This is a genomic window from Streptomyces brevispora (assembly GCF_007829885.1).
GTDB lineage: Bacteria > Actinomycetota > Actinomycetes > Streptomycetales > Streptomycetaceae > Streptomyces > Streptomyces brevispora.
In genome coordinates, this window is sequence record NZ_VIWW01000001.1 from 6,111,489 (window position 1) to 6,225,338 (window position 113,850).

102 protein-coding genes, 2 tRNA genes, 4 pseudogenes and 1 riboswitch (2 of these 109 running past the window's edge) are annotated in these 113,850 nt (G+C 70.5%); of the genes and pseudogenes, 69 read left to right on the top strand and 39 right to left on the bottom strand.

Features of this window, described 5'->3' with window-relative positions:
* The 3 genes from FHX80_RS28100 to FHX80_RS34875 all read left to right on the top strand — a co-directional run.
* A protein-coding gene (locus tag FHX80_RS28100) for an aspartate aminotransferase family protein (protein WP_145766751.1) crosses the window boundary here: on the top strand, positions 1–864 show its 3' portion. Its footprint begins 531 nt before the window's first position; 864 of the gene's 1,395 nt are visible here — the last part of the coding sequence; its start codon lies off the left edge, out of view; it ends in the stop codon at positions 862–864.
* Between the two features lie 66 nt (positions 865–930).
* Positions 931–1,539 (top strand): helix-turn-helix domain-containing protein, encoded by a 609-nt coding sequence (locus FHX80_RS28105; protein ID WP_145766752.1) that lies wholly within the window; start codon positions 931–933, stop codon positions 1,537–1,539.
* Between the two features lie 47 nt (positions 1,540–1,586).
* Complete coding sequence (locus tag FHX80_RS34875; protein WP_167523674.1) at positions 1,587–1,763, top strand: DUF6126 family protein; 177 nt, start codon at positions 1,587–1,589, stop codon at positions 1,761–1,763.
* A gap of 28 nt (positions 1,764–1,791) precedes the next feature.
* On the opposite strand, the gene FHX80_RS28110 is transcribed toward FHX80_RS34875, so the two are convergent.
* Positions 1,792–2,604: a tyrosine-protein phosphatase gene (locus FHX80_RS28110; RefSeq protein WP_145766753.1), complete on the bottom strand. Its 813-nt coding sequence runs from the start codon at positions 2,602–2,604 to the stop codon at positions 1,792–1,794.
* Between the two features lie 504 nt (positions 2,605–3,108).
* Positions 3,109–3,265: riboswitch (cyclic di-AMP (ydaO/yuaA leader) on the top strand.
* A 3-nt stretch (positions 3,266–3,268) separates the two neighbouring features.
* Between FHX80_RS28110 and FHX80_RS28115 the strand changes: the two genes are divergently transcribed.
* Both FHX80_RS28115 and FHX80_RS28120 read left to right on the top strand, forming a co-directional pair.
* Positions 3,269–4,216, top strand: coding sequence for a M23 family metallopeptidase (locus FHX80_RS28115; protein WP_145766754.1), 948 nt, complete (start codon positions 3,269–3,271; stop codon positions 4,214–4,216).
* Positions 4,217–4,399: 183 nt separating this feature from the next.
* The gene (locus FHX80_RS28120) at positions 4,400–5,245 is read left to right on the top strand and encodes an SGNH/GDSL hydrolase family protein (RefSeq protein ID WP_145766755.1); all 846 of its coding nucleotides are present in this window, start codon (positions 4,400–4,402) and stop codon (positions 5,243–5,245) included.
* Between the two features lie 164 nt (positions 5,246–5,409).
* Here the strand turns inward: FHX80_RS28120 and FHX80_RS28125 are convergent, their stop codons facing one another.
* From FHX80_RS28125 to FHX80_RS28145, 5 genes are all read right to left on the bottom strand, one after another.
* Positions 5,410–6,291: an STM4011 family radical SAM protein gene (locus FHX80_RS28125; protein WP_145766756.1), complete on the bottom strand. Its 882-nt coding sequence runs from the start codon at positions 6,289–6,291 to the stop codon at positions 5,410–5,412.
* Between the two features lie 7 nt (positions 6,292–6,298).
* Positions 6,299–7,672, bottom strand: a complete 1,374-nt coding sequence (locus FHX80_RS28130) for an STM4012 family radical SAM protein (protein ID WP_145766757.1) — start codon at positions 7,670–7,672, stop codon at positions 6,299–6,301.
* The gene (locus FHX80_RS28135) at positions 7,669–8,484 is read right to left on the bottom strand and encodes an STM4013/SEN3800 family hydrolase (RefSeq protein WP_145766758.1); all 816 of its coding nucleotides are present in this window, start codon (positions 8,482–8,484) and stop codon (positions 7,669–7,671) included. Before FHX80_RS28135 ends, FHX80_RS28130 begins: the two co-directional genes overlap by 4 nt.
* Before the next feature lie 37 nt (positions 8,485–8,521).
* The gene (locus FHX80_RS28140) at positions 8,522–9,667 is read right to left on the bottom strand and encodes an STM4014 family protein (protein ID WP_145766759.1); all 1,146 of its coding nucleotides are present in this window, start codon (positions 9,665–9,667) and stop codon (positions 8,522–8,524) included.
* Between the two features lie 186 nt (positions 9,668–9,853).
* Positions 9,854–10,807: an STM4015 family protein gene (locus tag FHX80_RS28145; protein WP_145766760.1), complete on the bottom strand. Its 954-nt coding sequence runs from the start codon at positions 10,805–10,807 to the stop codon at positions 9,854–9,856.
* 174 nt (positions 10,808–10,981) lie between these two features.
* Here FHX80_RS28145 and FHX80_RS28150 point away from each other — a divergent pair, with 174 nt between their 5' ends.
* Positions 10,982–11,308, top strand: a complete 327-nt coding sequence (locus FHX80_RS28150) for a hypothetical protein (protein WP_145766761.1) — start codon at positions 10,982–10,984, stop codon at positions 11,306–11,308.
* Between the two features lie 87 nt (positions 11,309–11,395).
* Positions 11,396–12,451: a DUF6745 domain-containing protein gene (locus FHX80_RS28155; RefSeq protein WP_145766762.1), complete on the top strand. Its 1,056-nt coding sequence runs from the start codon at positions 11,396–11,398 to the stop codon at positions 12,449–12,451.
* 54 nt (positions 12,452–12,505) lie between these two features.
* On the opposite strand, the gene FHX80_RS28160 is transcribed toward FHX80_RS28155, so the two are convergent.
* Both FHX80_RS28160 and FHX80_RS28165 read right to left on the bottom strand, forming a co-directional pair.
* A complete protein-coding gene (locus FHX80_RS28160) occupies positions 12,506–13,117 on the bottom strand; it encodes a TetR/AcrR family transcriptional regulator (protein ID WP_145766763.1) in 612 nt (203 codons plus the stop codon).
* A gap of 168 nt (positions 13,118–13,285) precedes the next feature.
* Complete coding sequence (locus FHX80_RS28165) at positions 13,286–14,494, bottom strand: glutamate dehydrogenase (RefSeq protein ID WP_145766764.1); 1,209 nt, start codon at positions 14,492–14,494, stop codon at positions 13,286–13,288.
* Positions 14,495–14,846: 352 nt separating this feature from the next.
* On the opposite strand from FHX80_RS28165, the gene FHX80_RS28170 reads away from it, so the two are divergent.
* Positions 14,847–15,287: a PPOX class F420-dependent oxidoreductase gene (locus FHX80_RS28170; protein WP_145766765.1), complete on the top strand. Its 441-nt coding sequence runs from the start codon at positions 14,847–14,849 to the stop codon at positions 15,285–15,287.
* A gap of 99 nt (positions 15,288–15,386) precedes the next feature.
* Complete coding sequence (locus FHX80_RS28175; RefSeq protein ID WP_145766766.1) at positions 15,387–16,649, top strand: MBL fold metallo-hydrolase; 1,263 nt, start codon at positions 15,387–15,389, stop codon at positions 16,647–16,649.
* A gap of 36 nt (positions 16,650–16,685) precedes the next feature.
* Here FHX80_RS28175 and FHX80_RS28180 read toward each other — a convergent pair whose 3' ends face one another.
* The gene (locus tag FHX80_RS28180; protein ID WP_145766767.1) at positions 16,686–16,943 is read right to left on the bottom strand and encodes a cupin domain-containing protein; all 258 of its coding nucleotides are present in this window, start codon (positions 16,941–16,943) and stop codon (positions 16,686–16,688) included.
* A gap of 102 nt (positions 16,944–17,045) precedes the next feature.
* Between FHX80_RS28180 and FHX80_RS28185 the strand changes: the two genes are divergently transcribed.
* From FHX80_RS28185 to FHX80_RS28225, 9 genes are all read left to right on the top strand, one after another.
* On the top strand, positions 17,046–17,696 hold the full coding sequence (locus FHX80_RS28185; protein WP_145766768.1) for a hypothetical protein: 651 nt from the start codon (positions 17,046–17,048) through the stop codon (positions 17,694–17,696).
* A gap of 57 nt (positions 17,697–17,753) precedes the next feature.
* Entirely contained in the window at positions 17,754–18,746 is a 993-nt protein-coding gene (locus tag FHX80_RS28190) for an ArsR/SmtB family transcription factor (RefSeq protein WP_145766769.1), read from the top strand.
* A 193-nt stretch (positions 18,747–18,939) separates the two neighbouring features.
* On the top strand, positions 18,940–19,653 hold the full coding sequence (locus FHX80_RS28195; RefSeq protein WP_145766770.1) for a C39 family peptidase: 714 nt from the start codon (positions 18,940–18,942) through the stop codon (positions 19,651–19,653).
* Positions 19,654–19,681: 28 nt separating this feature from the next.
* A complete protein-coding gene (locus FHX80_RS28200; RefSeq protein ID WP_208764740.1) occupies positions 19,682–20,671 on the top strand; it encodes an alpha/beta hydrolase in 990 nt (329 codons plus the stop codon).
* 426 nt (positions 20,672–21,097) lie between these two features.
* On the top strand, positions 21,098–23,101 hold the full coding sequence (locus FHX80_RS28205; protein ID WP_208764741.1) for a sensor histidine kinase: 2,004 nt from the start codon (positions 21,098–21,100) through the stop codon (positions 23,099–23,101).
* Between the two features lie 7 nt (positions 23,102–23,108).
* The gene (locus FHX80_RS28210; protein ID WP_145766773.1) at positions 23,109–23,543 is read left to right on the top strand and encodes a roadblock/LC7 domain-containing protein; all 435 of its coding nucleotides are present in this window, start codon (positions 23,109–23,111) and stop codon (positions 23,541–23,543) included.
* 2 nt (positions 23,544–23,545) lie between these two features.
* Entirely contained in the window at positions 23,546–23,917 is a 372-nt protein-coding gene (locus tag FHX80_RS28215) for a DUF742 domain-containing protein (RefSeq protein ID WP_208764742.1), read from the top strand.
* Positions 23,895–24,674 (top strand): GTP-binding protein, encoded by a 780-nt coding sequence (locus tag FHX80_RS28220; RefSeq protein ID WP_375886917.1) that lies wholly within the window; start codon positions 23,895–23,897, stop codon positions 24,672–24,674. Before FHX80_RS28215 ends, FHX80_RS28220 begins: the two co-directional genes overlap by 23 nt.
* Positions 24,671–25,258, top strand: a complete 588-nt coding sequence (locus FHX80_RS28225) for a GAF domain-containing protein (RefSeq protein WP_145766775.1) — start codon at positions 24,671–24,673, stop codon at positions 25,256–25,258. The genes FHX80_RS28220 and FHX80_RS28225 overlap by 4 nt, the downstream gene beginning before the upstream one ends.
* Positions 25,259–25,356: 98 nt before the next feature.
* Here FHX80_RS28225 and FHX80_RS28230 read toward each other — a convergent pair.
* Positions 25,357–26,016: pseudogene (locus tag FHX80_RS28230) on the bottom strand (transketolase); the annotation flags it as partial.
* Between the two features lie 128 nt (positions 26,017–26,144).
* Here FHX80_RS28230 and FHX80_RS28235 point away from each other — a divergent pair.
* Positions 26,145–26,218: transfer RNA gene (locus FHX80_RS28235), tRNA-Pro, on the top strand.
* 103 nt (positions 26,219–26,321) lie between these two features.
* Here FHX80_RS28235 and FHX80_RS28240 read toward each other — a convergent pair.
* Positions 26,322–26,510 carry a hypothetical protein gene (locus FHX80_RS28240; RefSeq protein WP_244318483.1) on the bottom strand — a complete coding sequence of 63 codons (189 nt, stop codon included), beginning with the start codon at positions 26,508–26,510 and terminating at the stop codon, positions 26,322–26,324.
* A gap of 4 nt (positions 26,511–26,514) precedes the next feature.
* On the opposite strand from FHX80_RS28240, the pseudogene FHX80_RS28245 reads away from it, so the two are divergent.
* A pseudogene (locus FHX80_RS28245) lies at positions 26,515–27,051 on the top strand (MFS transporter); the annotation flags it as partial.
* 285 nt (positions 27,052–27,336) lie between these two features.
* Here FHX80_RS28245 and FHX80_RS36455 read toward each other — a convergent pair.
* A complete protein-coding gene (locus FHX80_RS36455; protein ID WP_280118781.1) occupies positions 27,337–27,465 on the bottom strand; it encodes an LPFR motif small protein in 129 nt (42 codons plus the stop codon).
* A 225-nt stretch (positions 27,466–27,690) separates the two neighbouring features.
* Between FHX80_RS36455 and FHX80_RS28250 the strand changes: the two genes are divergently transcribed.
* From FHX80_RS28250 to FHX80_RS28265, 4 genes are read left to right on the top strand one after another with little or no spacing between them, the layout of a single operon-like run.
* On the top strand, positions 27,691–28,710 hold the full coding sequence (locus tag FHX80_RS28250; RefSeq protein ID WP_208764743.1) for an acyl-CoA dehydrogenase family protein: 1,020 nt from the start codon (positions 27,691–27,693) through the stop codon (positions 28,708–28,710).
* Positions 28,707–29,513 (top strand): PIG-L deacetylase family protein, encoded by an 807-nt coding sequence (locus FHX80_RS28255; protein ID WP_145766776.1) that lies wholly within the window; start codon positions 28,707–28,709, stop codon positions 29,511–29,513. Before FHX80_RS28250 ends, FHX80_RS28255 begins: the two co-directional genes overlap by 4 nt.
* Complete coding sequence (locus FHX80_RS28260) at positions 29,510–30,133, top strand: class I SAM-dependent DNA methyltransferase (protein ID WP_145766777.1); 624 nt, start codon at positions 29,510–29,512, stop codon at positions 30,131–30,133. The genes FHX80_RS28255 and FHX80_RS28260 overlap by 4 nt, the downstream gene beginning before the upstream one ends.
* Positions 30,130–30,912 carry a glycosyltransferase family 2 protein gene (locus tag FHX80_RS28265; protein ID WP_145766778.1) on the top strand — a complete coding sequence of 261 codons (783 nt, stop codon included), beginning with the start codon at positions 30,130–30,132 and terminating at the stop codon, positions 30,910–30,912. The genes FHX80_RS28260 and FHX80_RS28265 overlap by 4 nt, the downstream gene beginning before the upstream one ends.
* A 459-nt stretch (positions 30,913–31,371) precedes the next feature.
* Here FHX80_RS28265 and FHX80_RS28270 read toward each other — a convergent pair whose 3' ends face one another.
* Both FHX80_RS28270 and FHX80_RS28275 read right to left on the bottom strand, forming a co-directional pair.
* Positions 31,372–32,352 (bottom strand): TIGR03557 family F420-dependent LLM class oxidoreductase, encoded by a 981-nt coding sequence (locus FHX80_RS28270; protein WP_145766779.1) that lies wholly within the window; start codon positions 32,350–32,352, stop codon positions 31,372–31,374.
* Positions 32,353–32,816: 464 nt separating this feature from the next.
* Positions 32,817–33,224 (bottom strand): annotated as a pseudogene (locus tag FHX80_RS28275) (cysteine hydrolase family protein); the annotation flags it as partial.
* A 124-nt stretch (positions 33,225–33,348) separates the two neighbouring features.
* On the opposite strand from FHX80_RS28275, the gene FHX80_RS28280 reads away from it, so the two are divergent.
* From FHX80_RS28280 to FHX80_RS28290, 3 genes are all read left to right on the top strand, one after another.
* Positions 33,349–34,533, top strand: coding sequence for a zinc-dependent alcohol dehydrogenase (locus tag FHX80_RS28280; RefSeq protein WP_145766780.1), 1,185 nt, complete (start codon positions 33,349–33,351; stop codon positions 34,531–34,533).
* A 22-nt stretch (positions 34,534–34,555) separates the two neighbouring features.
* Positions 34,556–35,638, top strand: a complete 1,083-nt coding sequence (locus FHX80_RS28285) for an SDR family oxidoreductase (RefSeq protein WP_145766781.1) — start codon at positions 34,556–34,558, stop codon at positions 35,636–35,638.
* Positions 35,639–35,719: 81 nt separating this feature from the next.
* Positions 35,720–35,920, top strand: a complete 201-nt coding sequence (locus tag FHX80_RS28290; RefSeq protein ID WP_145766782.1) for a hypothetical protein — start codon at positions 35,720–35,722, stop codon at positions 35,918–35,920.
* A gap of 89 nt (positions 35,921–36,009) precedes the next feature.
* On the opposite strand, the gene FHX80_RS28295 is transcribed toward FHX80_RS28290, so the two are convergent.
* The gene (locus FHX80_RS28295) at positions 36,010–36,210 is read right to left on the bottom strand and encodes a hypothetical protein (RefSeq protein ID WP_145766783.1); all 201 of its coding nucleotides are present in this window, start codon (positions 36,208–36,210) and stop codon (positions 36,010–36,012) included.
* 220 nt (positions 36,211–36,430) lie between these two features.
* On the opposite strand from FHX80_RS28295, the gene FHX80_RS28300 reads away from it, so the two are divergent.
* Positions 36,431–36,634 (top strand): cold-shock protein, encoded by a 204-nt coding sequence (locus FHX80_RS28300; protein ID WP_145766784.1) that lies wholly within the window; start codon positions 36,431–36,433, stop codon positions 36,632–36,634.
* A gap of 393 nt (positions 36,635–37,027) precedes the next feature.
* Here the strand turns inward: FHX80_RS28300 and FHX80_RS28305 are convergent, their stop codons facing one another.
* Entirely contained in the window at positions 37,028–37,426 is a 399-nt protein-coding gene (locus FHX80_RS28305; protein WP_145766785.1) for an ASCH domain-containing protein, read from the bottom strand.
* A gap of 1,347 nt (positions 37,427–38,773) precedes the next feature.
* Here FHX80_RS28305 and FHX80_RS28310 point away from each other — a divergent pair.
* The 6 genes from FHX80_RS28310 (at position 38,774) to FHX80_RS28335 (ending at position 47,892) form a co-directional block, all read left to right on the top strand.
* Positions 38,774–39,727 (top strand): hypothetical protein, encoded by a 954-nt coding sequence (locus tag FHX80_RS28310; RefSeq protein WP_145766786.1) that lies wholly within the window; start codon positions 38,774–38,776, stop codon positions 39,725–39,727.
* Positions 39,728–39,907: 180 nt separating this feature from the next.
* On the top strand, positions 39,908–40,873 hold the full coding sequence (locus FHX80_RS28315; RefSeq protein WP_145766787.1) for a sugar phosphate isomerase/epimerase family protein: 966 nt from the start codon (positions 39,908–39,910) through the stop codon (positions 40,871–40,873).
* Between the two features lie 98 nt (positions 40,874–40,971).
* Positions 40,972–44,268, top strand: coding sequence for a PQQ-dependent sugar dehydrogenase (locus tag FHX80_RS28320; RefSeq protein WP_244318484.1), 3,297 nt, complete (start codon positions 40,972–40,974; stop codon positions 44,266–44,268).
* A 229-nt stretch (positions 44,269–44,497) separates the two neighbouring features.
* A complete protein-coding gene (locus FHX80_RS28325; RefSeq protein ID WP_145766788.1) occupies positions 44,498–45,670 on the top strand; it encodes an ROK family transcriptional regulator in 1,173 nt (390 codons plus the stop codon).
* A gap of 588 nt (positions 45,671–46,258) precedes the next feature.
* Positions 46,259–46,666 carry a YciI family protein gene (locus FHX80_RS28330; RefSeq protein WP_145767546.1) on the top strand — a complete coding sequence of 136 codons (408 nt, stop codon included), beginning with the start codon at positions 46,259–46,261 and terminating at the stop codon, positions 46,664–46,666.
* A gap of 8 nt (positions 46,667–46,674) precedes the next feature.
* Positions 46,675–47,892: an RNA polymerase sigma factor gene (locus tag FHX80_RS28335; protein WP_145767547.1), complete on the top strand. Its 1,218-nt coding sequence runs from the start codon at positions 46,675–46,677 to the stop codon at positions 47,890–47,892.
* Between the two features lie 57 nt (positions 47,893–47,949).
* Here the strand turns inward: FHX80_RS28335 and FHX80_RS28340 are convergent, their stop codons facing one another.
* Positions 47,950–48,693 (bottom strand): GntR family transcriptional regulator, encoded by a 744-nt coding sequence (locus tag FHX80_RS28340; protein ID WP_145767548.1) that lies wholly within the window; start codon positions 48,691–48,693, stop codon positions 47,950–47,952.
* 242 nt (positions 48,694–48,935) lie between these two features.
* Between FHX80_RS28340 and FHX80_RS28345 the strand changes: the two genes are divergently transcribed.
* The gene (locus tag FHX80_RS28345; protein WP_145766789.1) at positions 48,936–50,381 is read left to right on the top strand and encodes a glyceraldehyde-3-phosphate dehydrogenase; all 1,446 of its coding nucleotides are present in this window, start codon (positions 48,936–48,938) and stop codon (positions 50,379–50,381) included.
* 66 nt (positions 50,382–50,447) lie between these two features.
* On the opposite strand, the gene fusA is transcribed toward FHX80_RS28345, so the two are convergent.
* On the bottom strand, positions 50,448–52,547 hold the full coding sequence (gene fusA / locus FHX80_RS28350) for an elongation factor G (RefSeq protein WP_145766790.1): 2,100 nt from the start codon (positions 52,545–52,547) through the stop codon (positions 50,448–50,450).
* Positions 52,548–52,925: 378 nt separating this feature from the next.
* Between fusA and FHX80_RS28355 the strand changes: the two genes are divergently transcribed.
* Positions 52,926–53,435, top strand: a complete 510-nt coding sequence (locus tag FHX80_RS28355; RefSeq protein WP_145766791.1) for a hypothetical protein — start codon at positions 52,926–52,928, stop codon at positions 53,433–53,435.
* 108 nt (positions 53,436–53,543) lie between these two features.
* Here FHX80_RS28355 and FHX80_RS28360 read toward each other — a convergent pair whose 3' ends face one another.
* On the bottom strand, positions 53,544–53,867 hold the full coding sequence (locus FHX80_RS28360; RefSeq protein ID WP_145766792.1) for a hypothetical protein: 324 nt from the start codon (positions 53,865–53,867) through the stop codon (positions 53,544–53,546).
* 113 nt (positions 53,868–53,980) lie between these two features.
* A complete protein-coding gene (locus tag FHX80_RS28365; protein ID WP_145766793.1) occupies positions 53,981–54,880 on the bottom strand; it encodes a DUF2510 domain-containing protein in 900 nt (299 codons plus the stop codon).
* A 240-nt stretch (positions 54,881–55,120) separates the two neighbouring features.
* Here FHX80_RS28365 and FHX80_RS28370 point away from each other — a divergent pair, with 240 nt between their 5' ends.
* The 7 genes from FHX80_RS28370 (at position 55,121) to FHX80_RS28400 (ending at position 61,401) form a co-directional block, all read left to right on the top strand.
* Positions 55,121–55,861, top strand: a complete 741-nt coding sequence (locus FHX80_RS28370; protein ID WP_145766794.1) for a class I SAM-dependent methyltransferase — start codon at positions 55,121–55,123, stop codon at positions 55,859–55,861.
* Between the two features lie 65 nt (positions 55,862–55,926).
* Positions 55,927–56,304 (top strand): nuclear transport factor 2 family protein, encoded by a 378-nt coding sequence (locus FHX80_RS28375; RefSeq protein WP_145766795.1) that lies wholly within the window; start codon positions 55,927–55,929, stop codon positions 56,302–56,304.
* 55 nt (positions 56,305–56,359) lie between these two features.
* The gene (locus tag FHX80_RS28380; protein ID WP_145766796.1) at positions 56,360–57,403 is read left to right on the top strand and encodes a S66 family peptidase; all 1,044 of its coding nucleotides are present in this window, start codon (positions 56,360–56,362) and stop codon (positions 57,401–57,403) included.
* 121 nt (positions 57,404–57,524) lie between these two features.
* Positions 57,525–58,256, top strand: a complete 732-nt coding sequence (locus tag FHX80_RS28385) for a FadR/GntR family transcriptional regulator (protein WP_145766797.1) — start codon at positions 57,525–57,527, stop codon at positions 58,254–58,256.
* 210 nt (positions 58,257–58,466) lie between these two features.
* Positions 58,467–59,234 carry a (Fe-S)-binding protein gene (locus FHX80_RS28390; protein WP_145766798.1) on the top strand — a complete coding sequence of 256 codons (768 nt, stop codon included), beginning with the start codon at positions 58,467–58,469 and terminating at the stop codon, positions 59,232–59,234.
* Positions 59,231–60,772 (top strand): LutB/LldF family L-lactate oxidation iron-sulfur protein, encoded by a 1,542-nt coding sequence (locus FHX80_RS28395; protein WP_145766799.1) that lies wholly within the window; start codon positions 59,231–59,233, stop codon positions 60,770–60,772. The genes FHX80_RS28390 and FHX80_RS28395 overlap by 4 nt, the downstream gene beginning before the upstream one ends.
* A complete protein-coding gene (locus FHX80_RS28400; RefSeq protein ID WP_145766800.1) occupies positions 60,769–61,401 on the top strand; it encodes a LutC/YkgG family protein in 633 nt (210 codons plus the stop codon). Before FHX80_RS28395 ends, FHX80_RS28400 begins: the two co-directional genes overlap by 4 nt.
* A gap of 50 nt (positions 61,402–61,451) precedes the next feature.
* Here FHX80_RS28400 and FHX80_RS28405 read toward each other — a convergent pair whose 3' ends face one another.
* From FHX80_RS28405 to FHX80_RS28420, 4 genes and pseudogenes are all read right to left on the bottom strand, one after another.
* The gene (locus FHX80_RS28405) at positions 61,452–63,353 is read right to left on the bottom strand and encodes a DUF2264 domain-containing protein (RefSeq protein WP_145766801.1); all 1,902 of its coding nucleotides are present in this window, start codon (positions 63,351–63,353) and stop codon (positions 61,452–61,454) included.
* Positions 63,350–64,378 carry a hydroxyacid dehydrogenase gene (locus FHX80_RS28410; protein WP_145766802.1) on the bottom strand — a complete coding sequence of 343 codons (1,029 nt, stop codon included), beginning with the start codon at positions 64,376–64,378 and terminating at the stop codon, positions 63,350–63,352. Before FHX80_RS28410 ends, FHX80_RS28405 begins: the two co-directional genes overlap by 4 nt.
* A gap of 59 nt (positions 64,379–64,437) precedes the next feature.
* A pseudogene (locus tag FHX80_RS36060) lies at positions 64,438–64,602 on the bottom strand (carbohydrate ABC transporter permease); the annotation flags it as partial.
* Positions 64,603–64,688: 86 nt separating this feature from the next.
* The gene (locus FHX80_RS28420) at positions 64,689–65,846 is read right to left on the bottom strand and encodes a substrate-binding domain-containing protein (protein WP_145766803.1); all 1,158 of its coding nucleotides are present in this window, start codon (positions 65,844–65,846) and stop codon (positions 64,689–64,691) included.
* Positions 65,847–65,985: 139 nt separating this feature from the next.
* Here FHX80_RS28420 and FHX80_RS28425 point away from each other — a divergent pair, with 139 nt between their 5' ends.
* Positions 65,986–66,753 carry a sulfite exporter TauE/SafE family protein gene (locus FHX80_RS28425; RefSeq protein ID WP_145766804.1) on the top strand — a complete coding sequence of 256 codons (768 nt, stop codon included), beginning with the start codon at positions 65,986–65,988 and terminating at the stop codon, positions 66,751–66,753.
* 60 nt (positions 66,754–66,813) lie between these two features.
* On the opposite strand, the gene FHX80_RS28430 is transcribed toward FHX80_RS28425, so the two are convergent.
* Together FHX80_RS28430 and FHX80_RS28435 are read right to left on the bottom strand one after the other, a co-directional pair.
* Positions 66,814–68,343, bottom strand: coding sequence for an amino acid permease (locus FHX80_RS28430; RefSeq protein ID WP_145766805.1), 1,530 nt, complete (start codon positions 68,341–68,343; stop codon positions 66,814–66,816).
* A 77-nt stretch (positions 68,344–68,420) separates the two neighbouring features.
* A complete protein-coding gene (locus FHX80_RS28435; protein WP_145766806.1) occupies positions 68,421–69,428 on the bottom strand; it encodes a hypothetical protein in 1,008 nt (335 codons plus the stop codon).
* 321 nt (positions 69,429–69,749) lie between these two features.
* Between FHX80_RS28435 and FHX80_RS28440 the strand changes: the two genes are divergently transcribed.
* The 3 genes from FHX80_RS28440 (at position 69,750) to FHX80_RS28450 (ending at position 73,910) form a co-directional block, all read left to right on the top strand.
* Positions 69,750–71,183 carry an FGGY family carbohydrate kinase gene (locus FHX80_RS28440; protein ID WP_145766807.1) on the top strand — a complete coding sequence of 478 codons (1,434 nt, stop codon included), beginning with the start codon at positions 69,750–69,752 and terminating at the stop codon, positions 71,181–71,183.
* 82 nt (positions 71,184–71,265) lie between these two features.
* On the top strand, positions 71,266–72,678 hold the full coding sequence (locus FHX80_RS28445; protein ID WP_145766808.1) for an NAD(P)/FAD-dependent oxidoreductase: 1,413 nt from the start codon (positions 71,266–71,268) through the stop codon (positions 72,676–72,678).
* Positions 72,675–73,910, top strand: a complete 1,236-nt coding sequence (locus tag FHX80_RS28450) for an FAD-dependent oxidoreductase (protein WP_145766809.1) — start codon at positions 72,675–72,677, stop codon at positions 73,908–73,910. The genes FHX80_RS28445 and FHX80_RS28450 overlap by 4 nt, the downstream gene beginning before the upstream one ends.
* A 52-nt stretch (positions 73,911–73,962) precedes the next feature.
* Here FHX80_RS28450 and FHX80_RS28455 read toward each other — a convergent pair whose 3' ends face one another.
* Positions 73,963–74,295 (bottom strand): hypothetical protein, encoded by a 333-nt coding sequence (locus FHX80_RS28455; protein WP_145766810.1) that lies wholly within the window; start codon positions 74,293–74,295, stop codon positions 73,963–73,965.
* A 93-nt stretch (positions 74,296–74,388) separates the two neighbouring features.
* Positions 74,389–75,027, bottom strand: a complete 639-nt coding sequence (locus FHX80_RS36865; RefSeq protein WP_145766811.1) for a DUF309 domain-containing protein — start codon at positions 75,025–75,027, stop codon at positions 74,389–74,391.
* Between the two features lie 109 nt (positions 75,028–75,136).
* Between FHX80_RS36865 and FHX80_RS28465 the strand changes: the two genes are divergently transcribed.
* From FHX80_RS28465 to FHX80_RS28480, 4 genes are all read left to right on the top strand, one after another.
* Entirely contained in the window at positions 75,137–77,770 is a 2,634-nt protein-coding gene (locus FHX80_RS28465; protein WP_145766812.1) for an ATP-binding protein, read from the top strand.
* Between the two features lie 51 nt (positions 77,771–77,821).
* Positions 77,822–77,895: transfer RNA gene (locus tag FHX80_RS28470), tRNA-Pro, on the top strand.
* A gap of 130 nt (positions 77,896–78,025) precedes the next feature.
* Positions 78,026–78,289, top strand: a complete 264-nt coding sequence (locus FHX80_RS28475) for a molybdopterin-dependent oxidoreductase (protein WP_244318485.1) — start codon at positions 78,026–78,028, stop codon at positions 78,287–78,289.
* A 41-nt stretch (positions 78,290–78,330) separates the two neighbouring features.
* Positions 78,331–79,302, top strand: coding sequence for an alpha/beta fold hydrolase (locus FHX80_RS28480; RefSeq protein ID WP_145766813.1), 972 nt, complete (start codon positions 78,331–78,333; stop codon positions 79,300–79,302).
* Positions 79,303–79,610: 308 nt separating this feature from the next.
* Here FHX80_RS28480 and FHX80_RS28485 read toward each other — a convergent pair whose 3' ends face one another.
* Both FHX80_RS28485 and FHX80_RS28490 read right to left on the bottom strand, forming a co-directional pair.
* Positions 79,611–81,512, bottom strand: coding sequence for a Xaa-Pro dipeptidyl-peptidase (locus FHX80_RS28485; RefSeq protein WP_145766814.1), 1,902 nt, complete (start codon positions 81,510–81,512; stop codon positions 79,611–79,613).
* 79 nt (positions 81,513–81,591) lie between these two features.
* Entirely contained in the window at positions 81,592–82,014 is a 423-nt protein-coding gene (locus FHX80_RS28490; protein WP_145766815.1) for an MmcQ/YjbR family DNA-binding protein, read from the bottom strand.
* 150 nt (positions 82,015–82,164) lie between these two features.
* Between FHX80_RS28490 and FHX80_RS28495 the strand changes: the two genes are divergently transcribed.
* Positions 82,165–82,530: a VOC family protein gene (locus FHX80_RS28495; RefSeq protein ID WP_145766816.1), complete on the top strand. Its 366-nt coding sequence runs from the start codon at positions 82,165–82,167 to the stop codon at positions 82,528–82,530.
* 85 nt (positions 82,531–82,615) lie between these two features.
* Here FHX80_RS28495 and FHX80_RS28500 read toward each other — a convergent pair whose 3' ends face one another.
* From FHX80_RS28500 to FHX80_RS28510, 3 genes are read right to left on the bottom strand one after another with little or no spacing between them, the layout of a single operon-like run.
* Positions 82,616–84,418 carry a PA domain-containing protein gene (locus tag FHX80_RS28500; RefSeq protein WP_145766817.1) on the bottom strand — a complete coding sequence of 601 codons (1,803 nt, stop codon included), beginning with the start codon at positions 84,416–84,418 and terminating at the stop codon, positions 82,616–82,618.
* A 45-nt stretch (positions 84,419–84,463) separates the two neighbouring features.
* Entirely contained in the window at positions 84,464–84,871 is a 408-nt protein-coding gene (locus tag FHX80_RS28505; RefSeq protein WP_145766818.1) for a nuclear transport factor 2 family protein, read from the bottom strand.
* A gap of 52 nt (positions 84,872–84,923) precedes the next feature.
* Positions 84,924–85,415: a response regulator transcription factor gene (locus FHX80_RS28510; RefSeq protein ID WP_208764745.1), complete on the bottom strand. Its 492-nt coding sequence runs from the start codon at positions 85,413–85,415 to the stop codon at positions 84,924–84,926.
* A 537-nt stretch (positions 85,416–85,952) separates the two neighbouring features.
* On the opposite strand from FHX80_RS28510, the gene FHX80_RS28515 reads away from it, so the two are divergent.
* The 3 genes from FHX80_RS28515 to FHX80_RS28525 are packed head-to-tail and all read left to right on the top strand — an operon-like array spanning position 85,953 to position 90,782.
* Entirely contained in the window at positions 85,953–87,248 is a 1,296-nt protein-coding gene (locus tag FHX80_RS28515) for a cation:proton antiporter domain-containing protein (RefSeq protein ID WP_145766820.1), read from the top strand.
* The gene (locus tag FHX80_RS28520; RefSeq protein ID WP_145766821.1) at positions 87,245–87,436 is read left to right on the top strand and encodes an MbtH family protein; all 192 of its coding nucleotides are present in this window, start codon (positions 87,245–87,247) and stop codon (positions 87,434–87,436) included. Before FHX80_RS28515 ends, FHX80_RS28520 begins: the two co-directional genes overlap by 4 nt.
* Positions 87,437–87,461: 25 nt before the next feature.
* Positions 87,462–90,782 (top strand): non-ribosomal peptide synthetase, encoded by a 3,321-nt coding sequence (locus FHX80_RS28525; RefSeq protein ID WP_145766822.1) that lies wholly within the window; start codon positions 87,462–87,464, stop codon positions 90,780–90,782.
* A 341-nt stretch (positions 90,783–91,123) separates the two neighbouring features.
* Here the strand turns inward: FHX80_RS28525 and FHX80_RS28530 are convergent, their stop codons facing one another.
* Positions 91,124–91,990 carry a ParB/RepB/Spo0J family partition protein gene (locus tag FHX80_RS28530; protein ID WP_446447080.1) on the bottom strand — a complete coding sequence of 289 codons (867 nt, stop codon included), beginning with the start codon at positions 91,988–91,990 and terminating at the stop codon, positions 91,124–91,126.
* Between the two features lie 288 nt (positions 91,991–92,278).
* Complete coding sequence (locus tag FHX80_RS28535; RefSeq protein WP_145766823.1) at positions 92,279–93,031, bottom strand: leucyl/phenylalanyl-tRNA--protein transferase; 753 nt, start codon at positions 93,029–93,031, stop codon at positions 92,279–92,281.
* 83 nt (positions 93,032–93,114) lie between these two features.
* Between FHX80_RS28535 and FHX80_RS28540 the strand changes: the two genes are divergently transcribed.
* Genes FHX80_RS28540 through FHX80_RS28550 form a run of 3 tightly spaced genes read left to right on the top strand, consistent with a single transcriptional unit; the run spans position 93,115 to position 96,161 of the window.
* The gene (locus FHX80_RS28540; protein WP_145766824.1) at positions 93,115–93,906 is read left to right on the top strand and encodes a thioesterase II family protein; all 792 of its coding nucleotides are present in this window, start codon (positions 93,115–93,117) and stop codon (positions 93,904–93,906) included.
* A 15-nt stretch (positions 93,907–93,921) separates the two neighbouring features.
* Complete coding sequence (locus FHX80_RS28545; protein WP_208764747.1) at positions 93,922–94,932, top strand: fatty acid desaturase; 1,011 nt, start codon at positions 93,922–93,924, stop codon at positions 94,930–94,932.
* Positions 94,929–96,161: an ATP-grasp domain-containing protein gene (locus FHX80_RS28550; RefSeq protein WP_145766825.1), complete on the top strand. Its 1,233-nt coding sequence runs from the start codon at positions 94,929–94,931 to the stop codon at positions 96,159–96,161. The genes FHX80_RS28545 and FHX80_RS28550 overlap by 4 nt, the downstream gene beginning before the upstream one ends.
* On the opposite strand, the gene FHX80_RS34880 is transcribed toward FHX80_RS28550, so the two are convergent.
* The 4 genes from FHX80_RS34880 to FHX80_RS28565 all read right to left on the bottom strand — a co-directional run bounded on the left by FHX80_RS34880 (position 96,148) and on the right by FHX80_RS28565 (position 101,446).
* Positions 96,148–96,291 (bottom strand): hypothetical protein, encoded by a 144-nt coding sequence (locus FHX80_RS34880; protein ID WP_167523677.1) that lies wholly within the window; start codon positions 96,289–96,291, stop codon positions 96,148–96,150. The two genes, FHX80_RS28550 and FHX80_RS34880, sit on opposite strands and share 14 nt — an antisense overlap.
* Positions 96,292–96,327: 36 nt before the next feature.
* Positions 96,328–98,163 (bottom strand): carbamoyltransferase family protein, encoded by a 1,836-nt coding sequence (locus FHX80_RS28555; protein ID WP_145766826.1) that lies wholly within the window; start codon positions 98,161–98,163, stop codon positions 96,328–96,330.
* Positions 98,156–100,270, bottom strand: coding sequence for an iron-containing redox enzyme family protein (locus tag FHX80_RS28560; RefSeq protein ID WP_208764748.1), 2,115 nt, complete (start codon positions 100,268–100,270; stop codon positions 98,156–98,158). The genes FHX80_RS28555 and FHX80_RS28560 overlap by 8 nt, the downstream gene beginning before the upstream one ends.
* 138 nt (positions 100,271–100,408) lie before the next feature.
* Positions 100,409–101,446 carry an SGNH/GDSL hydrolase family protein gene (locus FHX80_RS28565; RefSeq protein ID WP_145766828.1) on the bottom strand — a complete coding sequence of 346 codons (1,038 nt, stop codon included), beginning with the start codon at positions 101,444–101,446 and terminating at the stop codon, positions 100,409–100,411.
* Between the two features lie 206 nt (positions 101,447–101,652).
* Between FHX80_RS28565 and FHX80_RS28570 the strand changes: the two genes are divergently transcribed.
* The 11 genes from FHX80_RS28570 to FHX80_RS28620 form a co-directional block, all read left to right on the top strand.
* On the top strand, positions 101,653–102,144 hold the full coding sequence (locus tag FHX80_RS28570; protein ID WP_208764749.1) for a GNAT family N-acetyltransferase: 492 nt from the start codon (positions 101,653–101,655) through the stop codon (positions 102,142–102,144).
* A gap of 454 nt (positions 102,145–102,598) precedes the next feature.
* The gene (locus FHX80_RS28575) at positions 102,599–103,564 is read left to right on the top strand and encodes a fatty acid desaturase family protein (RefSeq protein ID WP_145766829.1); all 966 of its coding nucleotides are present in this window, start codon (positions 102,599–102,601) and stop codon (positions 103,562–103,564) included.
* A 31-nt stretch (positions 103,565–103,595) separates the two neighbouring features.
* A complete protein-coding gene (locus FHX80_RS28580) occupies positions 103,596–105,365 on the top strand; it encodes a SidA/IucD/PvdA family monooxygenase (RefSeq protein WP_167523679.1) in 1,770 nt (589 codons plus the stop codon).
* A complete protein-coding gene (locus tag FHX80_RS28585) occupies positions 105,362–105,568 on the top strand; it encodes an MbtH family protein (RefSeq protein ID WP_145766831.1) in 207 nt (68 codons plus the stop codon). The genes FHX80_RS28580 and FHX80_RS28585 overlap by 4 nt, the downstream gene beginning before the upstream one ends.
* Positions 105,565–107,241, top strand: coding sequence for a carbamoyltransferase N-terminal domain-containing protein (locus FHX80_RS28590; protein ID WP_145766832.1), 1,677 nt, complete (start codon positions 105,565–105,567; stop codon positions 107,239–107,241). Before FHX80_RS28585 ends, FHX80_RS28590 begins: the two co-directional genes overlap by 4 nt.
* Complete coding sequence (locus FHX80_RS28595; protein ID WP_145766833.1) at positions 107,234–108,316, top strand: amidinotransferase; 1,083 nt, start codon at positions 107,234–107,236, stop codon at positions 108,314–108,316. Before FHX80_RS28590 ends, FHX80_RS28595 begins: the two co-directional genes overlap by 8 nt.
* Before the next feature lie 88 nt (positions 108,317–108,404).
* Complete coding sequence (locus tag FHX80_RS28600; protein WP_145766834.1) at positions 108,405–110,204, top strand: ABC transporter ATP-binding protein; 1,800 nt, start codon at positions 108,405–108,407, stop codon at positions 110,202–110,204.
* Positions 110,201–111,994: an ABC transporter ATP-binding protein gene (locus FHX80_RS28605; RefSeq protein WP_145766835.1), complete on the top strand. Its 1,794-nt coding sequence runs from the start codon at positions 110,201–110,203 to the stop codon at positions 111,992–111,994. The genes FHX80_RS28600 and FHX80_RS28605 overlap by 4 nt, the downstream gene beginning before the upstream one ends.
* Positions 111,995–112,225: 231 nt before the next feature.
* Positions 112,226–113,128 (top strand): chlorinating enzyme, encoded by a 903-nt coding sequence (locus FHX80_RS28610; protein ID WP_145766836.1) that lies wholly within the window; start codon positions 112,226–112,228, stop codon positions 113,126–113,128.
* The gene (locus tag FHX80_RS28615) at positions 113,128–113,409 is read left to right on the top strand and encodes a hypothetical protein (protein ID WP_145766837.1); all 282 of its coding nucleotides are present in this window, start codon (positions 113,128–113,130) and stop codon (positions 113,407–113,409) included. The genes FHX80_RS28610 and FHX80_RS28615 overlap by 1 nt, the downstream gene beginning before the upstream one ends.
* A 60-nt stretch (positions 113,410–113,469) precedes the next feature.
* On the top strand, positions 113,470–113,850 hold the 5' end (the start) of the coding sequence (locus FHX80_RS28620; RefSeq protein WP_145766838.1) for a beta-ketoacyl-[acyl-carrier-protein] synthase family protein. The gene runs 552 nt beyond the window's last position; 381 of the gene's 933 nt are visible here — the first part of the coding sequence; the start codon lies at positions 113,470–113,472; its stop codon lies beyond the right edge, outside the window.

The following is a 113,850-nucleotide window of genomic DNA, read 5'->3' on the forward strand; positions in this document are numbered from 1 at the left end:
CCTCTGCTGCCCGACACCGCGATCGAGCTCGGAGACCTCGACGCACTGCGGCGCGAGCTGAAGCGCGGCGATGTGGCCGGCCTGGTCGTCGAGCCGATCCAGGGCAAGGGCGTGCACGCCTCGCCGCCCGGTTTCCTGCGTGCCGCCCAGGAGCTGCTGCACAGGCACAAGGCCCTGCTCATCGCCGACGAGGTGCAGACCGGCCTGGGCCGGACCGGTGACTTCTACGGGTACCAGCACGAGGAAGGGGTCGAACCCGATCTGGTCTGCGTCGCCAAGGCGCTCTCCGGCGGCTATGTTCCGGTCGGGGCGACCCTCGGCAAGGACTGGATCTTCAAACGCGTCTACTCGTCGATGGACCGGGTGCTGGTCCACTCGGCCAGTTTCGGCTCCAACGCGCAGGCGATGGCGGCCGGACTCGCGGTCCTCGCGGTGATGGAGGACGAGGAGACCGTGGCGAACGCGCGCCGAACCGGAGATCTGCTGCGCGAGAGGCTGGCCGCACTGGTCGGCCGCTACGAGCTGCTGCACGAGGTGCGGGGACGCGGGCTGATGATCGGCATCGAGTTCGGCCGGCCGTCCTCGCTGAAGCTGCGCAGCCGCTGGACCATGCTCCAGGCGGCCCGCAAGGGGCTCTTCGCGCAGATGGTGGTCGTACCGCTGCTCCAGAAGCACCGGATCCTCACCCAGGTCTCCGGCGACCACCTCGAAGTGATCAAGCTGATTCCGCCGCTCGTCATCGACGAGGCGGACGTGGACCGGTTCGTGACCGCGTTCACGGCGGTGATGGATGACGCGCACAACGGCGGACTGATGTGGGACTTCGGCCGGACTCTGGTGAGGCAGGCCGTTGCCAACCGCTGATCAACAGGGGTTTGCCTCGGAGGTAAGAAATTTGCCTCTGAGGAAAGTTCCTGGCTCAATGGAGGAATGAATCCTCCAGCCGGAGGGGTGCCCGACGAGCTGCCCGGTGTCGCGCCACGACTGCGCGATCTGCGCCGTGACCGCGGGCTCACCCTGGAAACCGCCGCCCAGCACGCCGGACTCTCGCCCGCCCATCTGTCCCGGCTCGAAACGGGCCGGCGGCAGCCCTCGCTGCCGATGCTTCTCGGACTTGCCAGGATCTACGGTACGACGGTCTCCGAGCTGCTCGGCGAGATCCCCCCGGAACGTGACGCGATCGTCCGCGGCCGAAAGTTCGAGGGGGCCGAGGCCGACGGCTGGATGTACCAGCAGGCCGGGGGACCCGGCCGGGCGATGCAGGCCCTGCGCGTCCGGGTTCCGCACGGCGCGCAGGGCGACCTGGTGCGCGTCCACCCCGGTGAGGAATGGCTGTACGTCCTGGCCGGGCACCTCAGGGTGACCCTCGGGGAGACCGTGCACGACCTCGCCCCCGGCGACAGCGCGCACTTCGACTCGCTCACCCCGCATCAGATCGCGGCGCCGGACCATTCCGGTGCCGAGCTGCTCTTCGTTCACACCCTGCTGCAGAGCCCCGCTGCCGAGCTGTGTCTCGGCAGCGGGATCCACCGTCGCTGAGGCGCCGTCCCCGCCGCCGGCGCGTCCGGTCGCGAGAGAGGACTGACATGTCCGATTCCGAGAACTACGACCCGCTCACGCCGGCCAGGCGCAAGGACTCCGACTCGCACGAGAGGAAGATGCCGCGCGGGCTCGTCATCAGGCTGTTCGCCTACCTGGTGGCCGGGCACGTCGTCGCCGGCTTCCTCTACCTGCTGTTCGCGGTGGGGATGAACAACCAGTAGCCGCGGGCCGTGCGGCTCGGGCGACCGGTCAGGCCTCGTCGAGGAGCCGCTCGCGCAGCCGCTCCCGCGTCTCGGGGCTGATCTTCAGCCCCTCGGAGAGGTAGCGGTCGGTGCCGCCCCAGGTCTCGTCGATCGTGGCGAAGGCCGCGTCGAGATATTCGCGGTGGGCACCGAAGAGCGGGCTGAGGAGCTCCATCACCTCGGGCGACGTCCCGGCCGCCGAGGTGTCGCTGCGGCGCACCCGGTAGCGGCGGTGGGCGTCGTTGGACTTGAGGTAGTCGGCCTCGACGGCCTCGCGCTCGACGCCCACCGCGAGCAGGGAGACCGCGATCGAGAGCCCCGCCCGGTCCTTGCCCGCCGCGCAGTGCATCAGAGCGGGGACGCTGTCCTCGGCCAGGGCGTGCAGCACGCGGCTGTGCTCGGCGGTGCGCTCCAGGATGATCGTGCGATAGGAGGCGGTCAGGCGTGCGGCTGCCTTGCCGTCGCCGAGGAGGCCGCGCAGTTCGTCTATGTCGCCGTCGCGCACCATCTGCCAGAACTCGGCGCCTTCCGCCGGATCGTTGAGCGGGATGTTCACATTGCGCACGCCGGGCAGTTCGATGTCCAGTCCGTCCAGCCTGTGGTCGGCCGCGTTGCGGAAGTCGAAGACGGTGTGCAGGCCGAGGCTTCCGAGGAACGCGGCGTCCTCGGGGGTGGCACCCGCCAGGTGACCGCTGCGGTAGAGCCGTCCGTACCGCACCCGACGGCCGTCCGACGTGGGCAGCCCGCCCACGTCACGGAAATTACGGACCCCTGCCAGCTCGGGTTCCGTCGACGGGGTCTGCGGCAGTTGCTGCGTCACGGTCACTCCTGGAGGCTCTGGCGCCGACGCGTGCCGCCGACGGGTCCACTCCCGTGACGATACGACATCGACTACTCAGGCAACCATCTCGACAACAACCCCTGAGCGGGGCCCTGTCCGGTCCCGAACCGCCACGGTTCGAGGCCGCCGCGGCACGGGCTGCGACGGGTGGTCGCGCCGCGGGACGGTCGTGTCTCCGGAGTGAACGACAGGCAGGATGTGTCCGTATTAGGGCTTTTGGTAGAACATGCCCCGCTTGCGCGGGGGGTGGCCTCCCTCTCGTGAGCGGGATCATATCCGTGACGGTGTGTGGCGGCCCGCCTGTTGGGTAATCCGTGCGCCGCGCGGAAGGCCAAGGTCGGTAATCCACGGAGTGTGACCGGAATTCCGCACAGATTTTCCGGAGCGGAATCCGGAATGGAACGTGTGGCTTGTTTCTGCCGTCCCGGCTCGCTTACGTTCAATGCCAATCCGGATGGAATGCCTAATCCTGCCGCCGTCCGGAATTCAAACCCACTCACCGTGTGGCAGGAGCGGGGGAACCAGGTAAGCCGCCGACCGGAGAGATCCGGCCGGCTTGGGGTGAAGTCGCGCCAAGCGCGACCGGGCATCTCCAGCCCGAACCCGACAGCTCACCTCGTAGGCGCCGGAGAGGGAAACCTTCATGCCCATATCGGGTAAGCACCGCAGTCCGAAGTCCAGCACCATCGCCCGTGCCGTCATCGTCGCGAGTGCCGGCGGAGCCGTCATCGCGCTTCCGCTGCTCGGCGCCACCGGCGCCGGCGCCGCGGAGCAGACCGCTCCCGTCACTCCGAAGTCGGCCGCCGCCACGCACGCCGCCCCGGCCAAGCCGGTCTCCGCCGAGCAGGCCGGCACCACGACGTACTCCGTCGTCTCCGGCGACTACCTGTCGAAGATCGCCGCCGAGCACAAGCTCAAGGGTGGCTGGGAGAAGCTGTACCAGGACAACCGCAAGGTTGTCGGCGACGACCCGAGCCTGATCTTCCCGGGCATGAAGCTGACGCTCGGCGGCCAGGCCTCGACCACCGACGCGCAGACCTCCGCGGGTGCCACCACCCCGTCGAAGGCCCCGTCCACGGCTCCGGCCAAGACCGAGTCGAAGGCCCCCGTGGCCTCCAACTCCTCGTCCTCCTCCGACGCCCAGGCGTCCAACGGAACCTCGGCCCAGGCCGCTCGGAGCACCGGCTCCGGCTACGTCCACCCGGTTCCCGGCAACCACACCACCGCCTACCGCGCCTCCGGCGCCAACTGGTCCAGCGGCAGCCACACCGGTATCGACTTCCCCGTCTCCACGGGCATCAGCGTGAAGTCGATCAGCTCGGGCACCGTCGTCACCGCCGGCTGGGGCGGCGCGTACGGCAACGAGGTCGTCGTCAAGCACGCCGACGGCCACTACTCGCAGTACGGCCACATGTCCTCGCTCTCCGTCTCGGCGGGCCAGACCGTGAGCGCGGGCCAGCAGGTCGGGCTCTCGGGTGCCACCGGCAACGCGACCGGCCCGCACCTGCACTTCGAGATCCGCACGGGTCCGTCGTACGGCTCGGACATCGACCCGATCGCCTACCTGGCGTCGCACGGAATCTACGTCTGATCCAGGTAACGCCGGTCCGGCGACCCGGACCACGGCAATACACAGAGGGACGGTGCGCGGCGGCGCGCCGTCCCTCTGCTTATTCCCCCTTTACCAAAAACTGACCGGGTGGCCTATCTCACCACCCGTCAACCCCATATTACGGTCGCGTAGGTCACATTCGACAGTGCAGGATATGCCGTTGTGGCAGACGATTCGAGAAACTTCCGACAGGGCGTCATCAACCGACAGGGCGCCATCGAGTCGTACGCGGCGATTGGCGACAGCTTCACCGAGGGAGTCGGCGACCTCGGCCCGGACGGAACATTCGTCGGCTGGGCGGACCGATTCGCGGTACTCCTCGCGGACCAGCTCCCGGACCTCGAAACGGAGCCGGGCACAAGAAGTGCCGCGCCCGGGAACTTCAGGTACGCCAATCTCGCCGTACGAGGACGTCTCCTCGACCAGATAGTCGAGGAGCAGGTGCCGCGCGCCAAGGAACTCGCCCCCGACCTGGTGAGCTTCTGCGCGGGCGGCAACGACATCATCCGGCCGGGAACCGACCCCGACGACGTGGCCGAGCGCTTCGAGCGCGCGGTCGCCGAGCTGACCGAATCGGTCGGCACCGTCATGGTCACCACCGGCTTCGACACCCGCGGCGTTCCCGTGCTGCGCCATCTGCGCGGCAAGATCGCCACTTACACCGCCCATGTGCGGTCCATCGCGGACCGCTACGACTGCCCGGTTCTCGACCTGTGGTCGCTGCGCTCCGTGCAGGACCGGCGCGCATGGGACGGCGACCGGCTGCACCTGTCGCCCGAGGGACACACCCGGGTAGCGCTGCGTGCGGCTCAGGTCCTCGGCCTCGGCGTGCCGGCCGACCCGGACCAGGAGTGGCCGCCGCAGGCGCACCGGGGAACGCTGGAGGTCCGGCGCGACGACATCCACTGGGCGCGCGAGTACCTGGTGCCGTGGATCGGGCGCCGGCTGCGCGGCGAGTCCTCGGGCGACCACGTGGAGGCGAAGCGGCCGGATCTGCTGCCGCTCTGAGGGGCCGGGCGCCGGGACGGGGTTCACCGAACGGGCGCCGCTCGGCGAACCCCGGGGCGGTGATCCCGGGAATGACGGCCGCACCCACGATTGGCGACTGACGACAACGCCGCGGGCGCAGGTCACGGGCGCCGCGACGCCGCCGTCGGTCGTGGGTGAGGCCGTCAGGGGCTCGCGCGCTCGATGAGGGACGACTGCCGGGCCGGTATGCGTTCCAGTACGCCGCCCGCGAAGACGTCGTACAGCGGCAGTGTCTCCAGATGGACGTAGCCGATGTGGCAGTCGCAGACGGCCAGCGGGCAAACCCGCGGGCCCAACGCACCCCGATAGCTTCCGTCGTAGAGATTGCCGAGCGCGGCCCGGACGAAGTGGCAGCGGCGCACCGTGCCGTCCCCGTCCACCGAGATGACCGACTCACCGGTGCGGCAGGGCAGCCCGGCCGAGCGGTGCGGGTGGCGGCTGTACGGGAACAGCGGGTCGATCTCCGTCCACCGGCCGGCCTCCTCGTCCGTATAGCTGTGCCCTTCCGCGGCGTTGACCCAGAGGTACACCTCTTCGGGGAGCGCCGCCCGCAGCCGCCGCGCCTCGTCGAGATGACCGTCCAGACCGACCACACCGACGCTGTGGCGGATCCCCAGGGACGCCAGCTCGTCGCACCGGGCGAGGAAGCGCTCGTACGGCGTCTGGCCCGGGTGGTACGTGCACCAGAGCGCGATCTTGTCCCGGCCGGTGGTGCCCGCCGCGGCCAGCCACTGCGTACGGCCGCTGAGGTTCGTCTGGATCGCCACCCGGCGGATGTGCGGCAGACGGGCGAGCTCGACCAGCGCCCGGCGGTACCAGGAACGGACCAGCGCCTCGCCCCACGGGGTGAACAGCACCGATATCCGGTCATCGGTCTGTGCCGCCGCCCACGCCGTGAACCGCTCCAGTGCGGCCCGGTCGGCCCGCAACTGCTCCCGGCTGTCGCGCCGCTTGGCGAACGGGCAGTACGGGCAGTCGTAATCGCACGAAGCGAGCGGCCCGCGGTAGAGAATCGTCAGGTCCATGAGGGACTCACTTCAGCTCGTACGAGGCCATCGCGGCCCGCACGGCGGGGGAGAAGAGGTCGGGGCCCAGGGCGTCGGAGTGCGCGAGGCCCTCGGGCGACAGGCGCAGCAGCCCGGAGTCCGCCCCGTCCGGATCGAGCCAGCCCCGGTGCTCGAACAGGGACAGCTCCTCGCGGAAGTCCTCGGCCGGCCAGGTACCGAACCGCTCGTGGTAGTCCGACAGCCGCAGCCCCTCGGCCTGGAGGACCGACTGGAGGAGATGCCGGCGGCGCGCCTCACCGTCGTCGGTGAACCGGCCCACCTCGGCGTGCGAGAAGTCCTCGGTCGCCGTGTAGCCGTCGATGATCGCCCGTACTTCCCGCATCTCCACGGCGTAGTCGAAGGAGTAGTGCAGCCGAGAGGTGTACGAGCGGGCGCCGCAGCCCAGCCCGATCATGCCGTCGGTCTGGCACGCGTAGTCGTCGGGGCCTCCGGCCTGCGGCGCGTCGGCGCGGCGGAACATCCGCATCGACACCTGCTCGTAGCCGTGGGCGAGGAGATGATCGCGGCCCGCGCGGTACAGCCGCAGCCGCTGTTCGTCCCAGGCGGAATCCGCGTCCGCGGCCGAGGCGCCGATCCTGCCCAGGCCGGTCAGCGGACGTACGTACAGCGGGTAGAGGTACAGCTCCTCCGGCCGCCACTGGAGGGCCGCGTCCAGCGAGGCGCGCCAGCTCGCCGCGGTCTGTCCGTCGATGCCGTAGATCAGGTCGATGTTGAGGACCGGGATGCGGGCCTCCCGGATCAGCCCGAGCGCCGCCTCCACATCCGCACGGCGCTGCGGACGGACCGCCGCCCGTGCCTCGGCCTCGACGAAGCTCTGCACACCGATGCTGATCCTGGTCGTTCCCCGGTCGGCGAGGACGGCCAGCCGGTCGGCCGTCGCGGTCGACGGCGACGTCTCGACCGACAACGGCACCGACCGGAGATCGGCGCCCATGCGCTTCTCCGCGATGTCGCACAGCCGGTCCAGCTCGCCCGCCGTCAGGAAGGTGGGGGTCCCGCCGCCGAACGCCGCCGCGGCGAAACGCACCGGCTCCGTGTCTCCCAGCGCGTCCCGTACGGCCGTCGCCTGCCGGTCCAGCGCGTCGAGGTACCGGGTGGTGAGCTCGTCGGGGGCCCCGATGCGGGTGAAGAGGTTGCAGAACCCGCAGCGGACCTCGCAGAACGGTATGTGGAGATAGAGCGAGAGCGCGTCCTTGCGTTCCCCGGCCCACAGCTCACTCAGCGCGGGCCGCCCGCCGGGGTCCTCGGACAGCGTGCCGTACGCCGTCTTGTGCGGATAGGCGTAGACGTAGCTCTGGTACGGACGGGGGGAGCGTCGGGGAGAGCGCGGACTGTTCATCGGGCGGTGGCCCCCGGTTCCAGGAAGAAATGTGCGTACGGAACGGTCCAGACGGACTCGTGTCCGAGCCGGTGACCGGTGTAGCCGTCGTCGCCGTACGCCGTGCCGTGGTCGGAGCAGACGATGGCGAAGGCGCGGCGGCGGCTGCTCGCGGCGGCGAAGAGGCGGCCGATGTGGGCATCGACGTACTCCAGCGCGGCGGCATGGGTGGCACGGCTGTCACCTGCGTCGCGGGTCGCCCCCGGCCGGTGGAACCAGTTCGGCTGGTGCAGCGCGGAGACATTCACGAAGAGGAAGAGGCGCTGTCCGGGTGGGAGCTGCTCGACGACCTGCTCGGCGCGGGCCACCTGCGCCTCGAAGGACGTCTCCGACGCGACGCCGAACTCGGGTTCCCAGTGCGCCTCCTGGAACATTCCGGGCAGCACCGAGCCGAGCGCTGCCTGCCGGTTGAAGAATCCGACGCCGCCGATGCACACCGTGCGGTAGCCGGCCGCGGCCAGACCCGAGACGAGGTCGGGGGTGTCGAAGACGAACGTGCGCTCCGCAGTGGTCTCGCTGCCCGCGAACCGGGCGGCGAACAGCCTCGGATGCGGCCCCGGGGCGGCCGGCGTGGGCAGGAACCCGGCGAAGATCGCCTGGTGGGAGGCGTACGTAAAACTTCCCGGGGCATGCCGCCGCTCCCAGCTACCGCTTGGCAGATGCCGGGCCAGGTTTGGGATGCGCCCGGCGGCGGCGAGCTCCGCCGCGACGTCGTACCGCAGGGTGTCCAGGGTGACGAGCAGCAGGTCGTGGCTGCCGACGACCTCGCTCATATCAGGGTTCCGGGCGTCCGTGACGCCGGACGGGGGTTCAGGATGCTGCGCTGACACGGTGGTTCCTTGCTCTGTTCAGTACGGCGGCGACCTGCGCCGCATGGGTGTCCAGGCCCTCGGCGCCGCTGCCCGGCAACCCGGTCAGCCGCGGCAGCAGATCGCCGAACGCGTTGACCTCGCCGACAGCGAAGCGCCGCCAGCCGATTGCGGGCAGCAGATCGACGCCCACGCACAGGGTGTCCGGGAAGGCGGCGCCCGCCCGCTCGCACACGGCCAGGGCCGCGCTCCAACTGCCGCCCGCCGCCTCGACGGCGGCTCGCACCTCGTCCAGATCGCCGCGCGCACCGCCGAGGTGCAGATTGGTCATGGGGGAGTGGCTGGTGCGGACGACGGCATGGGTGGCGCGGCCGTCCACCACCACGACCCGCAGATCAGCGACCCGGCCCCGCTGCGAGGCCTTCGGCAGCCAGCGTTCGATGTGCAGACCGTCCGGCGCGAGCGCGTCGATGATCGCCGCGACCTCGCGTTCCGTCGTGAGGCGCCGCACCCGCAGTGAGTTGTGGAGCCGCCCAGCCGGGTCCCGCTCGACCGAGGTGGTCGCCCGGACCCGGCCGGGCCTGGCCGTCTCGACGGCCAGTACCCCGGAGGCGGACGAACCGTGGGCGGGCTTCACGAACACCCTCGGCATACGGTGGTCCGCCATCAGCCCGCGCACATCCGCCCAGCCGCGCACGGGCGGCGCGGCGGGACCCGACGTCGGCGAGGGCGGCACGGGCACGGCCGCCGCGTCCAGCACGCCGTGACAGAGGCGTTTGTCGAACAGCACCGCGATGTCGCCGGGATCATCCAGCAGCACCGCACCGGCCTCGGCCGCCGCCCGCGCCACCTCCCGCACGGCGGAGGTGAACCGCGCGTACCAGCGGGCCGAACCCTCCACCCTGGTCGGGTCGTCGACGCCGCGCAGCAGCCGCTCGACCCCGGCGTCCTCGCCGGGCGAGTCGATGCGCACCGTCTCCCCGGGCAGGAAGACCGCCTCGCCCCTCAGCACGTCCAGCCAGGACACGGTGCGGGCCGGGGGCAGCCCGGCGGCGCGCACGGCGTCCTGGAAGAGCGCGACCCGGCGGTTGCCGGGATTGCCGACGACCGCGAGGCGCGGCGGCGTGCTGCTCACCGCCCGCGACACAGCGGGGCTCGTCGTCCTCGGGATCCCAGCAGTCCGCCCCGTCGGGATCGAGGTGGGTGCCCGAGAGCGCACCCACCGCCCGTAAGCGGTCCGTCACCGGATCGGTGAGGTGGTGGTGACGCAGATCCAGCGACGTCGGACGGCTGAGCGGCTGCCCCGGGGTGTTCGATGCCGTTCACCGCCGCATCACTCCGACACCGAGGTGTAGCGGCCCTCGGCCCCGCGGTCGCCCCACGGCTCGCAGCGGTCCGACAGATCGACCCGCACCCCGTGCGGCTCCAGGGCCTCGGCGATCCGGCGCTCCATCGGCTCGGTGAGGAAGTGGTGGTGCAGATCCAGCACATCGAGATGGGTCAGCGGCTGACCCTCCAGCAGCGCGGCCGCGCCCTCGTTCCCGAGCGTGCCGCAGGACAGATCGAGCGTACGGAGCCGGGCAACCAGCGGGGCCGAAGCGATGGCCGCCGCGATCTCGTTCTCCACCTCGCTGTTGCGCAGACCGAGATGGTGCAGGGCCGGGAACCGGGTGCCGGACAGCAGGGGCGCGAGATCCGCCACGTCGGCATCGCCGCCGTAGGCGGAGACACCCAGCCAGAGATCGAGCCGCTCCAGCGCGGGCAGCTCGCTGTCCAGCACCCCGCGGACCACCGAGACCGGCAGCCCGCCCGTCTCGATGGTGAGCGAACGCAGACGCTCGTGCCGGGTGGGCGGGAAGACAAGTTCGGATCCGCCCCGCACCCCGAACTCCACCAGCGCGGGGTAGGCCGCGAGCAGAGCGGTGACATCGCTCTGCTCGATCCAGGAGATCTCCGACTCCTCCATCGTCAGATCGCCGACGAACACCGCCTCCAGTGACGTCAGCCGGTCGGCGGCGGCCGTCACGAGACCGATCGGATAGGACGAGTTCTCCTCGTACGACTCGCCCCACTGCCCGATGATCAGCGCCCGCACCCCGGCGGGGTCGACTGCCGCCAGGAACGAGGCGAACTCCTGCTCCCAGGTGCGGTCCTCGTCCTCGTACGGCTCGACCGAGACGCGCCAGGCCGCCGCGCCGGCGGCCGGTCGGGGCCCGTCGCTCTCGTCTTGCTGGAAATCGACGGCCGGAAGGCCGAGCAACTCGTGCAGATGGTCCACACCGGACATGGCCCTGATCTCCTGTATGACGGCGAAGGTTTGATGTCCGCAAGGTTTATCAAGGCCCACTGACAACGGGGTGCACGGGCCCGGCGTCCGGCGCTCCAGCCGATTGTCAGACCCCCGCCGTAGCGTTTTCCACGTGGTCGGCACAGCGGGTGCCGACCGGGACGGGAGACGTCTGTGTACCGGCAGGGCGATGTGCTGATCGTGGCGTTGGAGGAGTCGGCGGTACCCCCGAACCTCCTGGACGCGCCGGGGGAACTGCGCGACGGGCGGGGCCGGCTGGTGCTCGCGCTCGGTGAGGTCACCGGCCACGCGCACGCCGTGCCGGGACCGGGACGGCTGATCCGGGAGGGCGGTGTGTTCGGCCCGATGCTGCTCCACCTCCCCGACGGCGGACGCGTGGTGCACGAGGAGCATGCGGTGATCCCGCTGCCGAAGGGCTGGTTCCGCGTGGTGCGCCAGCGGGAGTACGCACCGGGGGCGGTCCGCATCGTCGCGGACTGACCCGGCCGGTCCGGCCCGGCTTGTGAGGGCCGGTACCGAAGAGTGATCCGAGAACACGGGAAACAGGAAGCAGGGGACGGGAAGACGATGGAGTACGTGGACTCTTGGCGGGCCGTGGCGGCGGCGACCGGTGCGGCGGACCGGTCGGCCGCCGAGGACGGGGTGCGGCTCGCCTACCGCAGCGCGGGGCTGGCCGAGCCGGAGGAATTCGTCTGGGCCGATTCGCCCAGGGCGGCCGTCGGTCTCGTGAGGAAGCTGAACGACGCCGGTCGATCGGTCCGGGAAGAGGTACGGACCCGGCCCTGGGCGGAGGAACGACGTCGGATGTACGACGAGTTGGGCCCGGCCGGCTGGTCCGCACTCTGGTCCGCCACCGGCGCCCAGCTGTGGGAGACCACGGCGGCGCTCGCCGAGCGGATACGGGCGGGTGTCGTCGCCGAACGTACCGAACCAGGTGAACTCGCCGAACGCGGCGAGCCGCCCGAGGGCGAGGCGGAGGTCCTTCAGCCCGAGGACGAGTCGGAGATCCGTCTGCTGCTCCTCGACGCGGTCCTGGGCCAGCACGACGCCGCCTGGCTCGCCGCGTTCGACGGCCGGGGCGACCGGCTCGACGGACTGGCGGCGGTGGCCAGGAACGCGGGCTGGTGGTGGCCTTACGAGCGCACCGTGGTGATCAGTGAGCGCCCCGAGGCGTTGCACCGCGACGAGGCGGGCAGGCTCGACCGCGGCGACGGGCCCGCGCTCTCCTACCGGGACGGCTTCGCGCTGTACGCCTGGCGCGGCATGCCGGTGCCCGCCGACTTCCTGGCAGAGCTGACCGCGCTCACCCCCGAACGGATCCGGGCCGAGGAGAACGCGGAACTGCGGCGCGTGATGCTGGAGTTCTACGGATACGACCGCTACCTCACCGAGTCGGGCGCCGAACCGGTCCACCGGGACGAGACGGGCATCCTCTGGCGGATCGCGCTCGACGGCGACGAGGACGTGGTCATGGTCGAGGTGGTCAACTCCACCCCGGAGCCGGACGGTACGTATCGCACCTACTGGCTGCGGGTGCCGCCCACGACGCGGACCGCGAAGGACGGTGTCGCCTGGACGTTCGGTCTGCAGGGAGAGTCCTACGCGCCCGTGCGCCAGACCTGACGGGCCCGCGCGAGGGGGAGGGGGAGTGATCGGTGCGGTCGGCCGGGCCGGTGGTCAGGCCGTCAGCGTCGCGTGGTCGATGCCGAGTTCACGGGCAAGCGCCTGCTCGGTCCACTCCAGCATCGTGGCCCGGGAGAGCGGACCCGCGTACGACGTCATCTGCACCGCCAGACCGTCCAGCAGCGCCGTCAGCCGCCAGGCCACGGACATCGGGTCGTCGCAGTGGAACTCGCCCGCGGCCGCGCCCTCCTCGATGACCTCGGCCAGCTCCGCCTTCCACTGCTGGTCGAGATCGCCCGCCACATTGCGCAGCGCAGGGTCGCGGAGCGAGGCCGTCCAGCCCTCGATCCACAGCCGCCAGCCCTTGGCCTGGCCCGTCGGGGCGTACCAGCGCACCGCGGCGCGCAGCCTGCGCACCGCCGTGGTACGGCGGGCCAACAGCTTGCGCAGATGGATGAGATCGGCCTCGGCCGCATGCGCGAAGGCGGCGGCGACCAGTTTCTCCTTGGTGGAGAAGTGGTAGAGCACGAGAGCGTTGCTCACGCCGAGGACGGAGGCCACATCGGCGATCCGTACCGCCGCGACACCTCGCACCTCGATCTGTTCGACCGCAGCGCGCAGCAGTTCCTCGCGTCGCTCCGTGACACTCAACCGCACTCTTCCCACGGCGTCACCCTAACCAATGCCGTATCCGGGGCAGGCCGGGGGCGAAGCCGTGGTCCTCTGAACGGTACCGGCGGCGGCCCGTGCCGGAACCATGGCATGACCTGCCGACGGGCCCCGGCCCGGGCCCCCGCCGCAGCGGCTTCCGCCGAGGCCGCCGTCGCGGCCCGGTCAGCGGTACCAGCCGAAGCGTTCCGCCATCACCGGCAGCCGGTCTGCGACCACGGCGTGGGCCGCCGCCCGGGGGCTGCAGCCGTCCGCCGCTGCCCGGGTCAGCACGAGCTCGACGAGGGCGCGCATCGAACTCCGGGTGTAGGCAAAGGCCTCGTCGGCATCGGCGCCGATATCGCCGAACAGGGTCCACCACCACCAGGCGTTGGTGCCGGAGTTGACGACCACATCGGGCAGCACCGTGATCCCACGCTCCGCGAGCAGCGCCTCGGCCTCCGGCAGCACCGGCATATTGGCCGCCTCGACCACCCAACGGGCCCTGATCCCGGCCTGGTTCGAGGCGTCGATGGCGTACGACACGGCCGCGGGTATGAGCACCTCCACGTCCTGGGCGAGCCAGGCCTCGGCGGGCAGCTCACGGTCCGTGTCGCGCAGCGCGCCGCGGTCCACCGTTCCGTAGGAGTCCCTGGCGGACAGCAGGGCCTCGACGTCGAGGCCGGCCGGGTTGGCGATCGTGCCCTTGACGTCGGCGACGGCGACCACCCGCAGCCCGGCCTGCGACAGGAACCGGGCCGTCGCCCCGCCCATGGTGCCGAGCCCCTGCACGGCGACCCGCGCCCCGCTGTACGCGACCCCGGCCCGGTCCAGCGCGGCCAGCGCCGACTCGGCGACCCCGCAGCCACCGACCAGCTCGTCGAGGCCGATGCCGTCCACCTCGACGTCGAAGGCGTCGGCCAGCCGCTGCCGGGCCGCCGTCTCGTCGTCGAGCAGCGGATAGACGGCTTGCACGGAGGAGACGAGCCCGGCCTCCGCGGCCGCCCGGTCGACCAGGTCCTGGCTGAGACCCAGGTCCTCACCGGTCGTCCAGATGCTCTCGACGTACGGACGCATGGCCCGCAGGTAGCGCACCAGGACCCCGTATGCGGCCGGATCACGGGGATCGCAGTCGATGCCGCCCTTGGCGCCGCCGAGCGGGACGTAGCGGGCCCCGGTGCGGTCCGCGTCGAAGTGGAGGGCTTCCTTCATCGTCATGCCGCGGGCCAGTCCGGCCACCTCGTCGAGCGTGCAGCCCGCCCGCATCCGCAGCCCGCCGCTGGACACCCCACGCACCAGCCGGTCGACGACCAGGTGTCCCTGGCGGCCGGTGATGTGATCCGTCCAGGTCAGGGAGATCAGCGGGGCGGGCGGGGACACCGCGGGCGTCGTCATCGGGAGTTCTCCTGGGTCACTGCGATCGGGGCGGGCCCGGGGCGATGCCGCGGAACGCGGTGGCGCGGAATCCGGCGCCCCGTCCGGCCGACGGTCTTCTACTGAATCGCGAGTCAGTATCGGGAGGTGAGGGCCCGCTGTCAATGCGACCTGCGCCGAATCGTCGATTCAGCGGCCGGAGTGCGCCGGGCGGGTCGGGCGCGGCGTGCTGTTGCGGTCCGGTCCGGCGAGGGGCGGCGAGGAACGGAAATTACGCGGAGGGCCGAGTGGACGCTGTGAGCCGGATGCCGGATGCCGGATGATCGGAGCGTGGATGCGGAATCCTTCGCAGGGGCCGGACGTTGGATTCGGCATGACGGGATTCAACGCACAGCAGGATGCGCTTCTCCGGCTGCTCTCCGAAGGCAACAGCGGCGTGCTGGTCACGCTCAAGCGGGACGGCCGGCCCCAGCTGTCCAATGTCAATCACTTCTACTACCCCGATGAGCGCATCGTCCGTGTCTCGATCACCGAGGACCGTGCGAAGACCCGGAACCTGCGCCGCGACCCGCGGGCGAGCTACCACGTCACCAGCGAGGACCGCTGGGCCTGGACGGTCGCTGAGGGCACCGCGGACCTCACACCGGTGGCCGCCGAGCCCGAGGACGCCACGGTGGCGGAGCTGGTCACGCTCTACCGCGACGTCCAGGGCGAGCACCCGGACTGGGACGACTACCGCAGGGCCATGATCAGGGACCGCCGGGTCGTGCTGAGGCTCCATGTCGAGCACGTGTACGGGCAGCTGCGTGGCTGAGGCAGCCCGTGCGGGCCGCCATCCCGTTGGGTGCGCTGCTCTCGCACTGTCGTACCCCCCGTTCATAATGAGACGACACCGACTCCCTCAGGAGATCTTGTGACCGGCGCTGACTCCAAGCTTCCGCTCCGCACCCGGCTGCGTGCGCTGCGGCCCGCCGACTTCGGGGCCGACCCGGGCGGCGCCCGGATGGAGCGCATTCGTCGTTCCCCCAACTTCGCCGACGGAGCGTTCCAGAACCCGGTGGGGGCGCGGACCAGACCGTCCGGGTCCGCGCTGGAGTTCGCGAAGACCTACTTCCGCAAGGAGGAGCGGGCGCGCCGGGCGCCGACGGGTGATGTGCCGGTCCACGCCACCACGCTGGCCGATCTCGCCAAGCCCCCCGTCTCAGGGCTGCGGCTCACCTGGATGGGGCATTCCAGCGTGCTCGCCGAGATCGATGGACGGCGGGTCCTTTTCGACCCGGTCTGGGGTGACCGCTGTTCGCCCTTCGCGTTCGCCGGACCGAAGCGCCTGCACCCCGCACCGCTGCCGCTCGCCGCGCTCGGCCCGGTCGATGTGGTGGTGATCTCCCACGACCACTACGACCACCTGGACCTTCAGACCATCCGGGCCCTGGCGGGCACCGACACGGCCTTCGTGGTGCCGCTCGGGGTCGGGGCGCACCTGGAGCGCTGGGGTGTGGCCCTGGACCGGATTCGTGAGCTCGACTGGAACGAGACCACGGAAGTGGCGGGGATCAGCCTGACGGCCACTCCAGCGCGGCACTTCTGCGGCCGTGGCCTGCGCAACCAGCAGCACACCCTCTGGGCGTCGTGGGTCGTGGCCGGACCCGAGCACCGGATCTACCACAGCGGCGACACGGGATACTTCCCCGGCTTCAAGGAGATCGGTGCCGAGCACGGGCCCTTCGACGCCACCATGATCCAGATCGGCGCGTACAGCCAGTACTGGCCCAAGGACCACACGAACAGCAAGCCGGAGCCCGGTGCCTGGCCGGACATCCACATGAGCCCGGACGAGGGGGTCCAGGCGCATCTGGACCTTCAGGGAAACGATCCGGCCGCGGGCGTCATGCTGCCGATCCACTGGGGGACGTTCAACCTCGCGTTGCATCCGTGGGCCGAACCCGCCGAATGGTCGATGCGCGCCACGCAGTTCGTAGGGGTGACGATGGTGGCGCCGCACCCGGGTCACCCCTTCGAGCCCGCCGATCCTCCGGCGGTCGAACCGTGGTGGCGTCGGGTGGCAGCGGAGCCCGCTCCGGGATGGGGCAACTGGCCCCCGGTCCACGTACAGCTTCCCGGCGGGGCCAGGACGCCCGCCCCTGACCGTGACCGCGACCGGGCCGCCCAGGCCTGACGGGCGGGGGCACCCGGCGGGCGCACCCTTTCGGGTTCACACCGGTGGGTGGAGGCGGGCGCGCTGTCCGTCGTGATCGAGGATGCACAGGATGTCGGCCGGTCCGCCGTGTGCCTTGATGGCGTGCGGGATCATGGTGGGGAACTCGGCCGCCTGGCCCGTTTCGACGCGGATGGCGCGCTCACCGAGGATTAGCGTGACGGTTCCCGACAGGACGGTGAACCAGTCATTGCCGGGGTGGACCCCCAGCTGATCGGCCGTTCCCGGGCCCCGCGCCTCGTCGGTGATCCGCATCTTGGCGACGGTGACACCGGCGGGGCCGGACCCGCGGCGATCGAGGCCGGTGACCTGCTCTGGGCGGCAGCCTCCCTAAACCACAGGGGTGACCCCGAGTGGGTGCCTTCCGGTTTCGATGCTCTGCGGCCGGGCGGCCTCCTCGCCGTCACCGAGACGGACATCATTCCCCGCTTCCTGCCCGAGGACATCGGTGTGGGCCGGCCCGGCGTGGAGGCCCGCCTCCACGCCGGGCCGAACGAGGCGCCCGCCGCCGGCTGGGCGGGTCACGTGGTACGCGCGGGCTTCGTGCTGGAGGCCGAGCGCCCCTTCGTGAGCGACCTGCACGCCCCGCTGCCGGCCGCCACCGCCCGCTACGCCCGGGCGGGTCTGCGGAAGCTGAGCTCGCACCTCGGCGCCGTCATCGACGACGCAGGCCACCACCTGCGGCGTGCTGACCTCTCGGTCCGCACCACCCGGACCACCTGGGTGGGCCGCCGCCCTGACCATCCGGTGGGTGGCTGCGCCGCACGGACGGCCGCACCGGATCGCCCAACCGCCGAACTTCCGACGCGACACGTGCGCCGCCCACCACTCGCCCCAGGGAGAGTCCTACAAGGACGGGTCGGCCTCGAAGTTCCCTCTCTTGAAGGTGAGTTCGCGGTGGTGCGGGCCGGGAGCCGGGCGGTGGCCGAACGGCGGTACGCTGCCCGGAGGAAGCGGGTGCGGTGCGGCGGCTTCCCGGTACAACCCCCCCTTCCACCGGCTCGCTGAACCCTGGGTACGGCCGTGGTCGGCATCAGCACACCTTCACTTTTCGAGGGAGCGACCATGCTGCGGGTGTACTTCACGTCCGAGGATCTGGCGCGGGTCCGGGTGGCCCCCGGGCCGGACTTCCTCTGGGAGATCAGCAACAGCGTACAGACGCTTCAACGCCGTGACGGAGAAAGGGCCTTCGGGGCATGGCGACGCTGGGTGCGGCCGCGGCTCTCCGCGAGCCCCCGGCTGCTGTCCTCCCTGCTGCCCCCGCGCGGGTACTCGCCGGACTTCCTCACTCCCACCTCCGGTGACCGGGCGACCCTGCAGTCGGCCGTCGACACCCTGATGAGTACTCCGCGCCCACGGCTCCGGGCCGATCTGACGCAGCTGGCTGCCTCGCTTCAACTGCCCGGCTGGGTGAGCTCCTTGGCCGGTGGAGACGCCGATACTCTCCGGCAGCTCGGCGAGGCCCTGCGTACCTACCAGCTGGAGGCGCTCGCCCCGTACTGGCACCGCGTCCACGCGCACATTGACGCCGACCGCGCCCTCCGCCTGCGCAGTCTGCTCGACGGTGGCACCGAGGGGCTGCTGGCCGGTCTCGGACCGCAGTTCCGCTGGCGCCCGCCCGTACTGGAGGCGACGTACCCCGTCGACCAGCAACTACGGCTGCGCGGCAGGGGACTTGTGCTGCAACCGTCGTTCTTCTGCTGGCCCACGCCGATCACCCTGGCCGACGGAGACCTGCCACCCGTTCTCGTCTACCCCATCCACCACACCACGGGCTGGGCCGGCCCCGCCCCAGCCCGTCCCGCAGAGGGAGCCGGCCCGCTGGGGCCACTGCTCGGCCACACCCGTGCGGGCGTTCTGCGCGCGACCCGTACCGGATGCTCCACGGTCGAGGCCGCCCGGCTCCTGGACGTGACCCACCCCGCCGTCAGCCAGCACCTGAACGTGCTGCGTGCGGCGGGCCTGGTCGCCACCGTGCGCAAGGCCGGACGGTCCTTCCACGTCGCGACCGCGGAAGGGCGGGCCCTGCTGGCCACCGAGGAGCAGGCGCGGCAGTAGCCGGAGCCGCGACGGGCCCTCGGCTTCGCCGGTAAGCCTGAACTTTCGTTCCTTGCGCCCGTCGTGGGCCGGGAACCACGCTGACTCCTGTCGCACCAGGCCATGCCGCGCGGAGTCGTGGCGCTCACGGCCGGATGCCTCCCTGAAGGCGTTTCTTCCCGCAAGGCACGTCCCCCCACCCTCAGGAGCCATTATGCGCAGGAGACTTGTGTCCACCGCGATCGCCGTCGCCACGGTCGGGGTTCTCCTCCACCCCGGCATGGCCCAGGCATCGCCCGCGTCGAACATCCCCTCCGTGTCCGTACGCGCCCACGGAACGAAGGCCGGAACGGCCGTCGTCAGTGGGCACGACCAGCCGGGCACCCGGCTGCAGGTCGACTCGGGCAGTACCCGGAGCGGGCACTGGCTGCAGATCGACTATCAGGTTCAGGAGACCGGCTACTGGTGCGGTCCTGCCGCCACCCGCATCGCGCTCTCCGCCCGTATGGCGCCACCCAGCCAGGGCGTTCTGGCCGGACAGCTCGGCACGACCCAAGCCGGTACCGACCACATCGGTCAAGTCACCGGCGTGCTCAACTCGAACCTCGGCGGGGGCTGGTACGAGACCAAGGAGATGCCGAACGACCCGCCCACCCAGGCCCAGCGGGACCTGCTCTGGTACGACATCGTCTTCGACATCGACCGCAACTACCCGCTGGTGGCCAACATCGTCGCCCCGCCCGGCAACCAGCCGCCCGGCTACCCGTCGGACCAGACGATCTACCACTACTTCACCGTCTTCGGCTACGACGACGTGGACCGCACCGTTCTCATAGCCGACCCCGCCTCCTTCAGCGGCAACCAGATCTACTGGATCTCCTTCGACCAGCTCGCCACGCTGATCCCGCCGAAGGGCTACTCGGCATGAAGTGTCCCTTCCCGACCAGGAGGCCGTGTTGAGCAGCTACCGTCCCACCCGCAGAAACGTCCTCAAGGCCGCCGGGGGAATCTCCGCCGCGATGGCTCTGGGGACCGGGGGCATCCTCGCGTCCGCGTCGCCGGCCAGTGCGGCCGGCGACGGCTTCGGGCTGCACATCGTTGACCGCAACGAGGCCGATCCGCGTATGTGGTACTACCGGTTCTCGACCGACGCGATCGACTGGAACCCGGGCGTCAACGTCCTGCTCCCCGATGACTACCACACCGGCGGACGCACCTACCCGGTCCTCTTCCTCCTCCACGGAGGCGGTACGGACCAGGACTTCGTCACCTTCGACCGCGCGGGCATCCGGGACTGGACGGCCGGGAAACCGGTCATCGTCGTGATGCCCGACGGCGGACACGCGGGCTGGTACTCCAACCCGGTCAGCTCCAACACCGGCGCCCGGAACTGGGAGACCTTCCACATCAACCAGTTGCTTCCCTGGATCGACGCGAACTTCCGTACCTACGCCGAGTACGACGGCCGTGCCGTCGCCGGGTTCTCGATGGGCGGCTTCGGCGCTCTGAAGTACGCGGCCAAGTACTACGGCCACTTCGCCTCGGTCAGCGCCCACTCGGGCCCGGCGAGTCTGCGTCGCGACTCCGGACTGGTCGCCCACTGGGCCAACGCCTCCTCGGCGGCCCTGGACCTGGGTGGTGGCACGGTCTACGGCATCCCGCTGTGGGACGTGGCCAGGGTCAGCGCCGACAACCCGGTCGAGCGCGTTGAGAGCTACCGGAACAAGCGGATCTTCCTGGTGGCCGGCACCGGCCCCGACCCGGTCAACTGGTTCGACACGGTGAACGAGAATCAGGTGCTCGCCGGTCAGAGGGAGTTCCGTGCCCGCCTCGGCGACGCCGGCATTCCGCACGAGTGGTACGAAGAGCCGGGCGGACACATGATCCGCGACTACATGGTCCGCCGCGACCTCGACGGCATCATCGCCCGGCTCCGCAAGGCGTAGCGCGGCCGCACACGGACGCACGATCACGGACTCCCCTCCCCGCACGGCCTGGCCCGGCGGACCGGTCGTACGGGGAGTGGGGCATCGCTTCACCCGGGACCACGACAAGCCCCCCTCGACATCCGGCGAGTTCGAGGAGGCTTCTCGCATGCCCGGACATCGGAAGGCGGCCGGTGAAGCCCCGCCTCCCGGTCGGTCTTAATCGGTCGCTCGTACGAGAGGTCATACCAGAGCGGGACGGATGGTGGGCAAGTTCCACAACTGACCGCCGCGGCCTCGCCACGGACGACTACCGTGTGTGTCCGGTGATCAACGGTGAGCTCACATTCTTGGGGCTCACCCGGCCGATGATCCGAGAATGACCGACCATCGTAGGTGCCACCACATGAATACCGATTCCTGGGGCCCCACGTACCGAGGACGCTGATGTCTCAACTTCGCGCACCCGACGCGCGACCGGAACGCCGAGAGGGCGGGCGGCACGGCCGACCGGGTGCCCGTTCCCACTCGGCCGCGGCCAGACCGCGCGCTGCCCAGCCTTCCCCCGCGGCGCGTATACGCCCCCAACTCCTGCGCACCGCAGTGCTGCCGGCCGTCGCCGTCGCGCTGGCCGGCGCCGCGGCCGTCATCCTCACGGTCCGCTCTACCGGCACCCGGCCGTCCACGGAGCTCTGGACCGCGCTCGGCGCCGCCGCGGCGCTGGCCGCCGCCGCCGTGACGGCGGCCTTCCTCGCCGCCAACCGCGTCGCCACCACCGTCCTCGGCCGCTGCCTCGCGCTGCGCCGGGCCAGCGCGCAGGGCCAGGCCGAACTGCAACAAGTGGTGGAACAGCTCCGCAACGGGGAACCCGTGCCCACGCGCCGGCCTCCGCAGCCCCCCGCCCCCGGCAGCGACGGCTTCGAGCTGCTGGCGCAGGAGCTCGGCCGGCAGCAGGATGCGGCCGTGGCCGCCGTCGTACAGGCGTCCCGGCTCTCCGAGCACACCGGCGAGGACCAGAAGGTCGAGGTCTTCGTCAATCTGGCACGCCGGCTGCAGTCGCTCGTGCACCGCGAGATCCAGCTGCTCGACGAGCTGGAGCACGAGGTGGAGGACCCCGATCTGCTCAAGGGCCTCTTCCACGTCGACCACCTGGCCACCCGCATCCGCCGCCACGCCGAGAACCTCGCCGTCCTCGGCGGCGCCGTCTCCCGACGGCAGTGGAGCAACCCGGTCACCATGACCGAAGTGCTGCGCTCGGCGATCGCCGAGGTCGAACAGTATCCGCGGGTCAAGCTCGTGCCCCCGATCGACGGCACCCTCCAGGGGCACGCCGTGGCCGACGTGATCCACCTCCTGGCCGAACTGGTCGAGAACGCCACGGTGTTCTCCGCCCCGCAGACCCAGGTCATGCTGCGCGCCCAGCGCGTCACCGCCGGTCTCGCCCTGGAGGTTGAGGACCGGGGCCTCGGTATGCCGGCCAACGAGCAGAAGCGGATGAACGCCCTGCTCGCCGACCCCGACCAGGTCAATGTCGCCCGGCTGCTCCAGGACGGCCGGATCGGCCTCTTCGTGGTGGCCTCGCTGGCCCGCAGGCACGGCATCGCCGTGCGGCTGCAGAGCAACATCTACGGGGGCACACAGGCCGTACTCGTGCTTCCCCAGTCCCTGCTCGGAGCCGAGGACGACGCGTCCGCCGGGTCCGGCACGGCCCCGGCCCCGCCCCCGGGCCCCGTGCACCGCCCGCCGCCCCTGGACGAGGCCGCGGCACACCGGGACCACGGCCCGGGCCCGACGCCCGCTCCGGAGCCGGAGCGCCGGCCGTACGTTCCGAACCAGCAGTTGCGGACGCACCAGCCGCCGCAGCAGACACGGCGCCAGGGCGAGGGCCCGCCGCTCCCGCTGCGCGCCGAGCGCCTCGACCGGTCCGTGCCCGCCGTCGCCCACCCCGGCAGCCGGCCGACGGACGACGCGGTACCGGCGCTTCCTCCGGAGCCCGGAGCCGTACGCGGCACGATGGGCCGGCCGCAGCTCCCCAGGCGTGCCAACCAGGAACATCTGGTTCCGCAGCTCAGGGAGGCGCCCGCCCCGCGTACCGAGGACGAACCCGTCCTGCACGACCCGGGCCTGGTGGCAGCGTTCCGACGCGGCATCGACCTCGCCGAGGCCCGTGCCGAGTCCGAGCCCGAAGCCGAAGCGGGATTCCCGTCCGCATCCGGATTTCAGCCCGAGCCCGAGCCCGGGTTCCGGTCCGAGCTGGAATTCCGGTCCGGAGCGGGGTTCGAGTCCGGATCGGAATCCGGGTTCGGGACGGCTCCGGAAGCGGGGACCGCTGCCCGGGCGCCACTGGATCCGCTTCCGGTCCGCGGGGCCGTGGCGCCGGGGGAACTCCTCCGGGCCGGCTCCTACCACAGCGATCAAGACGCACTCGACGCGAACACCTCGAAGGAGTAGATGCACCATGACGACCGATATGTCGTCCGGTCAGGTCTCGGACCTCGACTGGCTGCTGAGCGGACTGGTCCAGCGCGTGCCGTACACGCGCAGCGCGGTCCTGCTCTCCGCCGACGGGCTGGTGAAATCCCTCCATGGCATGGATGCCGACAGCGCCGACCACATGGCGGCGCTGGCCGCCGGTCTGTACTCGCTCGGCCGGAGCGCCGGGGCGCGGTTCGGGGACAACGGTGAGGTCCGCCAGGTAGTGGTGGAGCTCGACTCGACGTTGCTCTTCGTCGCCACCGCCGGTTCCGGTACCTGTCTGGCCGTGCTCGCCGGACGGAGCGCCGATGCCGCCGTGCTGGGCTACGAGATGACCATGCTGGTCAAGAGCGTCCGGCCCTACCTGATGACGCCGACCAGACAAGCGGCCGGGGCGCCGGGCGCCACGGGGCTGTGAGCGTGTCGGCCACACAGGACGCGCCGTTGCTCGACGACGCGGCCGGCCGCCTCATCCGCCCGTACACGGTGAGCAACGGCCGCACCCGCCCCACGACCGTGCTCGACCTGCTCTCCCTGGTGATGGCCACCGGGACCGTTCCGCAGGTCCACCTCGGCCCCGAGCACTCGGTGGCGCTGGGACTGTGCGGCGGCCCCACCTCGGTGGCCGAGATCGCCGCGCACCTGCGGCTGCCCGCGGTCGTCACCAAGGTGCTCCTCTCCGACCTGGTCGACTGCGGAGCGGTCACCGCACACCCGCCCGCCTTCCACGACATGCCCACTGACCGATCCCTGCTGGAGGCAGTGCTCGATGGCTTACGACGACAGCTCTGACGGTTTCGACAGCTCCGCCCCGTACATGGGGACCGGGAGCCCAGGAAACGTCGGCTATGCGGAGGGCCCCGGGAGCGCTGGATACGCCGAGGGCCCGGGGAACGGAGGGTATGCGGACGCTCCCGGATCCATCGGATACGCGGCGGAGGCGCCCAGCAGCTCCCAGGGCTTCCCCGTCGCGCTCAAGGTGCTGGTGGCGGGCGGCTTCGGTGTCGGCAAGACGACCTTCGTCGGCGCGGTCAGCGAAATCGCACCGCTGAGCACGGAGGAACTGCTGACCCAGGTCAGCGCGGCGACCGACAGCCTCGAAGGCATCGAGTCCAAGACCTCGACCACGGTGGCCATGGACTTCGGCCGCATCACGCTGGACCAGCAGCATGTGCTCTACCTGTTCGGCACACCGGGTCAGGAACGCTTCTGGTTCATGTGGGACGAGCTCTCCCAGGGCGCGCTCGGAGCGGTGGTCATCGCCGACACCCGCAGACTGGAGGAGTGCTTCGCGGCCGTCGACTTCTTCGAGCGGCGCGGGATCGGATTCATCGTCGCCGTCAACGAGTTCGACGGTGCCTTCCGCTACGGCCCCGAGGAGGTGCGGGCCGCGCTCGACCTGGCACCCACGGTTCCGGTCGTCCTCTGCGACGCCCGTATCTCCAGCTCGGGAACAGGCACGCTGGTCACCCTCGTCCAACACCTCATCAACGCCACCGCCGAACCGGCCCCGTTCTCCGGCCACGGAAGTTTCGGAGTCCGTACGTGATCCCGCACGCCATCGGGCGGATGCTGCTGACCCCCGTCGACAGCGACGCCCCCATCCGGACCCAGCGGCTGCGCAGCCTCGGGCTGGGGGAGCGGTCCGACGCCTCGTTCGACAATTTCGACGCCTTCGCCGACCGGGTGGCCGAAGTGACCGAGGTGCCCTTCTCGATGGTGAACTTCATTGACGGGAACCGGCAGTTCTACGCCGGGCTGCACACCCCGGCGGGCACCCGCAAGGGCACCGACCTGGGAGCTACGGCGGCGGGCAGCGGCCGCAGCGGCCGGTATGTGGCCCTCGACCACGGCTACTGCCCGCACGTCGTGGTGCGCAGAAGGGCGCTGGTCCTGGAGGACGTCTGCGACTATCCGCGGTTCGCGGGGAATCCGGTCGTCGACGACATAGGCATCCGCTCCTACCTCGGGGCGCCGCTCATCGACCGTACGGGGATCGCCCTGGGCGCCGTCTGCGCCGTGGACACCGTGCCCCGCCCGTGGGGGCGGGCCGGGCTCGACACGATCAAGTCCCTGGCACAGGAGCTGATCGGGTACATCCACCGCCGGGAGGACAACAGCCTCGGAATCTGAGCCCCGTAACGCCGGCCACGCACTGATCGCCGCACGGGCCTCCTCGGGCCCGTCCGGCGATCTGCGTTGTCCCGGGGAGCCGCCCCGGCCCCGGCTCCTCCGGGGTGCGGTGCGGTGAAGGCGTCGTACAGCGCCTCGTGGTCCCGCCCGTCCGCGGAGGCCACCGACCAGCCCGCGGTCGCGAACCGCGCGGCGATGCCACCGGGGCGGCCGTACGACACCGAAGTGTTGTCGATCACCACGGTGTGCAGCTGATCGAGGCCCGCCGGGCCCGCGTAGGCGATCGCCTCGTGGTTACTGCCCTCGTCCAGCTCGGCGTCCCCGGTCAGCACCCACGTGCGGGGACCGGTCAGCCCCTGGGCGCGCAGCCCCAGCACGGTCCCCACGGCCAGCGGCAGCCCGTGCCCCAGCGAGCCGCTCCCGATCTCGGCACCGGGCACCAGCAGCCGGTCGGGGTGGTGGCCGAGTGGCGAGTGGTACGAGCCGAAGCCCGCCAGCACCTCCTCGTCGAAGAACCCGTGCGCGGCGAGAACGGCGTAGTACGCCATCGGCCCGTGCCCCTTCGACAGCAGGAAGCGGTCGCGGTCGGGTGCGTCGACCGTTTCGGGTGTCACCCGCAGTACCCGGTCGTACAGCACCCACAGGGCGTCGAGCGTCGAGGTGGCGGCGGTGTCGTGCTTCTCGTCGCCGGTCATCAGGCTCATCAGCCGGTGCAGATCGCGGTACGTGGGAGCGAGGGCGGCGGTCGTTATCGTCATGTTCCACAGCGTTCGACATCAAGCGTGGTTGAGGTCAATCACCCCAAGGCGTTCGTAACCACCCGTTGAAGTGCGGTACTGTTCTCATGCGCGTTCGGCCAGAGGGAAACCCCAGGTCAGACGGGTATCGGGACGTGGCGCAGCTTGGTAGCGCACTTGACTGGGGGTCAAGGGGTCGCAGGTTCAAATCCTGTCGTCCCGACTCGAGAGAGTCGCAGATCAGGGCCGGTTTCGGAGAAATCCGAAACCGGCCCTGATCATTTTTGGGGACGTTGGGGACCAGCGTCCTTGACCGGGTCAGCGGGTCATGACGTCGGGCTCGGCAGCGAGCGTGGTGCGCGCAGCACGCTGAAGTAAGCCGAGAGCGCCGCCCCGGCCGCCGTGATCTTGTGGACATCCGGGTGCAGGTAGCGCTGGGTGGTGGTCAGTGAACCGTGGCCGGCGATCCTGCGAAGGACGTGTACTTGGACCCCGGCGTCGGCGAACCAGGTCAATCGGGTGTGCCGGAGGTCATGCGCCCTCACGAACCTCGCCGCCGGAACGCTCACGGCCCGCTTCCGGCGCAAACAGCTCCTCGTCGCCGGCTGGCTGATCGGGATCCCCGTGCCCTTCGCGCTGGCCTGGGCGCCGTCCTGGGGATGGGTTCTCGCAGCAAACGTCCTGCTCGGCCTCAACCAGGGCTTGACCTGGTCGATGACGGTCAACATGAAGATCGACCTCGTGGGACCAGCCCGCAGGGGCCTGGCCACCGGACTGAACGAGGCCGCCGGCTACACCGCCGTCGGAGCCACCGCCCTGCTCACCGGGTACCTCGCCACCTCCTACGGTCTGCGCCCCGTGCCTGAACTCATCGGCATCGTCTTCGTCGCCGGCCTCGCCCTGGCCCTCGTCGTACGGGACACCGCCGCCCACGTCGCCCTCGAACTCTCCCAGCACGCCGCACCCCTGCCCACCGGCGAGAAGCGAGGACTGGCCGCCACGTTCACCCGCACCTCCTGGCGCGACCGCTCCCTGCGAGGAGCCAGCCAGGCCGGACTGGTCAACAACCTCAACGACGGCCTGACCTGGGGCGTCTTCCCCCTCCTCTTCGTCATCGCCGCCGCCCTTCTCACCGCCGCCTCAGGGATCCTCGCCGCCCGTTGGATCACCGACGCCCCGAACCACTGGACGTCGGCGGATGACGTCGAAACCGTTGCCGCTGCCACCCCAGCGAGTCCGCGGGTGCTGGCGGGGGAGTGCAGGTGCGGAGGGAATCGGCGTCACGAAAAGCCCCGGTCGGCTTCGTTCGCCGACCCGGGCTGTTCGAGAGACGGGGTGGGGTCAGTGGTGGCCGTGGGCGGTGTCGGAGGCTCCGCCGAAAAGCCGTGCAACAGCGCGGAAAGGCAGGGTCACGACGGTGGCAATGGCCCCGCCGATGGATCGGATTACGTCCGCGATCGCCTTCAGCATGTGATGTTGCCTCCCTCTCGATGCCGCTGCGGCGCCGATGAGTCGCAGCCTGGCTGCCGAGTGGCGATATTTACTGAGGAACACCATGAAGGGCAGCGCCAGCCCCACAAGCTGTTCCGGCATCGGCCAATGGGGCACTCTCGGGCAGCATCGAGGTCCAGCGAGCCGAGGGAGTAGGCGCTCCCTGACAGGCATGAAAGCGTCTGCGAGGTAAAGCTGGTACTCATGACAGCTCCTTTTGCCTCGATGATTCAGGACGGCAGCACACATCAGGACCCGGCCGAGCGGTTCGCCCGCTGGGTGAGCGGCGGCTCTGCGGACGATCTGCCGCTGCCGGGCTCCGGGGCGACGCGGCAGCGCTTCCGGGCACTGCACGACCTCGGTCGCGCGGACCTGTCCATGGCTCGTCTGGCCGAGGGGCACGCGGACGCGGCGGCGATTCTGGCAGAGCTGAAGGCCCCGGCGCCCCGCCCCGGCGAACGCTGGGGTGTGTGGGCGGCCCAGCCCCCCGGTGTGACGCTGCGCGCCCGGTACGAGGGTGGCCACTGGCGGCTCGACGGAGTCAAGGCGTTCTGTTCCGGGGCGCACAGCTGTACGCACGCGCTGGTCACGGCCGACACCGAGGCAGGGCGCCGGCTGTTCGCGGTCGCCACCGACGGTGCCGGGTACGCACCGATCGCCGGGACCTGGTTGGCCGTGGGTATGGCCGGCAGTGACTCACCCGACGTGCGTTTCACCGGGGTGCCGGGCCGGCCGGTGGGTGAGACGGACGCCTATCTGCGGCGCCCGGGCTTCTCGCACGGAGGCGCCGGAGTCGCCGCGTGCTGGCTGGGCGGTGCGCGGGGCGTGGCCGACACGTTGGTGGAGGCCGCGCGGCGTCGCGAACCGGATCAACTGACGGCCGCCCACCTGGGCGCCGTCGACGTGGCCCTTCACAGCGCTATGTGCGCACTGGTCGTGGCGGCCGACGCCATCGACGCAGCCCCGCTGGACGGCGGAGAGCGGGCGGTCGTAGGGACAGCGCGCGTACGGGCGGCGGTGGCCGACGTATGCTCGCGCGTACTCGACGAGGTCGGCCGGGCCCTGGGTGCCGGGCCGCTGTGCCATGACCGGGAACACGCGCAACGCGTCGCCGATCTCACCGTGTACGTCCGTCAGCACCACGCCGAGCGCGATCTCGCTTCCCTGGGCACCCTGCTGCTCTCTGCGGGCGGCGGGGCGGAGGCCTCGGAGTGGGACCGGTGAACGGCCTCCCAGGGCCACTCGCGGACCGGTCGCGTACGGCCCGCGAGGACGCCGCGGAGGCCATCGCGTCGGAGGGCACGGGCGAGGACGTCTGGTCGGCGTGGGCGGGGTGGCGCAGCTGGCCCGAGCCGGTGTTGCCCGACGGGCCGGTGGTTGTACTGGCTGCCCACCCCGACGACGAAGTCCTTGGATTCGGCGGAACGGCGGCGCGTCTGGCCTCGTCGGGCCGCGAGGTGCACGTCGTCACCGTGACCGACGGCGAGGCGTCGCACCCGGGAAGCCGTCTGACGCCGCCCCCGGTGCTGGCCCGCAGGCGCCGGGAGGAGCTGTCCGAGGCGCTGGACCTCCTGGGCGTGAACAGGCGCCGTCGTCACCGGCTGGGCCTGCCGGACACCGAGGTCGGGAAGCACGAGACCGCCCTGGCCCAATGGGTCGGGGAACTGCTGCGCACCAGTGGAGCGACGCTGTGCGTGACGCCGTGGAGCGGCGATCTGCACGCCGATCACGAAGCGGTCGGCAGGGCAGGCCACGCTGCTGCCGGAGCCGGCGCGATCGCCCTGTGGCAGTACCCCGTGTGGATGTGGCACTGGGCCGTGCCCGAGGGCCCTCGGGTGCCGTGGCACCGTTGTCGCAGGCTGCCCCTCGCCCCGGCCGAGTTGGCCCTCAAGAAGTCGGCTCTCCGCCGCTTCCGGACCCAGATCGCTCCCCTGGCCGACCATCCCGACGTGATCCTTCCGCCAGAAGAACTCGCACATCACCAGCGGTCCTTCGAGACCGTGATCGTAGAAACGGGCCCGCGTTGAACACCCCCACCCCCGACTCGTACTTCACACGGATGTATGCCGACACCGCCGACCCCTGGGATCTGGCGGGCCGCTGGTACGAGCAGCGGAAATATGCGCTGACCCTGGCCGTGCTCCCGCGCCGGCGCTACCACCGGGCCTTCGAGCCTGGATGCTCGGTCGGCGTCCTGACCCGTCTCCTGGCGGACCGGTGCGACCGGGTCCTGGCCACCGACCGGGTGCCCCGCGCGGTGGCCGCGGCGGCGGAACGCAACCGCGACCTGCCACACGTCGAGGTCGAGCACATGGTCGTTCCCGACGCTTGGCCCTCAGGCACTTTCGACCTGGTGGTTCTCTCCGAACTGCTCTACTACTTCGATGACGCACAACTGGCGCGCATCATGCGCCGGACAGCGGAGTCGCTGGAACCCGGTGGCACGCTGGTGACCGTGCACTGGAACCACCCGGTGCCAGAACACCGCCTGACCGGCTCCGAGCTCACACCGTTGCTCCACGCGGAGGCGGGGCTCGTGGCGGGGCCGGGCTTCCACGATCCCGACTTCGTCCTGCACACCTTCACGCGGCCTCTGCCGGACGGCTCACTGCCCCGGTCCGCCGCGGAGGCCGAGGGCCTGGTGTGAGGAACATCGTCGAGGCACTCGTCGTCGCTGTGCCCGCTCACAACGAGGCGGCCACCCTGCCGGCCACGCTGCGCTCGATCCGGCGGGCCCTGCTGGAGTCCCGGAACGCGGGGGCGCTGACGGTCCGGCTGGTGGTGGCGGCCGACTCGTGCACCGACACCACCTCCGCCGACGCCGCACGCTGGGGCGCGGACGTCGTGGAGGTCCGGCAGCGGATGGCAGGAGCGGCGCGGGCCGCAGCCGTCGCCAGAGGGCTCCGCTCCTGCGGGGCCCGTCCCGAAGCCACATGGATCGTGACGACGGATGCCGACTGCGTGGTGCGTCCTTCCTGGCTCACGCACCAACTGGACTGTGCCGGCCGGGGATGGCACTGCGTGCTGGGCACCGTTCGTATCTCCCCCGACCCGCCGGTCGCGGCGTCTGTGCGGGCTCTGCACGAGGCCCACTACTTCGCGGACCGTACCGGACCCGACTGGAGCCATCCCCACGTCCACGGAGCCAATCTCGGCATCCGGGGCGATGTCTACCTGCGGGCCGGCGGATTCCCCGCATTGCCGCACAGCGAGGACCGCGCGCTCGTCGACGCCCTGCCCACCCGGGCACGCATCCTGCGTACGGACGCCTGCCCGGTCCTGACATCCGGACGCACTGCACCGCGCGCTCCCCACGGCTTCGGAACATACCTTGGACACCTCACTGCTCGGGGCTGCCCGTCGTCTTCCGTCGACAGTCCGGGTCCCCGTACGGCTCCCCACGGTGCCGGCCCTGGCGACCGCTGACGTGCTACGGGCAACCGCCGCATTCAGCGGCGCGTTAATGGATGAGCTTGACGTCGCCTGAGTGGACCCGTAAGCACGAAGCGTGGCGATCAGGCGCACAGGGCCGGAGCACGGCTGCGCGCCGCCCGGGTTACCGGAGGAGCACTGACTACTGCCGAGGGCGTCGGCCATCCCTTCCCCCGTCGCCTCCCGGGCTAAGTCCACGGTGATCGTGGGGCACGCTCACGGCTCGGGCCGGACCGCCCATTTCGACTTCCGCTCGCGACGAGTCGCGAGAGAGGCCCGCGCGATTCCGGCACATGGATCCTCTTCGTCCTGCGGGCCGAGGAATCCTTGTCGTGGGAGTCTTGGGCGGTCCGCTCGGGTGATGCGCTGTCTGCCGGAACTCTGCTTCGGCGGCGGACCGGCGTCTTGAAGGCATTGGTGCCCACGTCGGACCAGTGTCTGAGGCGGTCTGCCTCAGTTTCCCGCAGCCTTCGGCCGGAGTCGCCTGAGGGGCCCGTCGAGTTCACGCTGGTAGAAGTCGATGAAACCGTCGGGGTCCGGGCCGGCGTTCTGCATGACGAGCCTGTCGAAGCCCGCGTCGACGAAGCACTGCGCCCGATCGGTGTAGCGGGAGGGGTCCGGGCCGCACGCGAACTTCTCCAGGATGTCCTGCTCTCGTACGGTCGTGGTCGCAGCGTCGAAGTTCACCGGATTGGGTAGTTCGCTCATGACCTTCCACCCGGTCACGGCCCAGCGCGACGTCTCCAGGGCGGCCTGTGCCGCGGTGTGCTCGTCGGGGGCCCAGGCCATCGGGACCTCCGCGTAGCAGGGGCCCCGGCCTCCCGCAGCGCGGTAGTCCCGAACGATCTCCGGCTTGTCCTCCGTGGCGAACAGGCCGTCGCCCAGTTCTGCGGCGATCCGCGTCGATGCCTGGCCGCTGGCGGCCACCGCAATCAGGGGCAACTGCTCGGGCAGGTCGAAGACGCGGGCGTCCTCCAACCGCAGATGCTTTCCCTCGTAGGACTGGTACCCGCCGCTCCACAGCAGCCGAATGATCTCCAGGGCTTCCCGGAGCATTTCGTGCCGTGTGCTGACCGCGTCGGGGAAACCGTGGCCTACGACGTGCTCGTTCAGCCGCTCGCCGGATCCCACACCCAGGACGAATCGGCCCTCCGAGAGCAGGGCGAGGGTCGCCGCGGCCTGGGCGATGACAGCTGGGTGGTAGCGCACGGTGGGGCAGGTCACGCCGGTCGCCAGCCCGATACGTGAGGTCTTGGCCGCGATACTCCCCAGTACGGTCCAGGCGAACGGCGAATGCCCCTGGTTGTCGAGCCAAGGGTGGAAGTGATCGCTCATCTCGACGAAGTCGAAGCCTGCCTGCTCGGCGAGAACCGCCTGCCGTACGAGTTCCGCCGGACCGAACGCCTCGGCGGCGAGTTTGTAGCCGATGTCCATGATGTCCTCGCTTCTCGTGCCTCCGGAGCCATTCGTTCGCACAGAGGTACCCGCCCGCGCGGGCCCATAACTCCGGCGCTCGGGCGACGGCCCTCCGGGAGGGGGTTCGGTCGGTGCCGCGTTGACGCGAGGGGCGGTTCAGGCGTCGTGGTGCCCCGTGTCCTTCTGTGCGTCCTCGTTGGGGGTCATCGCGTCACCGGCCTCACCGTCCCTGCCGGGCCGCTCGCCTCCCCCTCACTCGGCTCTGGGGCGGCCTCCACTTCTCGGAGGACCTCGCCGCGGCGGTCTCGGAACTCTCCTCGTGGTCGGGGCCGGGGTCCTTGCGGTCCGGGCGGTTCATCGTGTCTCCTCACTCGGTGGCGTCCCGCCGGACGGGCGGAAACGCCGGCTGTGTGCTTGAGCGGTACGGTCCGGGCGGCGGCCCCGGGCACTGCCGGCGCCTCTGCCTGCGCGGCCGTTCCTAGCAGATGCCGGATGTGGGCATCGAGGGCTGAGTACAGCACGCACTGTTGGGTGACCTGGTGACCTGGCCACAGAGCACGACGTGTTCGAGCCCAGCTGAGCTGAGCGGGGTCTCGTAGAAGATCGAGTGCCGGGCCTTCGGCAAAGAGGGATTCGCCGTCCGGCAGAACCGGTTCGACGAGTTCCGCGTTCTCTCCGGCGAGAGTCTTCACAATGATCTCTCCGTGATGGGATCGCCATTCTTCGAAATTGTCGTTCGCGTAGATCACCGGGACGTCTTCGGAGCGGGCGCGGGCGATCAGCCGGGTGACGTGGGGGAGCGCCGAGCGTACCGACGGCATGAGCAGGTCGGCGTCGGGATGGTCGTATGTATTGATCATGTCGATGACGATGAGAGCGCCTGTCCCTATGGCTGCATCATCGCAAAGGGGCTACTCGTGTCCCGGGCGGCCGGCTTTCCGCGTGTTCCGCGAAGAGGGTGACGGGAACCCGGCAGACTCGTGGCGATTCTCGACTGAGGAATGGAGCGGGACCGTGCGCGCACTGACCTATCAGGGGAAGCGGGACGTCCGGGTGGAGACCGTCCCGGACCCGCAGATCCAGAATCCGACGGACATCATCGTCAAGATCACGTCTACCGGTATCTGCGGCTCCGACCTCCACCTCTACGAGGTGCTGGGCCCCTACCTGGATCCGGGCGACATCCTCGGGCACGAACCGATGGGCGTGGTGGAGGAGGTCGGCCGCGAGGTGACCGCCGTCGCCCCTGGGGACCGTGTCGTGATCCCCTTCAATGTGTCGTGCGGCCACTGCTACATGTGCGGGCAGGGGCTGCAATCGCAGTGCGAGACGACGCAGGTGCGCAAGCGGGGTACGGGTGCTTCCCTGTTCGGGTTCACCAAGCTCTACGGGCAGGTGCCCGGAGGGCAGGCGGAGTATCTGCGGGTCCCCTTCGGTAACGATCTGCCCATCAAGGTCCCGCACGGGCCCTCGGACGACCGGTTCGTCTATCTTTCCGACGTGCTGCCCACCGCCTGGCAGGCCGTGGAGTACGCGGACATCCCTCCCGGGGGCAGCGTCACCGTCCTCGGGCTCGGGCCGATCGGCGCCATGGCCGCACGGATCGCGCTCCACCGGGGCGCCGGCCTCGTCATCGGCGTGGATCTCGTCCCCGAACGCCTCGACCGGGTCAGCGGATACGGCGCCACCTGCCTCGACCTGCGCCGCTACGGCAAGGCCCTCGGCGACGCCGTCCGCGACCTCACCGACGGGCGGGGCACGGACGCGGTGATCGACGCCGTCGGTATGGAAGCACATGGCGCGCCCGTGGCCAAGGCCGCGCACGCGGCGGTCGGCCTGCTGCCCGACGCTCTTGCCCAGCGAATGATGGAAACCGCGGGCATCGACCGTCTCACCGCGCTGCATACGGCGATCGATCTGGTGCGAAGGGGCGGCACGATCTCCATCTCGGGTGTGTACGGCGGCTCCGCGGATCCGATGCCGCTGCTCACGATGTTCGACAAGCAGATCCAGCTCCGCATGGGCCAGGCCAACGTCAAGCGCTGGGTGGACGACCTGCTGCCGCTACTGGTCGACGGCGATCCGCTGGGTGTGGATTCCTTCGCCACCCACCATCTGCCGCTGGAGGAGGGGCCCAAGGCGTACGAGACGTTCCAGAAGAAGGCCGACGGCATGATCAAGACTCTGCTCGTCCCCTGACACCGGCACGGCACGGCATGGCATGGCACGGTATGGCGACCAAGGAAGGCAGCGCCTCGTGGAGAACAGCAGCCGGCACCCGGGCACCCGGGTCGTGGTCACGGGGGCCACCGGCAACGTCGGAACCAGCGTGGTCCGCGCACTCGCTGCGGACCCGGTCATCGGATCGGTCCTCGGGCTGGCCCGCAGAAAGCCCGCACTGGAGATCCCGAAGGTGGAGTGGGACACCGTCGACCTGTCCCGGGCCGACAACGAGGACCGGCTCGCCGGTCTCCTGCGCGGCGCCGACACCGTCGTCCACCTGGCGTGGCGCTTCCTGCCCACCCACGACCCCGTCGTGACCTGGCAGAGCAATGTGCTGGGCTCCCAGCGCGTCTTCGAGGCCGCAGCACGCAGCGGAGCCTCCGCCCTGGTGCACGCCTCTTCCGTCGGCGCCTACTCCCCGGGTCCCAAGGACGAACCCGGCGTGGACGAGGAGTGGCCCACGCACGGCTGGCCGGACGCGGCCTACTGCCGGGAGAAGGCCTACCTGGAACGGGTCCTCGATACGTTCGAGCTGCGGCACCCGCAGATCCGGGTGGTCCGGATGCGGCCCGGATTCCTCTTCAAGGAGACCTCCGCCCCCGAACAGAGGCGGATCTTCGCCGGCCGCTACGCCCCCGGCCCCCTCCTGCGGCCCGATCTGCTGCCCTTCGTGCCCGATCTGCCAGGGCTGCGTTTCCAGGTGCTCCACACCGACGACGCCGCCGACGCCTACCGGCTGGCCGTGCTCCGTGACGTTCGCGGCCCCTTCAACCTGGCGGCGGACCCGGTCATCGACGCACACAAGCTGGCGGAGCTGCTCGGTGCCCGGATCGTGCGGTTCCCCAGAGCGTTGGTGCGCACTGTGCTCGCGGCCGCCTGGCGGGCCCATGCGGTACCGGCCTCCCCGCACCTGTTCGACGCGGTGCTGAGACTGCCCGTGCTGGACTCCGGCCGCGCCCGCGATGTGCTGGGCTGGCAACCCGCCCGTACGGCGGAAGACGCGCTGAACGCCTTCCTGCGCGGCGTACGCACCGGTGCGTACGAGAACACCGCGCCGCTGGCCGGCCGGAAGATCGGCTGAGTGAGGGGGCGGCGCCCACCGTCGGGAACCGCCGACGAGGATCCCTCGCCGGGCGACCCGACGGCACGGAACTGGGTGTTGGTGACCACCGTCTTGGGCCCGTTGTTCGCGGTGATCGTGTTGTCGCCACAGCACGGCCGCTTCCCGCGCTCGGACTCCTCGGGCGAGCACAACGGGCTGACCAGCAGTGAACACGAGGAACTGGCTGCGGCGGGAGAACCGCCAGCCGCATATCGACGTCCTCAAGCGGTCACCACCTTCTTCGAGAAGGAGACCCAGTGACGGTGCACCCGTTCGTCGAGGCGGAGAAGCAGGCGAGTCACAGCGTCAAACGGGGCATGTGAGCTGATGAAGGTCTCCCGGACCGCCTTCTATGTGTGCAGAATTTGGACCACCGGGTTGGGGTCGGTTGTCTTCTTGCGGACCTGCCGGTTCTCCATGGTCAGCTGGTTGACGGCCCGGAGCAGAACCTCACGGTCACATCGGAGCTGGGTGAGTTCGGCTTTCTCGTCGTCCCGTACCAGCCCTCGTGGCGGACCACTGGGCACACCGCCGTGCAGCCTTGTGCACATACAGCGCAGCGCCGTTCCGAGCAGGAATCGTGAGCGTTTCCGCAATGAGGATGGGGCTGCCGGTGTAGCGTCATCCTCAGCTGTCATGGTTCCGAAGTACCGGTCGCCCGTGAGCGTGCGCGCGGGCGATTTTGCTGTTCAGAGTCTCTGAGGACCAGGGCGATCACCTCCGGTTCCCACACAGTGCGGGGACCGTCTCTCAGTCCCCTTGGAGGGCAAAATGGCCAGCGGAATCGTCAAGTGGTTCAACTCGGAAAAGGGCTTCGGCTTCATTGAGCAGGATGGCGGCGGCCCCGACGTCTTCGCTCACTACTCGAACATCGCCAGCTCCGGCTTCCGTGAGCTCCAGGAGGGCCAGAAGGTGAACTTCGACGTCACCCAGGGCCAGAAGGGCCCCCAGGCGGAGAACATCACCCCCGCCTGAGCTTGAACCTGCACGGCACCCGCCCCGCGACGCTCGCAGGGCGGGCGTCGAGCGTTTTGGTGTTGGCCTGCGCTTTCCCGCATCACGCCTTCGCCCGCGCTGCGCTGCTTGCCTTCGGCCGCCGGCCAGGCCCGCCCAGCCACTCGGGGCTGCCGCGGACGGCAGCCCTCCCGATCCTTCACACGGGACCGCCTCTTGCCGTCTCGTGGAACGGGTTGCCGCCTCAGCACGCCGAACTACCTGGCGGTGATGCCCGCGCCACCGGTGCCTCTCGCGGGCAGTGCCGTCGGTACCCGGTTGCAGGAGTGCTCAACACAGGGTCGCTCACAACGTGGCTTCAGCCTGCTGGGCCGTGAGCGGCGCGTGGTTTCGCTACCGGCGCGGACTGGGCAATCAGGCGACTTCCGCCACCCGGAAGGCCAGACAGACGACGACGGTGTCATCATCGACCGGAGTGCCCGCACGGTCCCAGAAGCGCCGGTGCACATCGCACCAGGCCTCAAGAGACACGTCACCCTCGCCCTCGGCCTTGGCGTGTTCCCAAGTGACATCACCGAAGGGTTTCACCTCTACGCCGATGAACTCCAGGGTGGCGACGCGCCGACCCTCGGTGTCCAGGAGAGCCTGCCGCTCACCGACGTACTCCAGGCCTTCGCTCTCTTCGGTGTACTCGTCGAGCAGGCAGGTCGTGGCGGTCTTCGCACCTGTCAGAACCAAGGTATTGAGCTCGTCCCGCATGTCTCCTGGGAAGCCCAGTTCCAGCGCACGCATACCGTCGACTCGCGGCCACATCGTCCCGTCCCCTCATTCGGCGCAGCCCTTCGGCCCACAGGCGGCATACGCGTGATCATATGCGCAGCTCACCCTTCGTCCACCGGCCGGGACTGACCCCGCCACCGCGGCCGCCATCGAGCGCCAGAACCAGGCGGTGCGCGGCGAGAGACGGGCCCGAGACCGCGTTCGCGGACTCCGTTGCCGCCCAGACCGACGCAGGACACCATCCGCGAGCTCAGCCGCAAGGTCGCCAGGTCTCACGCCGTGACAGGCCCTGGCGAACCGGTCCCTTGGCCCGCGGCGACCCTTGGGCGCACGGGTCACGGACATGCCCCATGGGGACCAGTTGGGGACCAGACGGTGTCCGCGCACCTGAACGGCACGCACGGCACCACCCGCTGTGCCCCCTGATTTCTGGATGTATGCAAGGACAAAAGGGATGACCCCAACTCCTGGGGGTCAAGGGGTCGCAGGTTCAAATCCTGTCGTCCCGACTCATAGGAGTCGTAGGTCGAGGGGCCGTTTCGGAGAGATCTGAAACGGCCCCTGGATCATTTTCGGGGACCGGTCGGGCACCAGCTGGGGGTCGGCCCTCTTGACCGCGTCGGCACGCGATGGCGATGGGGCTCCGCGGGGAGCGCGGCACGGGCGGCGATGATCCGCTGGGCGGATCAGTGGCTGGGTGCGGTGTTCGCGGTCCGTAAGGCGTACGAGGGGGTGCGGCGCCCCCGCACCCCCTCGTACGCGACGAGGCGGTACCTCTCGTGTCCGGGCCGGTCTTCCCGTGTCCGGCGTGTCCGCGCGGGTCGCCGTCTTCGGTTTCACCAGCCCAGTCCTCCCGGTCGGCGGCGGGAGAGCGGCCCCGTCGGGCCTTCTCCCCGGCCGGCCTCGGTCGCCGCCGCGGCTCTTCGTCCCGGACCGGTCGCCGACATCGCCGCCCGTCTCGGTCGCGACTGCGAACATGGTTGCACAGCAACGCTGTTGTGCGTTCCGCGACCGACGGCCTGAAGACTCCGGCGTCTTTTCTGCCGTCACCCCACCTCTTTTGACGAACCATTGGAAAGTTCCAGAGATTCGTACCGAACCTCTGGACAGCCTCCACGCGGCGCCCTAATGTCTCGGCCCATCGAGACAAGTGTTTCGTCGCAGTGACATCGCAGCCGATCGGCGCACCTCCCAACTCCATTGGCCCTACGAGTCTTTCCAACGTCTCTCCCCCCATGGCCGGGCCACCGCCCGTCACGAGGCGCCGCGCGACCGTTGTCACGGCGGTCGTCGCTCACGCACCGTGCACACCCTCGTCACAACACGGGGAAACCGGCCGGGTCACCGACCCTGCCGTGACCGCAGCGGAAGGGAAGCGACATGAAGATCCGTACGTTCATCGCCACGGCGTCACTGGTGGCATCCGGGAGCCTGATGGCTTTCTCCGGTTCGGCCCAGGCCGCTCTGTACACCACCTGTGTCGGTGACGGCGGGGCCGTGACCGTCAGCAACGACCTGGTTGTACCGGCCGGGAAGTCCTGCACCCTCACCGGCACGAAGGTCAAGGGCACGGTGACGGTGGAGGCCGGAGCCGACCTCGTGGCGGCGGGCGCCACCTTCAACGGCACGGTCACCGTGAAGGAGAACGCCTATCTCGACCTCACCGACACCACCGTCAAGGGCGCGCTGACCACCCGATCCGCTTTCGGCGCCCACCTGGAGAAGAGCAGCCTCAAGGCGGTCGACGCCACGAAGGGATTCGTCTACGCGGTCGACTCGACACTGGGCGGGAACGTCAGCACCACGGCCGGCGAGCTGTACGTCTCCGGCAGCACTCTCAGCGGCTCGCTGACGGGTGAGGGTAACCAGTACAGCGACGTGTACGACTCCACCGTCAAGGGCGCGCTCACCATCGACGGCAACACCCTCGGCGGCGTGTTCTGCGCCAGCGAGGTCTACGGCGTCGCCACGTACACCGGCAACGCCGACAACCTCCAGATCGGTGGCGAGGGCCTGCTCGGATCCTGCGCGGGCGCCTCGTACTTCGGCGGTGACCTGAAGATCACCGACAACACCGCGGACGCCGTGCTCGACAACGCGATCGTGCGCGGCGGTCTCACCGCGACCGGCAACAACCCCGTCCTGGTCGTGGGCGAGTTGGCCCGTATCCGTGGCGCTGTCACCGGCGACACCGCCGCCGCGGGCAAGTCGCTCGCCCGCTCGGCCAAGAAGGCGGCGCCGCAGGACCGCGGGGCCGACCTCGCCGCGAAGGCCACCGAACGCGCCGCCGCAGCGCGGGCCGACGCCGGCGCGGCGGGCGACTCCGGCCTCTGACCCCGGCTGACGCCCCGGCGGTGCCGGCTGCGGAACCCGCCGCCGTACCTGCGCACCGCCCGGCGCGTCCCTTCTCGTGGGCGCCTGCCACCCTCCGCCGTCACGGCGCCCACCGCCCGGCAACCGCCCGGCCGCGCGCCCCGGTTCATACCTTGTTCTCCCCATTCCTCAGGAGTGACCATGAGTCATATCCGTAAGTCCTTCGACCGCAGGGACTTCCTGCGGGCCACCGCCGGCACCACCGTGGCCCTCGCCGCCGCATCCGTCACCGGGGCCGCCGCGACCTCCGCCGCCGCGTCGAGTTCGCTGTCCATCCCCAAGGACCGCATCGGCATCCAGCTCTACAGCGTCCGCGACAAGGTCAGTTCGCTCGGCTTCGCCGTCGTCCTCGCCGAACTGGCCCGGATCGGCTACCAGGAGATCGAGTTCGCCGGATACACCCAGTCCACCTCCATCCTGGGCCGGCAGATCACCCTCCGGGAGATCCGCACGCTGCTCGACGACAACGGGCTGCGTGCGGTCGGCAGCCACGTCGGCATCGGCAATCTGCGCAACAACCTCCAGGGCGAACTGGACGCCGCCGAGCTCCTCGGCATGCCGCACCTGGGCACCGCCAACGCGCCCTCGGACACCAACACCGTCGCGGCCTACCGCGCCGCCGCCGACGAGTTCAACGTCTGGGGCGCCGCAGCGACCGCGCGCGGCCTGAAGCTCTACCAGCACAACCACTCGGGCGAGTTCGCGTTCGCCACCGACCAGCCGTCGGTCCGGCTGTACGACGTGTTCCTCAAGAACACCGACCCGCGCCACGTCTATCTGGAACTGGACATCTACTGGGCGTACGTGGGCCAGTACCGCTGGCCCGGATTCGACCCGGCCGCGTACGTGCGCAACCAGCCCTACCGCTACCCGCTGTTCCACATGAAGGACGGCGACGCCAACGCGGCGAGCGGCAACGGCTACGACATCGTCGAGTTCGGCGCCGGAGACCTTCCGTACGAGAAGTTCATCCGCGACATCGGGCCGCGCGCCTCGCACATCGGGATCTGGGAACAGGACACGGCGCCCAATACCCAGCCCAATCCGCCGGGTTCGCTCGGCGCGGCGGACCGCAGCTTCACCGCGATCAAGGGGCTCCTCGACTGACAGGAGTCTCTCCCGCCGAAGAACACGAGGCGCCCCCGCGCGCGGAGGCGCCTCGTGCGACCGCTCCTTACCGCCAGCGATCGAGGAGACACATCACCGTGCACCGCACCCTGAGACGCCTGATCACGGGGGTCCTGCTCGTAGCACTGCCCGCGCTGGGCAGTGTGGCCATCGCGCCCGCCGCCCAGGCGCACCCGGACCACGAGAGTGCCCTGGACTGGTCGAACTACGAGAAGGTCACCCTGTCGAAGGACACCGGCGAGCCGATCGACCTCGCCGTGCTGCCCGACAGCCGCGTCCTGCACACCGCCCGCAACGGCGACCTGCGGATGACCGACCCCGGCACCGGTGTCACGAAGGTCATCAACCACATCGACGTGTACCAGAACTCCGAGATGGGGTTGCAGACGGTCACGCTCGACCCGGACTTCGCCACCAACAAGTGGGTCTACCTCTACTACTCGCCACCGCTGAACACCCCGGCCGGCTCGGCACCGGAGAAGCTGCCCGCCGGTCAGACGGACGCGTACTGGAAGCAGTGGGAGGGATACGACTCCCTGGCCCGCTTCAAGTGGACCGGCGACAAGCTCGACCTCTCCACCGCACAGGAGATCATCCGGATCGGCACCAACCGCGGCCAGTGCTGCCATGTCGCGGGTGACGTCGACTTCGACAGCCACGGCAACCTCTACCTCTCCACCGGCGGAAACACCCCGGCGTCGGGCCCGAACGTCAACGGCTATACGCCGATCAACGACGCGGCCGGCTACAACCCGGGTCTCGACGAGCGCCGCGGCTCGGGCAACACCAACGACCTGCGGGGCAAGATCCTGCGGATCGACGTCCAGGAGGACGGCAGTTACACCATCCCGGAGGGCAACCTCTTCGAGCCGGGCACGGCCAAGACCCGTCCCGAGATCTTCGTGATGGGCCTGCGCAACCCGTTCCGGCTGGCCGTGGACCGTGAGACCGACGCCGTGATGTGGGGCGACTACGGCCCCGACGCCGGAAACGCCGACCCGAACCGCGGGCCAATGGGATACGTCGAGTGGAACACCACGAGCAAGGCCTTGAACAGCGGCTGGCCGTTCTGCGTCGGTGACAACACCCATCCCTACCGGGACTTCGACTTCGCCACCCTGACGCCCGGCCCCGCCTTCGACTGCGCGGCACCGGTCAACGACTCGCGCTGGAACACCGGCCTGACCGAGCTGCCCGCGGCCGCACCGGCCACCCTCTGGTACGGCGACCGGGACACCGACCAGCCGTGGCCCGAGCTGACCGCCTTCCGCGGTCCCGGCGGCCCGGGCGGCCAGGCCCCGATGGGGGGGCCGGTCTACCACTACGACGCGGACAACACCTCGCCGGGCAAGTTCCCGAAGTACTGGGACGGCAAGGCGTTCCTCGCGGAGTTCTCCCAGGACTACGTGGCCGCGCTCACGCTCGAGGGACCGGACGGCCCCGTCAGCAAGCTGGAGAACTTCCTGCCCAACAGCGAGCGGTCGCAGAACGGCATCCCGCCGTGGGACAACCCGATGGACATCGAGTTCGGCCCGGACGGCTCGCTCTACGTCCTCGACTACGGCGACGGCTTCTTCCGTCAGAACCCCGACGCCGGTCTCTACCGGATCGACTACGCCGAGGGCAACAAGGCGCCCACCGCGGTGATCAAGGCAGACAGGACGTCCGGCCAGGCACCGCTCACGGTCGCGTTCAGCGCCACCGGCTCCAGCGACCCGGAGAACGGCGAACTCACCTACCAGTGGGACCTCGACGGCGACGGCACCTTCGACGCCACCGGCCCCACGGTTACCCGTACGTACCCGGAGAACGGGCAGTTCCAGGCCCGGCTCAAGGTCTCCGACCCGCAGGGCAAGTCCGGGCTGTCCAGCCGTCAGATCACCGTGGGCAACACCGCGCCGACGATCCGGATCACCTCACCGCCCGACGGCGGCTTCTTCAGCTGGGGCGACGCCGTACCCTACGCCATATCCGTCGAGGACCCTGAGGACGGCAACACGCCGGACTGTGCCAAGGCGGCCTGGACCTTCGGTCTCGGGCACAACCAGCACGGACACCCGGTCAACAGCGGCACCGGCTGCACGGGCGGCATCGCGACGCCGACCGACGCGGGGCACGGCGACACCGAGAACGTCTTCGGCGTCCTCGGGATCACCTACACCGACAAGGGCTCGGGCGGCGTGCCGCCGGCGACCAGCGACGCCCAGGTGGTGCTCAACCCGGCACTGATGCAGGGCGAACACTACGACTCCGCGCAGGGCGTCACGATCACGGACGACCCCACGGCGTCCGGACAGCGCAAGCTGACCTCGTTCGACGCGGGGGACTGGATCGCGTACGACCCGGTGTCGTTCGCAGGGATCAACGGGGTCAAGACCCGCGCCAGTGGCTCCGGCACGCTGGCGCTGCGCTGGGGATCGGCCGACGCCGAGCCGTTCGCCACGGTACCGGTCGCCGGTGCGGATGGCTGGCAGACCGTCACGACCGATCTCTCGAAGGCTCCTTCGGGATCCGGCGAGCTCTTCGTCACCAGCTCCGGCGGTGTCGAGCTGGACTCGTTGACCTTCCAGGGCGCGGGTGTCGCGGACAAGACCGCACCCAAGGTCACCGCCACGCTCAACCCGCCCCGGCCCAACGGTGACGAAGGCTGGTACACCAGCAACGTGTCGCTCACGGTCTCCGCCACCGACAACGGGACGGTCGCCAGCCGTCAGTACTCGGTCGACGACGGGAAGACCTGGCAGTCGGCCAACGCCGTTGTCACCCTGTCCAAGGAGGGTGCTACCACCGTCCGTTACCGGGCGACCGACAACGGCGGCAACGTCTCCGAGGCAGGTTCGCTCACCGTACGGATCGACCGCACCGGTCCCACGGTGACGGCCACCGGTCTCGACGCGGGCGTCCACGGGGACTCCACGCGTCCGATCCCGGTCTTCTCGGCGGCGGACGACATCTCCGGCGGGGCCACCGCGACGGCCACCCTGGACGGCAAGGCCGTCACCTCCGGCCAGGCACAGGAGCTGTGGCGGCTGCCCCTGGGGAACCATGACCTCACGGTCAAGGCCCGGGACAGGGCCGGCAACACCACCACGAAGACGGTGGCCTTCACCACCCGTACCTCCTACGCGGACATCCGCGCGCTGATCACGCATCTGCGGGCCGACGGCCTGATCACGGCGCAGGGACAGCAGCGGCTGACCGTGCGGCTCGGCCAGGCGGAGGCGCACGCCGACGCGGGCCGCACCAGCCAGGCCGCGGCCGTGCTGGAGTCGTTCGCCGACTACACGGCCGACACCGCCCTGGTGTCCGACAGTGCGGCGGCCGCGGCCCTGGCACGGGACGCCCGGGCGCTGAGGACAGGCGCCACCGGCTGACACCGGGCACCGACAGGACTGCCCCGCTCTCACCGGCGGGGCAGTCCTGCGCCCGTACCCGGCCCCGTCGCGGGGCCCGGCTCCGGGCCGTGCCTCCTTGGCAAGCCGTGTTCCACCACCAAGGCAGCAACGTCCGGCGTTCTGTGAAAAAGTTCCTGAAAGCCACCCGCGTCCCGCCCCCACGACACCTCCCGAAAGCTGTCCGAAGGCGCCCAGAGGAAGTGAGTCCGTGAACATCCAGTACCGCGTGCTGAGCCTGCTGCGTGAGAACGGCCCACTGTCCCGCGCTCAACTCGCGGACCGGCTGGAGGTTCCGCGCCCGCGGCTGCTGAGCGAACTCGACCGCATGGTCGCTGCCGGGCGGGTCAGCGAGGCGGGCCCCGCCGCGTCGCGCGGTGGGCGGCGCTCCACCCTCGTCCAGCTCGACCCCGGTCTGCGGTTCGCGGCCGTCGACCTGGGCGCCAGCTCCGTCGACATCGAGATCACCGACGGCACGCTCACACCGGTCGCCTCCTGCTCCGAGCCCGCCGACATCCGCTCCGGGCCGGTCGCCGTACTCGGCCGCATCAGCGCATTACTGCGCGCGATGGCCGACCAGGGGCACTACACGCGGCTGGACGCCATCGGCATAGGGCTGCCGGGTCCTGTCAGCTTCCGGGACGGCATACCCGTATCGCCGCCGATCATGGTGGGGTGGAACCGCTTTCCCGTACGTGACACCCTCGCCCGCGCGCACGACTGTCCCGTCGTCGTGGACAACGACGTCAACGTGATGTCCCTCGGGGAGCGGCACAGCGGGGTCGCGAGGACCGTCGACCATCTGCTCTTCGTGAAGATCGGCAGCGGCATCGGTTCCGGCATGCAGCACCACGGCCGTATTTACCGGGGCGCGGAGGGCTGTGCCGGGGACATCGGGCACATTCAGGTGGAGGCCGAGACGGACGGGCCCCTCTGCTCCTGCGGGAACACCGGCTGTCTGGAAGCGTACTTCGGCGGAGCCGCCCTGGCCAGGGACGCCACAGAGGCCGCACGGTCCGGCCAGTCACCGGCCCTCGCCGAACGACTCGCCGAGCGAGGGGTGTTGACCGCCCTGGACGTCGCGGAGTGCGCGTCCGGCGGTGACAGCGCGAGCGTCGGCCTCGTCCGGGCCGGCGGCCACCGGGTCGGGCAGGTCCTCGCCACCCTGGTCAACTTCATGAACCCGTCGATGATCGTGATCGGCGGTGGTCTGACCGGGCTCGGCTACCCGCTGCTCGCCGAGATCCGCAGCGTCGTGTACAAACGCTCACTGCCGCTGGCCACCGGCAATCTGCCGATCGTCATGTCCGAACTCGGGCCCCGGGCAGGAGTCGTGGGCGCGGCGTTCCTCGCGAGCGAACTCGCCTACGGCGAGGAAGTCTGACCTGGGCCGGCCCATGCACGGGAATGCTGCTCCATTGGTTGGATCGGGGGAAGCCGGCCGATCCTCCGGGACGGCGACACGACGGCAGGAGCGCCCCCCGCACCGAAGGCTCCACGGTGATCACCCATCCGGGGGAACGGGCGTCCCAGCAGCCGGTCGATGAGGAACAGCGGTGCAGCAGCCATTCCTGGCAGGGGCGGGACACCGTCCGCGAGCGAGGTCTCACGCCGTGATGGTCCCCGGCGAGCGGGCTTCCTGCCCGGCGGCAGCCCTTGGACGCGCGTGTGACGGACATGCCCCATGGGGACCGGGCGGGGGCAGCGCACCTGAACGGCACGCACGGCACGTTCAACACGCACGGCGCCGCACGCTGCCACGAGCGCTGTTGATCAAGGCCGGCCGAGCAGCCCGGCCTGCTCCTCATGAACCCGCGCGCGAGGCCTTCTCATGATTCAGTTGCCTGGTCGCTGCCGACCTCCTCCAGGAGAGCCGGAACAGTTCGGCCGACGATGTCGAGAACCCGTGACTGGCTCCGTCCCCGCAGTGAACGCGACCACAACGGTTCGCACCAGCGCCGAGGAGAACACCATGGCCAAGTATCTGCTTCTCAAGCACTACCGCGGCGCCCCGACCCCGGTCAACGATGTGCCGATGGACCGGTGGACGCCGGAGGAGATCGCGGCCCACATGCAGTACATGAACGACTTCGCGGCCCGGCTGGAGAGGACCGGTGAGTTCGTCGACAGCCAGGCGCTCGCACCCGGCGGAACGTTCGTCCAGTACGGCGGCGAGGGCCGCCCGCCGGTCACCGACGGCCCGTTCGCGGAGACCAAGGACCTCATCGCCGGCTGGATGGTGATCGACGTCGACAGCTACGAGCGCGCCGTCGAGCTGGCGGGGGAACTGTCGGCCGCCCCCGGGGCGGGCGGGAAGCCGATCCACGAGTGGCTGGAGCTGCGCCCGTTCCTGACCGCGCCGCCCACCATCACGGAGTGACCTCTCAGATGAACGAGCTCCTGCTCCGGAGCCTCACGCCGAGCGTGCTCGGGATCCTCGTCCGCCGCGGAGCCGACTTCGCGGCGGCCGAGGACGCCGTGCAGGACGCGCTGGCCGAGGCGGTCCGCGTCTGGCCGGCCGACCCTTCCCCGAGCTCTTCGAGCGGGGCGCACCCCGTCCGGGACCCGAAGGGCTGGCTGGTCACCGTGGCCTGGCGCCGGTTCCTCGACGCGACCCGGGCGGACACCGCCCGCCGACGGCGTGAGGACCTCGTCGGCGAGGAGACGGCGCCCGGACCCGTGTCCGCGGTGGACGACACGCTCCAGCTCTACTTCCTGTGCGCCCACCCGTCACTGACACCGTCGTCCGCGGTCGCGCTCACGCTGCGCGCCGTCGGCGGGCTGACCACCCGCCAGATCGCCGACGCCTACCTGGTGCCCGAGGCGACCATGGCGCAGCGCATCAGCCGGGCCAAGCGCACCGTCTCCGGGAGTGGGGTATCCCCTGATCGCACGAAGCCGAGAGCCAGGGGAAGGTTCGACCGGCCCGGCGATGTCGCCACCGTGCTGCGCGTCCTCTACCTGGTCTTCAACGAGGGCTACTCCGGCGATGTCGACCTCGCCGCCGAGTCCATCCGGCTCACCCGGCAGCTCGCGGCCGCGATCGACCATCCCGAGGTGGCGGGGCTGCTCGCCCTCATGCTGCTCCACCACGCCCGGCGTACCGCCCGGACCGCGCCCGACGGCAGCCTGGTGCCGCTCGCCGAGCAGGACCGCGGCCGGTGGGACACCGTGTTGATCGCCGAGGGCGTCGAAATCCTGCAGACCGCCCTCGCCCGCGACCGGCTGGGCGAGTTCCAGGCCCAGGCCGCCATCGCGGCACTCCACGCCGACGCACCCACCGCGGAGGAGACCGACTGGGCGCAGATCGTCGAGTGGTACGACGAGCTCGTGCGCCTGACCGACAGCCCGGTTGTCCGGCTCAACCGCGCGGTGGCCGTCGGCCAGGCCGACGGACCGGGTGCCGGCCTGGCCGCGCTCGCGGTGCTCGACGAATCGCTGCCCCGCCATGACGCGGTGGCCGCGTACCTCCACGAGCGTGACGGCGAACTGACGACAGCGGCACGGCTGTACGCGGAGGCGGCCCGGAAGGCACCCAACCTCGCCGAGCGCGATCACCTGACCCGCCAGGCAGCCCGGCTCAACACCCGCCGCTCCAGCCGCTGAAGCGGGTGGCCGTGCGAGGGCGGCCCCCGATGCCCGGCAGGCGCCCGACTGCGCGGTTCAGCGCGCGGTCAGCGTCATCTCGAACGAGTACCGCGACGCCCGGTACAGGTGCGAGCCGAACTCCAGCGGGCGCCCCGCGTCGCCGAGCACCGTGCGCTCCATGGTGAGCAGCGTGCCGCCGCGGGACTCGCCCAGCAGTCGGGACTCCGCCGCGGTGGCCCGGCGCGCCCCGATGGTCTGGTCGGCGGTCCGCAGCGAGATGCCGGCCCGCCTGAACAGTTCGTAGAGGCCGTGCCCGGTGAGCTCCTCCTCGGTCAGGCCCAGCAGATCCGTCGGCAGGTGGTTCTCCATGACCGCTATGGGCTCGTCGTCCGCGTAACGCAGCCTGCGCAGGGCCACGGTGTCGGCGCCGGGCTCGAGCTTGAGGGCGGCCGCCACCCTGGCGGAGGCGGGCACGGTCCGCATGGACAGCACTTCGGTACGCGGCCGTCGGCCGTCGCGCTTGAGATCCTCGAACAGGCTGGTCAGCTCGATCTGCCTGCGCACCCGGTTGTTGACGACCTGGGTCCCCACCCCCCGCTTGCGTGCGAGCAGCCCCTTGTCCACCAGGTGCTGCATGGCCTGGCGCATCGTGGGGCGGGAGAGCCCGAACTGGTCCGCCAGGGCGATCTCGTTCTCCAGCCGCGTTCCCGGTGCCAGCGTGCCGGACTCGATGAGCTGTTGAAGCTGCTGTGCGACCTGGAAGTACAGCGGCACCGGGCTGCTTCGGTCGATGGTGATCAGCCTGGTGATCGACTCCATAGCGGGCTCCTCAAGACGTTGTGCCACGGGTCAAGTATGCCGCAGGTTCGACTCAAGCTCTGTACGTATATATGTCAGAACAAAACCCTGATTTCTTCCGTTCGCCGACGACGTGAATCGGGGGCGTTCGCGCATGCGCGTCGGACTCATCGGTGCCGGCGTCGGCGATCACGACACCGTTTGGAAGATCAAAACAGCGGCGGGTTACCATATGAGCGCCGCCTAGCTCGAAAGATGAACCTGTGACTGTCAATGACGACTCGTTCACCAACTGGAAGAACCGCGAGGAGATCGCGGAGTCGATGATCCCGATCATCGGGAAGCTGCACCGGGAGCGGGACGTCACCGTCCTGCTGCACAGCCGCTCCCTGGTGAACAAGTCGGTGGTCAGCATCCTCAAGACCCACCGGTTCGCCCGGCAGATCGCCGGTGAGGAGCTCTCGGTGACCGAGACGCTGCCGTTCCTGAAGGCGCTCACCACCCTCGATCTCGGCCCCTCCCAGATCGACATCGGCATGCTCGCCGCGACGTACCGGACCGACGACCGCGGACTCTCCGAGGCGGAGTTCACCGCCGGGGCCGTCGCCGGCGCCACGGGGGCCGACAAGATCGAGCGTCGTGAGCCGCGCGACGTCGTCCTCTACGGATTCGGCCGCATCGGCCGCCTCCTCGCCCGGCTGCTCATCGAGAAGGCGGGCTCCGGCAACGGACTGCGGCTGCGTGCCATCGTCGTCCGAAGGGGCGCCGGCCAGGACATCGTGAAGCGTGCCTCACTGCTGCGCCGCGACTCCATCCACGGTCAGTTCCAGGGCACGATCACCGTCGACGAGGCGAACAACAAGATCATCGCCAATGGCAACGAGATCAAGGTGATCTACTCCGACGACCCGACGACGGTGGACTACACGGCGTACGGGATCAAGGACGCCGTCCTCATCGACAACACCGGCAGGTGGCGCGACCGCGAGGGACTGTCGCAGCACCTGCGCCCGGGCGTCGCCAAGGTCGTCCTCACCGCGCCCGGCAAGGGCGACGTCCCCAACGTCGTCCATGGCGTCAACCACGACATGATCAAGCCGGACGAGCAGATCATCTCCTGCGCATCCTGCACCACCAACGCGATCGTCCCGCCGCTGAAGGCGATGGCCGACGAGTACGGCGTCCTGCGCGGTCACGTGGAGACGATCCACTCGTTCACCAACGACCAGAACCTGCTGGACAACTACCACAGCTCCGACCGCCGCGGCCGCTCGGCGCCGCTCAACATGGTCATCACGGAGACCGGTGCGGCGTCCGCCGTCGCCAAGGCGCTGCCCGACCTCGACGCGACGATCACCGGCAGCTCGATCCGGGTCCCCGTGCCCGACGTCTCGATCGCGATCCTCAGCCTGAAGCTCGGGCGCGAGACCACCCGCACCGAGGTCCTCGACCACCTCCGCGAGGTGTCGCTGACGTCGCCGCTCAAGCGCCAGATCGACTTCACCACCGCCCCGGACGCGGTCTCCAGCGACTTCATCGGCTCACGCCACGCCTCCATCGTCGACGCCGGCCCCACCCAGGTCGACGGCGACAACGCGATCCTCTACCTCTGGTACGACAACGAGTTCGGCTACTCCTGCCAGGTCGTCCGGGTCGTCCAGCACGTCTCCGGGGTGGAGTACCCGACCTTCCCCGTCCCCGGGGCCTGACCCCACCGACCCTCCCCGTGTGCGGGCAGCCCGAGAGCTGCCCGCACACAGGGCCGGTCCCGCGGGCTACCGGGCCGGTCCCGGGCCCGACACCGTTCCCGGCGCCGGGGCATAGCCGGTGGCCCGGGTGGTGAACGTCCCCCGGCCCTGGGTCCGGCTGCGCAACCGGGTCGCGTAACCGAACATCTCGGCCAGCGGCACTGTCGCCGTGATCACCGCCGTACCGGGCCGCGCCGTGGAGCCGGACACCTGCCCACGCCGTGCGGCCAGGTCGCCGAGCACCCCGCCGACGGCGTCGTCGGGCACAGTGACCGTGACCTCGGCCACCGGCTCCAGCACCACCATCGCGCAACCACGCAGCGCCTCCCGGAGCGCCAACCGCCCGGCGGTGCGGAACGCCAACTCAGAGGAGTCCTTGGGATGGGTGGCGCCGTCGGTCAGCGTCACCCGCACCCCGGTCACCGGATGCCCGCCGACGGGACCCTCCACCAGAGCGTCACGGCAGCCGGCCGCCACCGCTCGGACGTACTCCTGCGGAACCCGGCCGCCGACGACGGCCGAGCGGAACACGAACTCCGCCCCGCCCGCACCGTCATGACCGTCGACGGACTCCAACGGCTCGACGTCGAGAACGACATGGGCGAACTGACCGGCCCCTCCGTCCTGCTTGACGTGCCGGTACACCAGACCCGACACACCACGCACGACCGTCTCCCGGAAGGCGACCTGCGGCCGCCCGACCCGGAGCTCCAGGCCATGGGCGCGGCGGATCTTCTCCACCGCCACCTCCAGGTGGAGTTCACCCATGCCCGAGAGCACCGTCTGACCGGTCTCGGGGTCCGTCCGCACCGCCAGCGACGGGTCCTCCTCGGCCAGCCGCGTCAGTGCCGATATCAGCCGCTCCGTGTCGGTGCTCCGGCAGGCCTCGACCGCGACCGACACGACCGGATCGGCCACGGCGGGCGGTTCGAGGACCAACGGGGCGCCCGGCGCGCACAGGGTGGCACCGGCCCGGGCGGCCTTGAGGCCGATCACCGCGACGATGTCCCCGGCCACCGCCTCGTCCACATCGACATGCCGGTCCGCCTGGACCCGCAGGATCCGGCCGACGCGCTCGCTGCGCCGGGTGCCGGCGTCCAGCACCGTCTCCCCCTTCCTGAGCGTGCCCGAATAGACCCGCAGACAGGTCAGCCGGCCCGTCGCGGTCGCGTTCACCTTGAACGCCAGCGCGGCGAACGGAGCCGCCGGATCGGCGGCCCGCTCCTGCACCGCGCCGCCGAGCGTGCCGCGTACCGGCGGCACGTCCAGCGGGGAGGGCAGATAGGCCACGACGGCCTCCAGCAGCGGCTCGATACCGCGGTTGCGGTAGGCCGAACCGCACAGCACGACGACGCCCTCACCGGCACGGGTCAGATCGCGCAACGCCTCGGCCAACGTCCGTGCGGAGAGCGTGGAGCGTGCACAGAATTCCTCCAGGGCGACCGGGTGGAGTTCCGCCACCGCCTCCTCCAGCAGCCGGCGGCGCCGCTGCGCTTCCTCCCGCAGCCCATCGGGTACCTCTCCCTCCTCGTACGTGTCACTGCCGTCGGCCCACACCAGTGCCCGCATGCGCAACAGATCCACCACACCGGTGAACCGCTCCTCGTCCCCGATCGGAAGCTGGACGACCAACGGCACCGTGTGCAGCCGCTCGCGGATCGAGGCGACCGCGGTGTCGAGGTCGGCGCCGACGCGGTCGAGCTTGTTGACGAACGCGATGCGCGGCACGGCGTGCCGATCGGCCTGGCGCCACACCGACTCGCTCTGCGGCTCCACGCCCGCGACCGCGTCGAACACCGCGATCGCACCGTCGAGCACCCGCAGCGAACGCTCGACCTCGTCGGCGAAGTCGACATGCCCCGGAGTGTCGATCAGATTGATCCGGTGGTCCGCCCACGTGCAACTCACCGCAGCGGCGAAGATGGTGATGCCCCGGTCGCGTTCCTGCGGGTCGAAGTCGGTGATGGTCGTCCCGTCATGGACCTCGCCGCGCTTGTGGGTGGTGCCGGTGGCGTAGAGGATCCGCTCGGTGACGGTGGTCTTGCCGGCATCGACATGGGCGAGGATGCCCAGGTTGCGAACGCCGCTCAGTTCGCTGGTGAGGTGACGGTGCAGTTCGGTACGCACGGTCCGTGCCCTTCGGAGTGATCCGGAAGTAGACGGCGCGATCCCCGGACGAGGAGGCCTGCTCTCAGGCCGGCGGAACCCTTGGCCGCGGCACGCCGCACGGGGCGCCGCAGCTATGACGGTTCGTCAGTGAGTGCAAGAGGCTCAGGTGTTCGTCACGGGTGTCCGGGGCCGGCCGCGCAGCCGGCGCCGGGCGGAGGTAGACACCAAAATCACCTCGTACCGCGACAGGGGAACGACGACAGCGGTGCGGTAGCGCACGGCAGGTCTCCCCTCGCTGGTCACGGTGCGCGCCATGTCGTGATGGCGGCGCGCGGGTTCGTGGCGAGTCTAGGGAGGCGGGTACGGGGAAGGGAACCGGTTTTCGCGGGGAGGCCGATGGAGTTGAGTGAGTCCGTGGCGGCCGCCGAGCGCAGCGTGGCGCTGTACCGACGTGCTGCCGAACGTGATCCCGCCGCCCACGAGCCGGAGTTGGCCGGGACACTGGCCGCGCTCAGTACCCATCTGCTTCGTATGGACACAGGCGACGGATCGGTGGCCGCCGCCCGCGAGGCGCTGGAGATCACGCGGCGTTCGGCGGAACCCGACGGTCAGGAGCACCGGGATCTCGGCCTCCGTGAAGCAGGCCTCCGCCTCCGCTTCGCTCCCGGTACGGTGCAGGGCCCGGCCGAGGAGCCGCAGTCGCTGGGCGATCCGCGACTTCTGCGGACGCTGATGGAGACGGGAGGCCGCGAGCGGTACGCGGCAGATCTGGACGCCGCGCTGTCGGGGCTCGCCGCCGCTCTGGGCGCCGGCGGTCGACGCCCACCTCGACGCGGGTCGCCCGGCCGAGGCCGCGGCGGCTCTGAACCGTATCCACCGGCTCACCGGGCGTACCGGACGCAGTGACGTGCACGCGGCCTGCGTCACCGCGTTCGCCCGTGCGCGCGCCCGGGAACCGGAGGGAGCCCGGCAGGCCTGGCAGCGGGCGACGGTAGAGCCGTGGCCCTCGTTCGTCTACCGGATCGGCTGAGTACGGCCGTGGGAGCGGCCCCCGGCCGGCGCCGAGGCATCGGCAGCGCGCCCCGAGGTCCCGGTGCGGGGCTGCCATGTCCTTCGGCACCGCCGGAGCGCGCTCCGGCCGCAGCCGCGCCACTCGGCGGGTGAGACACCCGCGCCACGGCCGCCCCGGGTGATCAGCGCGTTCACGGGCGTATGGGGGTCCAGGGCCATCGTCCGGGCCAGCAGGACCCCGATCACCAGCGGAGCCAGCGTGACGGCCAGTGTGGTGCCGGCACTGGTGACGTGCTGCATGCGGGGGCGCGGTGTGTCAGGAGCCATGGCCCCATTCCAGCAGCGACGGACCGGTGCCGGATCGGGCGGCGTACTCAGTCCGGTCGGCCCGGGTACTCACCCGGGCCGACCGGCACCCCCCACCCCCCCCGCGACAGTGACTATGCCGTGGTGCCGGGGCCGGAACCCGCGCCCGAGGCGGCCTTGATGCCCTTCGTGATGTCGTCCAGGACGGACAGGGCCGGTGCCTTGGTGTTGATGTCGAAGCCCGAACGGACCACGATCAACATGCTCTTGGCCTGGGGGGAGGGGAAGGCCAGCGACTCGACGTACCCGTCGTCACCGTTCTTCGTCACCACCTTCCAGCGCACCCGGTAGCCCTGCTGGCCGGCCACCGTGACCGCTTCGGACTTCAACTCCGTGTGTGAGGTGATGCCGCCGTAGATCTTCTCGCCGTACGATGCCTTCGCGTTGGCCGCGATGTCCTTCTCGGCCGTGGCCTTCGCGGTCTTGGTGCTCAGCTTCAGCGCCACGGCCGGGACGGAGAACACTCCGCCGCGGACGCACTTCTGCGTGGTGTCCCCGGGACAGGCGTACGTACCGGTGGTCACCCCCGCACCCATGCCCGACTCGCCCGTCCAGCCGTCGGGGACCGGGATGCTGATTCCGCTCGCCATGTCCGTGGCGTAGCCGTCCTCGGTCTGCGGCTGCTGCTGTTCGGGGCTCTCGTTCCCGCCGCCGTCGCTGCCACCGCTGCCGCGCGGTGAGCCGGGCTGCCGGCTGGGCGGTGGGGTGGGTGAAGCGGACGGGGCGGTGGCCGTGTTGTCCGTCTTCTTGCCGGGCTGGTCGCTCAGCACGTACAGGCCACCGCCGATGGCGGCGAGTACCACCACACCGGCGGTTATGCCGGCACCGATGCGTATCCGGCGGCTGCGGACGGCCGTCGGCGGCACGCGGAGGTGATCGGTCCACTGGCTGCCGTCCCACCAGCGTTCCTGGATGGGGCCAAATCCTGTGTACCCGGGGTCTGGATGCCAGCCGGGCGGGGTCGTCTGCGTCACGGCAGCCACCGTAGCCGGGTTGCGTGAGAATCCGATGAAGCAGATGCACCGGATGGACCGGATCGAACGGACGGACGGCTGAGGCTCGCCTCCCCTCTCGCCCACGCCTCATGCCTGGTTCCGGTCCAGACGTTCTGGTCTAGACGATTGATGGCGAAGCTCGCTAGCATCCGCGACAGGGCGCGGTGGCCCGCGGAAGCGGTTCGCCCGGCCCGTCGACCACGGCAGGATTGAGGGCACATGGAAGCGACTGCTCCCGACCGTCGGTTTGCCGAAGATTACCGGATCGCCCGGGAGATACCGCGCGACGGACTCACCGCATGGCGTGCGGCCGTCGCGGCCGAGGTGCCACTGGCGCCGGGGGCGGTCGTTCTGGATGTCGGGGCCGGTACGGGGGCCTTCTCGGCCGCTTTCGCCGACTGGTTCGGGGTGCGGGTGCTGGCGGTGGAGCCGGCCGGTGCCATGCGTGCGCTGATCCCGCGGACCGCGGACATCGAGGCGCTGGACGGTCGCGCCGAGGAACTGCCGGTGCCGGACGGATGCGCGGACGCCGCCTGGCTCGGCTCGGTCGTCCACCACATCGACGATCTGCCCGCCGCGGCACGGGAGATACGCAGGGCGCTGAAGCCGGGGGCACCGGTACTGATCCGCAACTCGTTCCCCGGCCGGTGCACGCGGGACCTGCGGGTGCGGTTCTTCCCCGGGACCGCGCGCATCGTCGACGGCTATCCGACCGTCGAGCAGACCTGCGCGGCGTTCGGCGCGGCGGGCTTCACCCGGGTCGCGCTGCACGCGGTGCCGCAGGAGAGCGCACCGAGCCTGACCGACTTCGCCGACCGGATCCGGCGGGACACCGATGCGAAACTCCGCGGTCTCACGGACAAGGAGTTCGAGAGCGGGATGCGGCGGCTGCGGCGGGCCGCGGCGCAGGAACCGGACCGGCCGGCCGTCAGCTGGATGGACCTGCTGGTCCTGGCTTGACGGCACGGCAAACGACCGTGCGGGCCAGGGGAGGAAGAGGGGGAGGAAGGCCCTAGGGTTTCCGCATGAGTGGAAACGATGAGGAGGAGCGGTCCGTACGGGCCGCCGTCGAGGGGGAGCTGCGGCTGCTCGATCCGGACGTGCGGGCACTGCCCGACGCGGTGACCGAACTCCTCGACCCGGAGTTCCTCGAGCTCGGCGCGTCCGGGCGGCGCTATGACGGGGTGTCGATCCTCGTCGTCACCTCCGCCGACGGCCGGCGTGCTCCCGTTCCGATCGCCGCCACCGACATGTCCGGCACGCTGCTGGCCCCCGGCCTCGTCCACCTGACGTTCGTGACGGAGAGCGACGGCGGCAGGGTGCGGCGTCATTCGATCTGGCGGCGGACGGAGTCGCGCTGGCGGCTGTACTTCCACCAGGGCACGCCGGTCAACACCCCATGATCCAGCGGCGGCTATTCGGCGGACGGCCGGTCGTGGTACCTCCTAGGCTCCGGACATGACGCTCCCCAGCTATCCCGCCAAGCCCCGCCCCGGTGACCGCGTCGCCGTACTGTCCCCCTCGTCCGGCCTTCCCGGCATCCTCCCGGTCCCGCACGAGCTGGGGCTGCGCAGACTCCGAGAGGAGTACGGGCTGGAACCGGTGGAGTACCCGTGCACCCGGAAGATGGGCTCCTCGCCCCAGGAACGGGCCGCCGACATCCACGCGGCCTTCGCCGACCCCGGGATCAAGGCCGTCATCGCCAGCATCGGCGGGGACGACATGATCACCGTGCTGCCGCATCTGGACCGGGAACTGCTGCGGGCCAACCCCAAGCCGTTCTTCGGCTACAGCGACTGCGTCAATCTGCTGGTGTTCCTCGACAACCTGGGCATCGTCGGCTACCACGGCGGATCGGTGATGGTCGAGCTGGGACGCCCGGGCGCGATGCACCCCATGACAGCCGACTCGTTGCGGGCCGCACTGTTCACCCACGAGGCCTACGAGCTCACCCCGGCGAAGGAGAGCGGCAGCGTCAACAGGCGCTGGGAGGACCCGCGGACCTTCGACCACGAACCCGACATGCTGCCCGCCGACGGCTGGACCTGGCACAACGCCGACCGGGTGGTCGAGGGGACGAGCTGGGGCGGCAACCTGGAGATCCTGGCCTGGCTGCTGATGGCGGACCGGGAGATGCGGCCTGCCGCCGAGTACGCGGGCCGGGTGCTGTTCCTCGAGACGTCGGAGGAGCTGCCCCGTGCCGAAGAGGTGTACCGGATCCTGCGGAACATGGGGGAGCGGGGACTCCTGAAGCAGTTCCCCGCACTGCTGATGGGTCGGGCGAAGAACTGGTCCTTCGACCGTCCGCTGGGAGCCGAGGACGGGGAGGAGTACCGCCTGCTGCAACGGCAGGCGGTTTTGCGGGCGTTGGACGAGTACGCCCCCGGGACCATGGCCGTCTTCGATGTCGATCTCGGCCACACGGACCCCCAGGTGGTCATTCCTTATGGCGGTCAGGTGCGGGTGGACGGCGTGGCCCGCCGCATCGTCGTGACGTACTGAGGCAGGCCGGAGGGAGCGGCGCTCGTTCTGGTCCGACCACATGTCATGTGTGACATAGTTGGAGATTCGGACAAGAGCGGTCGGCCCAGGGAACGGCCCCGGCCGCGGCAGGGGGTGGCGGATGCCCGTCGAATGGCAGCCCGTACGGCAGTCGCGCACACATGAGCTGGTGCTCCAGAGCATCGAGCAGCGGGTGTTCGCCGGTGAGCTCAAGGCCGGCGACCGGCTGCCGCCCGAGCGGGAGCTCGCCCCGGTCCTTGGTGTGAGCCGCTCCGCGCTGCGCGAGGCGCTGCGGGTGCTGGAGACCATCGGCGTCCTGGTGGCGCAGCCGGGCCGGGGTCCGGACGCCGGGGCGCGGATCGTCCGCAACCCCGAAGGTGCGCTCGGCCGGCTGCTCAGGCTTCACTTCGCCCTCGGCAGCTACAGCCTGGAGGACGTGCTGGAGGCGCGCGTGGTCCTGGAGCGGTCCAGTTTCGAGGCCGCCGCACTGCACGCCTGCGCGGCCGATCTGGACGAGGCCGAGGCGCTGGTCGTGCGGATGGGGGAGCCGGATGTCGAGGTGCCGGAGTTCAACGACCTGGACACCCGGTTCCACGTCAGGATCGCCCGTAGCTCCGGAAACGAGCTGACCTCCACCCTCACCTCCGCGGTGCGGGAGTCGGTCCGGCCGCTGATCCTGCGCGCCCTGGAGGCGGCGGAGGACTGGCCGGCCACGGCCGCCGCGCTCAACGCCGACCACATCGAGCTGCTGCGTCTGGTGCGCGCGGGCGAGGGGGCTCGGGCTGCCGATGTGGTCGAGACGCACATCCGCGGGCTGCACGGCACGCTGGTCGACGAGAAGCCCACCGCCTGAAGCCGACGCCTGACGCACACCCCCTGACGCCTGACCTGAGCCGTCGCGATGCCCGCTGCCCCGGGCGCCGCGGCGGCTTCTGCGTGGAGCGCCACCAGAGGGGATCGGCCGTCCGCGCGCGTCGGCCTCTTCCGGGGTCCGGCTTGAGGATAGTATGGTCGGACCATAAAAAGCGCCGAACATCACGCAGAGAAATGATCGGGGAGACCCATGCGCATCGGACTCTTCGCCACCTGTCTGGGAGACACCCTCTTCCCCGAGGCGGTGAAATCCACCGCGGTGCTGCTCGCGCGCCTGGGGCACGGCGTGGTGTTCCCGCCGGGGCAGACCTGCTGCGGCCAGATGCACGTCAACACCGGCTACCAGCGCGAACCCGTACCGCTGGTGCGCAATTTCGCCGAGCAGTTCGGTGACGCCTCCATCGAGGCCGTCGTCATGCCGTCGGGATCGTGCGCCGGCTCGGTCCGCCACCAGCACGCACTCGTCGCCGAACGGTACGGCGACGCGGCGTTGCGCGCGGGTGTCGCCACCGTCAGGGCGAAGACGTACGAACTGTCGGAGTTCCTCGTCGATGTGCTGGACGCCACCGATGTCGGCGCGTACTTCCCGCACCGGGTGACGTACCACCCCACCTGTCACTCCCTGCGCATGCTCAGGGTCGGTGACAAGCCGCTGCGGCTGCTTCGGGCCGTCGATTCGATCGATCTGGTCGAGCTGCCCGAGGCCGACGCCTGCTGCGGATTCGGCGGCACCTTCGCCCTCAAGAACGCCGACACGTCGACCGCGATGCTCCAGGACAAGATGCGCAACATCGCCACCACCGGAGCCGATGTGTGCACCGCCGGCGACTCGTCCTGTCTGATGCACATCGGCGGCGGACTCTCCCGGATCAGCTCCGGCACCCGCACCCTGCACCTGGCGCAGATCCTCTCCGCCACCCGCACCTCGCCGCATCTCCCGATGGAGGCCGCCCGATGAGCAGCACCTTTCTCGGCATGCCCGCGACCCCGCCCCGCTCCCCGTACGGGACGGGCAACCTGCGCGGCGACCGGACGTTCCCCGCGGCGGCCCACGACGACCTGGGCAACGGACAACTGCGCCGCAACCTCGGCAGGGCCACCCGCACCATCCGCGCCAAACGCCTCGACGTCACCGGCGAGCTGCCCGACTGGGAGGAACTGCGCGACGCGGGATCGGCCATCAAGACCGACACCATGAACCGGCTCCCCGAACTCCTGGAGGGGCTGGAGCGCAAGGTCACCGAACGCGGCGGAACGGTCCACTGGGCGCGGGACGGCGGCGAGGCCAACGAGATCGTCGCCCGGCTGGTCGAGGAGACCGGGAGCAAGGAGGTCATCAAGGTCAAGTCGATGGCCACCCAGGAGATCGGGCTCAACGAGCACCTCGAATCCATCGGCATCACCCCGTACGAGACGGACCTCGCCGAGCTCATCGTGCAACTCGCCCACGACAAGCCCTCGCACATCCTGGTGCCCGCGATCCACCGCAACCGGGACGAGATCCGGGAGATCTTCCTCAAGGAGATCCCGGGTGTGGATCCGTCCCTGGACAACGTGCCCGCGCATCTCGCCGCCGCGGCCCGCGCCTACCTGCGCGAGAAGTTCATGACGACGAAGGTGGCCGTCTCGGGAGCCAACTTCGGCATCGCCGAGACCGGCACCCTGTCCGTCGTCGAGTCGGAGGGCAACGGGCGGATGTGCCTGACCCTGCCCGACACCCTGATCACCGTCATGGGCATCGAGAAGGTGCTGCCGCGCTACCAGGACCTGGAAGTCTTCCTGCAACTGCTGCCGCGCTCCTCCACCGGGGAGCGGATGAACCCGTACACCTCGATGTGGACCGGAGTCACCCCGGGCGACGGGCCGCAGACCTTCCACCTGGTGCTTCTCGACAACGGGCGCACCGCCGCGCTCGCGGACAGGATCGGTCGCGAGGCACTCAACTGCATCCGCTGCTCGGCCTGTCTCAACGTCTGCCCGGTGTACGAGCGCGCCGGCGGACACGCCTACGGATCGACGTACCCCGGACCGATCGGCGCCGTCCTCACCCCGCAGCTCGCCGGAATGCACGCCGCCAAGGACGACCCCAACAGCTCGCTGCCGTACGCCTCCAGCCTCTGCGGGGCCTGTTTCGACGCCTGCCCGGTCAAGATCGACATTCCGTCGCTGCTGGTCGAGTTGCGCCACCAGCACACCGAGCAGTCCGGTACCACGGCCGAGAAGCTCGCCATGAAGGCGGCGGCCGGTGTGATGAAGGGGCCGAAGCTCTTCACCGCCGCGCAGAAGGTGTCGGGGCTCGGCCGCGTCATCGCCGGACGTGACGGGAAGATCTCCCGTCTGCCTCCGCCGTTCAACGGCTGGAGCGACAGCCGTGACACCCCGGCCCCGCCCAGGCAGACCTTCCGCTCCTGGCTGGCCTCGGCCGAGGGAGCGGCGACCATGCGGGCGGCCGCCGACGAACACTCGCGCAACCAGCAGCAGGAGGAGGAGAAGTGACGACCGCTCGCGAAACGGTGCTCGGCCGCGTGCGGGACGCCCTGGCTCTCGCGCCCGCCACCGACACCCCGGTCCCGCGTGCCTACCGCACCGGCCGGATCCTCCCCGACGCGGAGCGGCTGGCCCTGTTCACCGACCGGCTCGTCGACTACAAGGCCCAGGTCCACCCCTGCACAGCCGACCGCACCGCCGAGGTCGTCGCCGCGGTGCTGCGGGAACGGGGCGCCCGCCGGATCGGGGTGCCCGCCGGACTCGACCCGCGGTGGCTCACCGCATACGACGGCGAGGTGCGGCAGGACTCCGCCGATATTCCGGCACCGCGGCTGGACGCCCTCGACGGTGTCGTCACGGCCTCGGCCGTCGGCTGCGCCGAGACCGGCACGATCTTCCTGGACGGATCGCCCGACCAGGGGCGCCGGGCACTGTCGCTGGTGCCCGATCTGCATGTCTGCGTCGTCGATCTGTCGACCGTGCAGGTGGGCGTTCCGGAGGCGGTGGCCCGGCTGGTGCCGGAGCGGCCGACGACGCTGATCAGCGGACCGTCGGCCACCTCCGACATCGAACTGGAACGGGTGGAGGGCGTACACGGCCCGCGCACCCTGGCCGTCGTGATCCGCACGGACGTATGAGGGGGCGGGGGCCCGCTGCCGCGCACCCCCGCCCTGCTCCCGGTCCGGCCTCAGCCGTGGTCGACGGTCACCGGCCCGAGTCCGATACGGGTCGTCGCCGCGTCCTCGGCCCAGTTCACCTCGACCGTGTGCCCGTCGACGTTCACCCCGCTCACCACCGCGTCGAGCGCGTCGGCGCCGGGTTCCGCGGTGAGCGAGGCGAGCGCGACCAGCACCACCGTGCCCTCCGCGTCCGCCCCCAGCCGGGGCAGCACCGCCCAGGGCGTGTACGCCGTGCCCTGCGGAGCCCGTACCTCGTCCAGGGACTCCCAGCCGTGCAGGGCGTGCAGCGCCGACGTCACCGCGGATCCGGGACCGGTCGCCCAGCCCGTCTGCTCCACCCGGGCGCCGGGCGGAGCACCCAGCACCCGGTGCACCCGCAGTTCGTACCGGCCACGGACCACGGTCACGCTCTCCACCCGCAGCCCCGGCACCATCGGCGCTCCGCCGGCGAACACCGGGCGGTGCCAGGAGGCGGCCCAGCCCCAGCCGTCGCCCCCGCCCGCGCCCAGCGGGTGGATCGCGCGGCGGTCGCTGCGGGCCCCGGCGACGACGACGGCCAGGTGGTTGTCGGCCGCGTTCCCCCGTGCGGTCGGGCCGGTCACCGTCGAGTACGACTGACGGCTGTAGAGCGGGTCGTCCTGTACCGCCGACTCGCCCTCGTGCGGCCGGACATGGTCGCTGCCGTGGTTGTGCAGCCGGACGATCCCGTCCGCCCGCGTCGACTGGACGAGCAGTCCCGGCGCGGGCAGCGCGAGCACCCGGTCGGGTCCCTCGCTCGGGGCCGGCTCCTCGGTGGCCGTCCACAGCGGGTGGTCCGCCGGGGCGAGCAGTGAGACGAAGGCCTTGGACGCCCAGTAGGGGGAGGCCGGACCCGAGTAGTGCTGGATCGTCGCGTCGTGCGGTCCGTGCCACCCCAGGCTCAGCAGCCCGTCGGTGCCGGTCGCGCCGCGGTCCAGGAAGTAGCGCAGCGCCCCGCTGATCACCCGCCGGGACGTGCCCGGCGTCAGCGGGGTGTGCCCGGTGAGCGCACCGAGACCGACGGCCGAACCGGCCGCGAACCGGTAGGACAGCGAACGGCCGAAGTGGATCGGCGCACCGTCCCCGCCGAACAGCAGCGACAGGCTCTCCAGGTGCTCGCGCAGCCGTGCCCCGTAGTGTGCGGACAGCTCGGAGTCACCCGACAGATGGGCGTCCAGCACGGGGTAGAGGTGCAGGGCCCAGCCGTTGTAGTGGTCGAAGGCGCGGCCGTCGCCGTCCGCGTACCAGCCCTGACCGCGGTACCAGCCCTCCAGCAGGTCGAGTGCCCGCTGCCTCGCACGGGCCGTCTCCGCGTCGCCGCGGCCCACCGACTCCAGGAAACCGGCCACCGAGTAGGGGAACAGGTACCAGTTGTTCGGTGCGGGGGTGTGCCGCAGGGCGCCGCGCAGCCACTCCTCGGCGCGGTCCTGCACCGCCGGGTCCAGCCGGTCCCAGAGCCACGGCCGGGTGAGCCGCAGCCCGATGGCGACCGAGGCGGACTCCACCATGGGCTGGCCGAACACGGAGTGGTCCCGGATCAGTGGCCAGGACTCGGTGTCGTCCCGCCCCGGTGTGCGGGTTCCGGCGGCGAGCCCGTCGGCGTACCGGTCGAGCCAGCCGTGCGGGTCCTTGCCGTCCGCGCCCGCGACCCGGAAGGCGGCGGCGAGGAACGTGCGCGCGTACCCCTCCAGGCCGTCGGAGCGGACGCCGGACACGGAGGGGCGTCCCGGCAGGTCGAGCAGGGCGCTGCCGGGGGTGGCCCACTGCCAGGCAGCCTTCAGCAGTCCGTCCGCCGCCGCTTCCCAGTGCGCGCGGGTGTAACCGGTGTACGGGCCGGTCACCCGGTCGTCGGCGGGGAGCTCCAGCGGGGAGTTCGGGTGCGCGTGGGTCATGCGAGGAAAGCCAGCCTTTCACGTCGTACGGGATGGGCGAATCCGTCGCCCGCGGCCCAGCGTTCGGTCTCGCTCACGGCCAGATCGACGAGCCGCCGCCACTCGTTGCCCTGGGAGCCCGCGAGATGCGGGGTGATCAGGGCGTTCTCGCACCCCCACAGGGGGTGGGCGGCCGGCAGCGTGTCGGGGTCGGTGACGTCGAGGACCGCCCGGATGCGGTTGCGCAGCAGGATCTCGGTCAGCGCTTCCTGGTCGACGACGGCGCCGCGCGAGGTGTTGAGGAGCACGCCGTCCGGGCGCATGGACTCCAGCAGTTCACGGCTGACGAGTCCGTGGGTGGCGGGCAGCAGCGGGGTGTGGACGCTCACCACGTCGCTGTGCGCGAACAGTTCAGCGAGCCCCACCGGCCGGACACCGAGTGCGGCAGCCTCCTCGTCGGAGACGTACGGGTCGTGCAGCAGCACCCGGAAGTCGTAGGGCCGCAGCAGTTCGACGACCCGGCGGCCGATGAGCGAGGCCGACAGGATGCCCACGGTCCGGCCGTAGTTGCCCACCTCCGGGGAGGTGGCCAGCCAGTCGTCGCGGTGGCGCTCGACCCGGTAGTCGCGGGCCCGTTCCAGGGCCCGTTTGCCGGAGAGCAGGATCATCGCGACGGTGTACTCCGCGACCGGCAGGGCGTTGGCGGCGGCGGCCGACGACACCTCGATGCCGCGCTCCCAGCAGGCCTCGGTGATGTGTCCGCGGACGCTTCCGGCCGTGTGCGCGACGGCGCGCAGCAGGGGCGCCGCGGCCAGCGCCGCCTCGTCGACGGGCGGACAGCCCCAGCCGGTGACCAGCAACTCCGTGTCCGCGAGTACGGCGCGGGCCCGGTCGGTGGTGAAGTCGTCGAGCACGGGCAGCGGCGCGAGGTCGCACACCTCGGACAGTGCGGCCAGCGAATGGTTGTCCAGCAGGGCGGCCGCGGCATCCGGCTTCATGGCGACGGCGGCACGCGGCCGGCGCCGCGCGGCAGGGGTGGTGGGCATCTTTCTCCTGGTACGGGGATGAGGTGTGGACGGGTTCGGCTACTTGACGGCGTCCGCGCGAGCCCCGACTTCCAGAAGCGCTGGAGCAGCGCGAAGGCGAGGATCAACGGCAGGACCGCGAGCAGTGAACCGATGATCACCACCGGGTAGTACTCGGGCGAGACGGTGGCGGAGCTGTTCCAGGTGTACAGACCGAGGCTGACGGGATACAGGTTCTGGTCGGCTCCTGATGGAGGACACGGGGAATCCTGTTCGGCTGATCGGTAGCGGTCAATAGATCGATCAGAAGAAAATTGAAGCGGTCAAACGATCAGTCGGTGGTGGGAGTGACCGCCTGCGCCGATCCACGTACCTTCAACTCCGGCAGCAACTCCGTCCGGCGCACCGGGCCGGACGCCCCGGCCGCTCCGGAAAGCCGGTGGAGCAGCAGCTCGGCGGCGGCCCTGCCGATCTCCGCCTTGGGCGGTGCCACCGCGGTCAACGGTGTGCTGCCCAGGGCCGCGACCACATCGTCGTACGCCACCACCGAGCAGTCGCGGGGCACCTGCACACCGTTCTCGGCCAGGCGCTGCACCAGCATCAGGGCGTCCACATCGCCGTGCAGCACCGCCGCCGTGGCGCCACGCTCGCGCAGCAGCGCGGCGAGGTCGAGCGCGGGGCCGACGCTCGCGGGGGAGGCGCCCGGCGCCGGTTCCGCCCCGGACGGGCCCGGTCCGGGCACCGCGTTCGGCGAACTCAGCACCACCGTCCAGTCCTCCACCTCGGGACGGGCGGCCGCGATATGGGCGAACGCGGCCCGTACGGTGCGTGCCGTCGGGCTGTCGTCACGGGCGGCCAGCACGATCCGGCGATGGCCCAGCGATACCAGGTGCTCCACGGCGAGGTGCGTCCCGTACCAGTGGTCGGAACAGACGGAGTCCAGAGCGTGCAGAGCGCTGCCCGGCCGGGGCCGCCGTTCCATCAGCACGGTCGGCACCCCCACGTCCGCCAGCCAGCCGTGGTCCAGCTCCTCGGACAGTGCGTTGCGCCAGCGCGGCGCGATCAGCAGCCCGCGCGCCCCGTCGGCCAGCGCGCGCTCCACCAACGGCCGTTCGGCACCGGCCGACTGCGGCGCGATGTGCAGCGCGATACGGATCCCGGACTCCTCCAGCACCGTCCGGGCGCCGTGGAGCGTCTCGTACAGGTACGAATGCCGCTCCGGTACGACGATGGCGACCGCACCGCCCTCCCCGGCCTGCTCACTTCCCCGCGGGGCCGGCATCTCCCCGGTGACCGCCGGATCCCGCAACGGCCGGGCCACGCCGTGGCCGCGCCGCAGCCGCCCCGCCCGGGTCAGCTCCTCGACATCCCGCCGCACCGTGACCACGGAGACGTCCAGTTCGGCGGCGAGCACGCTGACCTTGACCGCGCCGCGCGACTCCACCACCGCCATGATCCGCTGACGCCTGAGTTCAACCGGCTCCCGCATGCTGCTGGCCCCCTCGCCGTACCGCTGGGCATTGTGCGTTTGAACGCTTCCTGTGAGCGCTTGGAGCGCAGCTTAGTCATGCCGCTCCCCGCCCTGGACAAAGGCCGAAAGTCGCGAGGGATTACGATCTGCTCCTGGCATGGACACTCTCACCCTGTGGCAACTGGCGGCACTGGCCGCGGCATCCGCGCTCGTCGGCTTCTCCAAGACTGCTGTCAGCGGTGCCAATACGATCAGTCTCGCGGTCTTCGCGGCGGTGCTCCCCGCCCGCGAGTCCACCGGAGTGCTGCTCCCGATCCTCATCGCCGGTGATGTGCTCGCCGTACTCACCTACCGCCGTCACGCGCACTGGCCGACGCTGCTGCGGCTCTTCCCGGCCGTCGCCGTCGGTGTGGTGGCGGGCACGCTGTTCATGATGTGGGCCGGTGACGCCGCCGTACGGACCTCGATCGGCGCGATCCTGGTCTTCATGGCCGGAGTCACGATCTGGCGGCGCCGCACCGCGGCCGGGAGCGCGGAGCCGCCGGCGGACACGGGCCCGCCGGCCGCGGTCGAGCGGTTGAAGGCCCGCTCGTACGGGGTGCTCGGCGGCTTCACCACCATGGTCGCCAACGCGGGCGGCCCCGTCATGTCGCTGTATCTGCTCTCCGCCGGATTCCGCAAGCTCGGCTTCCTCGGCACCTCGGCGTGGTTCTTCCTGATCGTCAACACGTCCAAGGTGCCCTTCAGCGTGGGCCTCGGGCTGATCGACGCGCAGTCACTGCTGCTCGACGCGTGCATGCTGCTGTTCGTGCTCCCCGGCGCCTGGATCGGCCGGAAGTGCGTGGACCGGATCAATCAGACGCTCTTCGAACGCCTCGTCATCGGGGCGACCGTGCTGGGCGGTCTTCAACTGCTCCTGAACTGACGGCGGCCCTTCCGGATCGCGGTGATCCGGAAGGGCCGGCTGCCGGTGGCGGCCGGGGGATCAGATGATGCCTTCCTCGATCTCCGCCTGCTCACGGGCGTTGCCGTACGCGGACGGCGTGCTGTACGAACTCCGTGCGACGAACCACCACACGGTGGCCAGCACCAGCACGGCGACCAGCGCGATCGACGCGTAGTTCATCGAGTCGATCGTCACCGGCGACGACTGCGGCAGCAGGAACAGCACGGTCACCAGGGAGACCCACACCACGGCGATCCAGCCGATCGGCTTCGACCAGCGGCCCAGGTGCCACGGCCCGCGCTCGAACCGGTCACCGGCGCGCAGCTTCAGGAAGATCGGTATCGCGTAGGCGGGAGTGATGCCGATGACGTTGATCGCGGTCACCGCTCCGTACGCGGTCGCGGAGTACAGCGACGGCACGGCGAGCAGTCCGGCCACGACGACCGACAGCCACACCGCGTTGACCGGGGTCTGGGTGCGGGCGCTCACCTTGCGCCACAGCGCGGAGCCCGGCAGCGCGTTGTCCCGGCTGAAGGCGAACACCATCCGGCTGGCGGCGGCGACCTCGGCGTTGCCGCAGAACAGCTGGGCCGCGATCACGATCAGCAGCATGGCCGTGGCGCCCGAGGTGCCCAGCGCGTCGATCAGGATCTGGGCGGGCGGCACTCCGGTGGCGCTGCTCTGGGTGCCCGCGTAGTCCTGGATCGCGAACGTCAGCCCGGCGAGCAGCACGAAGCCGGCCACCCACGAGACCCAGATCGAGCGGACGATGCCGCGGGCCGCCGAGACCGAGGCGTTCGAGGTCTCCTCCGACAGGTGGGCGGAGGCGTCGTAGCCGCAGAAGGTGTACTGGGCCAGTAGCAGACCGATCGCGGCAACGTAGAGCGGGTTCTCCCAGCCGGTGTTGTTGACGAACTCGGTGAAGACGAACGACGGCGACTGGTGGTGCGAGGGGACGATCGCCAGCACGGTGACGATCACGGCGACACCCGCCAGATGCCACCACACGCTGATCGAGTTGAGCACGCTGACGAGCCGGACACCGAAGAGATTCAGTACGGCGTGCAGGAACAGGATGCACAGAAAGATGATCATTGTCTTGCCCGGAGTGGGGGTGAATCCCCACTGCAGATTCATCAGCGCACCGGTGAACAGCGCGGCACCGTAGTCGATACCGGCGATGGCACCGAGCAGCCCGAGCAGATTCAGCCACCCGGTGTACCAGCCCCACTTGCGGCCGCCGAGCCGGTCGGCCATGTAGTAGAGCGCGCCGGACGTCGGGTACGCGCTGGTGACCTCGGCGAGTGCCATGCCCACGCAGAGCACGAACAGACCGACCCCGGCCCAGCCCCACAGCATCACGGCCGGCCCGCCGGTGGACATGCCGAAGCCGTACAGGGTCATGCAGCCGGACAAAATCGAGATGACGGAGAAGCTGATGGCGAAATTGCCGAAGCCGCCCATCCGGCGCGCGAGCACCGGCTGGTAGCCGAGTTCGCGCAGTCGTTGCTCCTCGTCCTTGGGTGCGTCGGCCTCGGAACCCGTCTGGGTCGAGGTGGATATGGACATGGGGGACCTCCGTGAGCGGTGACGGTGCGGGAGACGGAAAGAGAATTGAGGAAGGAGGGGGAGATACGGGTTCCGGCTCAGCCGTGCGGGCCCCGTCCCGGATCGCGGGCCGCGGCCAGGGCGCGGCTGCGGGCGCGCAGGAACACTTCCTCGGCGCCCCCGGGGTCCTTGGGCGTGCGGGTGCGGTACGCCCAGGGCAGTGAGGTGAAGTAGGGGCCGAGCTCCCTGAACACCGGTGCCGCGTCGGCGAACTGGAGCGCACCCCAGAGGGCGTGCGCCAGATAGTTGAGGTCGAGCAGGGTGTGGCTTTGCGCGGACGTGCGGAGGAACCAGATGTCCAGAGCGCGGACGGCGTCGCGCTCTGCGTCCTCGGTGACCCAGTGCAGGTCCAGTGCCTTCTCATGGCCCTGTTCGCGGCGGTACCGCTCGACCCTCACATACAGCGGAAGCGCGTGGAGAGCGGACCCGTCGGGCGCCGAAGAGGATGCCCACTGAACGAAGTTGACCGCTTCGGAGAGGGCGCCGCCGGCCTTGCGCGCATAGACGAACTGCAGCATCCGGTGGTAGGCCTCGCGGTTGTACGGATCGCGTTTGTCCGCCTCCGCCAGCAGACCCCAAGGACCGGGAAAGAGCATCGGTCCCGGCGGATGCAGCCGGTGCTCCTCCAGCCGCTGGCGTTCGTCCAGCTGGGAGAGGGCCAGCAGGCACACCCAGGGCACCGGGTCCGCGGGCGAGGCGTGTGCGGCCGAGCGGCACGCCTCCCAGGCCTGCTGCCACAGTTCCTGCGCGCGGCGGTGTCCCTCGCGGTGGGCGCGGACGGCCCGCTCCACGACGACCCGGGCGTGCATCACGGCTGCGGCGACACTCCGGGGCTCCTCGGTCAGCCAGGCCTGTACCGCGTCCGAGCCCGCGGCGACCGCTCCGAGCACCTGGGTGCGCTGGGTCCACAGGGCCCAGTCCGGGGTTCGCTCCAGCAGATCGCGCATGGAGAGCCAGCGCCCGGTCCGTAAGTCCTGTAACGCGGAACGGAGTTCATTGTCGTGGCCGGCCGGATGGTAAACCGGCCGGAAATCACCGTTGGCCATGGATGTGCTCGGGGCGTGCTGTCGGTCTCATCGATCCTCTAGGACGTGGGGGGTGAAGCAGCTGTTGAAATATGAACTGCTGTAAAGCGTCCGTTTGTTGCTCGGCGGTGAGTGTAGGGCCCGTTGCGTCGAACCCCCGAATGATTCATGGATCTTATTCAAGTCACTTGGGTATGCGGGAAGTTGAGCGTTGAAGGGAAGTTCCGGACGTACGATTTGGGGACGCTTGACGTAACCGCTGGGCTGCACCACCCTGGGTTCCCGCAACCGAAGATCACGATTCCGTTCAAGCGCTGGAGCTTGCGTACCACTGGAGAGCCGATGACAGGTCCGGTACTCGCCGTGGACCAGGGGACCTCCGGCACCAAGGCGTTGGTGATCTGTCCGGAGCGTGGCGTGATCGGTTCCGGTTCGGCTCCCGTACGCCCCGGATTCGGCGCCGGCGGAGTGGTCGAGGCGGACCCGGCCGAGCTGTTCGGTTCGGTCGTCGAGGCCGGAACGCGGGCACTGGCCGAAGCGGGTGAGTCGGTCGTTGCCGTCGGGCTCGCCAATCAGGGCGAGACCGTGCTCGCGTGGGACCCGGACACCGGAAGGCCGCTCACCGAGGCGATTGTCTGGCAGGACCGGCGAGCCGCCGGGGTGTGTGCCGAACTCGCGTCGCATGAAGAAGAGTTGAAAGAAATTACCGGGCTGCCCCTCGACCCGTATTTCGCCGCACCGAAGATGGCCTGGATCCGCCGGGAACTGACCCGCGAGGGAGTCGTCACCACCAGCGACTCATGGCTGGTCCACCGGCTCACCGGTGAGTTCGTCACGGACGCGGCGACGGCCGGGCGCACCCAGCTGCTCGATCTCGACCGGGTCGGCTGGTCACCCGCCGCCCTGGACATCTTCGGCCTGGGCGGCGAACGCCTGCCCTCGGTGGTCGACGCAGCCGGAGTGTTCGGAACGACGACCGCGTTCGGGGGCGAGCTCCCGCTGACCGGCCTCCTCGTCGACCAGCAGGCCGCCCTGCTCGCACAGAGCGCGCTGGATCCGGGGACCGCCAAGTGCACTTACGGAACCGGCGCGTTCCTCCTCGCCCAGACCGGCCAGGTGCCGCGGCGCAGCACCACCGGACTGGTCAGCTGTGTGGCCTGGCGGCTCGGCGGGCAGACCAGCTACTGCCTGGACGGACAGGTCTACACGGCGGCGTCCGCGGTGCGCTGGCTCACCGACCTCAAGGTGATCTCAGGAGCCGCCGACCTCGACCCGGTCGGCGGCTCCGTCCCCGACTCGGGGGGCGTCACCTTCGTACCGGCGCTCGCCGGACTCGCCGCCCCCTGGTGGCGCGGCGACCTGCGGGGTTCGGTGACCGGGCTGAGCCTGGACACCACCGCGGGGCATCTGGTGCGGGCCCTGTGCGAGGGCATCGCCGCACAGGTGGCCGAGCTGGCCGAAGCGGTGGCGGCCGATCTGGGAGAGCGCCCCGGGGTGCTGCGCGTCGACGGCGGGCTGACCCGCTCCGCACTGCTCATGCAGACCCAGGCCGACCTGCTGCAACGGCCCGTCGAAGTGTCCGCACTGCCCGACGTCACCGCGCTCGGCGTAGGGGCCGTGGCCCGGCTCGGCCTCGATCCGGGGCTCTCGCTCCGCCAGGCCGTCCCCGACTGGGAACCGGCCGCGGTGTACGAGCCGAGGATCGGCCCCGACGAGGCCGCCGAGCGCCTCGCCGGATTCCGCGCGGCCGTCGACACCCTCCTGGAGCGGTCGTGACAACGGCCCGGACCGGCCGATCACGTACCCGAACGAGCCGATCGTCCACCAGGACGAGTCGCCGGCGTACCAGGACCGCCCGATGACCTACACCGTCACAAGGGCCGGGCAGCCGCTGCCCGCCGGCCTGCCGTACGACGTCACGGTCATCGGCGCGGGAGTGGTCGGCGCCGCGATCGCCCGTGAGCTGGCCCGCTACCGCGTCCGTACCGCCCTCGTCGAGGCCTCGGACGACATCGGCAACGGCACGTCCAAGGCCAACACCGCGATCCTGCACACCGGGTTCGACGCCGTGCCCGGTTCGCTGGAGGCCCGACTGGTACGCGAGGGACAGCGCCGGCTCACCGCGTACGCCGTCGAGACGGGCATCCCCGTCGAACGTGTCGGCGCCCTCCTCGTCGCCTGGGACGAGGAACAACTCGCGGCACTCCCCGCACTGTTGGCGAAGGCCGAGGCGAACGGCTACCACGCGGCCCGACTTCTGGACGCGGCCCGGCTCGCCGAGCTCGAACCGCACCTGGGGCCGGGCGCGCTCGGCGCACTGGAGATTCCCGACGAGTCCGTCATCTGCCCCTGGACGACCCCGCTCGCCTTCGCCACCCAGGCCCTCCTGGCCGGCGTCCATCTCCACCTGGACTGCCGCGTCACAGGCATCGAGTCCAGCCAGGACATCCACACCCTGACCACCACCCGCGGCCCGCTCCGCACCCGTCAGCTGATCAACGCCGCCGGACTGCACGCCGACGCGATCGACCGCCTGCTCGGGCACGACGCGTTCACCGTCACACCGCGCCGCGGACAGCTCATCGTCTACGACAAACTCGCCCGCGATCTCGTCCACCACATCCTGCTCCCGGTCCCCACCGCGGCGGGGAAGGGCGTCCTGGTGGCACCGACCGTCTTCGGCAACGTGCTGCTCGGCCCCACGGCCGAGGACCTCGACGACAAGGCCGCCACCGAGTCCACCGAGGACGGACTCGCGCTGCTGCGGGAGAAGGGCCGCAGAATCCTGCCGCGGCTGATCGACGAGGAGATCACCGCCGTCTACGCGGGGCTTCGCGCGGCCACCGGCCACGAGGACTACCGGATCAAGGAGTACCCGGACCGGCGCTACATCGCCGTGGGCGGCATCCGGTCCACCGGGCTGACCGCCTCCATGGCCATCGCCGGACACGTCACCGCCCTCCTCGACCGGACCGGCCTCGACCTGGGAGCCCCGGCCGAACTGCCGCCCCTCACCATGCCGGGCCTCGGCGAGGTGAGCGACCGCCCCTACCTGAACGCCGGACTCATCGCCCGGGACCCCGCCTACGGCACCGTGGTCTGCCACTGCGAACGCGTCACCGCGGGCGAGATCCGCGACGCACTGGACTCCGTGCTGCCGCCGCGCTCGGCCGAAGGGCTGGCGCGCCGGACGAGGGCCGGCAACGGGCGCTGTCAGGGTTTCCACTGCGGGGCCGGGCTCCGCGCACTGATCGAGGGGACGCGGACATGACCCGCCGCGAGCGCACGGTCGACGTACTGGTCGTCGGAGCGGGCCCGGCCGGACTCGGCGCGGCGGCCGCACTCGCCGCGTCCGGGACGCGCGTCGAGGTACTGGAGCGTGAGCAGAGCGCCGGCGGCATCCCGCGCCACTGCCACCACGGCGGATTCGGCAGCCGCCGCGGTGGCAGTGGCAGTGGTGACGTGAGCGGTCCCGACTACGCCCTGCGGTGCACGGCCGCCGCCGAGCGGGCCGGCGCCACCCTGCGCACCGGCATCACCGTCACGGGCTGGGCCGGACCCCGTACCCTCGACGCCACCGGGCCGGGCGGACTCGAACGGATCACCGCCCGCGCCGTGGTCCTCGCCACCGGCGCCCGGGAACGCCCCCGCAGCGCCCGGCTCGTCCCCGGCACCCGCCCCACGGGCGTCTACACCACCGGGGAACTCCAGCAGGCCGTCCACCTCCACCACCAGCACATCGGAACGCGCGCGGTGGTCGTCGGCGACGAACCCGTCAGCCACGCGGCGGCCGACACCCTGCGTATCGCCGGAGTCGAGGTGGCCGCCCTGGTGACCGGCCATCCGGCCACGGCTCTCGCCGCGCTACGCCGACGGCCCGGCGCCCCCGTACTCAGCCGTACCACCGTGACCGGCCTGACCGGCCGCGCGCGGCTCACCGGGGTCACGGTGCGCCACCACGACGGCCGGACCACGACGCTGCGCTGCGACACCGTGGTCTTCACGGGTGACTGGATCCCCGACCACGAACTGGCACGGCGTGGCGCGGTCGACCTGGACCCCGGCACCCGCGGCCCCGCCCACGACGCCTCGTACCGCACCGGCGAACAGGGTGTCTTCGCCGTCGGGAATCTGCTGCACGGCGTGGAGAGCGCCGGCACCGCGGCGGCCGAGGGACGGGCCGTCGCCGCCCCCGTGCTGCGCCACCTGGCCGGCGGTCCCTGGCCCGTCGGCCAGGTGACGCTCGCGGTCGCCGCCCCGTTGACCTGGATCGCGCCCAATCTCATCGGCCCCGACGGCGACCGGCCACTGAACAACCGCTTCGTCCTGCGCACCGAACGACGGCTGACCGCCCCCATGCTCGTGGTCCGTCAGAACGGGCGACTGCTGCACCGGCAACGGATGCTGCTGCCCGCCCGGCCAGGACACCCGTTCCATCTGTCCGCCGACTGGCTGGACCGGGCGGATCCGCGCGGCGACACCGTACGCATCTCCGTGCGTTGACCGCGGAGCGGACGGCAGCGGTCAGGTCAGGTCGGAGCGGGGTGGCCAGGGATCAGGGGATCAGCAGCCAGTCCGAACCGATCGCCGCCACCAGTCCGATCCCCAGCAGCCAACTGCCGAGCCGCGTACGGCCGTTCCTGCTGAGCTCGATCACGATCCCGCACAGAATCAGCGCCAGCCCGTACACCCCGACCACCAGGACGGAGGACCGGCTTGCGATCCGCAGTCCCAGGACGACCGCCATCGCGGCCATGCCGACGGAGGACAGGACGATGCGCAGCCGTCTTGCCTGACGTGGCGTCAGCCGCCGCTCCTCGGTGTCGGGTGCGGCGATCGGTGCGGCTATCGGGGTGTCCACGGCCTGGTCCTGGTCAGAAGTGCTCATGACGCGGGATGGTAATAGCTTCGCGCGGCCCTGTTCACCGCTCTCGGTCAAGGGGAGGGAAAGGACGCGCGTCCGGCGTCCGCCGACGTCCGGCTACCGGCGGCCGGCCAGCAACCGAGGCGCCTCGACGGCCGCGTCCACGGGTCCTGCGCCCGGGCCCTCCACCCGCCCGGCCAGCTCCCGCGCCCAGCCGATGAGCGCACCGACGCCGATTCCGTGCGTCGGGGACCCGGCGGAGTCGGGGGAGTCAGCGGCTGCGCTCGGCCCCCCGGCCGCGCTCACGGTCCCGGCCTCGCTCAGCCCCCCGGATGCGCCGGGATGACCGTGCTCGGTGACTTCGGTGACTTCGGTGACGTCAGTGACGTCGATGATCTCGGTGAACTCCGCGAGCGCTGCCGCGCCCCGCCGTAGCAGCCGCGCCCCGCCCGTCACATTGCCCCGGGCGGCATGGGTCAGCCCGACAGCCAGTTGGGCCAGCCCGCGCCACAACTCCCGTTCCGCCACCGGGCCAGACTTCCACGCGTCCTCGAAAACCTCATGGGCATGGAACGGCATCCCGGCGTCCAGCAGCCGCTGCGCCTCCCGCACTGTCTCCGCCGGAGTGCGGACCACGCCCTCGGGCTGCCGCGCCACACCCGGCGCCCCGTACGGCAAGGGGCGCCCCAACCCGTCGCGGGGGCGCGCGTTGTGCGCCCGGCCTTCGGTGTCGCGGTCCCTGCGAGTCTCGTTCACCCCCTGATTGTGCCCCGCACCTGCGGCGAACTCTCCGAACCACTGTTGGCGGGCCCCCGCGCACGACTATTCTCGACAGTTGTCCGTACCACTTTGGGGGAGGGTAGGCATGAAGCCGTCCCGGCTGCTGTACGAGCGCGAACCGGAACTCGCCGCTGCCGCACAAGCCGTCGACGCACTCTGCGGAGCGCAGGCGGCCGGCGGGCTGTTGATCTTCAGCGGCGAAGCAGGCATCGGCAAGACGGCACTGCTGGCCGAGATCCAGGCCATGGCAGCCGACCGGTGCACCGTCTGGTCCGCACGTGGCGGCGAGACCGTCACCTCCGTGCCGTTCCACGTCGTGCGTCAACTGCTGCAGCCCGCACTGGAGCAGCTCCCCACCGATGACGTACGTGCCCTGTTCGGGGCCTGGTACGAGATCGCCGCACCAGCTCTGGGACTCGTCGAGCCGACCGGTCCGCAGCCCGATCCGCAGGGTGTGCGCGACGGTCTCGACTGGGTCGTCTCACGACTCGCCTCCCGGCTGAGACATCGCCCGCTGCTGCTCGTCATCGACGACGCGCACTGGGCCGACGGTGAATCCCTCGCCTGGCTGGCCTCGTTCACCGCCCGCCTCGGTGAACTGCCGGTCCTGGTCGTCCAGGCACACCGCCCGGAAGAGCTCGCGGCCCGGGAGGCGGCGCGCACCGCTGCGGGCGGTCATCCGGCGCAGGTGCGGGTCGCCCTGCGGGCCCTCACCCCGGACGCCACCGCGGAACTGGTCCGTGTGGGTCTCGGCGAACACGCCGACGACCCGTTCTGCCGCGAGGTCTGGGCCGTCACCGGCGGCAACCCCTACGAGGCGGTGGAACTCGTCGCCAAGGTCCAGGACGGCGAGCTGGCCCCGCTGGAGGAGTCCGCCGGGCTGCTGCGCGAACTCGGTGCGTCGGCCCGCGGCAGCGGACTCGTGGCCCGGCTCGAACGGCTCGGCACCAACGCCAACCGGTTCGCCTGGGCCGCCGCAGTCCTCGGCACCGACATCTCCCAGGACCTCGCCGCCACCCTGGCCGGAATGAGTCCCGCCGAGGCGGCGGACTGCACGGCCCGGCTGCGCGAGGCCCGCATAGTCACCGGCTTCGACCCGCTGGAGTTCGTGCACCCGCTGATCGCCACCGCCGTGTACCGCTCGATTCCGCCGGCCACCCGCACCGCCATGCACGGCAGGGCGGCCTGGGCTATCACCCGGGCCGGTCTCGGCCCCGCCGCGGCCTCCCGGCACCTGCTCGAAGTCCATCCGGACGACGACCAGGAGCTGGTCGAGCAACTCCGCGCAGCCGCCAACCAGCACCTCGCGGTCGGTGCCCCCGAGGCCGCCCGCCGCTGTCTGGAACGGGCCCTTCAGGAACCACCCCTCCCCGATACGCGTGCCACCCTGCTCTACGAACTGGGCTGTGCCACATTGCTCAGCTCGCCGCCCACCACGGTGCAGCATCTGCGGGCCGCGCTCGACCTTCCCGGTCTCGCCGACGGCCTGCGGGTCGACGCCACGTTCAGGCTTGCCGCCGCGCTGTCGCACAACAACCAGCTGAAGGACGCGGCGCTCGCCCTCGCGGCCGAGGCCGAACGCACCGCACCCGGCCCCGGCCTGATGCGCCTGCAGGCCGCGCACTTCCTGTGGGAGGGCATGCAGGCGACCGAGGAGGACGGGCCTGGCCGCTCCCGCCGGCTCGCCGCCAACGCAGACCACCTCACAGGCCGGGACAACGCCGAGCGGGCCCTGCTCACACTGCGGGCCTTCGACGCGATGCTGCGCGGCGAGAACTCCCAGCTGATCGTGGACCTCTGCGAACGTGCCCTGGTCAACGGCCACCCCGCCCGCGGCCTCGGCTGGACGGATACGGAATGGGGCTTCGAGCTCCCCGCCCTGCTCGGCATCACCTACGCCTTCACCGACCAGCTCGACCGTGCCGAGGAACTCTTCGGCGAGGCGGTGCGCGCCTTCGAGATCTCCGGCTGGAGCGGCGCCCACCTGGCCTTCGCCCATACGCTGCTCGGCCTGGTCAACCGCCGCCGCGGCCGACTCGCCGAGGCTGAGGGCTTCCTGCGCGAGGGGCTCCGCCTCGCCGACCGTGTCGGCAGCGGACTGCCCGTCCACTGGGACGCAGCCTGTCTGCTCATCGACACCCTGCTGGCCCGCGGCCGCGTCACCGAGGCCCGCAAGGTCGCCGACCAGTACGACTTCGGTCTGCCCTACCCCAGCGCCATGGTGCTGCCCGACGCCCCGTGCGTCCGGGGCCGCCTGCTGCTCGCCGAAGGCCGTATGAAGGAAGCCGTCACCGAGCTGGAGGCCGCCGGCCTGGCCCTTGAGCCGCGCGGCAGATTCAACGGTATCTGGGGCCCCTGGGCCAGCGACCTGGCACGCGCACTGGCAGACGAGGACCCCGGCCGCGCCGCCCAGATCGCCAACTCGGCCCGGGTGCACGCCGAGCGCTTCGGAACGGAGACCGCGATCGGCGAGGCCCTGCGCTGCGTCTCGCTCTTCGCCCGTCCGGAGGAGGCCGCGCACCTGCTGGGCGAGGCGGTCCACCATCTGGAGGCATCCCCGTCCGGCTACGAACTGGCACGTGCGCTCGTCGACCACGGCATCGCGACCCGCTCCCCGGGAGAGCTCGCCCGGGCGCACAAGCTGGCCACGGCCTGCGGTGCGGAATCCCTGGCGACCCGCGCCCAGCAGGCACGGGCGTCGATCCGGTCCACCGAGTGAGGTAATGTTTGTCCTGCGCGACCGCCCGGGGACACCGGGAGGGAATCGCAGCGGGACGTGGCGCAGCTTGGTAGCGCACTTGACTGGGGGTCAAGGGGTCGCAGGTTCAAATCCTGTCGTCCCGACTGGAGACAGTCGCAGGTCAGGGCCGGTTTCGGAGAAATCCGAAACCGGCCCTGATCATTTTTGGGGACGTTGGGGACCAGCGTCCTTGACCGGGTCAGCGGGTCATGACGATCGGGCTCGGCAGCGAGCGTGGACGAAGTGGTCGGCAACGGCGCGATGGTCCTGCCCGGTGATGCGTCCGCCGACGCGGGCCCACCGATTGTCTCGTCCCGCACCTTCGGCGCCGTGTTCGTCGAGGTCGGCGTCGACCCGGACCTCGGGCTACTGCGGCCGCGCCGCGCGAGAGGCGTCTACAGCGTCGGCGCGGTCGTCAACGAGCGCACCGCCCGCTCCCAGAAACCCGGTTTCACCCGGCTGGAGGCCATGGCCTGGCCCGGCGGCGCCCATGCATGAAAGCTGATGTGCCATAGCCCCCCAAGAAAGGCGAGACCAGAATGACGGAATCTGTGGTCCATGGCTCACGACGTCGAATACGGTGCACCCGCGTCGCGGCGGCGGGCATCGCTGCTGCCGCCCTGTGCGCGGTCACGGTGGCCCCGGCCATTGCGGACGGCGACGCAAGCGCCGAGAAGCCCACCATCGTGCTGGTGCACGGCGCATTCGCGGACGGCTCCAGTTGGAACGGGGTGATCGAACGACTTGAGCACCAGGGCTACAAGGTCATGGCCGCGGGCAACCCGCTGCGAGGGCTGTACAGTGACTCGGCCTACATCGCCTCCGTGCTGAAGAGCATCAGGGGCCCGATCGTGCTGGCCGGTCACTCCTACGGTGGAGCCGTGATCAGCACGGCCGCGGCTGGTAACGCCCGGGTGAAGTCCCTGGTGTACATCTCGGCGCTGATGCCCGATGTGGGCGAGAGCGGCATGTCACTGGCCACCCGCTTCCCCAGCGCCCTCGGCACTGCCACCCAGGCCGTGCCCTACCAGGCAGGTGGCGGCGTCAGCGGGACCGACCTCTACCTCAAACGCGACAAGGTGCACCCGGTCTTCGCCGCCTGCCTCCCGATGAGCCAGGCGAACCTGCTAGCAGACACCCAACGGCCCGCCGCCACCACCGCTTTCTCCGAGACAGCCAAGGTCGCGGCCTGGAAGACCATCCCGTCCTGGGCGCTTGTCGGCCGGCAGGACATGACCATCAACCCGGACCAGGAACGGTTCGAGGCCAAACGCGCCCACTCCCACACAGTGGAGATCAACTCCTGCCACGTGTCGCTGATCGCGCAACCTGACGCCGTCGCCGCCCTGATTCTCCAGGCCGCCACCGCCAGCGGATCCGACCGCCCGGCGCTTGCGAACACCGGCTCCGCGCGGCGCACCGCAGGCATGACCGGCCTCGCCGGTGCCTGCATGGTCACCGGCTCCGCGGTCGTCCTCCTCGGCCGCCGACTGCGACGCCGCACGCACTGACCCTGTGCGTGCCGACAACCCATGTCACCCATGCTGAGCTGCAGTTCTGGAGTCACGATGTGATCACATCGCGGGCCTCCGGGATCGCCTCGGTGCACGCTCGGGTCTCGTGGCGATAGTCAAGCGTGAGGGCTGGTCGGCCGGGTCGAGAGATCTGCGGCAACGAAGCATCGGTGATCCCCTGGCGCGGCCTGGCGCGGGCGGACCCACGCCAGGGCGCCGGCGACGGGCCGTGGCCCGCCGCCGTATCGTTCAGCCGCGCTCCGGGCGCCGGTCCGGGACGGCGGTGCGGCAACCTCCTCAAGGAATCAAGGAGCTCCTGCGTGGATGGCCCTTGTTGCTGGGGCGGTCGCAGCGGACTTGACTCGCGGCGCTGTCGCCCCCGGCTGAGGCAACCCGGCACTCCCCACCACAGGCAGGGTCAGGTAGCTGCCGCGCAGGTCCAGTCGTACGGTGGCGCCGGTGGTGGTCGGGGTCGTGTACTCGAAGTCGCTCTGCTGCAGGACCAACCCCAGTACGTGTCCGGCCCGGACGGTCTGGTCGGTGGCCTGCATCGGCACGGTGATCGAGTACCACCGGCCGGGCTGCAGCGGAACCCGGAAGCGCAGGGAGACCCGGTGTGCGGCGTCCTGCCAGCCCCGGGTCAGGATGCCGCGGTCGCTGGTCACCACGTCCTGGGCAGTGTCGTGATAGCACGCGTCGTCGACTGCGGTCGACGCGCCCCAGCATGATTCGGTGTCCAGTGTCCGGATGCCCTCGTTGGGGTAGATGGTGTTGACCCGCGGGATGGTGCCGTAGTCGACGAGCCGGGCGGTGAGCTCGGTGGTCGGCCGGTCCACCCGGACGCGCAAGGTCGCGGCCGGCGTTCCGGAGATCCGTACGTCGCGGGTCAGCGGCCCGGAGAGGAAGGCGACCCGACCGGCGACCGCATCGTTCGGGTTGGCTGTGACGTCGTCCTCGAACAGATCAGGGTTGTCCACCCAGGTCCTCTCGCCCTTGCCGGAACGGCCGCCCAGAGTGCCGACAGCGCCGTCGCCGTTGCCCAGACGGACCTGCACCCGGTGCGCGCCCGGGGCCGGCCAGGCAGGCTGATCGGTCCACTTTCCGGGCGAGGTCTCCATGGTCACCTGCGGTTCCCGGTCGATGCCGTTGTGCAGGCCCTGCAGGTAGAAGTCGAACCAGCGGTGCAGCGTGTCGACCCATTCGGCGCGTCGGAAGTCGAACGGGTCGAGGTGGCCCGCCTGGGAGAGCCAGATCTTGCGAGGCACCTTCAGCCCCGTCCACCACTGGGCGAAGTGGTTCGTCATCACGTTGCCGTCATTGAGCCCGTGCACCAGGAAGACCGAGGCCCGTACCTTCGACGCGTGCGGCCGGAGGTCGCGGTCCGCCCAGAAGGCGTTGTAGTCGCCGGTCGCGTCGTCGCTGCCGGTGTTGAGTTCCCGCAGTGTCCGGGCACAGGCTTCGGCCGGGCGGCTGGTGACCATATTGAACAGGAACTCGTTGGCGCCCGGTCCGACCACCACCCCGTTGTGGCGCGCGTAGTCGTATCCGCTGGAGGTAGCCGCGATCGGCACGACGGTCTTCAGCCCGTCGACGCCGGTAGCCGCTACGCCGTTGGCCACCGTTCCGTCCGCCGACTTGCCGATCATGCCCACCCGGCCATTGGTCCAGCTGGTCGCAACGGCCGGTGACCCATTGGAGTACGTGGCCTTCGCGCGTCCGTTGAGCCAGTCGATGGCGGCCTTCGCGCCCCACGTGTCTTCGCGCCCGTCGATGTCCGTGCAACCGGTGGACCGGCCGGTGCCGGCCAGGTCCACGGAGATGACGGCGTACCCGCGCGGCACGAAGTAGTTGTCGTAGAAGAGCGGTTGCTTGGCGATCGTGCCGGCCGCGTCGTATTCCTTGGGCTCGTTCTCATTGCCGCGGCCGATGCGGCTGTTGTAGGGCGACGCCATCATGATGACCGGCACCCGGATGTTGCCGGCCCGGGGCCGCACCACATCCACCGCCACCTTGTCAGGCACCCCGTCGTGGTCATTGTCCAGTGGGGTTTGAACCCAGACGCTCTCTCGGATCGCGTCCGCGTAGGAGTAGACGGGCACCGTGCTGGTTCCACGGATATGCGGAACGGCCGTCGCGGCGCTCGCCGGTGCGACGGCTGTACCCAGAAAAGCAACCAGAACAAGGCAGTGCACGAGGAATTGACGCATGATCAGATTGTAGGGAGCCAATTCCGGAGATGAAGTTTCGCGATGCCGCATATTCCGGGGACGACGAGGCCTGCGGCCGTCAGCTGATCGGTGGCGGGAGGACGACCCGGGCGGCGAGGAACTTCGGGGCCATCTCGAGGTAGCTGTCGGTGATCAGTTCGGTGAGCTCGGTCCAGTCGGTGTGGTCACCGAGAATGGCGGCGGCGACGTTGTGACCCCAGTCGGCGCGGAAGAACGGGAACCCGTCGGCGGTCAGGCCGAGCAGGTCGTCGGCGGATACGCGAAACGTCATGACGACCGGCCCTTGACCTGCGGTCCTGTACGGGGCGTAGACGGGGAAGCGATCCGCGTCCGGCGTGTAGACGTGGGCGAATGTCCGTGTACGGATCCGCCAGCGCACACCGATCCAGGCCGGTTCCTCGTACGACTGGGGCAGCTGCCGGCAGATCGTCCGCAGCCGGTTCAGGATCTCCGGCGGCGGCACGTCTTCGATACGGGACATGGGCCGACTCTAGCGGCCGCCGGCCGCGGCCGGTCCGGGCCGCCCGCGCGATTACCCAAAACATGGGGCACCGCGGAGGCCGCTCTTCGCCGGGTGAAGAAGCCAGAATGATTCTGCTTGGTACGACTTCGGACTGAGAGGGTGTGGCTTGTGGATTTCAGGCGCCGGACAATCGTTTTCGAGGCGGCAGATCTTGATGCGGAAAGCGCGTTCTGGGCTGGGCTGTTGGACGGCGTGGTCGAGGCGAAGGACACGTGGCACAACGTCTGGGTCGAGGGGGAGTGGCACCTGGCCGTCCAGCTGTCGCCCGATTATGTGCCGCCCGTGTGGCCGGGTGGGACCTCGTCGCAGCAGGTTCATCTCGACTTCTACCTCGACGACCTCGAAGCCGCGCACGAGAAAGTGATCAAGCTGGGTGGGCGGTTGGTGAAGTCGGCCGACGATCCCGCCGCGCGCACCGGATTCCGGGTGTACGCCGATCCGGCTGGTCACCCCTTCTGTCTTGCCTGGCCGTAGTGCCGTAACACCTCTGGGCAGGACACGACGCTGGTGGCCGGTTATCCGAGAGGACCGGCCACCAGCGTGTGTTCGTGGTCCGGGATCAGACGTCGAAGATGTAGAGACCGTAGTTGCGGTCAGTGACCAGGACGTAGTTCTTCTCACCGATCTTGTGAACCACGACGCCCACGAAGTCGTTGCCGGGCTCGCGGTAGGCGCCGACCTCCCGCAGGCCGTCCGGGCCGTAGCTCAGGACGCGGAGCCCGCCCGAGTAGAAGGTCGCGTAGACCAGCCGGCGGTCCGGGTCGATTGCGACGTGAGACGCCGAGAGGTCGCCGAAGCCGGTCGCGTACTTCGGGTCCTGCGACTCGGGGATGGCGTACGTGTCGATCTGTTCGAGGGAGCCGCCGCCATCCGGGAGGAGGGTCTTGAACAGCCGGAGGTAACCCCATCCGTTGAACACCGATCTGAGGTCGATCGAGGGAAGGTCCGGCGCGTCCGGTGTCGCGGTCGAGCCGGCCGTCTCCTCGGTCACATCGGTCACCCCGAGCAGCCGCAGACCGGTCAGGCGGTTGACGAAGATCAGCGGAATCGGTCCCTTGGCCGACGTGGGGTACTGGTGGAGCGCGTCCGGGCCCTGGCGGTTGAAGACGATGCCCGCCGCGTAACCGGCCGCGGCGACGGCGTCCAGCTTCTCCTGGAACGAGCACCCCGGACTCGACCCGGCGGTCAGCAGCGAGGCGTCACGCTCCATGAGCGCGATTCCGCGGCCGGGCCGCACCGTGCCCGGGCATCCGTTGCCGACGAAGGTCGGCGTACCGGAGATGCCGTTCACGTCGTCGATCGGTGCCGTGTCCGGGCTCCAGGCCGCGGTGAACTCCAGGCCTGCGTCCGGCCCCGACGTGATGGTGCCGAGCAGGCGCACCGCTTCGTAGTTCTCGTCGGCGCCCACCAGATACTGCGCGTCGGGCGAGAGCGCGCAGTGTTCGGCGTTGCCCTCCGGCGCGGCCTGTTCCCCGAACTTCGCCCGCTCCTCGTCCAGTTCGGCGTAGAAGGACTGAGCGATCATCGAGACGTTGCCCGGCGTCGGGTCGGTCACGTCGAGCAGTACGTATCCGCCGTCCCAGTACGTCGCGCTCATGACATAGCGGTCGCCGGTCCGCTGCACACTGACGGCGTGTGCGAACAGCGAGTTGAGGCCCGCGGGGGACTCCTGTGCGACACCGAACGGTGGCACCCGCAGGTCGAGGGAGGTGACCATCGACGGGTTGCGCGGGTCGGTGATGTCCATGATGCAGATATCAGTGGTGATCTTGACGGTGACCATGGCGACGTAGGTGCGGCCGGTGAACTCGTTGGTCCACGGGAACACGTAGTAGACCTCGACGGCCTGGGTCAGCGACGACCCGTCCACGTCCGTGTAGTCGCCGGCGTGGGCGGCCAGGAGCTGGGCGTGCTCCGGGTCGCTGATGTCCCAGATGTTGATGCCGCCCCGCTCGCCCGGCCCGGTCGGGTCCGGCGCGTTGGCCTGGGCGTAGATCTCGTTGCCGTGAACGAACAGCACACCGCTGAAGTACTCGTTGTCGATCTCGATGATGCCCGGACCCTCGCCGACGTAGTTGCCCGTCGTCGTCTCCATGAACGCGCTCTCGACCTCGAACGGCGCCTGCGGATCGCTGATGTCGATGACGTAGGCGCCGGTTCGCTCGCACGTCGGCTCACGGTAGGCCGTGAGGAACGCGTGGTCTCCGTACGCGGCCAGGTCGCAGATGTGCCGCTCGAGGCCGGCCCCCGACGGGTTGGTGACCTGGGTCCTCCCCACGAGCCGCACTCCGTGAACGGAGGGCGGCAGGTGTCCTGTCTCAAGCGCCTGCTGGTCACCGTGGGTCATGCCGGTGCCGGTCATGCGTACCTCCTGACTGTGCCTGCATGCGGAACGCGAAGGATGACGTCACTTCCGCTCGGAGAACGGGGTCATCTGGAAGCTGATGAACCGCCAGCCGCCGCGGTCGTGGTGGTGCAGGATCTGGGTGGCCACGCCCGCGAGCGTGCGTTCGCCGCCGTCCGGCGTACGCAGAAGGTTGGTGAGCGGGCCGGTGACGACCGCGACGTCGCCGACGAGCCGGATGAGCAACTCGCCCCGGGTGATGTCGAGGTAGGGGCGCCGGCCGGCGGTGTGCTCGAGAAGTTGCGTCTTGGTGTGGGTGATGCCGTGCGCGTGGGTGTGCACCAGCGTGTCGTCGAAGATCTCGTCCAGGGCGTCCAGATCGACGTCGACGAGTGCCCGCTGTCGGCGGCGCTCGACGGCATGCAGTTCGGCGGCGACCCGCTGATCCGGTGGATGAACGGTGACGTGCATGTGCCCTCCACGGTGCTCCGACGACGGCCTTCGGCCAGGTGGCGGACTTCGGTCAGGCGGCGGACTTCGCCAGCCGGCTGAGAAGCGCGACCCGGGTGAGTTCGGCCTTGTTGCCGACGCCGAGCTTGGCGCGGATGCGTTTGACGTACGTGTCGACGGTGTGCGGGCTGATGCCGAGCCGGGTGGCGATCTGCCCGTGGGTCAGTCCCCGGGAGATCTGGCCGAGCACCTGTTCCTCGCGCCCGGAGAGGTTCAGCGCGAGCGGGTCGGGGCGTGCCGCCTGGCACTTCGTGGCGTGGCCCTCGGGCAAGACCTGGACGCCGGCCGTCACGGTTCGTAGCGCCGCGATCAGACTCTCGCCCGACTGGTGCTTGTGGATCACACCGATGGCGCCCGCCCGCAGATACTCCTCGGCCGACAACGACCAGCTGTTGAGGAGGACCAGGACCGCCGTGGTGCGGGCCGCCTCGGCGATGTCGTCCAGACCGTTCGCCGCCCCGAGGGCATCGTCGTCGATCAGGGCCGCGTCGGCGAGCCAAGACAACTGCTCGGTCGGAGAATGGCGGGTCGAGACGATGGAGATCCCTTCACTGGAGAGAATCTGTATGAGGCCGACAAGATAGACCGGACTGCTGATCAGAGCATCAACGCGAAGCACAATTCCCCCGTAGATACCTGGGATGGCGTTCTCCATCGTCTAACAGGCCAGTGGCAGGCGGACCATGGGTCTGCCCGCTGTCGTGCAATCGCCCGGCGGGAATGCGACCGGTTGGTCCACCGGACTCCGGAACAACTGAACGATATATCGAACAAGCGGCCGTGATCTATAGCCGCTAGCAATTATCAGACCCTCCGGGGACGCCCGCTCGTCGCGTCAATCGGGGACATGGACCTGCTTCGACGACAGCCATAAGATCGCTTGCTTCGATCGGTTCCATTCCCCTCTGACATGCGTGGATGCTGCAGCCACAGTGGATGGAGCTGCCGGCGGCGGCGCCTGTCGCTGGTTCACGTGACTGCGCAGCTCCGGCCGGTCCTGCCTACTGTCGATCACACAGTGGGCTCGCGAAGGGACTGACCGGTGGCTATCGGCACGGTTGCGGCGCTGCTCCTCGCACTGGTGGTGATCATCGCGGTCGCCCGGGTCCTGGGGCTTCTCTGCCGACGGATCGGCCAGCCGGAGGTGATCGGCGAGATCGCCGGCGGCATCCTGCTCGGCCCGACCCTGCTCCACGGCGCGATCACGCGCACGTTGTTCCCGGCCGAAATCCGTCCGGCGCTCACGACGATCGCCACCGTGGGCATCTGCGTCTTCATGTTCTTCGTGGGGCTGCATCTGGCCGACAGCCGTCTGAGCGGGCAGGGCCGGATCGTCCTGACGTCGTCGGTCGGCTCCGTGGTCGTGCCGTTCGTCCTTGGCAGCCTCTTCGCGATGGGACTCGTGGGCGACCGGTCCGGGAAGACCGCGGTTCTCTTCTGCCTGTACCTCGGCACGGCGCTGTCGATCACCGCATTCCCGGTGCTCGCACGGATCTTGACCGACCGTCAGTTGATTGACACGCCCATCGGTGGTCTGGCGCTGGCCGTGGCCGCGGTCGGGGACGTCCTCGCCTGGGCGATGCTCTCGGTACTGGTGGCCCTCTCGTACGGGAACCAGCCGCCCTGGCGGATGCTGCTGGTGGTGCCCTTCGTGGCTCTTCTCGTCGGGGTGGTGCGACCGGCGCTGGCCAGGTTGGCGCGGCGCCGCCCGGCCGGGCGGAAGAGCGGGCCCGCGGCCCGGACCACCCTCGGCGCCGGCCTGCTGGTCGCGATCGCCGGCGCACTGTGGCTGTCGTCCGCGGCGACCTCGTGGATGGGACTGCATCAGATCTTCGGCGCGTTCCTGTTCGGCGCGGTGATGCCCCGCTCGGGCGGCGCCGGCCTGCGTGAGCGCGTGCTGCCCTGGGCCGAGCGGGTCGACCGGACCGTGCTGCTGCCCCCCTTCTTCGTGGTCGCCGGCTTCGCGGTGAACCTGTCCGGGTTGGACGCCGGGGAATTCGGCCTGCTGCTGTTGATCCTGCTGATCGCGGTCGGCGGCAAGATGGCGGGCGCCTACGTGGCCGCGCGAGTCGTCCGGGTGTCACCCCGGCACAGCGTCGCACTGGCCCTGCTGGTCAACACCCGGGGGCTCACCGAGCTGATCGTCCTGGCCGTCGGTCTCGAGATCGGCCTGCTCGATCAGCGCCTGTACTCGCTCCTGGTCCTGATGGCGCTGATCACCACATCGATGGCGGGTCTGCTGCTGCCCTTCGTCTACCCCCGGCAACAGGCCGGGCCGGATGGCGAGTCCGGCTCGGCCGACGCGTTCGCACCCCTGATGAGAGAGGAGTCGAGATGAACCCGTTCGACGACCCGGAAGGCCGTTTCCTGGTGCTCGTCAACGACGAGGAGCAGCACTCGTTGTGGCCGAGCCGCCGGGCGGTGCCGGCCGGCTGGCGGCTCGTCCACGGCGAGGACAGCCGGCAGGCGTGCCTTGACTACGTCACGCAGCACTGGACCGACCTGCGCCCGCTCAGCACCCGCTGAGCGGTCCGTCGAGAAGGGGCAGCCCGTGATCGCGATCTCCGACTTCCTGGAAGAACTGCGCGTGGCCGGCGTGCAGTTGTGGATTCAGCAGGGCCGGCTGCGCTACCGGCCGGCCGGCGCGCTCGACAGCGAACGGCTGGCGGTGCTTCGCGAGCGGCGCGACGAGGTGATCGCCACGATGCTCGCCGCCCCGGCGCCGGCCGCCCGGCCGGACACCATCCCGCTCTCCGACCACCAGCAAGGCATGTGGTTTCTCGAGCAGATGGGCGTGCTGGGCGCGGCGTACAACCAGACGGCGCTGCACCGCATCACCGGCGATCTGGATGTGGCGGCGTTGCGGTCGGCGATCGCGGAGATCATGCGACGCCACGAGATACTGCGTACGGCCTTCCCGGCGCGCGACGGCATCGGCGTCCAGGTCGTGGACCCGCCCGGTGATCCCCGCTTCACCCTTCTCGACGTTTCCGACCTGTCCGCCGCCGAGCAGCGACAGTGGCTCGACGAGCGGAAGCGGATGTACGCCGAGTACCGGTTCGACATCTCCGTGGCGCAGAACTTCCGGACCGAGCTGATCCGCCTCGCGCCGGCCGAGCACGTGCTGGTCTTCCGTTCGTACCATCTGGTGCTCGACGGGCCCTCGCACGCCAACCTCTACGAGGAACTGCGGACGTTCTACCGGGCGTACCGGACCGGCACCACAGCCGAAGTGCCCGAACTGAGCATGCAGTACGGCGACTACGCCCTGTGGCAGAACAGCCGGGACGACGCCGAGGCGCAGCGGCACATGGACTACTGGAGGCAGCGGCTGGCCGGCGCACCGCACACCTTCGACCTTCCCCTCGACCGGCCCCGGGCGGCCACCGCCGAACTCGACGGCGACATGGTCGAGGTGCCGGTGCCCGCCGACGTGGCCGACGGGCTGCGCAGGCTGGCGCGGCGGGAGGGCGCCACCTTCTTCACGGTGATGCTGACGGCCTTTCACACGCTGCTGTACCGCTGGAGCGGCCAGAGCGACGTGAGCGTCGGGACGATCGTCGACGGGCGGGCGCGCCCGGACGTCGAGGCCAACATCGGCCACTTCGTCAACCCGGTCGTCGTGCGGGCCGACCTGGCCGGGCGGCCGACCTTCGCCGGGCTGCTCGGCCAGATCCAACCCAGGCTGCTGGAGGCCTACGAGCACCGGCACGCGCCGTTCGACCGCCTGGTGGCGGAGCTCCGGCCGCAGCGGGACCTGGCGGTGCAGCCGCTGTTCCAGGTGCTGTTCACCTACCTGCGGTCCGAGTCGTTCGACATGCTCGACGGGCTGACCGTCACCCCGATCGAGCCGGACGAGCGCAAGGCGATGTTCGACCTCACGCTCTTCGCCCACGAGAACGAGGCGGGGGAGCTGGCCGTCGGGCTGGAGTACCAGACCGCGCTGTTCGAGCACGCGACCATGCAGCGCCTGGCCGGCTACCTGGTCACTCTGCTCGCCGGGGTGGTCGCCACGCCGGACGTGCCGATCGATGACCTGCCCCTGATGTCGGCCGCGCAGCGGCACGAGGTACTCGAACTCTGGAACGGCCCGGTCACCCGGTACGACGACGACATCTGCCTGCACCAGGTGGTCGAGCGGCAGGTCGCCGCCACACCGACCGCCGTCGCGGCGGTGTTCGGCGGCCGGGAACTGACCTACCGTGAACTGGACGAGCAGGCCAATGCCCTCGCCCGGCAGCTGCGGGAGCTGGGCGTCGGCCCCGACGAGCGGGTCGGCATCGCGCTGCCCCGCTCACTCGACATGGTGGTCGCCAACCTGGCGGTGCTCAAGTCCGGTGGTGCCTGCGTCCCGATCGACCCGACCTATCCGGCCGCGCGCCAGCAGCTGATCGCGCAGGACGCGGCGCTGCGCCTGGTGATCCGGTCGGACGACGGTGCGGCCGGCCCGGACGGGGACGCGCCTGTACTGGTGTTCGGCCCGTCGGCAGGCGCCGCCACCGGCCCGGCGAACCTGGCCGCCCCGGCCGACATCGCGTGGGTGCTCTACACGTCCGGGTCCACCGGCCGCCCCAAGGGCGTGGCCATGTCCCACCGGGCCCTGCTCAACCAGGTGCGGTGGCAGCAGCGCCAGGGCCCCGGCGGCCGCGGGCGAACCCTGCAGTGGGCGGCGCTCAGCTTCGACATCTTCTATCAGGAGATGCTGACCACGCTGGCGGCGGGCGAGACGCTGGTCCTGGTCGAGGAGGAGGTCCGGCACGACTTCGAGCGTCTGCTCGACGTCATCGAGACGCAGCGCATCGAGCGGGTCTTCATGCCGTTCGTGGCCCTGCAAGGCATGGCCGAACTGGCCGTGCGCCTCGGCCGGTTCCCGCAGTCACTGCGGGCGGTGCTCACGGCCGGCGAGCAACTGCAGGCCACCCCGGTGATCCGGGAGTTCTTCACCCGGCTGCCCGACTGCGCGCTGTTCAACCAGTACGGGCCGATCGAAGTGCACCTGGCCACCTCGCACCGGCTCGGCGGCGACCCCGCGCAGTGGCCGGCGCTGCCACCGATCGGCCGGCCCTTCGACAACGCCCGGACGTACGTGCTCGACTCCGAGCTGCGGCCGGTGCCGCCCGGGGTGACCGGCGAACTGTTCGTCGGCGGCACCCCGCTGGCCCGCGGATACCTGGGCCGCCCGGAGCTGACGGCGGAACGGTTCCTGCCCGACCCGTTCGGCGACGGCGCCCGGATGTACCGCACCGGCGACCAGGTCCGCTGGAACGCCGACGGGCGGCTGGAGTTCGTCGGCCGGTTCGACGACCAGGTGAAGATCCGCGGGTTCCGGGTGGAGGTCGCCGAGATCGAGACCGTCCTCATCGGCCACCCCCAGGTGCTGAAGTGCGCCGTCGCCGCCCACCGGTACGGCGTCGGCGACCGGCGCCTGGTCGCGTACGTCGTCCCGGACCCGCAGGCCCCGCCGGCCGCCGCCGAGCTGCGCGCCTTCCTCGCCCACCGGCTGCCCGACTACATGGTGCCGGCGGCCTATCTGACGGTGACGGAACTGCCGCGTACGCCGAGCGGGAAGCTCAGCCGGGCGCTGCTGCCACGGCCGGACGACGAGGCGGAATGGGCCGGGGCGGCCGAGTACGAGCCACCGGGCACACCACTGGAGGAGCGCATCGCCGCGATCTGGACGGAGGTGCTGGCCGTGCCGCGCGTCGGCGTGCGGGACAACTTCTTCGAACTCGGTGGCCACTCGCTGCTGGCGGTCGCGGTCGTCAACAAGGTCGGGGACCTCGTCGGGCGCACGGTCGCTCTGCGTACCCTCTTCGAAGCGCCGACCGTGGCCGGCCTCGCCGCCCGCCTGAGCGAGGAGGACCCGAGATGAGCGGGTAGCGGCGGCGGACCTCTCCGTTCTGCCGGGCCGGCCCGGCCCGGTGGTTCCGGCCGGGCGCGTTCGACGTGGCGGACCGGCCGACGACGCCGACCCGATCCGGCCGGGAGATCGGGCACCCCGGTCTGCGCGCACCCGGACCGGATCAGGCTGCCACCTGGAAGCACGCGAGCCTCGGCGCAGCACAGCACAGCACAGCACTGCCCTGCCTGCGGCGGCGGTGGCCGACGGGCTGCGCCGGCGGCGTCGAACGGCACACGGGCCCGCCGAATGCCGGGCACGAGGACGGGCCGGTGTCCTGGTGGACACCGGCCCGTCGCAGTCCTTCCGCGTTCTCAGCCGGACAGTTCGCCGACCGCGGTGTTGCCGTACTCGTCCTCGAGCCCCATCGCGAGCTGGATCCAGGCCGCCGCGCACGATCTCGCCAGCGACGTGAGATTGAGCCGGGAGTGCGGCGGGATGTGGCTCAGCGTCAGCGGGATCTCGTCGGGCACCAGCACCCGCGGGCCCAGCCAGCGCAGCAGCACCCGACCGGACTCGGTGTAACGCAACGAGGGATCCCGCTGGATGCTGTCCAGCAGCGACCGCAGTTCCTGGGAGGGGTCGGCCTCGGGCAGCTTCACCGTCATCTGCCGGTCCACGTCGCGGTCGCCGCGTTCCGGCCGGGTCCGCCGGTCCAGCACCGGGTCCTCACCGGCCCGCAGGCGCGCCCGGACGCTGCGCGCGGTCTCCACCGAGATGCCGGCCTCCTGAGCGATCCGGCGCAGCGTCGCCTCCGGGTGCACGGCGATCAGCTCGGCCGCGGCTTGTCGGCCGGCGGCCCCGTTGATCGGCCGTACCCGGCCGTCACGGCCGATGCGTGCCTCGACCGGCGGGCTGTCGATCCCGCGGCGCAGCGAACCGACGGTCTTCGCGGCGAGCCCGGAGGTGAAGGCGATCGCCCGGTCGGACAGCTGCGGGTGACTCCGGATGATCCGGACCGCGGCGGCGCGCCGATCGGCGAGCGTCAACGGCATGCCGTGCGACACGTTGAGCCGGACCGCGACCAGGAACGCCTCGTGGTCGTCACCGTCGAACAGCTGCGCGCGGATCTCCTGCTCGCCGCGCAGCCGGGCGGCGGTGAGCCGGTGCATGCCGTCGATGACGCGCATGGTCTCGCGGTGCACCACGATCGGTGGCAGGTCCGCCTCGATCTCGGCCATCGATCTCGCGTATGCCAGGTCAACGCCAGCGGATCGCGGCGAGTCGGCATCGCGAATGGCGGAGAGTGGCAGTTGCACGACGACGTCGTCCCGGTCGGAGGGCGACTGCGTGCACGGCTGCACACCCGTGGAGGTCCCGGCTTCAAGTGTGGATCTAGAGGTGTTGACCGGCACTGGAACAGCTCCGTTTCTTGTCACGGCCCTGATGGTCGAACGAAGACACACGGTCTTCGACAATCCTGACCATGTGGCCGGACGCGCGGGACTCACCTGTTTATGGGGCAACACCTAGCCCGGCGTGCGGAGGAACCCCAGGCGCCGTGCCGGCTCCACCCCGCCGGCCAGCGGTATCGGATCGCTGCCGCGGGCCAGAGTCGCCAGGAACTCGTGGCGCGGCAGCGGCCCGGCGCCGAGCCGCCGGCTCCGATCGCTGTCCCACTCGACGTCCAGCAGCGTCACGCCGGCGCCGGCCAGCCGGTGCTCCATGTCGAGCAGCGCCACCTTCGACGCGTTGCTGCGCCGGTGGAAGCAGGTGTCCAGAACGAACACCTCCCCGGCGCCGATGCCGATGGCACCGCCCACCAGCTCGTCGTCCTCCCACACCTCGACACTGTGCGCCCAGCCCAGCTCGTTGAGCACCATCATGCCCTCGCACAGCTCGGTGGTCAGCCACTCGGGGACGCGGTCCCGGCGGCACTCGGCGAGCACCCGGGCGAAGTCCTGGTTCGCGGTGGTGGTCCAGGTCAGCCGGTTGCGCAACAACTTCATCAGGCTGCGCGCCTTGGCCAACCCGCCGTACGGGATGACCGGCCGGGGATCCGGGGACCACCAGACCAGCGCGTACGGGTCGGGCAGCGGCGAGTCGAGCACCACGGTCGCCCCGGATGCCACCGAATCCTCGTACAGGGCGTGATTCACCTCGATGTCAGCCGCCGTCGCGGCCGGCATCGGGTACGTGCCGTGCCGGTAGCCGCCGAGAATCGTGGCCGGGTCGAGCCGCCCACCGATCGCGACCGGCGCGTCGGCCGGGGCACTATCCATCGCAAGTCCGTCCCAGACACATCCCTCGCAAAGAATCACAAGCCGATTCTGGCTTCAGACCCGCGACTGACGGGAGTCCCTCGATGACCGCACCCTCGACATCGGACACCACCGGCGCATCGACGCGCTGGCTGCGCCGGCCCCGGCCACGCCAGGACCCGTCGGCGCGCCTGGTGTGCCTGCCGCACGCCGGCGGCACGGCCAGCGCCTACAGCCCGTGGATCGCCCGGCTGCCGGCCAGGATCGAGCTGATCGGCGTGCAGTACCCGGGCCGCCAGGACCGGCTGGCCGAGCCGTTGATGTCGTCGGTCACGCAGATCGCCGACGCGGTGGCCCCGGCCTTGGCGCCGTACGCCGACCGGCCCCTGTTCCTGTTCGGGCACAGCATGGGCAGCCTCGTCGCCTACGAGGTCGCGGTCCGCATGGAGGCCGGTCAGGGGCCGGATCCGGCCGGTCTGTTCGTCTCCGGCCAGTTCGCCCCGCAGCGGTCCGCGCCACCGAAGGAGGCGCTCGACAACGCCACCGTCGAGGCCGAGGCCCGGCAGTCCGGCTGGACCGATCCGGCGGTGTTCGAACACCCGGAACTGCGCGAACTGGTGCTGCCGGCGCTGCTGGCCGACGTCCGGGCGTCCCTCACCTACCACCGCGACGAACCGGTGCGGCTGAGGTGCCCGATCGCCGCCTACGGGGGCCAGGGCGACTCCGGCGACGTGTCGGGTGACCTGGCCGCCTGGGGTGAGCTGACCTCCGGCAGCGCCGTGTGGCGGGCGTTCGACGGCGATCACTTCTACCTCCGGGCTCGGGAGGCCGACCTGGTTGCCGACATCGTTTCCCGGATGTCTGACTGGGGAGAGCCGCCGGTTGGACATCACTGAGTGGGGAGAGGGACCGTGGCCGATTCCGATCTAGTCAAGCGCTACCGCTTCGCGCCGGACATCATGGTCATGGTCCGGGCCGCGTCGCGGCCGGACAACTGGCACGGTCCGCTCGAAGCCGTCACACACTGGACCTGGATCGCGTTCTGGTGCGCGGCCTCGGTGCTGTCGTGGCAGCACACACCGTGGTGGCTCGCGCTGCCGGTGTACCTCGTGGCGGTGTTCTTCATCGGCGGCAGACAGCGTGGAATCGCCGGGATGCTGCACATGGCGACACACCGGGTGTTCATGGCCAACCACCGGGCCGGCGGCGTGATCGGGGTGGTCCTCGGCGGATATCCCGTGCTGCAGAGCTACACCGGTTACCGGAACTCGCACCTCGGTGAGCACCACGGCCGGCTGGGCGACCCGGACCGCGACCCGGACTACCGGCAGTACCGGGACAACGCGCTGTGCGGGGAGAACCTGAGCCGCAAGGGGCTGCGCCGGTACCTGCGCACGGTGGTGACGCCGAAGGCGACCGCCTCGTACGTGCTCTACCTGCTGCGGCACCGCATCTTGGCGGCCGGGGAACGGCCGGCCGAGCGGGCGTTGCGGGTGGCCCTGCTGGCGGGGGTGCTCATCTGGGCAGTCCTGGGCGGCTGGTGGCTGTGGCTCGTGCTGCTCTGGTTCGTGCCGCTGGTCACCACACAGGTGTGGATCGGTGCGGTGGCCGAGTTGATGGAGCACTTCCCGCTGATCGAGACCGCGCCCCGGGTGGACATCTACATGTCCTGGAACCGGGTCTACGGATGGGGTACCCGGTTCCTGTTGGGGGAGACCGACGGCGAGGGCTTCCACCTGGTCCACCACCTGTTCCCGCGGACGCCGATGTGGCGGCTGCGCGCGGTCGACGCGATCCTGAGCCGCGACCCGGTGTACGCGGCGCTGCCGCGGCTGGGCGGCGTCCTGGGCGGCCTGGGGCAGATCTACCGTGCACTGCCCGCGCAACGCGAGCACGACGACGCCGCACGGGTCGGCGCATGAACGAGACCGTAGTGGTGGTCTACACGTCCGGCGCCGCCAGCCCGCTCGAACTGGCCGCCGACGCCGAGGGCTACGACCTCCTGTTCGCGGTGCCCGTCGATGAGCTGACGGACGGACTGGCCGACCTGCTCGCGGTCATCGGTGAGGTCGTGGACGTGACCGACGAGGTGGCCGGCGCCGCGGTGCTGGAGGCTCGCCGCCCGGCCGGCATCGTGGCCTTCTCCGACCGTGATCTACCGCTCACGCAGCGGCTGGCGTCCCGGCTCGGCCTGCGGTACCACTCGGCGAGCGCGGTGCTCGCCGCCACCGACAAGCACGTCCAGCGGCAGCGGCTGCGTGAGGGCGGGCTTCGAGTGCCGCGGTTCCGGCTGCTGACGGGGCCCGGCCAGGCGGTGGAGGCGCTCGCCGCGGTGGGCGCGCCCGCGGTGCTCAAGCCGGTCCGGGGGGCGGCCAGCCGGCAGACGTATCGCCTGGACACCCCGCAGGACGCGGTGCGTTACGCCGCCGACGCGTTCGCCTCGGGCGACGCCGACCAGTTCGTGGTCGAGGAGATGCTGGTCGGCTGCCCGTCGGTGGCCGGCCCCGGCGTTGGTGACTATGTGTCGGTCGAGATCCTGTTGTGGCGCGGCACGGTCGCGTGCCAGGTGCTCAACTCACGGCTGCCGTTGCTGGAACCGTTCCGGGAGCAGGGCTTCTTCGTGCCCGGTCTGCTGCCCGCGTCGGTCGAGGCGGAGGTCCACCGGATCGCCGCGGCGGCCTGCCACGCTCTCGGCCTGCTGGACGGCTGGGTGGACGTCGAGCTGAAGCTGACCGCCGACGGGCCCGTGGTGATCGAGGTGAACGCCCGCCTCGGCGGCTACGTGGCCGTCCTGCTGCACCGGTCGTTCGGCGTGGAGGCGGTCCGGCTGGCGTTCGGCGTCGCCGTCGGCCGCCGGCCCGAGGTGTCGCTGGGGGAGCCTGCCGCGGCCGCCTTCTGCTACCAGATCCTGCCGCCGGTCGGTGACTGGCGGCTGGCCTCCTGGGGCAACGTGGAACACCTCACCGAGCGCCCCGACGTCCTTTCGGTCGTCCTGACCGCGGAGCCCGGTGACCGGGTCGACTGGCGGCTGGGCAGCCAGGGCACGCTCGGCGTGGTGGAGGGCCTGGCCGAGCGGCCCGAAGCGGTGCTCACCGCGGTGCGCGCCATCGAGCGGACCATCGCCGACCAGGTGGTCTTCAGCCGCGCGTGACCTCTCTGTGCCAGTAGCTCTGCCGGCGCCGGGACCTCGACCGGCGCATCGGATCGCGCAGGACCCGCAGCACCAGGCCCGTCGGGATCACGAGCAGGACGTACGCGACAGTGAGCAGGGCATTGCGCATCAGGAACCCCTTCGTTACGGGACGGACGGCGGCCGGTCAGTCGAGGGGCACCTCGGCGCGCCAGTCCAGGTCCTCTTTCCACTCGGGCTGGTCGGACTTGTGCAGCAGGAACCCGCCGAGCGCGAGCACGTCGATGTCGGTCCGCATGAAGCAGGTGTACGCCTCGTGCGGCGTGTTCACGATCGGCTCGCCGCGGACGTTGAACGACGTGTTCACCACGACGCTGCTGCCGGTCTCCCGCTTGAGCGCCGTGAGCAGCCGGTGGTAGCCGGGGTTGTCCCGCGGCCCGACGGTCTGCACGCGCGCCGAGTAGTCCACGTGCGTGACCGCCGGGATCACCGACCGGGCCACCTTGAGCAGGTCGATGCCGGTCAGGCCGTCATCCGTCTCGACGGCGAGCCGGGCCGCCTCCGCGACCGGCGCCACCACGAGCATGTACGGGCTGTCCTGCGGCAGGTCGAAGAAGTCCTTGGCGTCCTCGGCCAGTACGGACGGCGCGAACGGCCGGAACGACTCCCGGAACTTGATCTTCAGATTCATGACCGACTGGGTCCGCGGATCGCGGGCGTCTCCCAGGATCGACCGCGATCCGAGCGCCCGTGGGCCGAACTCCATCCGGCCCTGGAACCAGCCCACGACCATCCCCGCGCCGATCGACTTCGCGACTTCGGCGGCCAGCTCCGCCGGCTCGAGGCGGCGGTGCGGGATGCCGGCGGCGGTCAGGTAGGCCGCGATCCGGTCGTCGTCGTACTCCGGTCCGAGCAGCGCCCCGGACATCGCGTCGCGTCCGGTCCCGACGTGGGCGCGCCCGGCGCCCCGATCCATCGCGACGGCGAGGGCCGCGCCCAGCGCACCGCCGGCGTCGCCGGCCGCCGGCTGGATCCAGACCTCGTCGAACAGCGCGTCGGCGACGATCCTTCCGTTCGCCACGCAGTTCAGGGCTACGCCACCGGCCAGGCACAGCCGCGACTCGCCGGTCAGTTCGCGCGCCGTCCGCGCGAGCTTGAGGACGACCTCCTCGGTGACCAGCTGCACGGACGCGGCCAGGTCGAACTCCCGCCGGGTCAGCTCGCCCTCGGGCTCGCGGCGTGGACCGCCGAACAGCTTCTCGAATCCGCGACCGGTCATCACCTGACCGCGCAGGAACTCGAAGTAGCGCATGTTCAGGCGGAACGACCCGTCCGGCTTGACATCGATCAGCCGCTCGCGGATCAGGTCGGCATACCGCGGTTCGCCGTAGGGCGCCAGGCCCATCAGCTTGTACTCGCCGGAGTCCACCTTGAATCCGCAGAAGTAGGTGAAGGCCGAGTAGAGCAGGCCGAGCGAGTGCGGGAAGCGGATCTCGGCCATCGGCTTCAGCCGGGTGCCCTGCCCGTGCCAGACCGAGGTGGTCGCCCACTCGCCGACACCGTCGATGCACAGCACGGCCGCAGATTCGTACGGGCCGGCGAAGAACGCCGACGCGGCGTGCGACTCGTGGTGCCGCCGGCACATGATCTCCGGTACGCGTCCGCGGTCCAGGCCCTCGAGCTCGCGACGGACCACGTCGGTGATCCGTCGCTTCGACGACCACCAGTCGGGCAGGGTGTCGCGGAACGAGGCGAGCCCGAACGGGACCGCGCCGAGATAGGTCGCCAGGACGCGGCGGAACTTGAGCGCCGGGTCCTCGTAGTAGGCGATCGCCGACACGTCCGCGAGCGTGGCGCCTACCTCGTCCAGGCAGTAGGCGGCAGCGTGGGCCGGGAACGAGGAGTCGTGGCGGCGACGGGTGAAGCGCTCCTCCTGCGCGGCCGCCACCGGGCGGCCGTCGGACACCAGCGCCGCGGAACTGTCGTGGTAATACGCGGAGATACCGAGAACCAGGTCAGACATGTGCGGAAGCCTCCACTCGGGCGCGACGAGCCGCGTTGCGGGCCCAGAATCCGGATGGCGGGTTCAGCGAGCGGTACCCGGTCCGGATCCGGTCCCACGCGTCCGTTCGAGCCGCCGGCGCCTGCTGCGCCAGATAGCCGTCAACGGCGTCCGCCGCCCACGCGGAGTGCCCGGTCGCGACATTGTCGATGGTGTTGTGGACGTCGACGAACGCGGTGCTGAAGCCGTACTGCTCGAGTGCCTGCCGGCCGCGGCGATAGCTGCCGCCGACACCGGACAGTTCCATGGCCAGATTCAGGCCGAGGATCTCCGGTTCGAACGTGAGCGGGAACCTGCCGATCGCCAGCCAGTACACCGGCAGTTCGAACGACGGGTCCCGGAAGGCCGGCCAGGCGGCGAACTCCGGCGACCGGGTCGGTGGCAGGTCGATGCCCATCTCCCGCAACACGGCGCGGTAGATCAGCGGATGGTTCAGTTTCGGCTCGCCGTTGCCCAGCTCGTCCCAGTAGGTCTCGAACAGGAAGTGGCCGCGCTCGGCTGAGGCGAGCTGATAGTCGGTGTGACCGGCCAGCCAGGCACCGTCGATCAGGGTGAGCGGTGCCAGTTGCAGCGTCGAGTCGATGAGCTCGGCGCGGTCCGGCAGGGGAGAGTCCGAGCCGGCCTGGAACTCGCTGTTGTGCAGGTCGTGCTGGTCGAGCAGCCAGGGCCGCAGGCCGTCCGCCGGCGGCTCGGCCGGCAGCGACCGGGCGGCCGGCTTCATGCCGTGGCGGGAGCGGGCCAGCCACCCCTCGACGTAGCGCAGCGCATACCGCCGGGTGGCCGGCTTGATCGTGCGCCGCAACAGCCGGGTGTACGCCTCCCGCAGATCGGCGGGAGCGGCGCCGGTGTCGCCCGCAGTGTCCGGAGCCGGCCGGAACCCGATGCTCCGGGGCTGGTGTGCGGCCGGCCGCAGCCGCGCGCGCTCGGCCGGATCGGCCGGCAGCGCATCGATCCACCGATTGATGACGTCCAGGTCGGCGTCGGGGAACACCCGGAACATCCGGCCGCTCTCCGACACCAGTTCGCCGGTGAGCCGGCTCGCCCCGGACCGGCCCGGCCGCACGAGGCGGCTGTCGGCGAGCGCCGCCAGGAACGGAGCCGGGTCGGTACGGGCCTCGGCGAGCCACTGCTTCAGCGGCCGCCCGCGCATGACGAACCGGTCGTGATAGGCCGACGCCTCGCGGGCCCGGGAACGCATCAGCTCGGCCATCTCGAAGGACGGGTCGCGAGCGGCGTCGAGCTCCCGGTACACCTCGTCGCTCCAGCGGCGCAGGGCGGCGAACGCCCAGGCGAAGCCGCGCTCGATCGCCGTCGTTCCGGCCGGGCCGACCGCCTCGGTGAACGCGGCCGCCACGGCTCGTGCGTCGTCGAGCGCCGGCGCGAGGCCCGGCCCGCGCGCGCGGCCCGGGTCCAGCGCCGCCCAGTCCACCGCCTCCGGACGCCGGGTCCGGACGCCGGCGAGCGGGGGCGGCAGCCCGACGGCACGCGAGCAGAGATCAAGACCGATGATCTCGCCCCGGTACGCGTCCGGACGCCGGCTCATCGTCAGCGCGAGCGCCGGCAGGTAGAAGGAGGGGTCGGCGATCCGGCGGTCGTGTGCCAGGCGGGCGGCCGGGCGCGCGTGCACGGCCACCCGGACGTGCCGCATCAGGGCGAGGTACGCGTCGCCCCGGGACGCGCCCGGATGCCCGGCGCCGACATCGGCCGCGAACAGCGCGAGCGCCCGCAGGGTGACCGGTTCCTCGGCGTTGCCCGGCTCGCTCATCCATTGCAGCCAGGCGCCTGTCGTCGAGGCCAGCGGCGCGCAGGCGAGCACCGCCCGGCGGACGAGCACGTCCGCACAGCCCTGGCGCTCCGCGGTGGCGAACAGCGTGGTGAAGCGCGCCCGTTCGGCGTCGGCCCAGGCGGCGGCCGCCGGGAGACCGCACCGCGGATCGCCTTCGTGGCCGGCCCGATCCAGCTCGTCGGCGATCGCGGGCCGCAGCGTGTCGGGCAGCGGAGTGTCCTCCGGCTCGCACGCCCGCGCGAACACCGTCCGGACCGCCAACGTCAGCCCGTCGTCACCCATCGCCTGATCAGAACATCGGGTAGATGGAGGCATCGGCCTTCGCCTTCTTCTTGCGGCGGCCGAACAACCTGGCCATCACCGCACGCAGGAACGACATGGAGAAGTCACCTCAGTTCACTTCGGGTCGACATCCGGACCTCACGTCAGCTCGAGGCTTTCGGCCAGCACCTGCGCGACGACGTCATTGCCCTCGTCGGTGTAATGTCCGCGGTCGACGAAGAGCCAGTCCGAGGGCTTCGCCACCGCGGCGAGCCGGGAGAGCGTGTCGACGAAGGGGACGCCCTTGCGCGCGCAGGCCTCGCCGAGGGCCTCGGCATACGCGGCGCCCGTCGCGATGCTGCCGACGTCGCCGTAGCGCTCCTCCCAGGTCCCGTAGTCGGAGAGCTTGTCGAACTCGTCGAAGAGCAGCTTCTCCTGCGGCGCCGGTGTCTCCCGCAGCCAGGTCGCCAGCGGCTGGAGCGCGAAGCTCACCCGGGCGCCGGTCGCGGCAGCCATCACGAGCCAGCTGTCGAGGTTCCGCAGCGTGACGTCGACCGCCGACCGGATCATTCCGGCCGTCGTCGGGCGGGCTGCTGACGGCGTGACCTTCTGCGACGACGGCCTCGGGCCGGTCCGCCACTGCTTGGTCCTGGCCGGCTTGGCGTACCGCGCGCGCAGCTCCTGCATCTTCTCGAAGTACTCGTTGCAGAAGAAGAACGGCTCCTGGCCGCCGACGTCCATCCCGGTGAGCTGTCCCATGACCAGCGTGTTGAAGCCGCTGATGATGACGATCTCGTCGATCGGCGGCAGCAGGTGCCGGTGGAGCATGAACAGCAGCAACTCCTGGGTGGAGTTGAGGTACGGGGCGCCGAAGGTGAACCACGGTTTGCTCGGCGCGTGCTGCGACCAGAGCCGGGAGGCGATCGTGGCCCTGTCGTCGGTGGCGCCGTAACCCAGCGACACCGAACCGCCCACGAGCAGCCGGACCGGCCCGCCGAGCCGGTCGCCGCCGACGGACCCCGGCCCGTCCGGACCGTGCGAGACGCGGAAGCCGCACCGGTCCGTGTTGATGGCCGCCGATCGGAAGTTCGGCCTGTTGAAGTACATCAGATAGGGGAGATACCTCATCTCCCCGCGGTCCAGGAAATCGTGATAGTCGGAAAGTTGAGGCGTCAACAGCTCGGTTTGCCGCACCATAAGACGACCTCCGTTCGCCAGCATGTGGCCCTGCGGCCGGATTCCCTTCGAGCAACCTAATGCCGCGCCGACGAGGCGGCGTGTCCCGTAAAAGGGCTGCGGGCCGCCGGTCGGTTTTCGGGCCCCGAAGCCAACGGCCCGACATGCTAGCCTCGGCTCGATTCGTATGAGGAACGATGCGTCGTTCCGTCCGACGCGGAGGCGTGATGACTGACAGTGCGGCCCGGGACATCTCGCTGCGGCCTCTGACCGAGGACGACATCCCGGCACTCTTCGAGATCCAACTCGACGAGTCAGCACAGCACTTGGCGGCCTTCACCGATACCAGGACCGCCCGCGACGCCGAGGCCTTCGGGAAGAAGTACCGGAAGATCCTGGCCGACGACGCGATCGTCAACAGGGTCATCGAGATCCACGGCGAGGTCGTCGGCAGCGTGGCCACCTTCCCGATCGAGGGCGACACGGAGCTCACCTACTGGATCCGCAAGGACTGGTGGGGCCGGGGCGTGGCCACCGCGGCCGTCGCGGCGCTGCTCGACGAGGTGACGGAGCGGCCGATCCACGCCCGGGCCGTGGAGGACAACTCCGGATCCGTCCGGGTACTGGAACGCAACGCGTTCGTCCGAATCGGCAGCGAGGACTCGTTCGCTCCCGGCCGCCAGGCCACCGTCACCGAGCTGATCTTCAAGCTGGCCTGACGGCCACGCGCTCCGGCGTGCATCCGCACGGACCGGGCCGGGACAAGGACAACTACGCGCCGCACGGTCCGACGACCGTGCGGCGCACCGCTGTTCGCACACATTTCTCCCAACCCAAATGCCGATTGGGAACAGTTGGACGCCGGGCGCGGCACTGTGACCCTTCGAAGTCGGACGCGCCCTCCGGGGCCAGAAGCCGGTTCGCATCCTTGAGCATGCTCGCGGAGCTCGAGCCGCGAGCCCCCATGCCCGGGCCGGCTCCGGCCGAGTGACCGCTCCACTTCGATGAGCGGACATCGTTGACAGTTCCGGCCATGGCTAGCGTCGTCGCCGTATCCCGGTCTCCGTAACAACCCGTGGCCCGAATTACCGACGTATACGCATGTGCTCCGGGAACCACTGCTTCGGTGCATCGTCGGGCGGGTCCGCCACGCGTACGAAAGGTGCTGGTGAAATGGTCGACGCCAAACCGCGACAGTTCTGGCGCAATGGCCCGGCCGACTCCGCCCTGCTCGCAATCACTCTGACCCAGTTCGCCGGCACGATCGCGCTGGCCGCGCTGACACCGGACGGCCTGTGGCCGCGGCTCGCCTCCGCGGCCCTGGTCACGCTGATGATGACGTACTCGATCATCGTGGTCACGCACCTGTTCGTCCATCAGCCCTGGTTCACCGACAACCGCCTGAACTCCGTGTTGTCGACAGTGAGTTCCGCGAACATCGCGCAGTCGGTGGCGGGCTACCACCTGACGCACGTCCGCAACCACCACCGGTACAACAACGACCGCAAGCGCGACGGAACCACCGCCGACATCACCTCCACCTACCGCTACAGCCGCGACGACGGGCACGCCCCGCTGTGGTGGTACCTGGTCCGCGGCCTGGCCTCCTCGGCTCAGGAGTGGGTGGTCACCTGGACGACGCTGCTCCGGGGGTGCGCGGTCGGCCGGCGGGAGACCACGCTGCTGGAACTGGCCGCCCGCAACCCGATCCGCCGCACCGCCGAACTCGCCCAGGTCAGGTACGACCGGCTCGGGCAGCTCGCGTTCACGGTGCTGCTGGCCGTCCTGTCCTGGCAGTGGACCCTGCTGTGCTACCTGCCCTCGGTGGCGCTCGCGTTCACCTTGGTCAACGTCCAGAACTACTACCGGCACTTCGGCGCGGAGCCGGAGAGCCAGTACGCGAACTCGGTGAGCCACTACGGCCGGCTGTACAACCTGCTGACCTTCAACGACGGCTACCACCAGGAGCACCACCTGCGCCCCGCGACGCACTGGAGCCGGTTGCCCGAGGTCGCCGAGCAGTACCAGGAACGGTTGGACGAAGCCGGTCGCGTGGTCTCCCCGGTGCCGGCCCTGGTCGGCTTCCTGGACACGGGGCGTGTCGGCCGGCGCCCGCCAGCGGCACCGCCCGTCGGATGAGCCGGTACGTCGTCGAGGAAGGAGCCAGTACGTGAAGGATCTCGGCACGCGGGACGAACCCTACGATGTGATCGGTCTCGGTTTCGGACCGTCGAACATCGCGCTAGCGATCGCCTCCCAGGAGATCGCCCCCGATCGCAGCTGCCTGTTCTTGGAGCGCTCGCCGGACGTCTGCTGGCACGAGGGCATGCTCATCGACGGGGCCCGCATGCAGATCTCGTTCCTCAAGGACCTGGTGTCCCTGCGCAATCTCGCCAGCCCGTTCACCTTCCTCGCGTACCAGAAGGCCAAGGGGAGGCTGGAGAAGTTCGTCAACCTCTCCGAGTTCCGGCCGACCCGGCTGGAGTTCCAGGACTATCTGCGGTGGGTCGGCGGTCAGTTCGCCGGCATGGTGCGGTACCGCTGCGCGGTCACCGCGGTCTCCCCGGTCCGCGACGACGACGGCACGCTGTCGCTGCTGCGGGTGACGGCCACCGACACCGCCACCGGTGAGGTGGTCGAGTACCACGCCCGTAACGTGGTGCACGCGCTCGGCGGCGTGCCCATGGTGCCCGCCGGGGTGGCGACCGGCCCGGCCGTGGTGCACTCCAGCAAGTTCCTGTCCCAGTTCCCGGGCACCTTCACCGCCCAGGACCGGGAGTGGGAGTTCGCGGTCGCCGGGGACGGGCAGAGCGCGGGCGAGATCACCCACTATCTGCTGGACCGCTACCGCAACGCCCGCGTCCACCTGGTCCTGCCCGGGTACTCGCTGCGCGCCACCGACAACAACCCGTTCGCCAACGAGCAGTTCTTCGAGGCCAACGCCGACGAGTTCTACTCCCGCAGCGAGGAGAACCGGCGCGACTACGCAGCCCGCCTGCGCAACACCAACTACGGCGTGGTGGAGGCGGGTTTCCTCGACGGCCTGTACCGACTGGTCTACGCGGACGAGGTACGCGGCCGGACCCGGCTGGTGGTGCACGACGGCTCCCGGCTGACCTCGGCCGACCCGGACGGCGCGGGGGTCCGGATCGGCGTGCACAGCCGCTTCGGCGCCGGATCCCACGAGTTGCGCACGGACGGGCTGGTGCTGGCCACCGGATACCGGCGGGTCCTGGACGCGCAGATGTACCGGGACGTCCTGCCGTACCTCGAAATCGACGACAACGGCAGGCCCGTGGTCTCCCAGGACCACCGGGCGCGTTCCACCGAGGAGCTGACCTGCGGGCTGTACGTGCAGGGCCTCGCCGAGACGACGCACGGGCTCGGCGACACGCTGCTGTCGCTGCTGCCGTTCCGGTCCAAGCAGATCATCACGGCCATCGCGAAGGACGGCGGCTCGATGGCGCGGGCGTTCCCGGCCGCGCAGGACGACTCCGAGGCCATGGTCGCGCAGATCCAGCGGTGTGGTTCCGGCACCGTGGTCAGTGCCGGGCCTTCGGAGTTCCCGGTCGTGACCCGGCTGCCGCTGATCCTGGATCGCACCCGCGGCCGGCAGGGCGTGCTGTTCGGAGTGCTGGACCGCACGGATCCGATGCCGCTGAGCGACGGCGGCAAGGTGCTGGCGGTGTTCGACCCGGACCCGGCATCGGCCCGGCCACCGGCCGGCAGGCCGATGTCGGTCAACGTCCGCGGGCGGGTCCGGCTGGTGAGCGACCAGGACAGGATCACCGCGCACCTGGCCCGGTTCGACCCGGCGGCGTCGGCCGATCCGCCGGGCGCCACCGTCGGAATCGAGATCGAGATCGAGATGCTGTCCGGTCGCGTCCACTCGTCCCAGGAACTGCGCGCCGTCCGAACCGAGAACGAGGGGCAGTCATGACCGACACGCAGGAGACGTACGTAGTCGTGCGCAACGACGAGGAGCAGTACTCGATCTGGCGGTCGGAGCGACCGGTGCCGGCCGGGTGGACGCCGGTCGGCGAGCCGGCGTCCCGGGAGGACTGTCTGGCCCGGATCGGCGAGTTGTGGACCGACATGCGGCCGGCCGGCCTACGGGCGGCCATGAGCAGGTCCCAGCGATGATCGTCTGCGGGATCAAGGTGTCCCACGACGGCGCGATCGCCGTGCTCGACGGGCAGCGTCTGGTCTTCAGCGCCGAGATGGAGAAGCTCGGCAACGGCCGGCGCTACAGCGCGCTCGGCGACCTCGACCGGATTCCCGCCGTCCTGGCCGATCACGGGCTCGACGTCACCGACGTGGACCGCTTCGTGATCGACGGATGGTGGTCGCAGGACGACGGGCCGACCCTGATCGACACCCTGTCCGGGGGAAGACCGGTCAGCGTCGCCACCGCGCCGTACGCCGCCGACCCGTTCGCCCCCGCCCCGCCGCCCCGGTACACCTTCGCCGGCATCGCCGGCAGCCCGTTGGCCGGGGGATACAGCAGCTACCCGCACGCGAGCCACCATCTGTACGCCGGCTACTGCACCGGTCCGTTCGCCGGACAGACCGCCCTGGGTCTGGTCTGGGACGGCGGCACGCTGCCCCGGCTGTACCTCGTGCGCCCCGGCCGACCTGTGACCGGCGAGTACCTGGGTCCACTGTTCGGCCTGGTCGGCGACGTGTTCACGTACTTCTGCCTGGCACTGGAGCCGTTCCACCGGCCGTTGGACGGCCTCACCGAGGTCCAGATCGTCGAACACCATCTGGGCACGGCAGGCAAGGCGATGGCGTACGCCGGCCTGGGCGCCGTGGACGACGACGTGCTGGCGGCGCTGGACAAACTCGTCGCCGAGCTGGGCGGCCAGTCGATGGGCCCGGAGATCGGCACGACGCTGGCCGCCCGCTGCGCCGCGCTCTTCCCGTCGCACTCGAGCGCCGACCTCATCGCCTCCTGCCAGGAGTTCATCGGCCGGATGCTGGTCGGAGCGCTCACCGACGCGGTGGCCCGGCTCGAACTGCCCGCACCGCTGCCGATCTGCCTCGCGGGCGGATGCGCGCTCAACATCAAGTGGAACAGCATGATCCGCTCCAGCGGGCTGTTCACCGGAGTCTGGGTGCCGCCGTTCACCAACGACTCCGGCGCCGCCATCGGCACGGCCCTCTGCGAGGTGCTGAGCCAGGGCGGCGATCCGGAACTGGAGTGGAACGTCTACTCCGGCCCGGCCGTCACGCCGAGCCGGCCGATGCCCGGCTGGACGGCGCGGACGTGCGACGAGGCGCAACTGGCCGCACTGCTGCACACCACCGGCGAGCCGGTCGTGGTGGTCGACGGGCGGGCCGAACTCGGCCCGCGGGCACTCGGCAACCGCAGCATCCTCGCCGCCCCGGTGGCGCCGGCCATGAAGGACGAGCTGAACCGGATCAAGCACCGGGAGCCGTACCGGCCGGTCGCGCCGATCTGCCTGGAGTCGGAGGCGTCGGCCGTCTTCGACCCCGGTGGCGCCGACCCGTACATGCTCTTCGACCACCGGCTGCGTCCCGGCTGGGCGGAGCGGGTGCCGGCCGTGCTGCACCTCGACGGGACGGCCCGGCTGCAGACCATCCGGCCGGACACACCGCACACCAGGGTCGGCCGGGTGCTCGAGGAGTACCACCGGATCAGCGGGATCCCCCTGTTGTGCAACACGAGCGCCAACCTGTCGGGGCACGGGTTCTTCCCCGACGTCGTCACCGCCACCGCCTGGGGCGGCACACCGTACGTGTGGTCCGGCGGAACCCTGTACACCGACGAGCGGAGGAAGAACCGTGTCTGAGCCAGAGGGGGCGACCGGGTCACCGGTCAGTGCCTACAACGAGTGGGACCCGTTGGAGGAGGTCATCGTCGGCACCGTCGACGGTGCGCACTTCCCGCCGTACGACACCGTGACCGCCGCGCCGCTCTCGCCGGAACAGCGGGCGGTGTTCCGGGAGAGGGCCGGCAAGCCGTTCCCGGCCGACCAGATCGCCGCGGCCAGGGACGAGCTCGACCAGCTCGTCGAGATCCTGCGGAACCACGGAGTACGGGTGCGCCGGCCGGACCCGCGCGACCACGGCCAGTCGTACGGCGCGCCGGGCTGGACCAGCACCGGCCTCTACGACGCGATGCCGCGCGACCTGCTGCTGGTGATCGGTGAGCGGATCATCGAGGCGCCGATGGCCTGGCGCTCGCGCTACTTCGCCAGTTCCGCCTATCGACCGCTGCTCAAGGAGTACTTCCGCGCAGGCGCCCGCTGGTCCGCCTGCCCGCGCCCGGAGCTCAGCGACGAGTTGTACGTCGAGGGCTGGACCGACCAGCCGGACGGCGAGCCGTTCCGGTCGGTGATCACCGAGTTCGAGCCGACCTTCGACGCGGCCGACTTCATCCGGTGCGGCCGGGACATCTTCGTGCAACGCAGCCACGTCACCAACATGATGGGCATCGAATGGGTGCGCCGGGAGATCGGCGACGAGTACCAGGTGCACGTGGTCGATCTGGTCGACGACCACCCGATGCACATCGACGCGAGCCTGATGCCGCTCGCCCCCGGCAAGCTGCTCATCCACCCCGACCGGGTGGTCGAGGTGCCGCACCAGTTCAAGAACTGGGAGATCCGCCGGGCGCCGGAACCGGTCATCCCGGACGGCCACCCGCTGTACATGACCAGCAAGTGGATCAACATGAACATCCTGATGCTGGACGAGACCAAGATGCTGGTCGAGGCCGAGGACCGGCCGATGCAGGAACTCGCCGAGAGCTGGGGCATCACGCCGATTCCCTGCCCGTTCCGGAACTTCAACAGCTTCGGCGGCTCCTTCCACTGCGCCACCACGGACGTTCGCCGGCGCGGTGAGCTGCAGTCCTACCTCTGAGTGCGGCACGTCGTCCTGATGCCGGTCGGCGCATCGGTGGTTCCCGGATCCGGCTCGAGTGACGAAAGCGAATGGCAGGGAAGGCGCGATGGCAGATCAGACGACGACCGGGCGGTTCAAGAAGATCCGGCGATCACGAGCGTTGCTGCTCGACGCCTTCCGTGCCCACCCCGGCCCGATCAGCTGGGGAATCGTCGGCTCGCTGCTGTACGGCACGAGTCTGGTCGCATGGTCGGTGGCGCTCGGCGAGCTGTGCAACCGCGTGGTGATCCCTCGGTTCGACGACGGCCGGATCGCCACCGGCACGATCGTCGCCGTGCTGCTGGTGGTGGCCGCCGTCGGCGTGGTGCAGGGTGCCGCGGGACTGATCCGGCGGTGGACTCTCGTCCTGACCAGGGCCCGCTTCGACGCCACCTTGCGGACCGCCGTCGTTCACCGGTATCACCGGCTGCCGATGACGTACCACCAGGCCCACCCGACCGGCCAGAAACTGGCGCACGTCACGACCGACGCGGAAGCGGCCGCGGAGCTGCCGGCCCGGCTGCCGGACGTCCTCGGCATGTTCGTGCTGTTCGTGGTCACCGTCGGCTGGGTGGTGGTGGTCGACCCGGTGATGGCTCTGGTCGGCGGCGCGATGATCCCGGCACTGCTGCTGGTCAACTGGGTCTACCAGAAACAGGTCGAGGTGCCCGCCCAGGCGGTCCAGGAACGCCTGGGGCGCGTGACCGAGGTCGCGCACGAGAGCTTCGACGGCGCGGCCCTGGTGAAGATGCTCGGTCGGGACCGCGTCGAGCGTGACCGCTTCGCCGCCGAGGCGGCCGGTCTGCGCGACGCGAAGATCAAACTGGCCATCCGGGACTGGCTGTTGGACTCGCTGATCGAGTCGATCCCGACGGCCACCTCGCTGGTCATCGTCGTCGTCGGCGCGTTGCGGGTGAACAGCGGAGAGATCACCGTCGGAGCCCTGGTCAGCTTCGTCAACGTGTTCGCCATGCTGGTGGTCCCGGTGCGCACCATCGGCAACGTGCTCGGCGACGTGCCGCGGATGCTGGCCGGGTACGCCCGGGTCCGAACGGTGCTCGGTGAGCCGCTGCCGCCGGCCGTGCCGGATCCGCAGCCGCTGCCGGACGGCCCGCTCGACGTGTCGGTCCGGGACCTCTCCTTCACCTACCCGGGCGGCGCGGCCGTGCTCTCCGGAGTGAGCTTCCACGTGCCGTCCGGCTCCACCGTCGCGATCACCGGCGGCACCGGGTCGGGCAAGACCACGCTGCTGCTGGCGTTGGCCGGCCTGCTGCCGCTGACCGGCGGCACAGTGCTGCTGAACGGGGTCGACCTGAGCCGGATCAGCCCGGACGACCGGGTGAGGGCCGTCGCGGCCGCCTTCCAGGAGCCGTTCCTGTTCGCCGGCTCGCTCGCCGAGAACGTGCTGCTCGACTTCGACAGCGCGGCCGCGGCCGCGTCCGGGGCCGATCCACGGCTGGACGAGGCGCTCCGTCTGGCCCGGGCGAGAACACTGGTGGACGGTCAGCCGAACGGGCCGGACACGCCTGTCGGCGAGCGCGGAGTCACGCTCTCAGGTGGTGAACGGCAACGCATAGCGCTCGCCCGGGCGCTGGCCCACAGGCCACGGCTGCTGCTGCTGGACGAGGCGACGTCCGCCGTCGACGCCACCACCCGGCAGGAGATCATGAGCGGCCTCACGACCGGTCTGAAGTCCACCACGACGATCGTCGTCACCACCAGCGCCGCGACTCTGGCTCTCGCTGACACCGTCGTCTACCTCGACCAGGGTCGGGTGGCCGGCGTCGGGGCCCACGCGGACCTGTTGCGGATCGACGGCTACGACCGGCTGATCCGGGCCTACGAGCGAGAGAGGGTGCAGGCATGACCACGACCGAGCCGGCTGACCCCGAGAGCGTCACCGGGTCGACGACCGCCGTGATCCGCCGCGGTCTGGCGGCCATCCCCGCCATTCGTGAGGGCCTGGCGCTGACGGTTGTTCTCGCCCTGCTCGGCGGGGTCGGCCGGCTCGCTGTGCCGGTGCTGATCCAGCAGGTCATCGACCGTGGGCTCAGCACCGGTCACATCAGTAGCGGCCGGCTACTGGGGCTCAGCGCGGTGGCCGCGCTGGTGGTGCTGGTCACCGCGGTGGTCAACTGGGCCAGCCTGGCGCGTCTCGCGATCGCCAGCGAACGGGCGCTGTTCGACCTGCGGGTCAGCGCCTTCACCCATGTGCACCGGCTGAGTGTGGCGTACCACTCGGCCGAGACGCGGGGGAAGCTGGTGTCCCGGGTGACCTCCGATGTCGAGACCCTCAGCATGTTCCTGCAGTGGGGCGGTATCGCCTGGCTGGTGAACGGCGCCATCATGCTGGCCGCCCTCGCCGGCATGGCCTTCTACGACGTCGGGCTGACGCTGGTCACGGTCGTGCTGACCGTGCCGCTGCTGCTTCTGGTCCGGGTGGTGGTCGGCCGCCTCGGCCCCGCGCACACCGCGGTCCGGGTCCGTGTCGCCGAGCTGCTGACGGTGATCTCGGAAACGATCCAGGGTGCCGCCGTCATCCGTTCCTACGGCGTCGTGGAGCCGAGCCTGCGGCGCACCACGACCTCCATCCACCGGTGGCGGGACTCGAAGATCCGGGCCGGGTACCTGGGCGGACTGCTGTTCTCCCTCGCCGACCTGTTCGCCGTGGTCATCGTGGTCGGCGTCGTCGCGGTGGGACTGGCGATCGGCCCGTCGACCGGGAACAGCGCCGGCGAACTCGTCGCGTTCATCCTGTTGGTGACCCTGTTCCTGGCACCGATCACGGAGTTCACCCAGGTCATCGACTTCACCCAGAGCGCGGTCGCCGGGTGGCGTCGCGTGCTGGCCCTGCTCGACATCGACGAGGACATCGCCGAGCCGGTGGACGGCCGGCAGTTGCCGCCCGACCCGCCCGGTGTGGTCGTGGAGAACGTGGTCTTCGGCTACCCGGGCGCCGGAGTGACTCTGGACGACGTGTCGTTCGAGGTGCCCGCGGGCCACCAGGTCGTGCTGGTCGGCGCCACCGGATCCGGCAAGACGACCCTGACCAAGCTGATCGCGCGACTGGCCGACCCGGACCGCGGCCGCATTCTGATAGGCGGCGTGGACGTCCGCGAGATAGCGACCGACTCGCTGCGCTCGCGCCTGGTGGTCGTACCGCAGGAGCCGTTCCTCTTCGACACCACGGTGGAGGAGAACGTCCGGTACGGCCGCCCGTCCGCCACCCGCGCCGAGATCGAGCACGCCTTCCGCGAGCTGGGCGCGGAGACGTTCCTCGCCGGCCTGCCGCACGGCCTGGACACCCCGGTGGGACAGCGCGGTGAGAGCCTGTCCGCGGGGGAGCGGCAACTGGTCGCCCTGGCTCGCGCGCACGTGGCCGACCCGGCCTGCCTGATTCTCGACGAGGCCACCTCGGCCGTGGACCCCGAGATCGAGCTGACGCTCATCAAGGCGCTGCGCCGGCTGACCGCGGGGCGCACCTCGGTGACCGTCGCGCACCGGCTGGCCGTCGCCGAGCAGGCCGACGAGGTGATGGTGCTGGAGGGCGGCCGTCTGGTGGAGCGCGGCAGGCACGACGACCTGCTCGTCGCGGACGGCGTGTACGCCGGGCTGTACCACAGCTGGCGGCAGGCCACCGTTGAGGCTTCCCCTTGATCCTGGACACTCGATCTCCCGTGCTGCGAGGCCGTGTTGGTGTCGTCGTCGGTCGCGGCAGGGGTGGCGGCTCACCAACCGGCCCGCCGCCGCGGACCCCCGTTCCGGTGACAAGACGCGTGGCCCGGGCCCGCATACGGTGGGTCTGATCGGCCCCGCATTCCTCCCTTATTTCAGGTGGCTCAGACAGGCAGGCACCGTCGGCGAAAGGAAGAAAAGGTGGCTGAAAGCATGAGCGGAGCGGCAGACCAAGGCTTGACTGCCGAGCAGGTGAAGTCCTTCCAGGAGAACGGATTCCTCGGACCGTTCGACCTCTATTCGGAGGACGAGGCCCAGCTCGAATGGAACCAGGCCATGATCGAGATGGTCACGTCCCGCAACAAGCCGCACGACTCGACCATCATCAATTACGACCGCCATCTGGACTGCGACACCCTGTCCCGGCACATCGCCCACCCCACGGTGGTGCACAAGCTGCGCAGCCTGATGGGTGACGACATCATCTGCTGGAAGACGAACATCTTCGAGAAGCAGCCGGGCGAGGCGGGAACCGGATGGCACCAGGTCGAGGCCTTCACCGTCTTCGAGTCGGAGACGGTCGCCTATCCTTCGCTGCGGTACACCGAGGAGAGCACCGCGGCCACGCAGGAACTGACCGTGTGGACGGCGTTCTCCGAGGCTGACGAGGAGCACGGCTGCCTCCGCTTCATCCCGGGCAGCCACAAGAAGTGGTACTACGACGAGACCAAGCCGATGTCGCGGAACGTGGAGAGCAAGTCCCACGACTTCTTCGGCTACGACTACTCGGAGCTGAAGCTCGACAAGGACTGGGACCCGGACGCCGGCAAGATCGTCGAAATGCCCATGAAGCCGGGGCAGTTCGTCATCTTCCTGGCCAAGTGCATCCACGGTTCGCTGCCGAACGTCAGCGACACCAAGAGGCTCGGGCTCGCCACCCGGTACGTTTCACCGTCCGTCCGGGTGTACGAGCACATCGACAGCCTCAGCGGGTTCGGTGACGCGATCAGCCTCGACTACCACGGCAGCGTTCTGGTCTCCGGCGAGGACCGGTGGGGTCACAACCGCATCCATGCCGACAACCTGAACGGCTTCCCGTTCCCGAGGGTCGACTGATGAGCACCGACGACTACCGGCGCAAGTTTGCCGACTTCCTCGCCAGGCAGTCGATGACCAGCGCCGTCTCGTACGAGCAGGTGGCTCGGGCGAAGACGCGCGACGAACTGGGAATCAGCTCGCTCAACATGGTCCTGGTGCTCGTGAACTACATCGACGAGCACACGGACAACACCGTGACCATGCGCCCGGAATGGGTTTCCCGGCTGGGCGACATCGACGGCATCCTCTCCGTGCTCCGCGAGATCGACGCGAGCGCGGTGGTGCCTGATCGGGCCTGACGCCCGTGGTGAAGAGCCCGGCGCCGGCATCCCTTATCCGTTCGGCCGATCGAAGGAACCATGATCTCGGATCTCGAAAATGTCGGCATCGGCTCGTTCGCGTGCGCCTTCGGAGACCTGGAGAACAAGCCGGAGAACATCCCTGATTTCGATGACCTCTGGCAGACCGCGTCGTTCGGTACGGACTTCGCCGACATGGGTTGCAGCACCTATCGGAAGATGACCCGGCCGGTGCAGGACTATGTCGTGGACGCCGTGCGCCGGACCCTACGGGCCTCCGGCGCCGGTGCCGCGGACATCGACCATCTCGTCATCGCGACCAGCGACCCGACTCTCGCCCTGTTGCCGTCCGACTTCGCGGAGCGGGTGCTGATCGCCCTGGGACTGGACGACTGTGTCCCGCACCTCGTGTCCTTCCAGCGGTGCTGCAGTTCGTTGACC

Coding starts and splice junctions, on each gene's coding strand:
- FHX80_RS28575 (WP_145766829.1), top strand. CDS start 102,599: ATGGTCGACGCCAAACCGCGACAGTTCTGGCGCAATGGCCCGGCCGAC.
- FHX80_RS28440 (WP_145766807.1), top strand. CDS start 69,750: ATGACAGGTCCGGTACTCGCCGTGGACCAGGGGACCTCCGGCACCAAG.
- FHX80_RS28600 (WP_145766834.1), top strand. CDS start 108,405: ATGGCAGATCAGACGACGACCGGGCGGTTCAAGAAGATCCGGCGATCA.
- FHX80_RS28295 (WP_145766783.1), bottom strand. CDS start 36,210: ATGTGCACAAGGCTGCACGGCGGTGTGCCCAGTGGTCCGCCACGAGGG.
- FHX80_RS28410 (WP_145766802.1), bottom strand. CDS start 64,378: ATGCCCACCACCCCTGCCGCGCGGCGCCGGCCGCGTGCCGCCGTCGCC.
- FHX80_RS28220 (WP_375886917.1), top strand. CDS start 23,895: ATGGCTTACGACGACAGCTCTGACGGTTTCGACAGCTCCGCCCCGTAC.
- FHX80_RS28405 (WP_145766801.1), bottom strand. CDS start 63,353: ATGACCCACGCGCACCCGAACTCCCCGCTGGAGCTCCCCGCCGACGAC.
- FHX80_RS28465 (WP_145766812.1), top strand. CDS start 75,137: ATGAAGCCGTCCCGGCTGCTGTACGAGCGCGAACCGGAACTCGCCGCT.
- FHX80_RS28425 (WP_145766804.1), top strand. CDS start 65,986: ATGGACACTCTCACCCTGTGGCAACTGGCGGCACTGGCCGCGGCATCC.
- FHX80_RS28455 (WP_145766810.1), bottom strand. CDS start 74,295: ATGAGCACTTCTGACCAGGACCAGGCCGTGGACACCCCGATAGCCGCA.
- FHX80_RS28610 (WP_145766836.1), top strand. CDS start 112,226: ATGAGCGGAGCGGCAGACCAAGGCTTGACTGCCGAGCAGGTGAAGTCC.
- FHX80_RS28560 (WP_208764748.1), bottom strand. CDS start 100,270: ATGGGTGACGACGGGCTGACGTTGGCGGTCCGGACGGTGTTCGCGCGG.
- FHX80_RS28370 (WP_145766794.1), top strand. CDS start 55,121: ATGGAAGCGACTGCTCCCGACCGTCGGTTTGCCGAAGATTACCGGATC.
- FHX80_RS28520 (WP_145766821.1), top strand. CDS start 87,245: ATGAACCCGTTCGACGACCCGGAAGGCCGTTTCCTGGTGCTCGTCAAC.
- FHX80_RS28500 (WP_145766817.1), bottom strand. CDS start 84,418: ATGACCGGCACCGGCATGACCCACGGTGACCAGCAGGCGCTTGAGACA.
- FHX80_RS28180 (WP_145766767.1), bottom strand. CDS start 16,943: ATGCGGATCACCGACGAGGCGCGGGGCCCGGGAACGGCCGATCAGCTG.
- FHX80_RS28430 (WP_145766805.1), bottom strand. CDS start 68,343: ATGTCCATATCCACCTCGACCCAGACGGGTTCCGAGGCCGACGCACCC.
- FHX80_RS28435 (WP_145766806.1), bottom strand. CDS start 69,428: ATGGCCAACGGTGATTTCCGGCCGGTTTACCATCCGGCCGGCCACGAC.
- FHX80_RS28615 (WP_145766837.1), top strand. CDS start 113,128: ATGAGCACCGACGACTACCGGCGCAAGTTTGCCGACTTCCTCGCCAGG.
- FHX80_RS28585 (WP_145766831.1), top strand. CDS start 105,362: ATGACCGACACGCAGGAGACGTACGTAGTCGTGCGCAACGACGAGGAG.
- FHX80_RS28555 (WP_145766826.1), bottom strand. CDS start 98,163: ATGTCTGACCTGGTTCTCGGTATCTCCGCGTATTACCACGACAGTTCC.
- FHX80_RS28385 (WP_145766797.1), top strand. CDS start 57,525: ATGCCCGTCGAATGGCAGCCCGTACGGCAGTCGCGCACACATGAGCTG.
- FHX80_RS28170 (WP_145766765.1), top strand. CDS start 14,847: ATGACGGGATTCAACGCACAGCAGGATGCGCTTCTCCGGCTGCTCTCC.
- FHX80_RS28285 (WP_145766781.1), top strand. CDS start 34,556: ATGGCACGGTATGGCGACCAAGGAAGGCAGCGCCTCGTGGAGAACAGC.
- FHX80_RS28155 (WP_145766762.1), top strand. CDS start 11,396: ATGGAGTACGTGGACTCTTGGCGGGCCGTGGCGGCGGCGACCGGTGCG.
- FHX80_RS28310 (WP_145766786.1), top strand. CDS start 38,774: ATGAAGATCCGTACGTTCATCGCCACGGCGTCACTGGTGGCATCCGGG.
- FHX80_RS28340 (WP_145767548.1), bottom strand. CDS start 48,693: ATGGAGTCGATCACCAGGCTGATCACCATCGACCGAAGCAGCCCGGTG.
- FHX80_RS28540 (WP_145766824.1), top strand. CDS start 93,115: ATGACCGCACCCTCGACATCGGACACCACCGGCGCATCGACGCGCTGG.
- FHX80_RS28450 (WP_145766809.1), top strand. CDS start 72,675: ATGACCCGCCGCGAGCGCACGGTCGACGTACTGGTCGTCGGAGCGGGC.
- FHX80_RS28135 (WP_145766758.1), bottom strand. CDS start 8,484: ATGAGCGAGGTCGTCGGCAGCCACGACCTGCTGCTCGTCACCCTGGAC.
- FHX80_RS28390 (WP_145766798.1), top strand. CDS start 58,467: ATGCGCATCGGACTCTTCGCCACCTGTCTGGGAGACACCCTCTTCCCC.
- FHX80_RS28305 (WP_145766785.1), bottom strand. CDS start 37,426: ATGTGGCCGCGAGTCGACGGTATGCGTGCGCTGGAACTGGGCTTCCCA.
- FHX80_RS34880 (WP_167523677.1), bottom strand. CDS start 96,291: ATGCGCAATGCCCTGCTCACTGTCGCGTACGTCCTGCTCGTGATCCCG.
- FHX80_RS28130 (WP_145766757.1), bottom strand. CDS start 7,672: ATGAACAGTCCGCGCTCTCCCCGACGCTCCCCCCGTCCGTACCAGAGC.
- FHX80_RS28530 (WP_446447080.1), bottom strand. CDS start 91,990: ATGGCCGAGATCGAGGCGGACCTGCCACCGATCGTGGTGCACCGCGAG.
- FHX80_RS28210 (WP_145766773.1), top strand. CDS start 23,109: ATGACGACCGATATGTCGTCCGGTCAGGTCTCGGACCTCGACTGGCTG.
- FHX80_RS28315 (WP_145766787.1), top strand. CDS start 39,908: ATGAGTCATATCCGTAAGTCCTTCGACCGCAGGGACTTCCTGCGGGCC.
- FHX80_RS28505 (WP_145766818.1), bottom strand. CDS start 84,871: ATGCACGTCACCGTTCATCCACCGGATCAGCGGGTCGCCGCCGAACTG.
- FHX80_RS28490 (WP_145766815.1), bottom strand. CDS start 82,014: ATGTCCCGTATCGAAGACGTGCCGCCGCCGGAGATCCTGAACCGGCTG.
- FHX80_RS28420 (WP_145766803.1), bottom strand. CDS start 65,846: ATGCGGGAGCCGGTTGAACTCAGGCGTCAGCGGATCATGGCGGTGGTG.
- FHX80_RS34875 (WP_167523674.1), top strand. CDS start 1,587: ATGTCCGATTCCGAGAACTACGACCCGCTCACGCCGGCCAGGCGCAAG.
- FHX80_RS28535 (WP_145766823.1), bottom strand. CDS start 93,031: ATGGATAGTGCCCCGGCCGACGCGCCGGTCGCGATCGGTGGGCGGCTC.
- FHX80_RS28380 (WP_145766796.1), top strand. CDS start 56,360: ATGACGCTCCCCAGCTATCCCGCCAAGCCCCGCCCCGGTGACCGCGTC.
- FHX80_RS28480 (WP_145766813.1), top strand. CDS start 78,331: ATGACGGAATCTGTGGTCCATGGCTCACGACGTCGAATACGGTGCACC.
- FHX80_RS28105 (WP_145766752.1), top strand. CDS start 931: ATGAATCCTCCAGCCGGAGGGGTGCCCGACGAGCTGCCCGGTGTCGCG.
- FHX80_RS28335 (WP_145767547.1), top strand. CDS start 46,675: ATGAACGAGCTCCTGCTCCGGAGCCTCACGCCGAGCGTGCTCGGGATC.
- FHX80_RS28270 (WP_145766779.1), bottom strand. CDS start 32,352: ATGGACATCGGCTACAAACTCGCCGCCGAGGCGTTCGGTCCGGCGGAA.
- FHX80_RS28300 (WP_145766784.1), top strand. CDS start 36,431: ATGGCCAGCGGAATCGTCAAGTGGTTCAACTCGGAAAAGGGCTTCGGC.
- FHX80_RS28550 (WP_145766825.1), top strand. CDS start 94,929: ATGAACGAGACCGTAGTGGTGGTCTACACGTCCGGCGCCGCCAGCCCG.
- FHX80_RS28485 (WP_145766814.1), bottom strand. CDS start 81,512: ATGCGTCAATTCCTCGTGCACTGCCTTGTTCTGGTTGCTTTTCTGGGT.
- FHX80_RS28360 (WP_145766792.1), bottom strand. CDS start 53,867: ATGGCTCCTGACACACCGCGCCCCCGCATGCAGCACGTCACCAGTGCC.
- FHX80_RS28395 (WP_145766799.1), top strand. CDS start 59,231: ATGAGCAGCACCTTTCTCGGCATGCCCGCGACCCCGCCCCGCTCCCCG.
- FHX80_RS28125 (WP_145766756.1), bottom strand. CDS start 6,291: ATGGACCTGACGATTCTCTACCGCGGGCCGCTCGCTTCGTGCGATTAC.
- FHX80_RS36455 (WP_280118781.1), bottom strand. CDS start 27,465: ATGCTGAAGGCGATCGCGGACGTAATCCGATCCATCGGCGGGGCCATT.
- FHX80_RS28330 (WP_145767546.1), top strand. CDS start 46,259: ATGGCCAAGTATCTGCTTCTCAAGCACTACCGCGGCGCCCCGACCCCG.
- FHX80_RS28355 (WP_145766791.1), top strand. CDS start 52,926: ATGGAGTTGAGTGAGTCCGTGGCGGCCGCCGAGCGCAGCGTGGCGCTG.
- FHX80_RS28565 (WP_145766828.1), bottom strand. CDS start 101,446: ATGGTGCGGCAAACCGAGCTGTTGACGCCTCAACTTTCCGACTATCAC.
- FHX80_RS28115 (WP_145766754.1), top strand. CDS start 3,269: ATGCCCATATCGGGTAAGCACCGCAGTCCGAAGTCCAGCACCATCGCC.
- FHX80_RS28605 (WP_145766835.1), top strand. CDS start 110,201: ATGACCACGACCGAGCCGGCTGACCCCGAGAGCGTCACCGGGTCGACG.
- FHX80_RS28145 (WP_145766760.1), bottom strand. CDS start 10,807: ATGTCCGGTGTGGACCATCTGCACGAGTTGCTCGGCCTTCCGGCCGTC.
- FHX80_RS28195 (WP_145766770.1), top strand. CDS start 18,940: ATGCGCAGGAGACTTGTGTCCACCGCGATCGCCGTCGCCACGGTCGGG.
- FHX80_RS28590 (WP_145766832.1), top strand. CDS start 105,565: ATGATCGTCTGCGGGATCAAGGTGTCCCACGACGGCGCGATCGCCGTG.
- FHX80_RS28250 (WP_208764743.1), top strand. CDS start 27,691: ATGACAGCTCCTTTTGCCTCGATGATTCAGGACGGCAGCACACATCAG.
- FHX80_RS28375 (WP_145766795.1), top strand. CDS start 55,927: ATGAGTGGAAACGATGAGGAGGAGCGGTCCGTACGGGCCGCCGTCGAG.
- FHX80_RS28190 (WP_145766769.1), top strand. CDS start 17,754: ATGCTGCGGGTGTACTTCACGTCCGAGGATCTGGCGCGGGTCCGGGTG.
- FHX80_RS28165 (WP_145766764.1), bottom strand. CDS start 14,494: ATGACGACGCCCGCGGTGTCCCCGCCCGCCCCGCTGATCTCCCTGACC.
- FHX80_RS28205 (WP_208764741.1), top strand. CDS start 21,098: ATGTCTCAACTTCGCGCACCCGACGCGCGACCGGAACGCCGAGAGGGC.
- FHX80_RS28445 (WP_145766808.1), top strand. CDS start 71,266: ATGACCTACACCGTCACAAGGGCCGGGCAGCCGCTGCCCGCCGGCCTG.
- FHX80_RS28570 (WP_208764749.1), top strand. CDS start 101,653: ATGACTGACAGTGCGGCCCGGGACATCTCGCTGCGGCCTCTGACCGAG.